Source organism: Alistipes sp. An116 (assembly GCF_002161005.1).
Lineage (GTDB): Bacteria > Bacteroidota > Bacteroidia > Bacteroidales > Rikenellaceae > Alistipes > Alistipes megaguti.
The window spans coordinates 1-115343 of record NZ_NFLR01000008.1 but is presented as its reverse complement, the minus strand read 5'-3'; the positions used below and the strand labels follow the sequence as shown (position 1 = coordinate 115343).

Sequence of the window (115343 nt, the reverse complement as noted above, 5' to 3'; positions counted from 1 at the left end):
TCTGCGGCAGTTTACGGCCAAACTCCCCGACGAACTGAAATCGAAGCGCAGTTTCACCATCCGCTTCCGCGCCACGGAGAACCACCGTGCCGGAGCCAACGGTCTGGCCATCAGTTCGGGCGGCTACTCGGGAATCAGTTTCTGGGCCCTCACCGAACAAAAATAATCCACCACTCTCCTCTCTCCGGAGCCGCCCGCACGGAGACTCCGGGCGAGGAGGGATTCAACCCGAAAGAACCTAAATGCAAGACGCAATGAAAAAACATACCTTCCATACGCTCTGGCTGTTGAGCTGCCTGATGCTCTCGCCGTGCGTGTTCTCGTGCCAGAACGACGAAACGGCCGGGGATACCTTCCAACAGGAGAAGCTCGTCACCCACCTCTACGTTCCGGAGACAACCTTCTATGTCTCGGCCATCGAAACGCTGACCATTCAGGGCAAGGGATTCCAGGCCGGCGACCGCTTCTGCCTGCGCGGCAACGGCTCCGAAGAGATTCCGCTGGAGACCTCCGCCCTGGAATCCACCTACGTCACGTTTGCCGTTCCGCGGGATCTCGCAACGGGCGAATACACGCTGACGCTGGTGCGCGGTACCGAGGAACAGGCGCTGGGCATTCTGAAATTCCGCCAGAGCATCGACCTGAACGTTCCGGACAAACCCGGCATGACGATCCGCGGAGCCGTCTTCTGCGGCGAAAAGGCCATCCAGGGGGCCGTAGTCTCGGACGGCGTCGAGGTGACCACCACCGACGAGAGCGGCTACTACTGGCTTCCGTCGGAGAAGTACCACGGCTACGTCTTCGTCACGATCCCCTCGGGGTATCTGCCGCTGGCCGAAGGCTCTCTTCCGCAATTCTGGCAGCCGCTCACGGGGTCGCTGCTCGAACACGAACAGCACAACTTCGAACTCGTCGAAACCGACAACGACAACTTCACCCTCTTCGTCACCACGGACATCCATCTGGCCAACCGCAACAGCGACCTGACGCAGTACAATTCGATTGTCGTGCCCGATCTGCTCGCCTCGATGGAGGCGTGCGGCACACGGCCCTTCTACACGATGGTGCTGGGCGACATGTCGTGGGACCAGTTCTGGTATGCCAACAAGTTCAACCTCGAGAACTACATCACCACGCTCAACGAAGCCGAATTCCCCTCGCTGTTCTTCCACCTGCCGGGCAACCACGACAACGACCCCTACTGTCCCGACGACTTCAAGGCCGAAGCCGCCTACAAGGAGCTGCTGGGCCCGACCTACTACTCGTTCAACCTCGGAAAGGTCCACTGCATCGCGCTGGACAACAACGTCTACATCAACAACGGCGGTGCGGAGGGGGTGTCCGGCGACCGGACGTTCCGCAGCTATCTCACGCAGATACAGCTCGACTGGCTGCGCAAGGATCTGGCGCTGGTCGACAAACAGACGCCGATTCTGGTGGGGCTCCACTGCCCGATCTTCGGATTCAACAGCGACCTGGAGGTGACCAACGCCATGTATGCCGAGAGCGACCGGACGAATCTGCTCAACTGCTTCGAGGGCTTCACCGACGTCCACTTCCTCACGGGGCACACCCACTACAACCACAACACGGTCTACTCCCCCTCGATCATGGAGCACAACACGGCGGCAGCCTGCTCGACGTGGTGGTGGACGGGCAAATACGGCAACGGCCAGGTCTGCCGGGACGGTTCGCCGGGCGGCTACAGCATCTTCGAGATCGACGGTACGGAGATCAAATGGCGCTACAAGGGTTTCGGACTCAATGCCGACCGGCAGTTCCTCACCTACGACATGAATCAGGTAAAACGCCACTTCAGCATCAACCAGATGGCCGTGAACTTCCTGAAGGTCTATCCCTCGCGCGACGACTACCGGGACGTGGGCGAGAATATCGTCTACATCAACGTCTGGAACTGGGATGCCGACTGGGAGATCAAGGTCAACGACGGAACACGGGATCTGCCCGTCGATCAGATCTACCAGCGGGATCCGCTCCATACGATCAGTTACGACGTGCCGCGCGTCTCCGAGGCGGGCGAGTATACGCAGTCCTTCGCATCGACGCCGCTCATCCACCTCTTCTCGGTTCAGGCGCCCGACGCCAACACCACGCTGACGATCACCGTCACCGACCGTTTCGGCAACGTCTACAAGGAGGTAATGTCCCGTCCGAAGAGTTTCTCGACCAACAGCTACAACCAGTAATCGAATCCAAAACAGACCAACATGAAAACGTTCAGCACATATCTGTATGTCCTGCTGTGGTTCGTCGGAGCGTCCGCGGCCACGGCCTGCAGCGACGAACCCGAACCCCGTCAGGACTTCGTGGAGACCGGACTGCAGGAGCTCGACATCAACAAGCGCGGACTCGATGCCGAAGGCGAAACTCCGGTCATCGACGTCCGTTCGAACACCTACTGGATGATCCGCACGCAGACACAGGCCGAATGGCTCAACTTCTCCCCGACGGCCGGATCAGGCGATGTGGAGGTGATCGTCGAGGCGGCCCCGAACAACGGGGCCGAACGTACGGCCGTCCTCGTTTTCGAAACCCGGCAGGGCGAAATGAAACGATTCACCGTCCGGCAGTCCGGTGCGGAGAGTCGGGTCACCTTCTACGAAGGCCGTTTCGGCGACGGAGCCTCGCAGCTCTCCATCAACCGGTTCGAGGCGTGGGAGAATCGGGGCATCGGCAGCCTGCGCTGCCAGTATTGGGGTACGGATGCCCTGGTCGACAGCAGTTCACCCTCGACGGGCTACGACGGAGCTTCGGGCGGCAACAACATTACCTTCGGGAGTGACGATGCCGACTTCATGCTCGGAGGCATCGATCTGAAGGGCGATATCAACTTCCGTCTTTCGTTCGCCAGCATGACCTCCGATGCGGCGTTCGATCCCGCCGCCCTGCAGCTCTTCATCAGCAAAGACCGCCAGAACTGGACCCAGCTCACCTATACGCGTTCAACGGCCGCCGCCTGGGAGCGGAGCGAACTTCCGTTCTACCTTCCCGAGGGGGTTTCGCAGCTCTACGTGCGCTTCCACGGCGCCAATGCCCGCAACTACCGGATCGACGATATCGAACTGGACGAGGGCGACGGCAGCGGTCAGACCATCACCTTCGTCGAGGACATCGTCGAGTACGAGACCTATACGATCTTCGACGAGACCTTCGACTGGTGCGTCGGCAAGGCGGGCGAGGACAACAGTACGCTGCCCGGATCCGACAACGGAGGCCCCACCTACCAGAACGGCTGGTCGGGAACGCGCGTCTACCAGCATCCGGGCTTCGCCAAGATCAGCACGTCGAGCAGCCGCGGCTGGCTCACCAGCCCCGCCATGACGGCCATCGGCGAGAAACGGGTGACGGTCACGCTGAGCTTCCATGTCGGCATCATGAACACCGACCTCGGCCGCTTCATGATCAAGGTCCACAACAGCGGCACGATCGACGGAGAGTCGGAGGTCGAATACGAACTCACGTCGAGCAACAAATGGGAGAGCATGACGCTCTACATCGTTGGCGCGACCAAGGAGACCCAGATCGAATTCACGGGTATCCAGGACAAGCTGAACCGTTTCTTCATCGACAACGTGAAGGCAACCTTCGTGGACATCAAGGAGGAGTAACGCGCCCCTCCGGTCGGAGCCACGCCCCTGCCGTCTTTTGCGGCAGGGGCTCTTTTTGGAAGCCCGTTTCCACCGCCGGAATTTGCCCGAACGGTGAAAAATCCGCATCTTTGCACGTCGCAAAATTCCGAAAAACATGCTCTACACCGAAGATACCCGCATCGAAGCACTGGCCGTACACGTAGTCGGCAACCAGTCGAAGGACGAACCGCTGCTCGTCTCGCCCGGTCTCTCGCCCCAAACCTCGGACGAGGAGCTCATGCGCACGCTGACCTCCTATTTCCTCGACGGTTTCAAGGAGGAGATCCTCTACAACCTCCATCACGAGAGCGATCTGTCGTGCAACGAGGTCTGGAACTTCGTCGGGCGGATCTTCGACGACCCCTCGACCCTCTACGAAAACTCGGTGAATCTGGCCCGCCACCTCTACGCCTGCGGCACGCTGCCACAGATCAAGGGCGGCGAGTTCTATGTCGTCTGCTTCCGTAACTGCCGCGGTGCCGGTGAGACGGTCGATGCCGTCGGGCTCTTCAAGTCCGAGACGCGCGACACCTACCTCGACGCCCGCCCCGAAGAGCAGGGTGTACGCCTTGCAACCCACCAGGGTATCGACATCAAACACCTCGACAAGGGAGCCGTGATCTTCAACCTCGATCGCGACGAGGGCTTCGTCGTGCAGATCGTCGACAACACCAACCGCACCGAAGCCCGCTACTGGATCGACGACTTTCTCCACGTGCGCGAGCGCCAGGACAGCTACCACCAGACGCACAATGCCCTGGCCATGTGCAAGAAATACGTCACGAAGCATCTGGCCCGGGAGTTCGACGTCTCGAAGGCCGACCAGGCCGAACTGCTCAACGAGACGATGAACTACTTCCGCGAGCAGGACAACTTCTCGATGTCGGACTTCTCCGAACGGGTGATCCGCCAGCCGGAGGTGGCCGAGAGTTTCGCCCGCTTCAAACAGGCCTACGAAGAGGAGCGCGACATCCGCATCGAGGATGAATTCGGCATTTCGGATGCGGCGGTCAAGCGGCAGGCCCGGGCCTACAAGAGCGTGATCAAACTCGACCGCAACTTCCACATCTACATCCACGGCAACCGCGACCTGATCGAGCAGGGGCAGGACGAAAAGGGCAAATACTACAAGGTCTACTACCAGGAGGAGGAGTAACCGCCGCCGCTGGTATCCGGGCCGACAACCGCCGCCACAGACATCCGGTCCGGAATCCGTCCCGACGGACCGCCGCCGGCCGCCGCCCCGCAACCGACAACCGACAACCGACAACCGACAACCGACCATACCCATGATTCGCCAATGCACCTTCACGCTCCGTCCTCACGGCCGGGGCTTTCATCTGGTGACGGATGAAATCCGCCGCCACCTGCCCGAGCTCCCCGCAACGGGGCTGCTGCACCTCTTCATCCGCCACACCTCGGCGGGACTTTCGATCAACGAGAACGCCGACCCCGACGTACGGCAGGATCTCGAAGCCATCTTCAACCGGCTGGTCCGCGAACGCGAAAGCTACTACACCCATACGCTCGAGGGTGACGACGACATGCCGGCCCACGCCAAATCGGCTCTCGTGGGAGTCGATCTGACAATCCCGATCATCGACGGACGTCTCGGGCTGGGGACCTGGCAGGGGATCTACCTCTGCGAGTTCCGCGACCGGGCCTCGGGACGGCAGATCACGGCCACGATCCTCGGCGAATAGCCGATCCCCCGAAGAGGAACGGCCCCGAAAAAGCGACATCGGCACAACAGGACGGGAGATTCCAAAGAGGGGATGGAATCAAAAAATTCCTATCTTTGCCCCGCAGAGCCTTCCGAACGAAGGTCGAAAACCGAACACATGGAAGCTGTCACCCAATTTCTGATCGACTGGGGCTACTGGGGCCTCTTTCTCTCGGCCTTCATCGCCGGAAGCGTGCTGCCGTTCAGCTCCGAGGCGGTAATGGTCGTACTGGTGCGCATGGGGCTCGATCCGGTGGGATGCGTTGCGGCCGCCGCGCTGGGCAACACCCTCGGAGGCATGACCTGCTACTGGATCGGCACGCTCGGCCGCACGGAGTGGATCACCCGTATCGGGGTCTCCACGCGCCAACTGGCCCGGGCCCGCAAGTTCCTCTCCGGCCGCGGTGCACTGATGGCCTTCTTCTCGTTCCTGCCCACGATCGGCGAAGCCATCGCCATCGTGCTGGGGCTCATGCGCAGCAACATCTACCTGACGGCCGGCTCGATGCTCGTGGGCAAGACGCTGCGCTACATCGTCATCCTGGCCTCGTTCGAAGGGGTCGTCTCCCTCTTCTGACAATCCGCGGAGCACCTCTCCTCACATAGAAAAACGCTCCTCACACACAAAAAGCGGACGGCCCGAAAGCCGTCCGCTCCTCTCTGATCTCATTTTAGCGCCGTTCCGCCGGGAACCCGAGGACCCCAATATTCCATACCGGGTCCCGGCAGAATCAACGCACCAAAACTCCCTGTTATTACCAGGTTGCCTCCAGATACTGCGGATCGGAGGACAATCCGTAGGCATCATACCCGTGACCGGTCTGGTCAACCACCTTGTTCTTCAGGTTCCAGCCCGAGTAGGATTCGCTCATCGAGGCCGGTTCGCTGGCGTCCATCTTCCAGTAGGCCAGCAGATCGGGCGACTGCGGATCGGCAATCACCAGATCCTTCACGTTGGCGATCTCGCTGGCCGAGAGTGCCCGGGTCCAGACACGCGCCTCGGCCAGATAGCCGTCGAGCGGACGGTTGCTGTTGTAGTTCGAGGCGCAACCCAGGCCAAAGCCGATACCGCGGCCGTTCCACAGCTGAACCTGCGAAATGTCGACCGTTTCGCCCTTGTGGGTCGTCTCGGTAATGAACTGCCCGTCGATGTAGACGCGCAGCGAACTGCGGGTCCATACGGCCGCCACGTGATACCACTGGTTCGTGGCGCACGGAGCGTTGATCGCCGCCGGCTGATAATCGCCCTTGCAGACCTGAAGCACGTCGTAACCGATCTTCACATCGCCGAAACGCATGCAGACGTTTCCTTCGAGACCCATGATCGAGGAGATGTAGGGATCGCTCTTCTGGAAACTCTTCGCATAGACCCGGCACTCGAGCGTCAGCTCCGGCAGGGCCGACAAGTCCCGCGTACCCTCCTGTCCGCGCTGATCGTAGAAGCCCGGCACGATGTACTTGTTGCCCGAACCGATGTAGACGCCCTTGCCGTGAACCGGGGCGCGGAAGACGAGGTAGAGCGTACTCGACGCGTCGAGAATCGACATCGAGCCGTCGGTCTGCACGATCCGCATCGGCAGGCAGTAGAACGTACCCGGCTGAAGCGCCTCCTTGACGACGATTTCAGCCTCATCCGAGACGCTGGTGCCGGCCTTGATGGTCACCTCCTGCTTCTCGAAATCGTAGAGCTTCTCATCGAGCAGCACGCACGTACGGCCGTAGCGCGAGTTGTAGGCCTCGAGCAGTTCGGGGCAGACCTGCAGCGTCGCGTGCGTCTCATGGCCGACAATCTGCGAGGCCGAGACCGAGAAGGTGGCCTTCTCGCCCGCCTGCGTGATGGTGACGATCTTCGCCGGCTCACGCTGTGCCTCCGTGATGTAGATCGCGGGCTCGTATTGGGCAGCCTCCTGGCAGCCCGCAAGTGCGGCAACCAGTGCCAAAGAGGCCCATATCTGTTTCATTTTCATGGTTTAAGTCGTTTTGATCGGTTAATTTTTCGGTGCATAGGCCTCGAACTCACAGATGTTGCAGGCCCACGTGTAGGGAACGATGGTCATGCGGATGTTGCGGCACTCCACCGGACTGCGCAGTTGCAGATAGCGCCCGTGCCGTCCGTGAGCGCGAGCTCGACCGTTCCCGAGGCCTGCGCCACCCACTTCTGGCCGTCGAGGCCCACCTCGATGTCGCGCAGATGCTTGAACGAGGAGTCGATGGATCCCATCCGCCAGCCGACGATCGTATGGGGAGCTGCCAGGTCGATCTCCACCTTGATTTCGGGGGTCTCCTCCGTGAAGGCAGCCCATCCGCCGGTCAGCTGTCCGTCGGACATCGCCGTCGTGTAGTCCTTGTCGTTGGCCGTAAAGGTCCAGCCCGAGATCGTGACCGTATTGGCCATCTGCCTGGATTTCAGGCTTACCCGCACGTAGAATACCTCGCGGGCCGTATTCGGGGCAACGCCCTCCACACCCGAACAGTCGATGCGCACGGCGGCCAGATACTCCTTGCCGGCCTCGAGACCCTTGCCCGTGATGATCATCTGCACGGGAGTCTCCGCGGAGGAGTGCCGCTCGCCCGCCGCAAAGTGGAACGGAGCCGTGAAGGTAACGCTCGCAGGATCAATGGCCTCGTATTCCGTATAGTTGTACTCGTTGTAGGGCCCGACAAGCGAGGAGTCAAGGATCAGCGGGAGGGTCATCTCCCCGGCAGCCACGGCCGACAGCGATCCCGACAGCGGAATGGCCACGGCCTCGGTGGCACCCGACGGGGAGGGCGTCAGTTCGACCGTCCTCTCACCGGCCTGGTCAAGCGTCAGGAGGTTCTTCGTATAGTCGCCCTGCGGCGCAGGATTGGCGATCTGGATCGCCTCGCGGATATACTTGTAGGGCATGCTGGCGTTGCCGTACTCATACTCCATGTGGTAGGATCCGAAGCCGGCCGAGGTCTCCTCGAGGGCGAAGTAGGCCATGCCCAGCAACGAGGGGATCGACGTGCCGTTGTAGCCGTAGCTGGCGCCGCCGGTCTGCCACAGCGACTCGAAGTTCTCCGTGAAGATGATCTGCTCGGGACGCCAGCCGCGGCCTGCGGCACTCTGCGTACGGCTGCGGAGGTTGCCGGCACCGGAGCAGTTGTAGGCCTGCGAAACGGCATAGTCGCACAGTTCGCCGATGTTGGCCGGCAGCCAGTCGCTGTCGATGTTGCCGTCGATCAGGAACAGGCGCCCCGTCCCCGACTTGGGACCGATATACTTGCTCAGCTCCTCGGCAAAACGCTTGAAGTTCTCCGGGTTCTTGTTCATCGGACCCTGGTGGTCGACGGCCGTCTCGAAGTCGATGTCCATACCGTCGTACTGATACTTGTCCATCGAGTCCTTGCCCCAGGCCTTGGCGTAGGCCACGATACCCTCCTCGGTGATCTGGCCGTTGACCTTGAACTCCTCGGGCATGTCCTTGGCCGAGATACAGAAGACGACCCGCGTCCCCTTGATCTGCTGCACGTAGGCCTTGTCCTCGAGCTGTTCGGGGCTCAGGCTGTGCCACTGGCTCCAGATCGAGATGATGTCCATCGAGTCGGGCGCACTGCGCAGGCGGCTCTGCTCCGAGGCGCCGATTCCCGTCCAGGAACCGTACCAGCCGAAGGCCAGTTTGTGATCGGTCTGCTTGTAGGCGCGCAGACGGGCGTAGTAGGCGTCGTCACGCAGAATGGGCGACTGCTTGTCCGGATACTGGATACGGACCGGTTCGGGCGTCGTCATCTTCTCGCACGCGAAAAGCAGGGCCGCGCCGGCCATCACAGTCAATATATGAATCAGTTCTCTTTTCATCTTGATTAGTCTGTTTTACTTGGATAAGGTCGCTTATTTCTTGTCCCACCAGAGTTTCGTACTGCCGGCATCGGGGCCGTCGAGCAGCCGCACGGCCGCACGGACCGCTCCGGCATTGTTCGAATACTCGAGCTTCGGGAAGACCATGCGGCGGATCTGCGTCTCCTTGTTGATGGTCGGATCCTCGCTGTTGGCCACGATCGGGAACAACCGCGGGAAACCCGTACGACGGAACTCGGCCCAAGCCTCCATGCCGTTCGGGAAGAGGGCGATCCACTTCTGCGTAATGATGCGCTCGAGTTCGTTGCCGTCGTCCTGCCACTTGACCGTCACCCGGCCGCGGGCGCTGATCGAATACTTCGTCGGGTTCTCCGAAACGTCGGTGAAGGTCGCCGGCGTCTTCTCGCTGGCCAGATAGGTCGCAGCCTCGTTTGCCGAGAGTCCGTTCTCGGCAAACGACAGGCGGACACCCTCCTCGTAATTGCTCTTCGCCCCCGCATTGTCGCTCGTCATCAGGCAGTACTCGGCCTTCAGGAAGGCCACCTCCGAGGCCAGCAGCCAGTTCATCGGCGTATCGGTCTGAATGTTCGGGGCCGACATCTTCGTGTAGAACTTCTGCTCGGTGGCGCCCAGGCCGTTGCGCACGCCGTGGAAACCGCCTCCGTCGATCGTCGCGGGCTGGAACATCGAAGCCCGGCGCGGATCCTCGTAACCGTTCAGGTAGGAGTCCATCGAGGCACCCATGCGGGCGTCGTTGTACGAGTTCCAGATCATCTCCATCGGGTTGTTGATCGTAATCTGGCGGTAGCTCTTCAGCATGGCGTTGTCGGCCGTCGAGGTGATCACCCCGCCATCAATGGCCTCGCGGGCATATTGCAGCGAGAGGTCGGGCTCGACGTAGCGGATACGGATCGCCAGGCGCAGCTTGAGCGAATTGGCGAAGCGCAGCCACTTGTTCAGATCACCCGCATAGATGGCGTCGACCTTCTCGAGCGACTTGTCGCCGGGCGCCACGGCAATCTGTGCCTTGAGGGCCTCGATCGAACGGTCGAGCGTCTCGAAGAAGTGGTGATAGAGGGTCTCCTGCGAATCGTAGGGGCTGACCGACTCCCCGAAATGGAGCACCGGCAGCGGACCGTACATGTCACTGGCTCGGTGCAGCGTCAGCACCTTGAGGATATCGGCCACGGCCATGGCGTGGGCGCTCAGCAACCCTTCGTCATACCCCGCCTTGAGCATCAGCCAGGCAGGCATCACCTGCGTGAAGGCCACCTCGAAGACCGTGTTGCTCCAGTTGTTGGCCGTCAGGTTGTAGACCATCGGGTTGCTGCCGCCGTCGAAGTGGTTGGCGCAGGCCATGTAGCCGGCATAGTGGTCGGCCAGCAGGTTCCAGCCCGTCTGGTAGCGGTTGACGGGGACAGTCGTTTCGCCCGTCGTCGGATAGGCGGCATCGAGCTCCATGGTGGTGATCAGCGAGGCCTGATCCACCACCTGGGCGGCGTTGGGATCGGTGTTGTAGCTCTCGAACTCACTCGTGCAGGCGGTAGCCGCAACGGCCATCGCGGCCACGGCTCCGACCCATATCTTGATTCTGTTCACAGTCGTTTTCATGAATGGTTGGTATTAGAATTGAAGCCGTACGCTGAATCCGATCGTCCGCACGCTCGGCTGCATGAAGAAGTCGAGGTTCTGGTAGTAGGTGCTCGTCGAGGCGGTCACCTCGGGATCGAACGGCGCCTTGTTGTAGAACATGAAGAGGTTGCGGCCGACGAGCGACACCGTCGCACGCAGCTTGTCGTTGAACCACGACGAAGGCAGGTCATACCCCAGCGTCAGCTCGCGCAGACGCACGTTCGTCATGTCGTAGACATACCGCGAGAGCATGCCCATGCCGTCGCCCGAGTTGGCATAGAACTCCTTGACGCCGGAGATCGTCTGCTTCTCCGAGATGCGGACACCTCCCGCCTCGCGGGCATCGGCCGAGGCCTGCGACACGCCGAAACGGTCCATCAGGGCCTGCGTCACCGAAACGCCGCGGCCTCCGATGCGGGCGTCGACCAGCACGCCGAGCGATATGCCCTTCCACGAGAACTGGTTGTTCCAGCCCATGCGGTAGCGGGCATCGGTATTGCCGGCGTAGATCCACGTATCGGGGTCGATCGTCACCGTACCGCCGTTGGGATCGACGTAGATCTGACCCTGGTCGTCGGTCTTCAGACCCGTCACGTAGAAGTCACCGATCGAACCGCCGGCGCGCAGCTTCACGCGGTAGCCGCCGTAGTCCATGTTCACCTCCGGGAGCGACACTTCGGCACCCGTCACCGGGTCGATCGTCCCCTCGGGAACCAGTTCGCGGATCTTGTTGCGGTTGAGCGAGAAGTTGAACGACGTCGACCAGGCGAAGTCACCCCACGTGTTGTTGTATCCGGCCACGGCCTCGACACCCCAGTTGTTGACCTTTCCGGCGTTCAGATACGACTGCTTGTAACCCGTGCTGGGCGGCGCATCGTAGAGGAACAGCTGGTTGTAGGTGTTCGTATCGTAGTAGGTGGCGTCGAGCCAGATCCTGTTGCCGAGGAACTTGGCGTTCATACCCACCTCGAACGACTCCGTGCGCTCGGGACGCAGGTGGGAGGCCGGAGCATAGGTCTGGGTGGTGATCACGCCGTTCTTGATCGCGTAGTTGGGGCCCGTGATGAAGCGCTGCGGGGGATTGCCCACCTCGGCATACGAGGCGCGCACCTTCAGGAACGAGATGCCGGCCTTCGAGAGATCGGCCATCGACGAAATGACGGCCGACAGACCCACCGAAGGATAGAAGATGTTCAGTTGATCGGTGAAGGCCAGCTGCGAGGCCCACTCGTTGCGGAACGTGGCATCGAGGTAGAGCATCCCCTTCCAGCCCAGCTGCAGCGTGGCATAGATCGCCTGGTTCTGGTCGTGGTAGTTCTCCTCCATGGGCAGCGTGTTCAGGTCGCTCGAGACGATATTGTTGTAGGTGAACTTGTTCGCAATGCCGGCCAGGTGACCCTCATAGCCCGTCAGGGCGTTGCGGTCGTCGGTCAGGCTCGCTCCGAAGTTGAACTGCACGGAGAAGGCGTTCTCCCAGAAACTCTTGTCGATCGACAGCAGCGCATCGGCGTAGAGATTGCTGTGACGCGACGTGTGGTTCAGGTAGTTTCCGTACTCCGAGGCGAAGAGCGTGTTGGACGAGGCGTAGATCTTGCGCGTATAGTTCATCACCATGTTGTCGGTGCGCACGCGGCCCGTCAGGCTCATCCAGTCGAAGAGGTCCCACTTCAGCGTGGCGTTGAACGTATAGCGCTGCATGTTGTTCTCGAAGATCTCGCGGTTGACCACCCAGTAGGGGTTCTCGACACCGTTGATGAACTCCAGCCCCCAGAACTGCTCGCTGTAGCCCAGACTCGGGTTGTAGCGCTCGTAGAGCTGGTATTTCGAGATATCGTCGCCGCGCGGGAAGAGGTAGACACCGATCAGCGGGTTGTGGTAGATACCCTGGATCAGCGGGTTGCGGCTGTACTGCTTCATGTACGAAGCGCCCAGATCGAGCGTCAGCTTGTCTTCGACCAGAGCCGTCGTGTTGCGCAGCGAGAAGTTGTAGCGGTTGTAGACGTTGTTGGGGATGATACCGCGCGTGTTGACCGAAGCGGCCGAGAAGTAGGTCTGGTTGCGCTTCGTACCGGCGGTGATGCCGATGGCGTTGGTCTCGTCGAATCCCGTCTGGAAGAAATCCTTCGGATCATACGACGAGGGTGTGGCCAGCTTCTCGCCCCAGCTCATCGACGGCGAGTTGAGATCCGTGCCGTAGGTGTTCTGGAACTTCGGCATGACGAACGGCGACGAGAAGGTCGTGCTGTTCGAGTAGTTCACCCGCACGCGCCCCTCTTCACCACGCTTGGTCGTGATCAGGATCACGCCGTTGGCACCCTGCGAACCGTAGAGTGCGGCGGCCGTGGCGCCCGTCAGCACCGACATCGACTCGATATCCTCGGGGTTGATGCTGGAAATACCCTCGTAGTCACCGCCGTCGGGGGTCTCGTAGATACCCTCGGTCTGCTTCGAGCGCAGGCTCGGCAGCGGAATACCGTCGACGACATAGAGGGCGTTGTTGTCGCCGTTGAGCGACTTGACACCACGCATCACCACGCGCGTCGAACCGCCCGCACCCGAGGCACTGGCATTGATCTGCAGACCGGCGATCTTGCCCGAGAGCGAGTTCATGAAGTTGGCGTCCTTGACCGTGTTGACGATCGAGCCGGCAACCTCCTGCACGTTGTAGGTCAGGGACTTCTCCTTGCGCTTGATACCGAGGGCCGTAACGACCACGGCATCGAGCACCTCGTTGTCCTCGTGCATGACCACGGCCAGCAACGTGACGGCACCCGTCACCGGAATCTCCTGTTTCGTATAGCCGATCAGCGAGATCTCGAGCACGTCGCCCGGCCTGGCCTGCGGCAGCGAGAAGTTGCCGTCCAGGTCGACCGCCACACCGATGGTCGTCCCCTTCAGCAGGACGGTGGCGCCCACCAGCGGCATCCCCTTGTCATCCTTGACCGTACCGCTCACGCCATTGTGCGCGGCGGATGCTGCGGCCGGCGAAGAGGCCTTGCGCGAGAGGACAATGTGTTTGTCACGCAGCGTGTAGGCGATGTCGAGCCCCGCAAAGAGGCGGTCGAGCACACTCTCAAGCGCCTCGTCATGCGCCGAGAGGGTCACCTTGCGCTCCGTATCGATATCGGAGGTGTTGTAGACGAACGAATAGCCGGTCTGTTGTTGAATGGATTGGAATACCGTGATGATGGCGGCATTCCGTACGCCGAGGCTTACGCGGGGAGCCGATTGCGGCGTCTGGGCCGCGGCCCGGGCACTCGAATATCCCGACAGAAGCATCGAGACAAGCAGCAGGCTGCGGAAACATAGGGCAACAATCCGCCCAGCCTTGCCTGCAACAAGGTTGAAAGTTTTCATAAAAAGGTTAAAGTAGGTTGGTAATGTTTTCAGGTTGTTTTCGCCGCGGTTTACCGCGGGCAGGAGTAGGTCGGTCAGTTCTCCATAGGCAGCAGAGGTCTTACGGTTTCAAGTTAGGTTTTCGGGGTTGGTTGGTATTTGGTCAGGTTGGGCCGGAGCCGGGATCCGGGTTGGAGGGGTTTCCGGCCAGCCTTCAGTTGGCGTATATTTCGATGTCGTCACCGACGATCCGGTAGTTGAACTTGTAGGTCAGCTGCAGCACCGACATGATGTGGTAGATGCCGTCCTCGACCTGGAAGTCGCCCGAGAAACGCAGCCCGCGCAGCGCATCGTCCTTGAAGCGGATATCGACGTTGTAGTAGCGGTTGAGCTCCCGGACAATCTCTTCGAGGGTATTGTGTTCGAAGCTGAAGCGGCCGTAGATCCAGTTGATCGAGCGTTCGGCCGTCGGGATATCCGACAGCTGCATGTCTTTCGTATCGGTATGGAAGAGCAGCTGCTGCGAGGGGCGAAGCCGCAGAGCGGGCCGGTGCTCCCCCGTGACGGAGGCCTCGACCGATCCTTCGAGCAGAACGGTGGTTATCAGGTGCTTCTGCGCATCGTTCCGGATATTGAAACGTGTTCCCAGCACCCGGATATCGAGGCCGTTGGTCGAGACGACGAACGGAGCATGCCGGTCGTGCGACACCTCGAAGTAGGCTTCGCCGTCCATCTTCACGCGGCGCTTACGCGAGAAGAACGAGGCGGCATACTCCACGCGGCTCGACGAATTGAGCCAGACCTTCGTGCCGTCGGGCAGCACGGCCTGCGAGCGTTCGCCGAGTTCGGTATAGACGACAACCGGACGAGTCAGCCGCTCGACGGAGGTCCGGGCCATCCAGCCGCCGGCCAGCAGCACGACGATCACGGCCGCGGCGGCCGTCACACGCTTCAGACCGCGGATCCACACCATCCGCCGGGTCCGTTCGCGGAGCCGCGTGCGGCAAAGCCCGTAGGCCTTTTCCACGTCGATGCGGGCCGTATCGTTGATGCGGTCGTTGAGATAGAGCAGCCGATAGATCTCGCCCAACCGCCGACGGTTGGCCGGCGAGGCATCGTACCAGGCCTCCACCGCGGCACGCTGCTGCGCGTCGAGTTCTCCGCTCAGATAAGCGGCCAGCGTCGCTTCGTTGATTTCAAAATCCGCCATTTTCATCTGCTTGTCTGCATAGTAATACAATCCGCCGGTAAAAGTTACTAACGGAGAGACGCATTTTTTCACTTTTTTTTCAGGAAAGCCTGCTTCCGAGCACCAGCGCGATCAGAGGCCAGTATTCGCGCAGCTCGTCGCGCAGCAGGCGGACGGTCTGACCGATGCGGTAGTTGACCGTCTGGGGCGAGACGTGGAGGGCCTCGGCGATCTCCCGGTGGGTCATCCCCTCGAGACGGTGCATGCGGAACGTCTGCCGGAACTCCGCAGGCAGTTTGTCCAGGGCCTCGTTCAGGCGGCGCATGAGTTCGCCCTCGAGGTAGAAGTCCGGATCGTCGAACTCCGCCTCGCAATCCCGGGCCAGTTCGCGGAAGATGCGGTTGCGGACCGTATGGCGCGAGGCGCTGTTGATCGACTTGTTCTTGACGATGGTGAAGAGCAGCGACTTGAGCGGCATCTCGGGAAGCAACGTCATGCGGTGTTCCCAGAGCCACATCATGGTATCCTGCACCAGCTCTTCGGCCCGGTCGATGGTCACGAAGCGGGTTGCATAGGTGCACAGGGGTTTGTAGTAGCGCCGGAAGAGCGCATGGAAACACGCTTCGTCGCCGGCATGGAGCAGTCGGACGACCATACGGTTGTCCTGCATGTCGACAACCTGTTGCGTATTTTCGCTGGCAGCTCTCATCTGCGCGCTCCCGGGGATCTCCGAGAATCGGGAGCCGAACAAAAATACAATAATATCCGTGATTTGCAAAAAAAAACGGGACATGCCGCCCCACGCCACCGCCCTCTGGATCCCGCCAGCGACCCCAGCGCTCAAAAAAAATCCGGCCCCGACACGCCGGGACCGGACCTCACAACTACTATTCTACTATGACAAAAACCTTTTCGGTACAATCATCCGGGCAACACGGCTCCGGAAAGAGGCCTCCGTATCCGGAGAGGCGGCATTACAGCCGTCAGGCCTCGGTCGACGAGAGCGGTGCAGCCAGCGCATAGGTGCGCGACGAGAGCTCCTTGTCCAGCATGTAGAGGCCGAACTTGTTGCCGTCGACCGCTTCGCAGGCGGCAATCATCTCACGGGCCGTCTCCTCCTCCTCGACCTGCTCGTTGACAAACCACACGAGCATGTTCGACGAGGCGTAATCGTGGTCTTCGGCGGCGATCGAGACCAGACGGTTGATCATCTCCGTCACCTCCTTTTCATGCTTGAGCGTATCCTGGAACATCTCCAGCGGCGAGGCCCATTCGGTCCGTACGGCCTCGATCGGACGCAGCGTCACCTTGCCTTCGCGCGTCAGCAGGTAATTCATGATGATCCGGGCGTGGTCCTGCTCCTCGCGGAACTGAACGTAAAACCAACTGGCAATGCCCTTCAGCCCCTTGGCCTCGGCATCCGCCGACATCGAAAGATAGAGATACGCCGACCACATCTCGGCATTGATCTGCGCATTGAGCGCCTCGTGCAGCTTTTGACTCAACATAGCGGTAACGTTTTCAGGTTGTATGGTTTCTGTTTGCAAAGGCAAAGATAGATAGTTTCCGGTTATTCGCAAAGAAATTCCGATCATATCATTTTATACCACCATCAGCAGGAACGATACGCGGCATCCGACCTGCAAATCGGATGCCGCAATCGTTGCCGGAGGTCGGTTTCGGGGATCAGTCGTCGATGTCGACCAGGCGGAAGCTGCTGTCGAACTCCAGATCCAGCCCGTTGTCCAGCTCGACGTCGTAACCGCGGCGATCGCGGTCGAGGCTGATGATCCGGCGCTGAGCGAAACGGGTCGAGACACAATCCCGGATCGGCCGGGGAACAATCTCGGCCGGGACTTCGCCATACTTGCACTCGATCTCCTTCCAATCGCCGTTCCGCCGGAATTCGACCTTCGAACCATCGACGAAGAGGACCTTGTAACTCTTGTCGAAGAGCTCCTCGTCGACCTTGGCATAGGAGACTTCGAGCCCCTTGAAATAGGTATTGATAAATTGCTGCGACGAAGCGGGGAGCTCCCCGACGGAGATCATCCGGTCGTTGCCGGCCAAAGCCGCAACGGTCGTGCATACGGCCAGCAGGGCGGCCAAAAGAATCGTGAACTTTTTCATAATCGTCTGTAATCGGTTTCCGTTATTTCCTGCTGCAAAGTTCCAACGCGAAACTGAAACGAATCTGAAAAACGAATTCTTCGAACCGTTTTTTTGACTGAAGGAGGCGAAAGGTCTTCAAAGCGGGCCGTCGGAGGGTGTCGGAGGGGACGTCGTTGAGCGTCGGGGGATGTTGGGACATCGGGGACATCGGGGACGTCGGGAACATCGGGGGCATCGGGGGCATCGGGAACGTCGGGGGCGTCGCGAACCCTTCTACGCCGGGAAATCGACCGTAAAGCAGTGGAGCCCCTGACGGAAATCGTAGCGGATCCGCAGCCCGTAGAGGCGGCAGACGGCATCGACAATGGCCAGTCCGAGCCCCGTCGAACCCTTCTTCTTGGTACCCTGATAGAAGCGGTCGAAGATGTGTGCGGCATCCAGGGGACCGGCGTCGGCCGAATTCTCGACCTCGAAGCGGCGGGCCGAGATCCGGACCCGCACCTCGCCGCCCTCCGCCCCGTGGACAAAGGCATTCTTGATGAGATTTCCCACCAGACTCCCCGCCAGCGAGGGGTTCATCCGCACGCGCAGCGGAGCCTGCTCCTCCATCACGAAACGCAAGCCCCGATAGGCGTAGATCTCCTCCAGATCCTCGCCCGTGCGGCGGGTCAACCCGCCGAGATCAATCTCCTCGACCTCGGGGAACTGCCCATTGTCGATCTTCGAGAGCAGCAGCAGCGTACGGTTCAGGCGCACCAGATAGTCCAGCGTATGCTGCACCTTGGCAATCTCGCCCAGCTGCTCCTCGCTGAGTTGCTGCGGATCGTCGACCAGCATCTCCAGCCGGTTGCGGCAGACGGCCAGCGGCGTCTGCATTTCGTGCGAAGCGTTGCCGATGAACTGCTTCTGGCGTTCGAACGACGACTCGGCCCGCTGTGCGGAACGCACCGCCGCGTCGTTCAGCCGCCGGAACTCCGTCACCGAGGTCTCAACCACCAGCGGAGCATTCGGACGCCCGATCCGGTAGTCGTCCAGCCAACGCAGCAGCGCATAGAGCGGCCGCATCATGCGGTTGACCACCACGACCGTCACCAGCAGCACCGACAGCAGCAGGAAGAGATACAGGTAGAGAATTCCGTAGAAGATGGCCTCCAGCAGATCCTCCTTTTCGATGCTGGGGGTCATCACCGTCAGTTCGTACCAGCGGCCGCTGGCGTCGCGGAACGTCTGGCGCAGCACGCGGGCCGGCTCCTCATCATCCCGTTCCGGAATGTAGATCTCCTCATCCGTATAGCGTTCATGGGCCCAGCCTTCGGCATATTCGGCCGAAACCTCGTGCAGATAATAACCGGTATTGCCATCGGTCGAGGTCTCGGGAAGCTCCCGCCCGGCCAGTACGCGCTTGACGATCACCTCGGCGCGCGCCTCGAGGGCATCGTCCACCTCGTCGTTGACCTCGTCGATGAGCGTGAAGTAGAAGAGTGCCGCCCACCCGGCCAGCAGCAGCGTGAGCACCCACAACAAGTGCAGCAGAATACGATAGACCAGTTTCACGGCCGGACCAGTTTATAACCGAAACCGTAAACGGACCGGATCTCGATGTCGGCCCCGGCATCGTGGAGTTTGCGCCGCAGGTTCTTCATCTGCGCATAGACGAAGTCGAAATTGTCCACCTGGTCGATATGGTCGCCCCAGACCCCTTCGGCCAGCATCGCCTTGTCGACCGTATGGTTGGGCCGGGCCATGAAATAGTGCAGGATGTCATACTCCTTGCGCAGCAGATCGAGCGGACGTCCCGCCACCTCGACCCGCCGGCTGTCGGGCCACAGGCGCACGTTCCCCGCCTCGAGGCTCTCGTACCCGTCGCGCTGGTGGCGGCGCAACACGCTCCGGATCCGGGCGCTCAACTCCGCCAGGTGGAACGGCTTGGGCAGGTAGTCGTCCGCTCCGAGTTCGAGCCCCTCGATCTTGTCATCCAGCGAATCGCGCGCCGAGATGATGATCACGCCGGCCCGGCTGCGGCGACGCTTCAACTCCCCGAGCAGCCGCAGCCCGCTTCCGCCGGGCAACATGATATCGAGCAGGATACAGTCGTAATCGTATGCGGCGATCTTGTCCGAAGCCGAGGCATAGTCGGCCGCCTGTTCGACGACGTACTGCTCGCGCGTCAACGTCCGCACCATAATCTCCCGCAGGGAGGGTTCATCTTCCACAATCAATATCTTCATAGTCCATCAATTTCATCTCCGGGCATCCCCCGGCATCCCCCGGCACTCCCCGGCACTCCCCAAACGTCCCCGGTTTCCCCTGGTCCTGTCACGCCTTTGCCTCGTCGGCTTTCGTCCGGGCCGCAGGCAAAGGTAGCCATCAAAACCGAAAGCAATCTGAAACGGAGTACCGGAACCGCCTCACTCCGCCCCGGTCCGATCTCCAAGATCGCACCGCATCACCCATTCGCCACCGTGCTCCGCAACCGTCCGGAATCCGAGACGCAGGTAGAGTCTTGCCGCCGGATTGTCCCGCTGCACGGAGAGGGAGACCGCACAACAACCGCGGCCGGACAACTCCTCCAGCAGAGCCCGGAGAAGCCGGGTTCCGAAACCGCAGCCCCGGAACGACGAATAAAGCGCAACGGCCAGCTCGGGGATTCGCTCTCCGGTCCATCCGAAACCGCGGATCACGCGGCACCACGCCGCCCCGACCACCTCGCCGCCGACCTCGGCCACCAGGCAGCAGTCTCCGTCCTGCGATCCGAACGCCTCGACATAGGGTCTCAACGCAGGGGTCCGGACCACCTCCCGCGGCAAACGGCGGTTGGAGTCCGGCTGCCAAATGGCTTCATAGAGAAAATCCTCCAGCAGCGGGAGCTCCGTCTGGCGGATCGGGCGGATCAGCAGTTCCATACTGTAAAGATACGAATTTTCCGGGGCTTCCGGATGGGGCACGTCCGAAAACCGGCATCCGTGTCAACAAAAAAGCGATGCACTCCTTACGGAGAACATCGCTTTTTCATCAGGCGGGATCGAGGTCGGAACCCTGCGGCCGGGTTCATTTCGCTAACCGGCGGCTCGGCTTGTCTGGCGTCTGGCTTCCCCGGCGTCTGGCTTGCCCTGGCTCACTCCCCCCCCCTCTCGGGTCCTGGGATCAGGCCTTCGAACCGTCGTAGGCCCACTTCACGTAGATGGCACCCCAGGTATAACCGCCACCGAAGGCGGCCAGAATCAGGTTGTCACCCTTGCGGAGCTGGCTCTCGTAGTCGTAGAGGCAGGTCGGGATCGTGGCGGCCGTCGTATTGCCGTTGCGGTCGATATTGATCATGCACTTGTCGTGGGTAATGCCCATGCGGCGGGCCGTGGCATCGATGATGCGCAGGTTGGCCTGGTGAGGTACCAGGAAGCGGATATCGTCCCCCGTGAGGTGGTGGCGCTCCATCATCTCCACCGAGACATCCGACATCTTCGATACGGCAGCCTTGAAGACGGCGTGACCGTCCCACGTGATCGTATGCCAGTTGTTCTGTACGGTCTCGATCGATGCCGGGTAACGCGAACCGCCGGCCTTCATGTAGAGCTGCAGCTCGCCCGAGCCGTCGCTGCGGAGAATCGAGTCGATCACACCATAGCCTTCGGTATTGGGCTCGAGCAGCACGGCGGCTGCGGCATCGCCGAAGAGCGGGCAGGTCGAACGGTCCGTGTAGTCAATGATCGACGACATCTTGTCGGCACCCACAACGATGACACGCTTGCTCGTGCCGGCCTCGATGAACTTGGCACCGGTGGTCAGGGCGAAGAGGAAGCCGCTGCAGGCTGCCGAAACGTCGTAGGCGAAGGCATTCTTGCAACCGGCCTGATCGGCGATCAGGTTACCCGTCGAGGGGAAGAACATGTCGGGGGTTACCGTGGCGCAGATCACCGCGTCGATCGACATCGGGTCAACACCCGTCTTGTCGAGCAGGTTCATCACGGCGCGGGCTCCCATGTAGGAGGTTCCGATGCCCTCACCCTTGAGGATATGGCGGGTCTTGATACCCGTATGCGACATGATCCACTCGTCGTTGGTGTCGACCATGCGGCTCAACTCATCGTTCGTAAGAATATAATCCGGGAGGTACTGACCCACACCCGTAATTGCTGCTGTTATCTTACCCATTAACTTAATTTTTGCTTACAGTAAACTTTTAATTTTTGAACGCATCGCGCAGTTTCGAGGTCAAGCCGGCCTTGATGACCTGCTCGGTCGAAAGGATCATGCTCCGGATGGCCTTCGGCGTCGAACAGCCGTGGCCGATGATCACCGGAGCATTGACACCCAGCACGGGAGTGCCGCCCACGTTCTCGTAATTCATGGCATCCCAGAAGGCATTGTGGCCTCCCAGCGCCAGATTGATCCGGTAGAGTCCCTCGGCCATCTTCAGCACCGTGTTGCCGACAAAACCGTCGCAGACGATCACATCGGCCACCTTGCCCGTGAAGAGGTACGAACTCTCGACATTACCCACGAAATGGATCCGGCTGTCGGCCTTCAGCAGATCGAACGTCGCCTTGACCTGGGCATTGCCCTTGGTCTCCTCCTCGCCGATGTTGAGCACCGCAACGCGCGGTTTTTCGATGCCCAGCACCGATTCGGCATAGATCGAACCGATCAGGCCGTACTGAGCCAGCACTTCGGGTTTGCAGTCCACGTTAAGACCCACGTCGAGCAGCAGGGCCGGACGTCCGCTGACGGTCGGCACCGTTGAGGAGATCGTGGGGCGGATAACCCCTTCGATCGGTTTGACGGCATACATCGAGCCGACCATCATGGCACCGGTCGAACCGGCGCTTGCAAAGCCGTCGATGGCACCCTTGGCCAGGTATCCGAACCCGACCGTAATGCTCGAATTGCTTTTGGTCTGAAACGCCTTGGCCGGGTGGTCACCCATCTCGATCACCTCGGTCGTGGGCACGAGGTCGAACCGCTCGGCAGGGCATCCTTCCGAAGCGAGTACGGACCTGATTTTCTGTTCGTCACCGAACAGGACGATACGGCTGTCCGAGCCGACCGCGTCGAGCGCCATGACGGCTCCCTTGACAGCCGCTTCGGGAGCGAAATCGCCACCCATGGCATCTACACCAATCTTTATCATACTCGTGGAGTTGGTTGAAAACTTCAGGCCCGGGCGCCCGGACGCCGCAAAAAACGTTCGGCGGGACGGGTCCGTTCATAAACCGAAAAAGAGGCCTCTCCGCAGGGATGCACTCTTTCCGTACCGAAACTATTCGGCTGCTTTCTTCTCGATGGCGAGCTTGCCGCGATAGAACCCGCACTCGGGGCATACACGGTGGTAGAGCACCGCTGCGCCGCAGTTCGAGCACGTAACGACCGTCGGAACGGTTGCCTTGTAGTGAGTTCTGCGCTTGTCGCGGCGCGTCGACGAGATTTTGTGTTTAGGATGTGCCATTTTACAACTGTACTTTTATAAGTTCGACTTTCAATTCGTTTACTTCTCCTTCTTTTCCGGGGTCCGAGCCTCCGCAGGCCTATTTTTCTGCGCCTCTTCAGCCTGCATCTGCTCGCGCAGGGCTGCCAGTTTGGCCCATTCGCCCTCGTTGTGTTCGTGGGAGACCGCCCGTTTTTCGATGGCCTCGAACTCGCCTTCGGAGACGATCCGGAAGCGTTCGAGCATCTCGGGATTGCACTCCCCTTCGGGATGCACCCGCTGATAGGGCAGCGACAGCACGATGCTTTCGTAGACATACTGCTTCAGATCGACGCTCTCCTCACCCGGCAGCAACCAGATCACCTCCCCTTCGTATTCGTGGGGTTCGTCGGAGAACTTCACCGGCAGCACGCCGGCGAAATCGATCGGAATGCGGCAATCCTCCAGACAGCGGTCGCACTCGACGACGACGTAGCCCGAAATCGAGATCTCGAGCATGAGCTGCGTTTCGGAGCGCTCCATCTCGACCACCACCTCACAGGCGCCGTCCTTGATCTCCGAGCTTTCGTACTCTTCGAACAACGACCGATCCACCGCAAAACGGAATTCGTGGTGTCCGTTTTTCAGCCCCTTGAAGCAGATGGAATATCGCTGCATTTCCCCCATTTAAACACATTTAGTGCGCAAAGTTACTAAAAAATAAGATAACTGCAAAGAAAACGCGGAGTTTTAGTCTCCGCAGAGAGGGCACGAGCTTCGGAGAACAACGCTGCGGGGCTGAAAAATTTGCTTTTGCCCACGGCTTGCACTATCTTTGCCTGCATGAAGGAGCAGGGATTCAAAATCGAACTGAAAAGCCGTTACGACGAGTGGTGGCGATACAACGCGGATCTGATGTGCGGCTGTTTCGATGTGGACGACAACCGCATCGGATTCGCCTCGACGGCCTCGGATGTGGCCGACGTGGGTTCGAACCTCAAGGCCCGGCCGGCCGAGATTCCCGCGTCGCGGAGCGTCACGCTCGAAACCCCGCCCTGCGACCATCTGGTGCTCTACGTCTACATCATCCCCCACACGCTGCCCGCCGGCAACGACATCGATTCGACACGCCCCTTCGAGGCCGAGATCCGCATCTCCTACGCCGGACGCCTCCTGCGCACCGAGAAGCGCATGATCAACCAATGGTCGGGGGCCTCGATCGAGATGAAGGTCGCCCACGGGGAGTGATCCGCCGTAACGGTCCTTCTTTTTACAGCGACCCGACTTTCGTCAGCGGCCATCTTTTCGCTGCGGCCGTCTTTTCGCAGCGACCGTCTTTTCGCAGCGACCGTCTTTTCGCAGGGGCCCACCGCAATCAGCCTCACTCAACCCGCAACCCCCGCCGGCGTGTTTAAACCGTCGCTCCCCGGCCTCATCCGCCCCCACGCCCCTACCCACACAAAAACGCGCACAAAAAGAGGGAAGCCCGTTCGAGCTTCCCTCTTTTTTCGAGGTGTCTTACAATTATTTGTTGTTGTAAGCAGCCATCTTCTCGATGAGCATCAGCACCTTGTTCGAGTAACCCCACTCGTTGTCGTACCAGGCGACAACCTTTACGAAGGTGTCGGTCAGTGCGATACCGGCGGCCTTGTCGAAGATCGACGTACGGGGATCGCCCAGGAAGTCCGACGAAACGACAGCGTCCTCGGTGTAACCCAGAATGCCCTTCAGCTCGCCTTCCGAAGCCTCCTTCATGGCGGCGCAGATCTCATCGTACTTGGCCGGCTTTGCGAGGTTGACCGTCAGGTCGACAACCGATACGTCCAGCGTCGGGACACGCATCGACATACCCGTCAGCTTGCCGTTCAGCGAAGGAATAACCTTGCCTACGGCCTTGGCAGCGCCCGTCGACGAGGGGATGATGTTGCCCGAAGCGGCACGACCGCCACGCCAGTCCTTCATCGAGGGACCGTCTACGGTCTTCTGCGTTGCGGTGGTCGAGTGAACCGTCGTCATCAGACCGTCCGTGATACCGAACTTGTCGTTGAGCACCTTGGCGATCGGGGCGAGGCAGTTCGTGGTGCACGAAGCGTTCGAAACGATCTTCTGACCGGCATAGGTGTCGGTGTTAACGCCGCATACGAACATCGGCGTAGCGTCCTTCGAAGGAGCCGACATTACCACGTATTTGGCACCGGCTGTCAGGTGAGCCTGAGCCTTCTCCTCGGTCAGGAACAGACCCGTCGACTCTACGACGTACTCGGCACCTACCTCGTTCCACTTCAGGTTTGCGGGATCCTTCTCGGCGGTGACGCGGATGGCGTGGCCGTTGACGATCAGCTGGCTCTTCTCCATGTTGCAGCTGATTTCGCCCTTGAACTGACCGTGCATCGTGTCATACTTCAGCATGTAAGCCAGGTAATCTACCGGGCAGAGGTCGTTGATACCTACAACCTCGAACTTGTCAGTCTGCGTGCAAGCAGCACGGAAAACCATACGGCCAATACGACCGAAGCCGTTGATACCGATTTTGATAGTTGCCATAATACTTTGAATTATTTGTTAATAAAACCTTGCGTTATTTTTTTCACAGCGCAAAAGTACATACTTTAAATATTATACGCAAATAAAAATTTAATTTTTTTACAATCCGTCTCCGCAACGGCTGCAACCCCTTTCCGGCCTTCGCGTTCAGCATCCCGCCGCAAGCTCGCCCCAACGGTTGTCGGACATCCGACGTCCCTTCTCCCGGACGGTTAACCGGCATCCTGAGTCTCCTCGCCCCGACGGTCATCCGCCTGTCGCCGCCCCTCGTCCGGTCTGCCGCCGCCTCCCGGCCCGGTCCTTACTTGGCGGCCGCTTTGGCGCGCTTGGCCATGGCCGAGGCGAAGACGAAATCGTTCAGCTCGCGGTTGTCGGCATGGAGGATCTCCTCCTTGGTCCCCTCCCACCACTTGCGCCCCTGGTGGATGTAAACAATTTTCTCGCCAATCTCCATCACGGAGTTCATGTCGTGCGTATTGATGATCGTCGTCATGCCGTATTCGTGGGTGATCTCGTGAATCAAGTTGTCGATGACGATCGAGGTCTGCGGATCGAGGCCCGAGTTGGGCTCGTCGCAGAAGAGATAGCGAGGATTCATCACAATGGCCCGGGCGATGGCCACGCGCTTGATCATGCCGCCCGACAGTTCAGCCGGATAGAGGTGGTTGGCATTATCGAGCCGCACGCGGCGCAGACAGGAGTTCACGCGTTCGAGCTTTTCGCGTTCGCTCTGGGAGGTGAACAGGTCGAGCGGCAGCTTGACGTTCTCCTCGACGGTCGACGAGTCGAGCAGCGCCCCGCCCTGGAAGATCATGCCGATATCCTTGCGGATCTCCTTGCGCTGGCGGAAACCCAGCCGCGTGAAGTTCACCTCGTCGTACCACACGTCGCCCGAATCGGGTTCGTGCAGCCCCACGAGGGTCTTCAGCAGCACGGTCTTGCCCGAACCGCTGCGACCGATGATCAGGTTCGTCCGTCCGGTCTCGAACTCCACCGAGATGTCGTCCAGGACCACCCGTCCGTCGAACGACTTGACGATATGTTCGGCACGTATCATATCAGCAGCACTTGAGTCAGAATCAGGTCAAAGAGCAGCACCACCACGCAGCTTACGACCACGGCCCGCGTCGAGGCGACACCCACCTCGAGCGAATTGCCCCGGGCGTTGTAGCCGAAGAAGGCCGAAATCGAGGTGATGATGTAGGCGAAGAAGACGGTCTTGATCAACGTGTAGGTGATCGAGTAGGGTTTGAAGTCCATCAGCAGGCCGTCGACGTAGTCGGCCGGGATCATGATGCCCGTGGCGGCGGCGATGAGCCAGCCGCCCAGCACGCCGATCAGGATCGAGAGGATCGTCAGGAAGGGGAAGAAGATCATCGCGGCGACGATCTTCGGCAGAATGAGGTACGAGGCCGAATTGACGCCCATGATCTCCAGGGCGTCGATCTGTTCGGTGATGCGCATCGTGCCGATTTCGGAGGCGATGCTCGAGCCGACCTTGCCGGCCAGGATCAGCGCCACGACCGCCGACGAGAACTCCAGGATCATCGTTTCGCGCGTGGCGTAGCCGATCAGCGACTTGGGGATGAAGGGCGAATCGAGGTTGATCGACATCTGCAGGGTGATCACCGCGCCGATGAAGATCGAGATGATGGCCGTCAGACCGATCGAGTTGATGCCCAGCGACTCCATCTCGAAGAGGATCCGGCGGCGGTAGATGGCGGCCTTCTCCGGACGGGAAAAGACCTTTCCCATCAGGATGAAATAGCGTCCTATGAGTCCGAAAGCCCGCAGCATGGTCAGTTTTTCTCCTCTTCGAAATCAATGTAATCGCCCACGTCCTTCGAGACGCGTTTTTCGGGGGCGCCGGGTGTTTTGTGCACCCGCACTTCGCCTTCGCGGCCGCCGCGGGGTTCGTTGCCCGCGGCAAAGGGCGAGCCGAAACCGCCCTGTCGGGGGTCGAACCCGCTGCCGAACTGCTCCTCCATCTGCTTGCGGGCCCGGTAGAGCCGCCAGCGGAAGGCCAGCATCAGCACCAGAATCAAAAGAATCAGTCCCATGATGAAATAGAGTATGAAGAGTGCAATACCCTTGAGTACCGCCGGGGCTGCGACAGCCAGAAACAGAATGATGAACGTCGTGAACGGATTGCGCCGCACGAAGCCCACCACCGAGTCGATGATCGCCATCAGGAAGTTCATGTCTTCTCCGGTTTCCAGGTTTTCAAGCCTTCCCCGCAAAGAGCGTGCAAGCCGCACGCCGGGGAGTTTATCTTTGCAAAGGTAGCGAAAATTATGCGTAATTCAATTAAATGTCGTAAATTTGGTGCTCGAAAACAAATCTCATCCCAAATATGTTAACGCCACTGACTGCCATCTCGCCCGTCGACGGGCGCTACCGGAACAAAACGGAAAAACTGGCGGATTATTTTTCCGAACAGGCCCTGATTCGTTATCGAATCCGCGTCGAAGTGGAATATTTCATCGCCCTGTGCGAGCTTCCGCTCCCCCAGCTCCGCGACATCGACCACGCAAAGTTTGCCGAACTGCGCAGACTCTACACCGATTTTTCGGACGCCGACGCCCAACGGGTCAAGGAGATCGAGGCGGTTACGAACCACGACGTCAAGGCCGTCGAGTACATCATCAAGGAGAAGATGGATGCCCTGGGACTCGAACGCTACAAGGAGTTCGTCCACTTCGGCCTCACGTCGCAGGATATCAACAATACGGCCATTCCGCTCTCGCTCAAGGAGGCCATGACCGGCGTCTACTACCCGGCCGTCGAGGAGGTGCGCGACAAGCTGGCGTCGTTCGCCCGCGAGTGGCGCACGGTGCCGATGCTGGCCCGCACCCACGGACAACCCGCTTCGCCCACGTCGCTGGGCAAGGAGTTCTCGGTCTTCGTCGAACGCCTCGAGAAGCAGCTCGTCATGCTCCACGACATCGCCATTCCGGCCAAGTTCGGCGGCGCCACAGGCAACTTCAACGCCCACCATGCGGCCTATCCCGAGATCGACTGGGTGGCCTTCGCCAACCGCTTCGTCAACGAGCGGCTGGGGCTCTGCCGTTCGCAGTACACCACCCAGATCGAGCACTACGACAACCTGGCGGCCATCTTCGACAACATGAAGCGCATCGACACCATTCTGATCGACCTCTCGCGCGACATGTGGACCTATATCTCGATGGAGTACTTCAAGCAGCGGATCAAAGCCGGCGAGGTCGGATCGAGCGCCATGCCCCACAAGGTCAACCCGATCGACTTCGAGAACGCCGAGGGCAACTTCGGCATCGCCAACGCCGTCTTCAGCCACCTCTCGTCGAAGCTCCCCGTCTCGCGCCTGCAGCGCGACCTCACGGACTCGACCGTACTGCGCAACATCGGCGTTCCGGTGGCCCACGCCATGATCGCCCTGCAGTCGCTGATGAAGGGACTGGGCAAGGTGATCCTCAACCGCGACGCGCTGGAGCGCGATCTGGAGCAGAACTGGGCCGTCGTGGCCGAGGGCATCCAGACGATCCTGCGCCGCGAGGGCTACCCGAAACCCTACGAGGCGCTGAAGGCCCTCACGCGTACGAACGCCCACATCACGCATGAGGCCATTGCCGACTTCATCGAGACGCTCAACGTTTCGGAAGAGGTGAAGAAGGAGTTGCGCGCCCTCTCGCCGATGACCTATACGGGCGTCTTCCGCTGTTAACGCCGCCGGACCATGAACAGCGACCTGATCGTCTGCGGCGTGCTCTTTCTGCTCTTCGTCGTGATGGGCGGCTTCCTGCTCGCGGGACGCGGGGCGTGGCTGATCGCCGGCTACAACACGATGCCGAAGAAGGAGCGCGAACGCTATGACGAACGGGCGCTGTGCCGCTTCATGGGCTGGCTGATGCTCTACTGCGCCGCCTGCATGCTCGTGATGGGGGCCGACTCGCTGTGGCCCGGACGGGGATTGTGGCTCGCCGCAACAATCTGGCTGGTGATCGGGGCGATCGGGGCCGTGATCTACGCCAACACGGGAGGCCGCTTCTTGAAGGAAAACGCCCGGAAGAGGCCCTGAAAAAAAAGGGTCCTCGGACAAAGCACACACGAAACAGGCCCAAAGATACACCGAAAAGCCGCCGACGGATCGAATTCCGCCGGCGGCTCTCTTTTGGCACACGCTTTGCTCTTTGAAGAGTCAGCTGCGGGTCAGCAACCGCAGTGAGGTTTCTTCATTTATTTAAGTTTGGGTTAGTAGTTTAGGAGGGCAACCTCCGAAGGCAGCAGGCAGTCGCGAGATTCCCTGCTGTTTTTGTGTGCCGCAAGACAGTTCCAATCCGCCCCACGCAGACACCCCGTTGCGTCCACAGACGAACATCCCGTTGCGCCCGCAGGCAGACACCTCGTTGCACCCTGCACCCACAGATGCACAGACGCCCCGACGTGCCGTTCGCATCTTTCGACCCGCTGCCCCTAAAACTCGATCGTCAGCCCCAGCGTCGGCAGCAGCGTACCGCTCACCTGCTCGATCCGCTTCATCTTATACCTTTGCTGTTCGACCGGAGCCTCCGGATTTTCGATCTCACCGGTCGACATCCAGACGTCGGGCGAACGGAACTTGCTCACCGTGACGTTCTGCAGATCGACGTAGAACCCCAGCATGAAGTGTTTGAAGTAGAATACCTTGTCCAGCCGGACGTCCAGCTGTGCAAAGGCGTCGAGCCGCTCGGCATTGTAAAAGTCGTAATTGTAGTAGGGGCGCCCCTGAGCATCCCAGGCCGTGACGAGCGACGACTTGTCCAGATCGTAGGGCGTATAGGGGGCGCCGCCCACGGCACTCAGCTTGGCGCCGAAGCTCCAGTTGCGCGGGAAATCGTAGGTGCCGCTGACGTTGACCACGAAACGGTTGTCCCAGGCCGAGGCGATCCACGGCGCCGAGACGTTGTTGCGATATTCCGAACGATAGAGGGTCACCGACCCCACGACGTTCAACCGCCCGGGAATCTGCCACCGGGCCATCGCCTCCACCCCGTAGGCCCGTCCCTGGGCCGAGGAGACCAGCGCCTCGTTGCCCACCGTGCCGTAATCAGCCCCCTTGCATGCGAGAGGAATGCCGTCGGCCAGCGACAGCGGCACCTCACCGTAACGCTTGAAGAAGCCCTCGAGCGAGACGATCAGCCGGTCGCGGTGGCGCCAGTCGACTCCGACGCTGACCGTTGCGACGTGCATGTACTCCAGCGAACGGTTGGCCAGCGCCCCCTCCTGCTTGAAGCCGAGCGCCGTGTAGGGCGGCAGCTGGTAGTAGAGTCCGGCGGCGGCGCTCAGCGACCAGGCATCGCTCAGCGCATAGGAGATCGAGCCGCGCGGCGAAAGCTGCTCCCAGAAGCGGGCCATGCGTCCCGAATAGTCGCAGCCGTCGGTGCGCAGTCCGGCCGAGGCCTTCAGCCGTTTGTTCAGCGAGATGTACTCGGCCGAGACGAAGGCCCCCCAGCCGAGGATCCCCAGCCGGGTGTCGTAATTCGAGTAACGCGTCCGGTCGGCGACATAGAGCCGCTGGAACGAACGGTCCGTATAGTTCGACCAGGTCAGCTCGACCCCTTCGCGCACGCTCCAGCATCCGAGGTAGGTGCGGTTTTCGCCGCGCAGCGTGCTCTTCTGCTCGACGGAGCGCAGCCGCAGCGTCAGATTCTCCTCGCTCGACGAATCGTTGTTGCGGTATTTCAGGTTGCGGTTGTTCAGGTAGTTGTGGCTCAGCGTCACGGTCTGCACGTGGCGGCCGGCGTAGTGACGCCACGAGGCGCCGACGGTGAAGGTCTCCTGCTGGATGCGCGGCAGGTAGCTCAACAGATACTGCGCATTCTCCCCCTCCTCGTCGACGTTGAGCTTCATGTTGTCGATGCCGGCCAGCGCCAGCACCGTCAGTTCGTCACGCTCCGAAAGGCGCGTCTTGACCTTCACCTGTCCGTCGATGTAGTTCGGCAGGAAGGGCAGCCCCAGCATCTTGAACAACAGTTGCAGGTAGGATTGCCGCAGCGAGAAGAGACAGGTGGTCTTCCGCCCGATGTGGCCGCTGCCGCTCACCCCCACCTCCGAGGCGCCCAGCGTCGCCTTGAAGGTCTGCTTCTCAGGATTGCCGTCGCGCAACTGGAAGTCGAGCACCGAACTCATCGCCCCGGCCCGGTCGGCGGGGAAAGCGCCCGTATAGAAGCTGATCTCGCGCACGAGGTCGGCATTGACGATGCTTACCGGGCCGCCCGTGGCGCCCTGCGTGGCGAAGTGGTTGATATTCGGGATCTCGATGCCGTCCATGTAGAACTTGTTCTCCGAGGGTCCGCCGCCGCGCACGATCAGGTCGTTGCGGTAGCCCACGGGCGAGAACGACACGCCCGGATAGGAGCGGACGATGCGCGATACGTCGCGGTTCGAACCGGGGCTCTTCTCGATCTCCTGCATGCCGATGACCTTCAGACTGACGGGGCTCTCGGTCGTCACGCGGAAGGGCGACGGACGCACCGTCACGGCCTCGACCTGCGTGGCATCCTCCTCGAGTTCGACCTCAATGAAGGGGGTGGCCGCCGAAACCCGGTATTCGGGCGTCGTGCAGCTCTTGTAACCCACCGACGAGACGGTCAGCCGCCAGATGCCGGGCCGTACGTGTTCGAAGCGGAAACGACCGAGCGAATCGGTCGAAACGCCCGTACGCTCCTGCCCGGCCAGCACCACGGCCGCATAAGGGACCGGCTGACGGCTCAGACGGTCGATGACCCGGCCGCTGACGGGATAGGAGTTTGACTGGGCCCGGACATCGGATGCCGCCAGGGCAAAGAGGAGGATCGCCAAGATCGACAGGATGTGGATTTTCAGCGCATTCATACGGCAAAGATACACATTTTCAGGGCGGATTGTCCCGACCCGAGGTCCAAATCGACAAAATCCGCGATCATCCTCCCGGAGCAAAATCACTGCCAGAGGAAGCATACAAAGAGAAAGGGCACCGCCATCCGGGAGCGTCCGAAACGGATGCCGGCACGTCAGAGGAGCAAAGCGGACAACGGCAATAGCCAAGGCCGGGCCGGCAGGGTGGCCGGGCAGAGCTGGAGGGTCGGGCCGGACGGAGCTGGAGGGTCGGGCCGGGCGAAGCTGGAGGGGCTGGCCAGGCAGAGCTGGAGGGTCGGGCCAGGCAGAGCTGGAGGGTCGAGCCGGGCGGAGCTGGAGGGGCTGGAGGACCGATAGCCGGGCGGCAAGGCCAAGGCAGACACGGGCAGACAAAAAAAACGCCGCCTCACGATGAAGCGGCGTTTTGGTGGGAGCTGAGGGATTCGAACCCCCGACCCTCTGCTTGTAAGGCAGACGCTCTGAACCAGCTGAGCTAAGCTCCCGAAGACTCTCCCTTTCGGGAAAGCGGGGATATATATAAGCGGCACCAAGGCCGACAAAAAAGCCACCTCTTGACGATGTGGCGGCTTTGTGGGAGCTGAGGGATTCGAACCCCCGACCCTCTGCTTGTAAGGCAGACGCTCTGAACCAGCTGAGCTAAGCTCCCTTAAAAATGGCTTGGGACTGCAAAGGCAAACTTTCGATGGCCTGACGACCTCTTCCGTTCAACGGATCGCGCCGCGTTGTTGTCAACAGCGAGCTTTCCGGTATTCCGTTTCGAGACCGGGATTCATTGGAGAGTGGTCCTGACGATTACTCATCTTCCGACCTCTTGTCTCTCCCCCCCACGTCTCTCATCGGCCGCCCCTTGCAGGCGTGTTTCTGAAAGAACCTTTACGCAACCCTCGCGCATCTGCGCCTGAACAAGGACTTGAACCTAGGACCCCATGATTAACAGTCATGTGCTCTAACCAACTGAGCTATTCAGGCATTCGAAGCGGTGTTCTACCGTTTTCGTGGTGCAAATGTATAGCAAAAATTCATTCCTGCAAAATTTTCGCCGGTTTTTTTTGCAAAAAAAGTATCTTTGCAAAAATTCGAACAACGACTCCAAAGATGCGAAAACGAACCATATCGTTCATACTGTTGCTGTTATGCAGCGTCACGGGATTCGCCCAAGGGAAACTGGTCTTCGAGCCCGCGACGTGGGACTTCGGCACGATCCGCGAGGTCGACGGACGCGTGAGCCACACCTTCACGGGCGAAAACCGCGGCGACAGCCCGCTGGTGATCCTCGACGTGGTGACCTCGTGCGGATGTACGGCACCCCGCTTCTCGCGGCGCCCGATCCTGCCCGGAGAGAAGACCGAGATCACCGTCACCTTCGATCCGGCCAACCGCCCCGGCGTCTTCTCGAAGGATCTGACCGTCTACTCGAGCCAGCGGCAGAAGATCGCCACCCTCACCATCGGCGGCAAGGTCACCCCGCGGCCGAAGAGCATCGAGGAGCTCTACCCCGTCGATGCGGGCGGCGGCGTGCGGCTCACCACGACACTCAACACCTTTGCCTACATACGGGCGGGTCAGCACGTGCAGGGCGCTTTCGGCTGCATCAACACCTCCCGAAAGAGCGTCCGGCTGGAACTGCGTCCGCTCCATGCCAGCGGACTGCTCCGCCTCGAGGCCCCCGGGGAGCTCGCCCCCGGCCAGCGCGCCTCGATCAATGTCGCCTACCTCAACCCCGCCGCACAGCCGCACTACGGCACGATCCGCGATGCGCTGGAGCCGCTGGTCGACGGCCGCACGAACGGTACGGTACTCGTCACCCACGGCATCGGGGTGGATGCCGATGCCGGAACAGCGGAAAAAACGGCCCCGCTCTGCGAATTCTCGGAAAATATCCTTAAATTCGGAAGCCTGAAACGAACGGATGCGGTACACCGGCTCGCCTTCCGGGTTTCGAACACCGGAACGGCCGATCTGATCCTGCGGGCCGTCGAGGGCGAGGGGCATGTCGCCACGACCCTCCGGCCGGGCATCCGGATCGCTCCGGGGGAGTCGTTCCGCGCCGAGGTGATGCTGGACCCCCGCTCGCAGGACTACGGCGTGGTGAGCGAACACCTGGTCGTGGTGACCAACGACCCCGTGCGTCCGATGCGGCGCATCCGCGTGACGGCCATCATCGAAGAGTAGCAACAAAGCACACACAAAGCTGACATATATATGTATCCCATTCTTGAAAAAAGACTCCTTGCCGAAGGAATCTGGCTGATGAAGATCCTCGCCCCGCGGGTGGCGCATGCCGCCCAACCCGGGCAGTTCGTCATCGTACGGGCCGACTCGCACAGCGAGCGCATCCCGCTCACGATCTCCGACTACGATGCCGCCGAAGGCAGCGTCACGCTGGTCATCCAGGCCATCGGAGCCTCGACCCGCAAGATCTGCGCCCTGGAGCAGGGGCAGGAGATGGCCGATCTGGCCGGCCCGCTCGGACGCCCCTCGGCGTTCGTCCACACGCCCCTCGAGGAGCTGCGCACGCGCCGTTACCTCTTTGTGGCCGGAGGCGTCGGAACCGCTCCGGTCTATCCGCAGGTCAAGTGGCTGCACGAGCACGGCGTGCGGGCCGACGTGATCATCGGCGCCAAGAGCAGCCGCATGCTGATCTACACCGACGCCATGCGCCAGGTAGCCGACCACCTCTACATCGCCACGGACGACGGTTCGGAGGGGTTCAAGGGGATGGTCACCGGTCTGATCGAGGAGCTCATCGAGAAGCGCGGCGAACACTACGACGAGTGCGTGGCCATCGGACCGATGATCATGATGAAGTTCGTGGCCCTGACCACCCGCAAGTACAACCTCAAGACCACCGTGTCGCTCAACGCACTGATGGTCGACGGCACGGGCATGTGCGGAGCGTGCCGCGTGACGGTGGGCGGGCAGACACGCTTCACGTGTGTCGACGGCCCGGAGTTCGACGGCCACGAGGTCGATTTCGACGAGGCGATGCGTCGTCAGGGGATGTACCGCACCCAGGAGCAGCGCGCCGCGGCCATCGAGGCCGAGCGCGAGGCGGGACACGTATGCAGAATCGGTTTGGACAAATAACAGAGGACGACTATGGCAAACAAGATACCGCGCGTGCCGGTGCGCGAACAGGATCCGGCCGTCCGGGCGACCAACTTCGAGGAGGTCTGCTACGGCTACAATCAGGAGGAGGCGATGCTTGAGGCGTCGCGCTGCCTGCACTGCAAGAAACCCCGCTGCGTGGAGGCCTGCCCCGTGGGGATCCACATCCCGGACTTCATCGCGGCGCTGCACGAAGGCCGGCTGCAGGAGGCCGCCGACGTCATCGCGCAGGACAGTTCGCTGCCCTCGATCTGCGGCCGCGTCTGCCCGCAGGAGACGCAGTGCGAGGGGTCGTGCATCCTCGGCATCAAGGGCGAGCCGGTGGCCATCGGCAAGCTGGAGCGCTTCGTCGGCGACTGGAAACTTGAACACGGCACGGCGCCGAAGGCTCCCGCCGCACGCAACGGCCACAAGGTGGCCATCATCGGCAGCGGCCCGGCCGGACTGGCCTGCGCCAGCGACCTGGCCCGGATGGGTTACGAGGTGAAGATCTTCGAGGCGCTGCACGAGGCGGGCGGTGTGCTGGTCTATGGCATTCCGGAGTTCCGGCTGCCGAAGCAGCGCATCGTGGAGCGCGAGATCGAGGAGGTGAAGGCGCTGGGCGTGGAGATCGAAACGGACGTCATCGTGGGCCGCACCGTCACGGTCGACTCGCTGATGGACGAGGAGGGCTACGAGGCCGTCTTCATCGGTTCGGGGGCCGGACTGCCCCGCTTCATGGGCATTCCGGGCGAGAACCTCAACGGCGTGGTCTCGGCCAACGAATTCCTCACGCGTACGAACCTGATGCACGCCTACGACCGGACGTACGACACGCCGATCTACGTCGGACAGCGCGTCGTGGTGGTCGGCGGCGGCAACGTGGCGATGGATGCCGTGCGCACGGCCCGGCGGCTCGGAGCCGATGCCACGATCGTCTACCGCCGCTCGGAGAAGGAGCTCCCGGCGCGCGCCGAGGAGGTGCACCACGCCCGCGAAGAGGGGATCCGCTTCCGGATGCTGACCAACCCCACGGAGGTGCTGGGCGACGAGCGCGGCTGGGTGCGCGGCGTACGCTGTGTGGAGATGGAGCTGGGCGAACCCGACGAGAGCGGACGCCGCTCGCCGATAGTCAAACCGGGCTCGGAGTTCGAGATCGCCTGCGACGTGGTGGTCATGGCGCTGGGCACCTCGCCCAACCCGCTGCTGGCCTCGACGACCGCCGGACTCGAGACCACGCGCCGCGGCTGCATTGCGGCCGACGAACACGGCGCCACCTCGCGCAAGGGGGTCTTCGCCGGGGGAGATGCCGTGACGGGAGCCGCCACGGTGATCCTGGCCATGGGTGCCGGCCGCAAGGCCGCACGGGCCATCGACGAATACATCCGCAGCGGAAAGCAGTAAATCGCACGCGGTAAATGGCGTCAGGTGAACACAATCGGGAATTTTCGCTATTTTTGCAGCCGGAAATTTCAAAACCGCAAAGATGATGAAAAAGAGTATGTGGATCGCGGCCGTGGCCCTGCTCGGAGCCGCAGCCTGCGGCGAACGGGTGCCCGGGACCTTTACGGGCCATATCACCGACGCCTCGATGAATCAGGTCACGGTACAGGACCTCTCCTCCGAGCAGACCTACACCTTTTCGCTGGCCGATGCCGACCGCAGCGAAGCCTACGGACTGCTCGTCGGAGCTCCGGTGGCAGTGGAGTACCGCGGACGCCTCGAAGACGGGGCCGACGCCCTGAAGGTCTCGACCAACCCCACCTATGCCGAGGCCGTCGGGCGGTGGATGCTCTACAACGAGGAGCACCCCGAGTTCACGATGGGCGTCGAAATCCGCGTCGAGGGCGAGGCCGTCTCGATTAACTCGGCCACGCTGCTCTATTCGGGCTGGGAACTGCTGGACGAGGCAGACAAAATTCTGCTCCGGGGTCGCAGTGTCGGCAACGGCGCAAGCTTCGACTTCTCGCAGACGGGCGTCATCGCCCGGGATGCCGAGGGGCGTCTGCAGATGACGATCGAGGGGACGGAGGTCGTCTTCACGAAGGTCGCCGGACCGGAGATGCCCGCCGCAGAGGCCGAAGCGGCCGGGGACGGACAAGTGGAGACCGAACAGAACCCGGCCGGAGATACCGCCGCATCCGGAAGCGTCCGGGCCGACTCCGCCTCCGTGGCGAAGTAACCCCGAGGAGTCCTTTCACAAAAAAAACGTTGCAGCTATCTGCAACGTTTTTTTGTCCCGTCGTCGGAAAGTCGTTACGGCCGGCCGATCAGCCGCTCGACCCGATCGGTGACCATCTCGGGCGTGATGGCCGTCAGGCAGTGCCAGTCGCCGAAACGGCAAGGCTTGTTGCCGAAGACCGAGCATGGGCGGCAATCGCAGTCGGCCTGCACGATGCCCTCCTCCGGTGCGCCGAATCCCAGGAATCCCAACCCGGGATGGGTGGCGCCCCAGATCGACACTACCGGCGTGCCGACCAGCGCCGCCAGATGCATGACCAGCGAATCCATCGCCACTACGCAGTCGAGATTCGAGACGAGGGCCATCTCGCCATCCAGCCGGAGCTTGCCAGCCAGCGCCGTCACGTTGGGATACGTCCGCTCCATCTCCTCGGCAAAGGTCTTCTCGGTGTCCCCGCCGCTGTGGATGAAGACCCGGTCAAAATGCTCCGCAAGCAGACGAACCAGTTCCCGGGCCTGCGCCTCGGGATAGGTCTTGCCCCGATGGGCCGAGAAGGGGGCGAAGCCCACCCAGCGACCCTGCTTCGGCCCGAAAGGGTTTTCGAGGGTGCGATGCGGTGCCGGCGTCGGATCGGGAAACGTGAAGCCCAGCTGCCGGAAGACGTCGCAATAGCGCAACACGGTATGGCGCAGGGGTTTCATGCCACGACCGCCCGTACGGATGAAGCGGCGTTTTTCGGCGCGGCCCTTGTCGATATGGGCCGTCGGGATGCCGTGCAGCCGCATCGAGAGGCGGAAAGCCTTCGAGCGCAGCACGTCGTGGACGTCGGCCACGGCATCCACGCCGAGGCGCCGGGCCTCGGCCGCCAGCCGCCACATTCCCCGCAGCGAGTGGTGCACACCCTTCGTGTCGACCTCGAGAAAATCGACCGGAAGCCCCTCGAAGAAGGGATAGAAGAGCCGCCGCGTCGCCACCGTAACCTTCAGATCGGGGCAGGCCGCGCACAGCGCCCGCAGGGCATGGGGCAGCATCGCCACGTCGCCCATGGCCGAGGTGCGCAGTACCAGCAGGTGACGGGGCAGCGGGCCGTTACTTTTTCTGCCCATAGAGCACGGGATTCAGCGACGGGTCGTTGTACATCTTCATCTGCTTGTAGGTCTTCATGTACTTGCGTCCCGCCTCGATATCCTCGATCAGCTCCTCGATGGCCCGCGAAAGGTCGACCTGCTGGGTGAGCAGCACGTCGAGCTTGCGGCGGCAGGCATCGCGGTGAGCCTGGTCGACATCCGTACGTTCGGTCTCGCGAGCCATGTGGTAGATCTTCAGCGCCAGGATCGACAGCCGGTCGATGGCCCACGCCGGCGTCTCGGTATTGAGCCGTGCATCGGCCGCCGGGCGGACATCCCGGTACTTGTCCAGCAGGTAGGAGTCGATATACTCCACCATGTCCGTGCGGTCCTGGTTCGACTTGTCGATACGCCGCTTGATCCGGAGCGCCTCCACCGGGTCGATCGCCGGGTCGCGGATGATGTCCTCCAGATGCCACTGCACGGTGTCGATCCAGTTCTTGTGGTAGAGCAGGTGGTCGATCGTCCCCGCCTCGAACGGATTCTCGATCGGGTGGTCCACATCGTCCCAGCGGTGGTAATCCTCGATGGAACGGTTGAAAATGCGGTTCGCGTTTTCGGTAAACATAGGTTCGGTTTTATGGGATTATTGCTATTTTCAGCGGAAAATTATACCTTTGTCGGTAATCATCAAACAAAGATAATGAATATTTCCAGAAAAGCAATACTCCTGACGGGAATCCTCCTGGGATTCGCCCTCGGCCTGAGGGCCCAGGTGCGCCAGACCCGCGAGGAGTATGTCGACCGATACATGCACATCGCCGTGGCACACATGGAGCGTTACGGCATCCCGGCCAGCATCACCCTGGCCCAGGGAATCCTCGAGTCGGACTGCGGCAACAGCCTCCTGGCAATGAAGTCGAACAACCACTTCGGCATCAAGTGCAAGACGGGCTGGAAGGGCGAGCGCGTCTACCACGACGACGACGCCAAGGGCGAATGCTTCCGCGCCTACCCCTCGGTCGAGGCCTCGTACGAGGACCACGCCGAATTCCTCGACTCGCAGCCCCGCTACGACTCGCTCTTCGCCTACGCCTCGGACGACTACAAGAGCTGGGCCCGCGGGCTGAAGGCCGCCGGCTACGCCACGGCTCCGGACTACGCCCAGCGGCTGATCCGCATCATCGAGGAGAGCCAGCTCTACCTGCTGGACCGTCCCGACGGCGAGCGGCTCTACGCCACACGCTTCGGACTGGAGCGCAACCCCGAGGAGTGGTTCTCGTCGCAGTCGAGCGTCGAGGAGGTCGCCCGCACCGAGGCGGCCGTCGATCCGGACAACTACCGCGTGACGATCAACGCCCACGAGGGTTACAACGTCTACATGACCAACGGCGTGCACTACGTCACGGCCAAGGAGAACGACACCTTCGAGAACATCGGCCGCAAGTTCCGCATCTCGGCACGCAACCTGCGGCGGTTCAACGACCTGAAGGACAAGAAGGCCCAGCCGATGACCGGCGAGGTGGTCTACATCGAGCGCAAGAAGAAGCGCTGGGAGGGCAATGCCCAGCACCACATCTGCCGCCCGGGCGAAACGGCCTACGCCGTCGGACAGTCCTACGCCATCCGCACGCGGTCGATCGAGCGGCTCAACGGGCTCAAGCCCGGCGAAGAGCTTGAAGCCGGCCGCCGGCTGCGCATCAAATAAACCCCGGCAGACAGGGCGGCCGTGCAGCAGCCGGGACCCCGGACAACAGCCCCGGAAACCGCCGGACGACACCCCGCACCCGAATACCGCAAAAACCAACGACATACCATACCTTATGGAAACAACCCCCTTGAGAACCCGGATTCTCGACACGATCATCCGCAAATCGAACCTCAAACAGAAGGTTTTCGACAATACGTTCGCCGCCTTCAACCTGCTGAAGGAGACGCTGCTCGAAATCGCCGCGGAGATGGACGACGAACTGGACGGCAAACTCGACCGCCGCGTGCGGCTCGAATACCGCGACCGCGGTAAATTCGAGGCCCAACTGCAGGTGGCCAACGACCTGCTGATCTTCCAGATGCACACCGACATCTTCGAGTTCGACGCCAACCACCTCATCTGGCAGAATCCCTACGTGCAGGCCGACCAGGAGAACTCCTACTGCGGTCTGATCAACATCTACAACTTCCTCTCCGACTCGTTCAAGTTCAACCGCAACGCCGACGAGGGCTATCTCATCGGGCGGATCTTCATCAACCGCGAACGCTGCTACTTCGTCGAGGGCAAGCAGCAGACCTCAATGCGTGCCATGAACTTCGGCAAGAAGGAGATCGACCGCGACGCGCTGGTCGACGTGCTGGAGGCGGCCATCGCCTACTCGCTCGACTTCGACCTGCTGATGCCTCCCTACGAGGAGAACAAACGCGTGACGGTCGACCAGTTCAACACCAAGATGGACAACTCGAAATTCGTGACGGGCAAACGCCTGGGCTACGACTTCGACGTCGAGGACATCTGATCCCGCAACCCGCCTGCCGGCAACACCTCACCAGAACACTCCGCAACACGATGAACAACCCGACCAACCGAAGCACGCGCCGCACAGCCTCCCTGCTGTTGGGCGCGACGCTTCTTTTTACGGCCGGCCGCGCCTCGGCCGGTAACGAATATGCCGAAATCGCCCGTCTGAAGGCGCTGAACGAGACGGTGCGCGGCATCCGCTCGATGAACGACGGCGAGCACTACACCCGCCTCGAGGGCAACGACATCCGCCGCTACGCCTACGCCGAGGCGGGAGCGGGCGAGAGCCTGCTCCCGACGCCGACGCCCAACCTCACGATCTCGGACTACGAGCTTTCGCCCGACGAGCGGTCGATCCTCATCGCCTCGGGGCGGCAGCCGATCTACCGCCACTCCTACACGACAAGCTATACGCTCCTGCGCGACGGACGGCTGACGCCGATTCTGCGCGAGGCCGAGGCACCGCGCGACGCCTCGTTCTCGCCCGACGGACGGCGCATCATCTACTCCGACCGCAACGACCTCTACGCCTACGACCTCGAGACGCGGCAAACCCGCCGTCTGACCGACGACGGCCGCTGGAACGAGGTGATCAACGGCACGACGGACTGGGTCTACGAGGAGGAGTTCGGCACGACGAAGGCCTACGCCTTCTCGCCCGACGGCAGCCGCCTGGCCTTCCTGCGCTTCGACGAGAGCCAAGTGCCGCTGATGGAGATGATGCGCTACGACGGCAAGCTCTACAACCGGGCCTTCTCGTTCAAGTACCCGAAGGCCGGCGAGCGCAACTCGACGGTCGAACTGTGGGTCGTCGACCTGGCAACCGGCGCCAAACAGCGCCTCGAGACGGGTCCCGAGAGCGACCAGTACATTCCGCGCATCGGCTGGACCCCCGACGGGCGGCCGTGGTACTTCCGCCTGAACCGCCGCCAGAACACCTTCGAGATGGTGGTCTGCGAGCCCCACGGCGCCCAGCGCACGGTCTACGAGGAACGCACGCAGCAGTATGTCGAGCGGGTTGACGACCAGACGGTCACGTTCGTCGACCGGGACCGCTTCCTCGTGCGGCAGGAGAGCCATACGGGCTACATGCACCTCTACCTCTACAGCCTGCGCCGCGGACTGCTCGAACAGGTGACCCGCGGGGAGTGGGAGGTAACGCAGGTGGTCGGCACGGACGGCAAACGCGTCTGGTACCTCTCGACCGAGACCTCGCCCCTGCGCCGCAACCTCTACAGCGTGCGCCTCGACGGCAGCGACAAACAGCGTCTGACACAGGGCGAAGGGTACTACACCGTCGCGCCGAGCGCCGGCATGCGCTACTTTATCACCACCTTCTCGAACGCCTCGACGCCCAATCTCACCGAGGTGTGCGATGCCGAAGGGCGGCCTCTGCGCACGCTGGCCGACAGCCGCGCGCTGCGCGACGAGCTCGCGGCCCGACAGCAGCCCGTCAAGGAGTTCTTCCGCTTCACGACCGAGCGGGGCGACACGCTCAACGCCTATCGAGTGCTGCCCCGCGGTTTCGACCCCGCGAAGCGCTACCCCGTGCTGCTGACGCAGTACTCGGGCCCGGGATCGCAGCAGGTGGCCGACCGCTGGTCGATGGACTGGGAGGATGCCCTGGCCGAAAAGGGCTACGTGGTGGTCTGCGCCGACGGCCGCGGAACGGGCTTCCGGGGCGAGAAATTCAAGAAACAGACCTACGGACGGCTCGGTGCGCTGGAGGTCGAGGACCAGCTCTCGCTGGCCCGCTACATGGCCTCGCAGCCGTGGATCGACCCGGCGCGCATCGGCATCTACGGCTGGTCGTACGGCGGGTTCATGGCCCTGAGCTGCGCGCTGAAGGGCCACGGGCTGTTCCGCATGGCGATTGCCGTGGCGCCAGTCACCTCGTGGCGCTACTACGACACGATCTACACCGAAATCTACAACAACCTCCCGCAGTTCAATGCCGACGGGTATGACAAATATTCGCCGATCCACTTCGCACAGATGCTCGACGACCGGCGCACGCGGCTGCTGATCATCCACGGCACGGCCGACGACAACGTCCATTTCCAGAATACGGTCGAGATGACCCGCGCGCTGAACCGTGCCGGCAAGCAGTACGACATGATGGTCTATCCGGACCAGAACCACTCGATGATGCCCGACGCCATGAGCCACGTGCGGCAGAAGATGATCGACTATACGCTCGAACATCTATGATCCGGTCGCTGCATATCGCCACCCCGCTGGGGCGGATGACGCTCACGGCCTCGGAGCAGGCGATCGTCGGGCTGAGCTTCGGCAGTGAGATCCCCGCCGGGGCGGAGCTTGTTGCGGGAGGGGCGGAATTGCGGGCCGACGGAGGAGTGATGTACACGGGAGAGGCGGCACTGCGGACCGACGAGAATGCAACTTGCGCAGCCGGGGCAGTATGTGCGGCCGGAAAGCCGGGACGCGCAACAGGAGAACCGGGATGCGCGGCCGGAGGCATGCAGGTCCGCACGCCCGGCGAAGGGGTGACATGCGCGGCCGGAGAACCGGGGCACGCGGCCGGATCGGAAATTCCGCCGCTGCTGCGCCGTGCAGCCGAAGAGCTCGGGGAGTACCTGGCCGGGCGGCGGCGCGACTTCACCCTACCGCTCGATCCCGGCGGGAGCGATTTCCAACGGCAGGTCTGGCAGGCCCTGCGGAGCATCCCCTACGGCCAGACGCGCACCTACGGCCAGATTGCCGAACAGATCGGCCGCCGGCGGGCAGCACGGGCCGTCGGGATGGCCAACAACCGCAACCCGATCGCCATTCTGATCCCCTGCCACCGGGTCATCGGCAGCGACGGTTCGATGACGGGCTACGCCGCCGGAATCGCCATCAAGGAGCGTCTGCTGGCTCTCGAACGCCGCAACACGCCCCGGGCCGAAGGCGAACTCTTCCCCGTTCGGGACGACCGGTGACAAGACGCCCGGCCGGCGCCCGACCAAAGGCGGAAAAACGAACCGCCGGAGCATCCCCTACCGACGCCCCGACTCCCGATCTGCGGAGTCTACCGGGGATTCCACCATCTCATAGGCATTTTTCGAACGGACGGCATAACGCGTCCAGTCGTTGAAGTTGAAGTAGCGCACCACCCACGCGGGATAGGGGCTCCAGTTGATTTTGCGCAGCGTCAGCGGTGAGTGGTCCGCCAGACCGGAATCCGCCGAGAGGATCAGCACCTGCCGTCCGGCGGCCGTAAGCTGCTGCGCCGCGGCCTCCAGTTCGGCCGATGTGGCGCAGTGGCGCAGGTCGAGGTTCCGAGGCAGGTAGAAGCGCGCTTCGGTCACGCGGGGCTCGCCCGAGAAGTGCTGCATGCGGCTGCAGTAGGTTGTCTCCTCGGCGAGGTTCAGCGCCACAACCTCGCCCCGACCGCGGCAATAGTCACGCAGCATGCAGTAAAAGCTGATATCCGGCGTGGTCTGCGCCAGATTGTAGACCATGGCGCCGAGGTTCAGCACCGCCAGTACGCCCAGCACCCACTGCCAGCCGCGCCGCGAGAAGCGTTCGCCCTGTCCGCGGAACAGATCGACGAGAAACCACGGCACGAAGAAGAGCGCCGGGAAGAAGAAGCGGATCTCCTTGTGGGCCAAAAAGAAGTGGATGAGCAGGAAGGGAATCAGCATCCAGGTGACGACGTGGCGAGGATGGCGACAGAAGAAGACAAGCGTCGCGACGAGGGCCAGCAGTCCGAAAAAGATGCCGCCCTCCAACACCGGGGCCGTCAGGTAGTACCACCAGGGTTCGTGGCGGAACAGATCCATCCGGGCATGGAGGATATTCTCCTGCAGGTAGTTCCACGGGGCGAAGACCCACTCGCCGTAGAGCCAGCGGTCGGCCGCCATCCCGACGGCCAACAGCACCGCAACCCCCACCACCATGCCGGCATAGAGCCGCCAGCGGCGATTGAAGCACAACAGCCAGATGCCGTAGCCCAGCAGGGCGAAACCCGCCTGATAGCGGACGATGAAGAGTGCCCCGGCCGCGGCTCCGAGCGCCAGTCCCCAACGGAACTCCTGCCGGGAGTCGCTGCGGCGGTAACGGATCGTCAGCGCCGCAAGCAGCAGCAGGAGATTGCCCGAGAGCATCTCGGCGTTGAAATGGACGTGCAGATAGGCCATAAACCAGAGGAAAAAGCCCGTCAGCAGGAACCACTTGCTCTGTGCTTCAGAGAGTCCGCCGCGCACCGTACGCCAGAAGAAGAGCATCACGACCACCGACAGAAGACCGCTCAACAGCTGCAGCAGCGTCACGGCCAGCCACGGCGACCAGATGCCGGCGGCCGTCAGCCCGCGGCAGACGACCCACGCCACGAAGGGTTGCACGCCGGAGCGCATCTGCAGCGGATACTCCCAGGCCAGATGGTCGACCGTCGGGGTTCCGAAGAGCTTCATGTGGGCATATTCGAGGATCTGGTAGTGTTCGTCAGAGTGGTAGACGCCCCGGCTCAGCAGCGCATAGAGCAGGGTCACCAGGCATCCCGCCACCAGAATCTGTCGGACGGAGATCCGTCGCAAGAGGGTAAGCAGCATGATTTCGAGCGGTTACAAGCGGTTTCGTGAGGCAAAAATAGGGCAAATTCCGCAATATCCGGCCGGCACCGCACAAAATACGATCTCCGGCCGTACAAAAAAGAGGCGCAACCCCAACGGGTTGCGCCTCTTTGAGCGATCCTCCCGGATCAGAGTCCGAAGGAGAGGGTATTGATTCCGTCGTAAACGGCGCTTACCACACCCAGCAGCAGCACGCCGGCCATGCACAGAGCCAGGCTGATGCGCGTACAGGTATCGCTGCGGAAAGTGGCAATCGGCTCGTCCGACGGGGTGATGAACATCGCCTTGACGATCAGCAGGTAGTAGTAGAGCGAGATGACCGTATTGAGCAGGGCGATGAAGACCAGCACGTAGAAACCCGCCTTGAAGGCCGACGCGAAGACGAAGAACTTCGAGAAGAAGCCCGCGAAGGGCGGAATGCCCGCCAGCGAGAAGAGCGCCAGCATCATCATCACGGCCAGTTTGGGATTCGTGCGGTAGAAGCCGTTGTAGTCCTCGAGCGAGACCTTGCCGCCCGTGTGCTGCTCGACGGTCGACAGCACGCCGAAGACCGCCAGGTTGGCCGCCAGATAGACCAGCACGTAGAAGACCAGCGAGGTCATGCCCAGCGCACTGCCGCCGATGACGGCCAGCATGATGTAGCCGGCCTGCGAGATCGACGAGAAGGCCATGAAGCGTTTGAGATCCTTCTGCCGCAGGGCGAAGAGGTTGGCCACCGTGATGCTCAGCACCGTGACGATCCACAGCAGCGTCTGCCACTGCTCGATCATCGGGGCGAAGACCTTGACCAGCGTCGTGAAGAGCACGAACGCGGCCGCAGCCTTCGAGACGACCGAAAGGTAGGAGGTCACGGTCGTCGGAGCGCCCTGGTAGGCGTCGGCCGTCCAGAGGTGGAACGGCACGAGCGAGATCTTGAAGCCCAGGCCCGAGAAGAAGAAGACCAGCGACATGATCTCGAGGGGCGAGCCGTCGAGTCGGGGCGCCATGTCGTCGAAATAGAGCGTACCGGTCGTGCCGTAGAGGAACGAGATGCCGAAGAGCATCAGACCGCTCGAGAAGAGGGCGCAGAGGATGTATTTCGCACCGGCCTCGGCCGAGTGGTGCTTGTACTTGTCGAAGGCCACCAGGCAGGCCATCGGCACCGAGGCCAGTTCGAGTCCGATGAAGAACATCAGGAAGTGGCCCGCCGAGATCATGAAGTACATGCCCAGCAGCGTCGAGAGGGTCAGGATGTAGAATTCGCCCTGTTTGTGGCGGGTGTCCTCACGCCGCAGCCACTGATCGGCCTGCAGGCAGACGATCAGCGCACCGATCGAGAGGATGCTCTTCACCACGCCGTCCATCGGCACCGTGCGGAACATCCCGCCGAAGAGTTCGCCCTCGGGACCCGGGACCAAGTTGACCGCCACCTGAACGAGCAGCAGCACGCACGTCACGGCCGAGAACCAGCGGTGACCGCGCTCGCCGGCGATCAGGTCGTAGAGGAAGACGAGAACAAGGATTGCCGTGAGGGTCAGTTCGGCCCGCATCAGCGGAAATATCGAGGTGTAATCCATACGCTTATCAACTCAAGATGTGTGCAATGAGTTCCGAGACGCTGCCGCGGATCATGTCGCTCACCCACAGCGGGGCCAGGCCCAGACCGGCGACGGCCACAACCAGGCAGATGACCGCGAAGCGTTCGTCCCACGTGGCGTCGGAGAGTTTCAGATGTTCGGGGTTTTGGCACGTGCCGTAGAGGATCCGTCCGATGACGCGCAGGATGTAGACCGCCGTGATGACGATCGACGTGCAGGCGATGACGGTCACCACGCGGTGGAACGTATCGTCGTTCATGAAGGCGCCATTGAAGATCGTCATCTCGGCCACGAAGCCGCTCAGGCCCGGCAGTCCGAGGTTCGCCAGACCGGCGATCACGTAACCCACCGCCAGAAAGGGCATCACTTTCATCAGACCGCTCAGCTGACGCACGTCACGCGTATGCGTACGGCCGTAGATCATGCCGATCAGCGCGAAGAAGAGCGCCGTCATCAGACCGTGGCTCAGCATCTGCAGGATGGCGCCCGTCGAGGCCGTGGTATTCATCATCAGAATGGCGAAGAGCACCAGACCGCAGTGCGATACCGACGAGTAGGCGTTGATGTACTTCAGGTCGGTCTGCACGCAGGCCGAGAAGGCGCCGTAGACCACCGAGATGGTCGTCAGGATGATGAAGATCCAGCTCAGCTCGTGCGCCGCCTCGGGCAGCAGGTACATCGCCACGCGGAAGCAGCCGTAGCCGCCCAGCTTCATCAGCACGCCGGCGTGAAGCATCGAGACGGCCGTCGGGGCCGAGGCGTGACCGTCGGGGCTCCACGTGTGGAAGGGAAACAGGGCCCCCAGCACGCCGAATCCGATGAAGACCAGCGGGAACCAGATCCGCTGCAGCTGGATCGGAATGTTGTGCAGGGCGGCGATCTCCTGCACGTTCATCGTCGTGGCACCGGCACCGAAATAGATGCCCAGGATGCCGATCAGCAGCAGCGCCGAACCGCCCATGAGCATCAGCGTCAGCTTCATGGCCGAGTACTCCTTGCGGCCGCTGCCCCAGACGCCGATCAAGAGATACATCGGGATCAGCGCCACCTCGTAGAACATGAACATCGTGAAGAGGTCGACCGAGATGAAGAATCCGAAGACGCCGACACTCAGCAGACAGAACCACAGGAAATAGGCCTTGACGTCCTTCTGCATCTGCCACGAGGCGAAGGTGCCCGTAAAGACGATGATGGCCGAGAGCAGCAGCATGGCCACCGAGATGCCGTCGACACCCACGGCATAGTGGATGTTGAGCGGGGCGTACCACATGACGCTCTCCGTAAGAAGCATCTGGGCCGTTTCACCCGCCTCACGCAGGCCGAGGTAGTGGAAAACGAGCCATACGGCCAGCGCCAGCAGCACCGTGGATCCCACCACCATCACGGTATGGATCTGCCGCCGTGACTTCGAGAGCCACAACCCCAGCATCATCACCAGGGGTACGGCAGGAAACAGGGATAAGATATTCATAACGTGTTCCGATTAGCAGATTAAAAGAATCAGGATCGTCAGTCCCAACGCACCGCCCATGAACCAGATGCAGTAACGCTGCACACTGCCGCTCTGCATGCCGCGGATCAGGCAGGCGACACCGTTCGTGGCCGAGGCCAGCAGATTGAGGAAGCCGTCGACGACGTGACGGTCGAACCAGGCGATCGGCGTCGAGATGCAGGCGAAGATCACGCGGTGGGTGATGAACTGGTACACCTCGTCGATGTAGAAGCGGTGGTAGGCCGCCCGATGCAGACCGCTGAAACGTTCGGCCAGACGGTCGGCCACGGGCTGCTTCTCACGGGCGTACATCCACGTGGCCAGCGCAATGGCCACGACGGCCACGCAGAGGCTCAGCGTCGCCACACGGCCGTCGATGTGGATCGTGTAGGGGAGGCCGTCCGACGAGACGAACTGCCCGAAGGGGATGAAGCCCGCCACGCAGGTCACCGCAGCCAGAATCAGCAGCGGGAGCGTCATCGTGAAGGGGGCCTCGTGGGGCGTATGCTCGGCGTGGAGCTCGCGGTTCTCGCGGCCCCAGAAGATGCCATAGTAGAGGCGGAACATGTAGAAGGCCGTCAGACCGGCGATGGCCGTCATCACCCACCCCATCACGGGGCTGAAGGCAAAGCAGGCCGTCAGGATCTCATCCTTCGAGAAGAAACCGCTGAAGGGCCAGATGCCGGCGATGGCCAGACAGGCCACGAGGAACGTGATGTGCGTCAGGGGCATGTACTTGCGCAGGCCGCCCATCGTCGACATCTCGTTCGAGTGTACGGCGTGGATGATGGCGCCGGCACCGAGGAACAGCAGCGCCTTGAACATGGCGTGGGTGAAGAGGTGGAACATCGAGGCCATGTAGCCCAGACCGCCCGTGTGGGGGTCGCTCGACGTGCAGACGCCCAGCGCCACGATCATGAAGCCGATCTGCGAGATGGTACTGAAGGCCAGCACGCGCTTGATGTCGCTCTGCACGCAGGCTACCACGGCGGCGTACAGCGCCGTGAAGGCACCGATGTAGGCCGTCCAGTGCAGCACCTCGGGGGCGTAGCCGATGAACAGCGGGAACATCCGCGCCACGAGGTAGACACCGGCCACGACCATCGTCGCGGCATGGATCAGCGCAGAAACGGGTGTCGGGCCCTCCATGGCGTCGGGCAGCCAGATGTGCAGCGGGAACATGGCGCTCTTGCCCGCACCGCCGACAAACATCAGACCCAGCGCCAGCGGGATCATCACCCCGGCGGCGGCCAGCGTCGCGGCGGCGGGCGTGAAAGTGAACGTCCCGGCGTAGTAGCCGTAGACGAGGATGCCGACGAGGAAGCCCAGGTCGGCGAAGCGCGTCACGATGAAGGCCTTCTTCGAGGCGGCGATCGCCTCGGGCTTCGTGTAGTAGAAGCCGATCAGCAGGTAGGAACTGACGCCCACCAGCTCCCAGAAGAGGTACATCTGGAAGATGTTCGTCGCCACGACCAGCCCCATCATGCTCATCGTGAAGAGCGACAGGAAGGCGTAGTAGCGCTGGAAGCCCCGCTCGCCCTTCATGTAGCCGAACGAGTAGATGTGGACCATGAGCGACACGGTGGAGATCACCACCAGCATCATTACCGAGATCGGATCGAGCAGCACACCCAGGTCGATGTGCAGATCACCCGAGATGGGCAGCCAGACCGTATTCCACGGAATGAGGGTCGGGAAGAGGCCTGCGGCGTCGCGTCCGGCCGAGAAATACTCCCAGGCCGTCAGGTAGCTCAGCACGGCCACCACGGCCAGCACCGCCGTACCGATGGCCCCCGCCACCACGGGCCGGAGTTTCATGCCCGCGAGTCCCAGCAGCAGGAAGCTCACGAAGGGCAGCAACAGAATCAGAATCGTATATTCCATAAGCGTTCGTGCACGGGGTTTACCACTTCATCTCCCGCAGGTTCTTGACCTCGATGTTGCGGATGTTGCGGTAGATGTTGATGATGATGGCGATGGCCACGGCGGTCTCCGCGGCGCTCACGCCGATGGCAAAGAGCGTGAAGAAGAATCCCTCCAGCTGCTCCGGGAAGAGGAAACGGTTGAACACCACGAAGTTGATATCCACCGAATTGAGGATCAGCTCCACGGAGATCAGCATCGCCAGCAGGTTGCGGCGCGTGACGAAGCCGTAGAATCCCACGAACATCAGGATCGTGGAGACGACGAGATAATATTCCATTTTGATCATAGCCGTACTTTTTTTAACGTTTGCGGGCGATCATGATACCGCCGACGATGCAGGCCAGCAGCAGTACACTGATGACCTCGAAGGGCAGGACGTAACCGTATTTGTCGGCACTCATCAGCGCATGACCGATGGTCCGCACGTTGAGTTCGCCGTGTTCGAAGTGCTGCGGCAGGAAGTCGTGGCGAAGCAACACCCACAGGCAGACGCCCAGGCTCAGTACCGTGGCGATCAGACCCGCGACGAACTTGTAACCCTTCAGTTCGGGGGCCTTGTCGCCCTCGCTCGACGTCAGCAGGATCGAGAAGACGTAGAGCACCGTGATACCGCCGGCATAGATGAGCAGCTGAACGGCGCCCAGGAACGAGTAGTTGAGCTGGAAGTAGATGCCCGCCGTGCCGAAGAGTACGAAGAGCAGGTAGGTCGCAGCCCGCAGAATACGCTTGGTCGTCACGGCCAGGATGGCGTTCACACAGATGAATATCGCCAGAATGATGAAAACGATCAGTTCGAGAGTTATCTCCATGGCTTAACGATTGAGTTGTTTGACGAGTTTTTCACGGGTGAAGACCGCATGTTCGAACTTCGTGGTGAAGCGGATGGCGCCCGTCGGGCAGCCGTTCACGCACAGGTGGCAGAACATGCACGACCCCAGGTCGTACTCGTAGCGCACCAGGCGTTTCTTCTTCTTGCCCGTTTCGGGGTCGGTGACCATTTCGGTCGTCAGACGGATCGTGCCGTTGGGGCAGTTGGTCTGGCACAGCCCGCAGGCGATGCACTTGTTGTGGCCCTCGGCGTCGTGCGGCATGGTCAGTTCGCCGCAGTAGCGGTCGAACATCTTCAGCGTGGCCCGGTTCTCAGGGTACTGTTCGGTGACCTTCGGCGTGAAGAACTCCCGCAAGGTGACCTTCATGCCCGTGAGAAGGGTTCCCAGGCCGTGGAAAAGTCCTTTGATATAGCTCATAATCAGAAATGCAGTTTGAATACGACGACAATGACCATCAGCAGCAGGTTCACCAGTCCGATCGGCACGAGGTATTTCCACTCGAGGGTCAGGATCTGGTCGATGCGCAGACGCGGGAACGTCCACTTGATCCACATCAGCAGCCACACCACGAAGAAGGCCTTGGCAAAGAACCACACGAAGCCCGGAATGTAGTCCATGGCGGTGTTGAAGCCCTCCCAGCCGGGGATGTGCAGCGGCATCCACCCGCCGAGGAAGATCGTGGCCGCCACACCCGAGATGATGAACAGGTTGACGAACTCGGCCACGTAGAACAGTCCGAAGTGCATGCCCGAATACTCGGTGTGGTAACCGGCCGTGAGCTCCGACTCGGCCTCCGGAAGGTCGAACGGACCGCGGTTGACCTCGGCGTTGCCGGCGATCAGGTAGATGACGAAGGCGATCAGCGCCGGGATGTGGCCCTTGAAGAGGAACCAGCCGTCGGCCTGCCGCTCGACGATCTCGGAGAACTGCATCGTATCGGTCAGCACGACGATCGTGAGGATCGACAGACCGATCGACAGCTCGTAGGAGATCATCTGCGCGCCGCTGCGCATGGCGCCGATGAGCGAGTACTTGTTGTTCGAGCTCCAGCCGGCCAGCAGGATGCCCACCACGCCGATCGACGAGGCGGCCATCAGGAAGAAGACGCCGACGTTGAAGTCGAGGATCTCCAGCCCCCGCGCCACGGGCAGGCAGGCGAAGGCCAGCACCGAAGCCAGAATGACGATATAGGGGGCCAGGTTGTAGAGGAAACGGTCCGAATGGCGGATGGTGATGATCTCCTTGGTCAACATCTTCAGCACGTCGCAGAAGACCTGCACCGTGCCCCACGGCCCCACGCGCATCGGGCCCAGACGGCACTGGAACGCCGCGCAGACCTTGCGCTCCATGAAGATCATCACGATGGCGATCACGGCATACATCAGCAGCAGGCAGACGCCGACGATCACGCATTCGAGGAAGATCGCCAGGCCCTCGGGCATCCACGACGTCAGCAGTCCGTGAACCCAGCTTGTAATTATGCTGAAATCAAACATATCTTCGGGTTTTGCGTTTAACGGTCAATATCGGGGACCACATAGTCCAGCGTTCCGCCGATGGCGATCAGGTCGGCGATCTTCACCCCGCGCGAGATGGTGTCCAGGCAGGCCACCAGCGGAAGGCCCGTCGAGCGGAACTTCATGCGGTAGGGGTACTTGTCGCCGCGGCTCTCGATGAAGACGCCGAACTCGCCGCGGCTCCCCTCGACGGCGGCGTAGTAGCTGCCCTCGGGGATGCGGATCACGGGCTTCATCTTCAGCTGGTAGTCGCCCTCGGGGATGTTGTCGATCAGCTGCTCGATGATGTTCATGCTCTCTTCGATCTCGCGCATGCGGACCATGTAGCGGGCGAAGCAGTCACCCTCGGTGAAGAGCACCTCGTTGAACTGCACCTTGTCGTAGGCGGCATAGGGGTGGCGCTTGCGCACGTCGCAGGCCCAGCCCGAGGCACGTCCCGTACCGCCCGTGGCGCCGAACGAGATGGCATCGCGGCGCGTCAGCACACCCGTACCCTTCAGACGCTCCTGGGCGATGACGTTGCCCGTGAAGACCTCGTGGTACTCGCGCAGTTTCGGACGCATGTAGGCGATGAACTCCTTGGTCTTGCGCACGAACTCCGGATGGATGTCGGCCTGTACGCCGCCGATCGTATTGTAGGTCTGGATCAGACGGCCGCCGGTGGTCTGCTCGAGGATGTCGAGGACCTTTTCGCGGTCGCGGAAGCCGTAGAAGAAGGCCGTCAGGGCACCCATGTCCATGCAGAGGCACGAGAAGAAGAGCAAGTGCGAATCGATGCGCTGCAGCTCGTCCATGATCGTCCGGATATACTTCACGCGGTCGGTCACCTCGACGCCCAGCCCCTTCTCGATGCACATGCACAGCGCATGGCGGTTCTGCGAAGCCCCGAGGTAATCGAGACGGTCCGTCAGGGCCAGCGTCTGCGGGTAGGTCAGCTCCTCGCACATCTTCTCGATGCCGCGGTGGATGTAGCCGCAGTGGGCGTCGAGCTTGCGGATGATCTCGCCCTCGAGCGAGACGCGGAAGCGCAGCACGCCGTGGGTGGCGGGGTGCTGGGGGCCGATGTTGATGACGTACTCCCCTTCGTCGAAGAGGACGTTGCGCTGGCGGATGACGCTGCCGTCGGGCATCAGCTCGTAGGAGGCGGTGCTGTCCTTCGAGACCTCGTTGCTCATGCGCAGCGGGTTGAGCGACGGATCGTAGTCCTTGCGCAGGGGGTAGCCCACCCAGTCGTCGCGCAGGAAGAGGCGGCGCATGTCGGGGTGGTTCAGGAAGCGGATGCCGAAGTAGTCGAAGGCCTCACGCTCGTTGAGTTCGGCCGCCTTCCAGAGGTCGCACACCGAGGGAAGCACCGGATTTTCGCGGTTGGCGGTCAGCGTCCGCAGGACGACATTCTCGCCCGTAGACGTCGCCTCGAGGTGGTAGACCACGCCGAAGCCCTCCTCGCCCCAATCCATGCCCGTGAGGCTGCGCAGGAAATCGAAGCCTTCGTGATGGAGGCGCTTGGCCAGGTCGTGGAACCGTTCGGACGGCACGGTAAACATCCCGTCGCCGTTCTCCGACCACACGGCCGCGGGCTCCCACGCCGTGATTTTATCTTTCAGATTACTGTTCATGGTTCGAATCTCGATCTTCTACATTCAGTTCGTTCTTTTCGGCCGTCAGGTCGCGGCGCATCAACTCCTCGTACTCCTCCTGGCTGATCTGGCGGTTGACGTCGCCGAAGAAGCGCTGCACCTTGACCTTGCGCTGCAGCTGCATCAGTCCGTAGAGCATCGCTTCGGGACGCGGCGGGCAGCCCGGGATGTAGACATCCACCGGAAGGATCTGGTCCACGCCGTTGACCACGTGGTACGACTTCTTGAACGGACCGCCGCTGATGGCGCAGCCGCCCGTGGCAATAACGTACTTCGGGTCGGCCATCTGGTCGTAGAGACGTTTCAGTACGGGGGCCATCTTGTGGGTGATCGTACCGGCGACCATGATGAAGTCGGCCTGACGTGGGGAGGCGCGGGCCACTTCAAACCCAAAGCGGGCAAAATCGTAGCGCGCGGCGCCCACGGCCATGAACTCGATGCCGCAGCAGCTCGTGGCGAAGGTCAGCGGCCAGAGACTGTTGCTGCGGCCCCATTCGATCACCTCGTCCAGGCATCCCACGACGACGTTCGTGCCGTGCTCGCGCAACTCGCGAATCATCGATTCGATGTACTCGTTGTCGTTGAAGTCTTCGTACTTCATCGACTTGATGCGGGGTTTTCCTACTTCCATTCCAAAGCTCCTTTCCGCCAGGCATAGGCCAGGCCCAAAATCAATACGACCAGGAAGAACAGGATGCTCACCAGCCCGTAGGTGCCGAGATCCTGCACGACGACGGCCCACGAGAAGAGGAAGACCGTCTCGACGTCGAACATCAGAAAGAGGATGGCAAAGAGGTAGTAACCCACCTTGAACTGCATCCACGAACGTCCGTGCGTCGGAATACCGCATTCGTAGGCCTCACCCTTCTGGGGGTTGTACGAACGCGGCGAGATGGCGCGGGCGATGCCCAACGCGACTGCAACCAGCGCAATGGCCGTAAGAATGACGACCACCAATAGCGTGAAATACATATATTAATTTATTTATGGATTCGACGGTTGCTGCGACCGGCGGAAGGAGGGCTCCCGGGGTCGGTTACTGGGTCCGTCCTGCGGCCAATATCGGCGGAGGCCGTGCTCCGCGGCGGCGGAAGACGGAGCCGGGCGGGTCAAATCAGCAGGCACCCGAGCGAAATGACATAGTCATCCACCGCAGAGCCGGGCCCGGCGTCGGAGTGCCGGGCCGAGGCGATCCGCACCCCGAAGGCGCGCTCCACGCCGGCACGCTGCACGGCACGCTGCCGCACGACGAACTTGTGTTCGAAGATGACAACCGGGGATTCGGCCTGGAATTCGCAGGAGTGGGTCCACGCAGAGAGCTGGTTGCGAACGGCATCGGAAGCACCGTCGGATTCGGTCGAGCAGGTCAGCACCGACTGGTTGTCGTGGACCTCGTTCCGGAAAGATACACCTTCCAGACTCCCCGTCAGAACGAAGAGCAACAGAATCAGCAAGTATTGAATTCTCTCCACCATCGGATTAGCGGCATTTCGCGTTGCGAAGATACGCTCTTTCGCGCAGAAAACACAACCCCGAGGCAAAAATTTTTTAAAAAGTCGGTTTTTCGGCTCCGAAGCCGGGGTCCGAACGGACGTCGGACCTTCCCGGACGACAATCGCCGCCGGGTCGACAACCGTCAGCCGGCATCCCCGGATCTGGATTCTGGAAAAATATCGGTGTTTTTGCCTCTTCGAACCCAAAAAATCGTATCTTTGAGAAGAATTCCAAAACATTCATTATTCACCCAAACACTACACTCATGAAAAAACTTCTGCTTTGTCTGGCCCTGGCCGGCATGACCTCGGCCCTGTACGCCCAGGAGGGCGGCGACATGCTCGTTTCGGGATCGTTGTCCTGGAAATCCTCCAGCTCGAAGGCCACCGTAGCCTCGACCTCCGCCACCGAGAAGGGGTCGCGCAGTTTCGAAATCACACCGCAGTTCCACTACTTCGTCATCGACAAACTTTCGGTCGGCGGCGCCATCGGCTACAGCTTCACGAAGGATCCGAACCGCAACAACTCCACCAACGGCGACCAGCTCTTCGACAAGAGCGGACTCTTCATCATCCGCCCGATGGTCAGCTACTACATCTCGCTGGGTGAGAAATTCTACTACGTTCCGCGTTTCTACGTGGGCGCAGGCTTCGGAAAGAACAAATCGGAGATCAACGATACGGATGTCACCGAGCAGAACACCTCGATGTTCCAGGTAGGTCTCAACTTGCTCAACTTCGAATTCCGGCCTTCGGACCACATCGGCATCATGTTCAATGCCGGCGACCTGGGCTACCGCACCGACATCACCAAGGAGGGCGACAACAAACTCTCGAACCGCAGCTTCTCGCTCGGTCTGAACCTCGGCGCCACGATCGGATTCAACTACTACTTCTGATCCTGCCCGCCGTCAAGGCCCGTTCCACACCGCCGTTCTCCTGGGAAACGGCGGTTTTTCGTATAAATTGAAAGCTCCGGAGGCAATATCTCGATTTTTTTGCGTAATTTTGAGAAATAACCTTTCAAACCAACACCATGAAACTACCCTATGCTGAACCCTACAAGATCAAGATGACCGAGGCCATCCGCACGTCGACCCGCGAAGAGCGCGAAACCTGGATCCGTGAGGCCCACTACAACCTCTTCAAGCTGCGCGCCGACCAGGTGACGATCGACCTGCTGACCGACTCCGGCACGGGCTCGATGTCCGACCGCCAGTGGGCCGCCATGATGACCGGCGACGAAAGCTATGCCGGCGCCTCCTCCTACTTCCGGCTGCGGGCCATGGTCGAGAAGCTCTTCGGCATGCCCTACTTCCTGCCGACCCACCAGGGACGCGCCGCCGAAAACGTCATCTTCTCGGCGCTGCTCCACGAGGGTGACATCGTCCCCGGCAACTCGCACTTCGACACCACGAAGGGACACATCGAGTTCCGCCGCTGCCACGCCGTCGACTGTACGATCGACGCCGCAGCCGACACCCAGCTCGAACTCCCCTTCAAGGGTGAGATGGACACGGAGAAACTCGAAAAGGTCCTGCGCGAGAATCCCCGCGAGAAGGTTCCGTGCGTGGTGCTGACCATCACCAACAATACGGCCGGCGGACAGCCCGTCTCGATGCGCAACATCCGCCAGACGGCCGAGGTATGCCGCCGCTACGGCGTGCCCTTGCTCATCGACTCGGCGCGCTTTGCCGAGAACGCCTACTTCATCAAGACCCGCGAAGAGGGCTATGCCGACCGTTCGATCAAGGAGATCACCCGCGAGATCTACTCCTACGCCGACATCATGACCATGTCGGCCAAGAAAGACGGCATGGTGAACATGGGCGGACTGGTGGCCATGCGCTCCGAGGAGCTCTTCACGCGCGCCATGTCGTTCTGCATCATGTACGAGGGGTATGTCACCTACGGCGGCATGTCAGGACGCGACATGGATGCCCTGGCCGTGGGGCTGGACGAGAATACGGAGTTCGAGCAGCTTGACGCCCGCATCCGCCAGGTGAAACTGCTGGGCGACCTGCTCGACGAGTACGGCGTACCGTATCAGCGGCCGGCCGGCGGACACGCGATCTTCATCGACGCCAAGAAGGTACTGCCGAACCTCCCGAAGGAGCAGTTCATTGCCCAGACGCTGGCCGTGGAGCTCTACATCGAGGCGGGGATCCGCGGCGTGGAGATCGGCTCGATCCTCGCGGACCGCGACCCCGAAACGCACGAAAACCGTTATCCGGCCCTCGAACTGCTGCGTCTGGCCATCCCGCGCCGCGTCTATACGGACAACCACATCCGCGTCATTGCCGCCGCCTGCCGCAACATCTACGAACGCCGCGCCGAGATCACGACCGGCTACCGGATCACCTTCGAGGCCCCGATCCTGCGACACTTCACCGTCGAACTCAAAAAGATCGAATAATCCCGCCATGAAACGACTTCTGTTGACACTGGCCGCTCTCGGAACGGCCTTCACCCTGCAGGCGAAGATCACCCTGCCGGTGCTCTTCAGTGACAACATGGTACTCCAGCAACAGAGCGATGCCCGCTTCTGGGGAACGGCTTCGGCGGGTAAAAAGGTGACGATCCGACCGTCGTGGAGCAAACACCCCGTTACAACGACGGCCGACCGCGAGGGCCATTGGCAGACGACCGTTCCCACTCCCGAGGCGGGCGGTCCCTACACCATCGAGCTGAGCGACGGCGAAGCGCTGAAGATCAACAACGTCCTGATCGGCGAGGTGTGGTTCTGCTCCGGACAGTCGAACATGGAGATGCCCATGGGCGGCTTCCGGAATCAGCCCGTCGAGGGGGCCACGGAGGTGATCGTCGGAGCCAAGGCCTCAACGCCGATCCGCATCTGTACCGTCCAGCGCGCCACGGCCCGCACGCCGCAGGAGAGCTGTTCGGCCCGCTGGCTGGAGAACACGCCCGATGCGGTCGCCGCCTCCAGTGCCACGGCCTATTACTTTGCCCGTTACCTCGAGCAGCGGCTCGACATTCCAGTCGGAATCATCGTCACCTGCTGGGGCGGAACCCCCGTCGAGGCATGGATGGACCGCCCTGCCCTGGAGGCCTTCCCGGAATTCGACCTCTCGTTCCTCGACCGGAACGACAAGATCAACCACCCGTCGCATCAACCCACGATGCTCTACAATGCGATGATCGCCCCGCTCATCCCCTATACGATCAAGGGATTCCTCTGGTATCAGGGCGAGGAGAACCGCAACCGCCCGGCCCAGTATCAACGGCTGATGCCGGCCTTCGTCGAGATGCTCCGCAAGAACTGGGGCCAGGGTACCCTGCCGTTCTACTACGTGCAGATCGCACCCTACAAGTACGGAGTTTCCGATCTGGTGGGCGGTTCGGCGCTGCTGCGTGAGGCCCAGATGCGCAATCTCGACGAGATTCCGGCCAGCGGCATGGTCGTCACGCTCGACATCGGCAACAAAACCTGCATCCATCCGGCACGCAAGGCTCAGGTCGGTCAGCGGCTGGCCTGGCTGGCGCTGTACAACGACTACGGCATCCGGGGATTCGAACCCAACGCCCCGGTCTACGAGTCGATGAGCGTCGAGGGCAACCGTGCCCTGCTGACCTTCCGCACGGGCAAGAGTTCGCTGGCGCCGCTGGGTGACGAACTCGCCGGGTTCGAGGTGGCCGGAGCCGACCGGGTCTTCCATCCGGCCAAGGCGTGGATCGACGGCCGCAAGGGTGTGCTGATCGTCTCCAGCGAGGAGGTTCCAACGCCGGTTGCCGTACGCTACGCCTTCCGCAACTATGCCGAAGCCTCGCTCTTCAACACCAGCGGCATTCCCGCCTCGTCGTTCCGCACCGACGACTGGGAACTCCCCGTCAAATAATCCGGCAGCCTCCCGGGGGAGGCAAGGCGGGGGGGGGAGCGAAAAATAAAATCGTCCCCGACTCGGCCGGCCCATCCCATGAAAAAACCCTGTCCCGTGAATCCGGAACAGGGTTTTTCAGGTCGGTCGCACGCCGACGGGACTCCCGCCGCAGGCCCGCCGCCGTCAGAGCAGCGTCTCGAGGATCTGCACGGCATTGAGTGCCGCCCCCTTCTTGATCTGGTCGCTCACGCACCAGAACGTCAGGCCGTTTTCATCGGTCAGATCCTTGCGGATGCGGCCCACGTAGACGGGATCCTTGCCGGCGATGAACAGCGGCATCGGGTAAACCTTGTTGGCCGGATCGTCCATCAGCACCACACCCGGCGCCTGGGCAAATGCCGCGCGAGCCTCCTCGACCGAAACCGGACGCTCGGTCTCGAGCCAGACGCTCTCCGAATGGGCCCGCATCACCGGCACCCGTACGCAGGTGGCCGACACACGGATATCGGAGTGCATGATCTTGCGCGTCTCGTTGAACATCTTCATCTCCTCCTTCGTGTAGTCGTTCTCGGTGAAGACGTCGATATGCGGAATGACGTTGTAGGCCAGCTGGAAGGCGAACTTCTCGACCGTCGGCTCCTTGCCGGCGGCCAGTTCGGCATACTGATTGACCAGTTCGGTCATGGCCGAGGCTCCGGCTCCGCTGGCCGACTGGTAGGTTGCCACGTGCACGCGGCGGATATGCGAAAGCTTCTCGATGGCGTTCAACGCCACAACCATCTGGATCGTCGTGCAGTTGGGGTTGGCGATGATCCGGCGCGGAGCACACTTCGCATCCTCGGGATTCACCTCCGGAACGACCAGCGGCACGTCGGCATCCATGCGGAAGGCACTCGAGTTGTCGATCATCAGGGCGCCGTATTTGGTGATCGTATCGGCAAATTCGCGCGAGGTGCCGGCACCGGCCGACGTCAGGGCGTAATCCACCCCCTTGAAATCGTCGTTATGCTGCAACAGACGGACCGTCAGATCCTTGCCGCGGAAACGGTAGGTCCGTCCGGCGCTCCGCTGGGAGCCGAACAGCAGCAATTCGTCGATCTTCAGATCGCGTTCTTCGAGGATTTTCAGGAACTCCTGTCCTACGGCGCCACTGGCGCCCACAATGGCAATTCTCATGTTGTTTCCTAATTTAACGGATAGCGGGACAAGTTGTCCGGACAAATATAGTAAAATTTTTTAAGAACCCAAGCCCTTCACCCCGCATAACGACATCTGCCGTCTCAGATTCCCGGCCCCAAGGCTGCGAAGCGGAGCCCGGCGGACAGAGGTCCGGGACTCTACCCGAAAAACTCCTCCTCGTCGCTCTGCTCGGGGCCAGCGGCATCCATCTCGTCCTCACAATCGTAGTGGGGCATCATCGTCGGCCGCACGAACTGGTCCGTACGGCTCACGCCCAGGTGTCCGTCGTCGTAGACCCGCTTGAGGAACTCGCCCACGATCGGCAGAGCCGCCACGCTACCCTCACCGCCCGAAAGGAAGTGCACCGACTGATCCTCACCGCCGACCCAGGCGCCGGCCACCAGTTTCGGAGCCACACACATGAACCAGGCGTCGCGGTTCTTGTTCGACGTACCGGTCTTGCCGCCGATCTCCATGTCCGTGAGTCCGAACTGCCACTTCAGACGTCCGGCCGTTCCGGCATTGACCACCCCTTCGAGCATCGTCAGCATCGTATAGGCCGTGCGTTCGCTGATGGCGTCCTGCGACTGCGGGATGAACGAGGCGATCAGATTGCCCTGCCGGTCCTCGATGCGCGTCACGAAGATCGGGTCGGTATGCACCCCCTCGTTGGCGAAGGTCGAGAAGGCGCTGACCATCTCGTAGACGTTCGATTCGGAGGTGCCCAGGCAGAGCGCCGGAACCGGATCGATGTAGCTGCGGATACCCATGTTGTGGATGAAGTCGGCGACGGCCTCGGGCTGCTTGGCCTGCTTCATGATCCAGGCCGAGTAGTTGTTGCGGCTGCGGGCCAGGCCCCAGCGCAACGGATGCAGCACGCCGTCGTAGACCACCTTGCCGGCCTCCTTCGGCGACCAGGCCGTGCCGTTGGCCGTCTCGATCGTCGTCGGCAGGTTCGGAACCATCGTACAGGGGGTGAAGCCCAGATGGTCGATGGCGAAGGTATAGACAAAGGGCTTGATCGTCGAACCGATCTGGCGTTTGCCCTGTTTGGCCATGTCGTACTTGAAGTAGCGGAAGTTCGGACCGCCGACGTAGGCCTTGACATAACCCGTGCGGGGGTCCATCGCCACCATCGCCGCCCGCATGATGCGCTTGTGGTGGAGGATCGAGTCGCGCGGCGTCATCACCGTATCGCGTTCGCCCTTGTAGGTGAAGACCCGCATCGGGCAGGGTTCGTCGAACGACGCCGTAATCTGCCGCTCGCTGAAGCCCGCCCGCTTCATCTCGCGGTAACGGTCCGAATAGCGGATCGCCTGACGCATGATCCGCTCACGCTCCTCACGGTCCGTATCGAGGAACAACACCTTCGTGCGGCGGTACTGCGCATCCATCTTGGGCTGGATGATCGTCTCCATCTGCTTCTGCACGGCCTGTTCGGCGTAGGCCTGCATCCGCGAATTGATCGTCGTGTAGATCTTCAGGCCGTCGCGGTAGATGTTGTAGGGCGTACCGTCGGCCTTGCGGTTCTTGTGGCACCAGCCGTAGAGTGGATTCTCGTCATACTCCTTGACCGCCTGGTCGTAGTCCCACTCGTTGTAGAACTGGCTGCGCTTCGGGCGGTCGGCACTCATCACCAGACGCAGCATCTCGCGGAAATAGGTCGCCGAGCCCTCGTTGTGCGAAATGGGGCGGTAGTTCAGCACGATGGGCAGCGCCGCAATCGAGTCGCGTTGCTTGCGCGTCAGCGCCCCGGACTCCTCCATGCGCGTGAGGACCAAATTGCGGCGGGCCAGCGCATTGTCCGGGTTCCGCACGGGCGAATAGCGCGTCGGGGCGTTCACCACGCCGACCAACACGGCCGCCTCCTGTACGTTGAGATCGTGGGGCTCCTTGTTGAAGAACGTATGGGCCGCCGACTTGATGCCGTAGGCATTCGAACCGTATTCGACCGTATTGAGGTACATGGCGGCGATCTCCTCCTTCGTATAGTTGTATTCGAGTTTGAGGGCCGTGATCCACTCCTTGAGTTTCGCCGTCACGAGCTTGGTCATACGGGCCACGCGGCCGCGGTTGCGGGCCGTATCGCGCGGGAAGAGGTTCTTGGCCAGCTGCTGGGTGATGGTCGAGCCGCCGCCCTGCGAGGTGTTCTGCAGCAGCACGGTCTTGAAGGCCACGCGGGCCAGCGACGGAATGTCGATGCCCGAGTGGCTGCGGAAGCGGGCATCCTCCGTGGAGATGAGCGCCGCGACGATCGGCGGCACCTCATGGCCGTCGAGGCGGATATGGAGCGTCGAGTCCGTCGGATAGAGGTCGGCATACTGCACGTAGGAGCGGTTCTGCACGAAGAACGTGCCGATGACCTTGCCGTCTTCGGAGTAGATCTCCGTGGCCAGATTGCTGCGGGGGTTCTCCAGCTCCTCGAACGAGGGCAGGCGGCCGAAGAGGCCGAGCGCCGTCAGCAACAGCAGCAGTGCCAGCAGTACGAAAGGTGCAAAGGCCACGCCCCAGATCCATTTGATCGCTTTGGGGCTGATGCCCGACTTCTTACGTTGTTCCATAAGACCGAATTTTGCCGTAAAGATACAAAATATTCCCTAAAATGGGAGTCCGAGCGATCCGCCGATCCACACCCCGCCGGTCGAGGGGCGGTAGCACGAGAGGGTGAAGGTCGAGGTGCCCGAGGCGGGTTGGCGGAAGAGGTTGAAATCGAAAACCACGTCGCCGCCCACCGACCAGATCCGCTGCCACGCGAGCGCTCCCCCGACCGGAGTCCGGAAACGGGCGTAGTCGCCGCCGACGTTGAGCCGGATGCGCTTGAAGTAGATCACCGAGCCGATACCCCCCTCGGGATAGCAGAGCGGCAACTGGTAGTTGGCCTCACAGGCCGTGTAGTTGTTCGAGACGATGTCGGCCGAAGTGAAGCCCCGCGGGATGAGGCGCGTGGACTTGTAGCTCAACGGGGCATAGCCCCCCGGGAACTTGTAACCGCCGATCGAAGTCTGGTAGGTCGCGGCTACCGAAAGCGAGTGGTGGCGCATCACCCCCGGCAGATAGGCCTGTCCGTAGAAGAGGATCAGATCGCTGAAATAGCGGTCCGCCGGATTGAACGTATAGCTGGTCGAGAGGGTGTAGCCCCAGCGGGGGGCGAAGTCGCGGTGAGCCATGCGCACCTGGTCCGAATAACCCAGTCCGAAGGCGACCTGATGCAGCCCCTCGCGGAAGCCGACATGCTGGATGTTGGTGATTCCGCCCCCTTCACCCCACTCGATCTTGCCCAGATCGGCCACCATGCCGTTCGAGTAGTTCCAGCGGGCCGAGACCGAGAACTGGCGCGTATGGTAACCGCGTTGCAGATAGAAGGGCAGCGTGGCCGACAACCCCACGGAGTAGTACTTGTCGGGGGCCGGACGCGACTGATACTCATACTTTCCGGTTTGGGCGTTGTACTGTCCGAGCGAATAGAAGAGCTGGTTGCCGCCGTACGAGGCGTCGAGATCGAAGCGGATGCCCAGTCCGTAGTAGCGTACGCCCAGATTGAAGAGCGACCCTTCGGAACGGTTCCAGCCGTAGGAGGCGTAGGCCTCGGTATTCGAGAGCAGGTTCTGCGAGATCAGCGTCACACCGGCATTCAGGTCGATCGACTGCTCCTCGACCAGCGAGAAGGGATTGAAAGCCAGCGGCATCCAGCTGTGAACGTTGACCAGATTGGGCACTTTGGCGTAGCGTTTTGCCCGGAAATCCGAACTCTGAAGCGTCGAGTCGGCCATCGCGAAGCGCACCGTATCGAGATTCAGCACCTCCCAGCGACGGCGCGGCGGATTGACCCGGTTCAGCGGCACGCGCCGCGCCTCGACGGGAATCCGCACGCTGTCAGCCGGCTGTGAGGCCAGGCGGTATCCCCGTCGGTCGTAGGTCGTCACCAGCAGCCGGTCCCCGGCCGGTGCCGGGTCAAACGAACCATAGGTCGAGGTCGTCAGGCGGTATTCGCACCTCTCGGTCAGATCGTAGCAATGAGCCTCATCCTTGCCTGAGGCGATCGAGCCGTAGTAGAGCCGTCCGTCGGAGGCCCGCAGGTCCGAAAGCGTAATGTAGGCCCCGCGGGTCACGGCGTGCAGCCCCCCGGCATCGATCCGTCCGATCCACATGCCGCTGCCGTCCGTAACCAGCACATACCACGCCCGCGTCCGGTCGTCCCACGCCAGTCCGTGCAACTCCGTGCGGTCGGGCGCCGCGAAGCGCTCCTCCTCTCCGCCGTTGCGCCGCACGACCACCGTATAACGGCCCTCGGGCGCATATTCGACCCACCCCAGCGCATCGGGAGTCGAGGTGGGATAGAGCGCCCGCCGGGCCGGACCGACCGTCCGGGTCCGGCCATCGGCCAGATTCATGTAGCAGAGCTGCGAATTGACCCGCTGTTCGAAGAGGGCCGAGCGGCGGTATTCGGTCCACCAGACGCGGCCGTTGCCCAGCGTCGGGCGCGTGGAGATCAGCCCCGTCGCAGCCACCTCACGCTCCCGACCCGTGCGGAGGTCCACCGTCACGAAGCGCGACACGCGGTCCAGATCGGTCTTCACGGCCAGCACCGCCGTATCGCCCAGCGCCAGCGGCCATTGGTATTCGGTATGGTTGCGCTCGGGGAGTTCGACGAGCGGCCGGGCCGTGTCCGGCTCCTCGGGCAGCGACGACCAGAAGCGTTCCAGTTCGTCGAACGTCTCGCGGAAGAGCCGGCTGACATTCGTATCGTAGTACTTCTCCAGCGCGATGCGCGTCGTGGCCAGCATGTAGGGGTTGCGCGACCCAAACCACGCCACGCGGTCCCAGACATTCTCGCCGTAACGCTCCCAGGCGTAGGAGCAGATCTGATAACCCAGTTCGTAATGGTCGGGGATGTAGTCGCGGTAGGAGCCGCAGAACCAGCGGTCGATGTTGCGGTGGTCGCGCCCGACGCTGCCCATGGCCCGGTAGGCCATCGAGAAGGAGGGCTGCAGTCCGCGGCCGAACGACGACATCATCGTCTCGGACATCACCGCATCTCCCTCCATGGCCCATACCGGCATGCACAGCAGACCGATGGTCGAGCCCTGCTGCCCGAGGATGTAGCTCAGCACGCGGATCACCCCCCGATTGAGGTTGTTGTACTGGACGGCATGGCGGTACTCGTGGGCCACCAACTGCTTGTACCACGGCATCGAATAGCTGTCGATGGCCGGCGAGGTGAGGAACTCCACGCGTTTGGGAAGGTACATCACCAGTCCGTTCGACTCGAAGTTCTCGGGGTGCATGACAAACGGAATGCGCATCGGCCCGTGGCGGAAGCCGTAGGCGATGTCGGGCTGCACGGCGCGGATGTAGAAGAGCGTGCGCCGCGCCAGCTCCGAGACCGTATCGGGATAGATCATCCGCACGTCGGGCGTACGGATCGTCGACCACTTGAGCGGAGGATCCGAGCCCCACGTGTAATACTGGGCCTCGGCACGCCGCACACCGAAAAGCAGCGCGGTGAGCAGCAACACGAACAACAGCACCCGTCTCACCTCAGTTGCCGGCCTTTTTGCAACGGTAGCCGCTGCTGGTGAGCAGGTTGACGATGCGGTCGCGGTGGTCGCCCTGAATGATGATTTCGCCCTCCTTGGCCGCTCCGCCGACGCCACACCGGGTCTTGAGCATCCGGGCCAGAGCCTGCAGATCCTCGTCGCGCCCGACGAAGCCCCGCACCAGCGTGACGACCTTGCCGGCGCGCTGCTTGCGGTCGAGCCATACGCGCAGCTCCTGCCGCTGCGGCGGAAGAGTCTCCGCCTCGGGCTTCGCGGCGGTCTCGTATTTGAAGTCGGGATTGGTCGAGTAGACCATCCCCAAGCGGGATTTCCAGTCGTTGTCTGCCATAAATCGTGTTCGGAAGGTAGGAATTAAACGCCGATCGGGCGCCTTTATTTTGCGCAAAAATACGAAATTATTTATCTTTGTATGCGTATGGCCAGGAAGTTCACCGAAAAACCCCGCAAATCACACCCCTTCGCCCATGCGAAGAGCCTCGAGGAGCTCCCCCGCCCGCTGCCGGCCAACCCCGACCAGCGGCTGGTGAAGGTCTATGTCGAAGGCTATGAGGATGTCGCCTTCTGGCGCGGCATCTTCGACCACTTCCGCAACCCCTATCTGCGTTTCGAGATCTCGGTGCCCGACCGCGGCGACCTGCCCAAGGGCAAGAAGGTGCTGCTGGGGATGATCCCCCAGTCGTCCGAGGAGATGATCCTCTGCGTCGACTCGGACTTCGACTACCTCTTTGCCGGGCGCACCGAACAGTCGCGCCAGCTGGCCGACGCCCGCTTCATGTTCCACACCTACGCCTACGCCACCGAGAACTACCTCTGCTACGCCCCCTCGCTGCACAACGTCTGCGTCAAGGCCACCAAGAACGATACGCGCATCTTCGACTTCGTGCGCTTCCTGCACGAATACTCCTGCACGATCTACCCGCTCTTCCTCTGGTATGCCTTTTCGGCGCAGCTGGCCTCGGAGCACGTCTTCCCGCTGGCCGATTTCAAATCGTCGGTGCGGCTGGGCTACCTCGAGATCGAGAACAACGGCGAACGCACCCTCGAATGGCTGCAGCGCAACGTCGCCAAGCGCGAAGAGCTGCTCAAGCGCCGCAATCCGCGGATGATCGAACCCATGAAGGAGTTCGAGACCCAGCTCCGGCAGCGCGGCGTGAAACCCGAAAACACCTACCTCTTCATGCACGGCCACACGCTGATGGACAACGTGGTGATGGTGCTGCTGAACACCGTCTGCGAGAAGCTGCGCGACATGTCGATCGCACGGATCACCGCCTCGCAGAAGCAGGGCGTGGCCCTGAAGAACGAGATGTCGAACTACACCAATTCGCTGCGGTCGATCCGCGACGTGCTGCTCGACAACGAAAACTATACGGCGTGTCCGCTCTACAAGAGCCTGCAGCGCGACATCGAACGCTATATTGCCCGCATGATCTGGAACATGAAACGCAACGGCGAAATTCGTGAACAGTCGGTCGTGGGCATCCTTCACCGGCTCCGTCAGGGAGTCTTTTAGAGAGGGGCTAATGAGAGAGGGGGGGGGCCATGGGGCGGCCGATCCGTTCTAAACCGGAAGCACACGAACATCCGGAACCCGCACAACAAAAAAAGAGAGCCGTCGGGCTCTCTTTTTTCATGGACTCCAATGGGCGGCCAATCAATACTGCCCCTGCTTCTTGCGCACGACACGTACGGTGGACTGCGTCGCCTGGCGGATGAAGACCTGCGGACCGCGGGCATAACGCCGCCACAGATCATCCGTATAACCGCGGATGGTCAGCAGTTCCATGTCGCGCGTCGTCATCACGTCGAAGCCCGACTCGCGCAACGCCCGGACCACCTCGTCGATATGCCACGAATTGTCGACACACAGACTCAGGTTGACCGCCGAGTTGTGGATCAGATTGGTCTTGATGCGGAAGTGCTCGAGCAACGAGAAGATCGTCGCGAACTTCTCCTCCAGCACGAACGAGAAGTCGCGCGAACGGATCGTCAGCAGCACCTGATCCTTCTTCAGAATCAGAATCGGGACGTCGACCGGCGCCGACATGCCGCGGATCACCGTTCCCGGTTTGCGCTTGTCGCCAAACGGACGCACGTAGAGCGGGATGTTCTTGTTCTGCAGCGGTTTGATGGTCTTCGGGTGGATGATCTGCGCACCGCTGTAGGCCAGTTCGATGGTATCCAGATAGTTCAGCTCGGCGATCTGCACGGCGTCGGGGAAGATCTTCGGGTCGGCGTTCAGCACGCCGTCGACATCCTTCCACACCGACATCGACTCCGCATCGAGGATATTGGCCACCACGGCTGCCGAGTAGTCCGACCCTTCGCGGCCCAGCGTGGTGGTGGTTCCGTCGGGCGCCCCGCCGATGAAGCCCTGTCCGATGAAAATCGTCTCCGGCCCCCCTTCGACCGCCTCCCGCAGCAGCGGCGTCGAAGCCGCAAGATCGACTCCGGCATCCTTGTGACGCTGTTCGGTGACAAAGCACCGGCGCATGTCGATCCAGCGGTTCGGAACCCCGGCGTAGTTCAGATACTCGGAGATGATCGTCGTCGAGACCAGTTCGCCGTAGGCCACGATCGTGTCGTACCACAACTCGGCCTCTTCGGGGAGGTAGCGGGTCTGTGTGGCGACGTGCTCCAGCTCGTCGAAAAGACGCTCGACACGCTCCAGCTGTCGGTGTTCGTGCCACAGATCGTCGATGATCTCGGCGTGGTACTGCCGCAACTGTGCGATATGGTCGAGCGACTGCTGCCGGTCGCCCTTCTGGAGTCCCTCGAAGACCTTCTCCAGGGCATTGGTCGTCTTTCCCATCGCCGAGACGATGATGAAGAGATGTTGTTCGTCGTCGATGATCCGGCGCAGGTTTCTCACCCCGTCGGCATTCCGCACCGACGCGCCTCCGAATTTGTAGACCTTCATATTTTTCCTTATTAACCTAACCTTCTGTTGATTCGGCAAGGCACGGAGGGCCTCGCAGCGAAGCCCCCGTGCCGTTGCCACCTCTTGCCGGCAGCCGCCGCTACTCCCCGACCGGGCGATACGGCACACCGATATTCTGGAAGAGGAACGCGTACATGTCGGTGGCATCGTCGATGCGCTTCGAGGTGGGCTTGCCGGCTCCGTGACCCGCCTTCGAGTCGATGCGGATCAGCACCGGGGCATCCCCCGCCTGGGCATACTGCATCTCGGCGGCGAACTTGAACGAGTGGGCCGGAACGACGCGGTCGTCGTGGTCGGCCGTCATCACCAGCGTCGCCGGATAGACCGTACCCTTTCGGATGTTGTGCAGCGGCGAATACTTATAAATATAGGAGAACTGCTCGGCGTCTTCCGACGAACCGTACTCCACGGCCCAGCCCCAGCCGATCGTGAACTTGTGGTAGCGCAGCATGTCCAGCACGCCGACCTGCGGCAGGCAGACGGCAAAGAGATCCGGGCGCTGCACCTCGCACGCGCCGACCAGCAGACCGCCGTTCGAGGCGCCGTTGATGGCCAGCCGCTCCTTCGAGGTGTACTTTTGGGCGATGAGGTATTCGGCCGCCGCGATGAAGTCGTCAAAGACGTTCTGCTTGTTTTCGAGCATGCCGGCCTTGTGCCAGGCCTCGCCGTACTCCGAGCCGCCGCGCAGGTTGGCCACACAGTAGATGCCGCCCTGCTCGACGAACATCAGCGCCGAGGGGTTGAAGGCCGGTGTGACATTGATCTGGAAGCCGCCGTAGCCGTAGAGCAGGCAGGGATTCTTGCCGTCGAGCTTCATGTCCTTGCGGCGGGTGATGAACATCGGCACCTGCGTACCGTCCTTCGAGGGGTAGAAGACCTGCTCGGTGACGTAGAGCGAGGGGTCGAAGGCCACCTCGGGGGCCTTGTAGAGGGTCGACTCGCCCGAGGCGATGTCGTAGCGGTAGATCGTGGCGGGCGACGTGTAGTTCGACAGCGTGTAGTAGAGCTCCGCAGCCTCCTTTTCGCCGCTGAAGCCGCCTACGGCACCGATGGCCGGGAACTCGACCTCGCGGACCAGCTTTCCGTCGTAGTCATACTGCGCGATGCGGTTCTGTGCATCCTGCAGGTAGGAGGCGAAGAGGTAGCCGCCGGCCTTGCCCACCCCTTCGAGCAGGTTTTTCCGATGCTCGGGGATTACCGTGGCGACCTGTCCGGGCTTCGTCAGCGAGATCCGCTTCAGGGCATAGTTCGAAGCCCCCTCGTTGGTCATGAAGTAGAGGTTGTCGTCCTGGCAGTCGATGAGGCGGTAGTCGTAGGCGAAGCCCGGGAGCAGCGTCCGGAAGCTGCGTTCCGAAACCTTGCGGACGAGGATCTCCGAACCGGAGGTTCCCTCCGAACCGACGATGAAGAGCCAGCGGCCGTCCTGCGAAGGCCAGGCCGAGAAGTAACGCAGCGGATGGGCCTTGTCCTCGTAGATGAGCCGGTCGGCGGACTGCGGCGTGCCGAGTGCATGGTAGAAGACCTTCTGGAACTGGTTCTGCGACGAATAGGTCCCCGTCTTCGGGGCATCATAGGCACTGTAGTAGAAGCCCTTCGAATCGGGGGCCCACACCGCTCCCGAGAACTTCACCCACTCGATCCGGTCTCCGGTCAGCTCCTTGGTCGCGGTATCCATGACGCGGATCTCGACCCAGTCCGAGCCCGACGCCGCGGCGGCATAGGCAAAGTAACGGCCGTCCTTCGAGAAGGAGATCTCGCCCACGGCCACCGTACCGTCGTCTGAGAGCGTATTGGGGTCAAGGAACACCTCGCCCGGCTGGCCGGGAGCCGTCGTGCGGTAGATCACCGCCTGGTTCTGCAGGCCGTCGTTGGAGGAGTAATACCACCAGTCGCCGTGTTTGGCCGGAGCACCCTCCTTGGGGTAGTTCCACAACTGGGTCAGCCGTTTGCGGATGGCTTCGCGGAAGGGAATCTGCTCCAGATAGGCGTTCGTCACGGCATTTTCGGCTGCCACCCAGGCGGCCGTCTCCGGCGAATTGTCATCCTCGAGCCAGCGGTAGGGATCCGGCACCTCGGTGCCGAAATAGTTGTCCACTACCTCGCCGCGCGGCGTCTCGGGGTAGGGAGCATGCTTTATCTGTTTCATGTTGTTGCAACCGGTCGTTGCCAATGCCACCGCGCCCGTCAGCACGGCGATCGTCCAGGAATAATGCTTCATAAGTACAACCGTTTGGGTGATATTGGGACAAAGTTAGGAAAAATTCGATATTTTCCATAAATTTGTCCTCCTGAAAAATACCGAACAAGATGACTGACAACCATAACGAACTCAAAACACGCATCGACCAGGCGTGGGAGAACCGCGAACTGCTGCACGACGAAAGCTATCGACAGACCATCCGCCAGGTGATCGACCTGGTCGACCGCGGTCAGCTGCGCACCGCCCAGCCCGTGGCCGAGGGCAGCGAGGAGTGGCAGGTCAACGAATGGGTCAAGAAGGCCGTGCTGCTCTACTTCCCGATCCAGCCCATGCGCAAGATGCAGGCCGGCGAACTCGAATGGTTCGACAAGATGGAGCTCAAGCACGACTACGAACGGCTGGGCGTACGCGTCGTACCCCACGCCGTGGCCCGCTACGGCGCCTACATCGCCCCGGGAGCCATCCTGATGCCCTCGTACGTCAACATCGGCGCCTATGTCGACACGGGCACGATGGTCGACACGTGGGCCACGGTCGGCTCGTGCGCCCAGATCGGCCGCCACGTCCACCTCTCGGGCGGCGTCGGAATCGGCGGCGTGCTCGAACCCGTGCAGGCCGCCCCCGTGATCATCGAGGACAACTGCTTCATCGGTTCGCGCTCGATCGTCGTCGAGGGGGCCCACGTCTGCCGCGAGGCGGTCCTCGGATCGAACACCGTCATCACCAGTTCGACCCACATCATCGACGTCACCGGTCCCGAACCCGTCACCTACAAGGGCTACGTGCCGGCCCGCTCGGTGGTCGTCCCGGGCAGCTACCGCAAGCAGTTCCCCGCCGGCGAATACAGCGTCTCGTGCGCGCTGATCATCGGCCGCCGCAAGGAGTCCACCGACAAGAAAACCTCGCTGAACGACGCCCTGCGCGACTTCGGCGTCTCGATCTGACCCGCGACCGGAATCCCCTCCCGCGGGGAGGGGAGGGGGGGGGTGATGCAATGGCACCCCCTGCGGTTCGCCCCACCCAAACACCTCGAAAAATGATCTACCACCTCGACACGACCACCTCGACCAACGACGACGCCCGCGACCCGCGATACCGCCACGGCGACATCGTCTGGGCCGAACACCAGACCGCCGGACGCGGCCAGCGCGGCCATCAGTGGCTCAGCCCCGAAGGCGAGAATCTCACCTTCACGATGGTCGTCGAACCGCGCTTCCTGCCCGTCACGGAACAGTTCCTGCTCTGCGAGGCACTCTCCGTGGCGCTGACCGACACCTTCGCCGTCTACGGCATCGAGACCCGCATCAAGTGGACCAACGACATCTATGCCGGCGACCGCAAGCTCGAGGGCGTGCTGATCGAACACAACTACGCCGGCGCAACGCTCTCGCGTTCGCTGCTCGGCATCGGCATCAACGTCAACCAGACGGAGTTCGACCCGTCGCTTCCGAATCCCGTCTCGATGGCTCAGCTCACCGGACGCCGCTACGACCGCCGCCAGGTGCTCGAGACCTTCGAACGCTGCATGACGGCCCGCTACGAACAGCTCGAACACGGCGACCGCAACGCCCTGCAGGAGGAGTATCGCCGGCGCATGTACGATCTGGGCGTGCGGCGGACGTTCCGCTATCCCGACGGTTCGCTCACGCACGCCGTCATCGAAGGCGTGCGCCCCACCGGCGAACTGATCCTGCGCCACGACGACGGCGCGCTCCGCGAATACCTCTTCAAGGAGATCGAATTCGTCCTCCGGAAATAGGCCCCGTCAAGGCGGAGAGCCCATGACGGGCCGGGAAGATCCGCCCCGGCGTCGTAAATTTCGGACGATTTTTCTTGCTGTTACAAAAATAACAGTTATATTTGCAAAGGAATAAACCGATTTCATAAACAAAAATTTCAAATACCATGAATGTACCTGCAAATCTGAAATACTCGAACGACCACGAGTGGTGCCGCGTCGAGGGCGACGTAGCCGTTGTCGGCATCACCGATTTCGCACAGAGCCAGCTGGGCGACATCGTCTTCGTCGACGTGCCGACCGTCGGCGAAACACTGGCCGCCGGCGAAGTCTTCGGCTCGATCGAGGCCGTGAAGACCGTCAGCGACGCCTTCCTGCCCGTGGGCGGCGAGGTGCTGGAGTTCAACAGCGCCGTCGATGCCGATCCTTCGATCGTCAACAAGGACGCCTACGGCGAAGGTTGGCTCGTCAAGGTCAAGATGACCGATCCGGCCGAATTCGAAAAGCTGCTCAGCCCGGCCGACTACGAGAAACTGATCGGATAGTTCCGACCATAACAAGGGGCGGAGAAGTTCGCTGCCGGGACATTGCGGGGGGGGTGATGGTGAAGGCACGCACGAATAGGCGCATCGCGAGGAGAGAGGCATGACGCCGATATCAATAAAAGGTTGAGAAAAAGTGAGTGTGTGCGCAAACAGGAGAATGGAGCAATCAACCCCGGCAACGGACGGATTCGCAACTCCCGGGAGAAGAGCCCCGGCGGGCTCGGTCCCGGCACGACAACGCTGAGACCCGGATGCCGTGCGTGCAAACGGGCCATGGAAAAAGCAGACGCTGCAACCAGCCGACATCTGCAGGCGCAGAGAGCGCAACCGGTGCGGCCGTGTGGGAGATGGAACGCGCAGAACCAGGGGGGGGGAGAAGAAGAAGAAGAAAAAAAACTCCGCAATGGACTCACGAATCTGTGCCAGACAGAACGGGAAATGGGAAAAGAATGGGAAAAGTCCAAACGGAGTCCGATACCCGAGCGTATGAATCCCCGAAAAGCGCAAACGTGCGAATGTTCCGCGGCAAGGACAATCCGCTCCTGCAAGGCAGAATGCGGATACTGGTCCGCACCGCCTCAGCGGAATGAAAAGGTGTGAAAAAGAGTGACGGAGCCGCAACGAAAGTCTCGCTGACCGTGTTCCGGATGAGGATCCGCCGCAAAGCGGACAACTCCGCCCCCAAATCCGAATTACCTGCTAACCCAAACGCTCAAAAGTATGTCAAAAGTTACCGTCGTAGGCGCAGGCGCCGTAGGTGCAACCTGTGCGAATGTGATGGCTTGCCGCGAAGTGGCAAGCGAGGTGGTTCTCGTCGACATCAAGGAGGGCCTCTCCGAAGGCAAAATGCTGGACATGTACCAGACCTCCACGCTGATGGATTTCGACACGAAACTCGTCGGTGTAACCAACGACTACCGGAAGACGGCCAATTCGGACGTGGTGGTCATCACCTCGGGCATCCCCCGCAAACCGGGCATGACCCGCGAAGAACTCATCGGCACGAATGCCAGTATCATGAAGGGCGTCGTCGGCAACGTCATCCAGTACTCGCCGCGCGCCATCATCATCGTCGTGGCCAACCCCATGGATACGCTGACCTATCTGGCCCTGAAGGCCTCGGGACTCCCCAAAAACCGCATCATCGGTATGGGCGGCGCACTGGATTCGTCGCGCTTCAAGTGCTATCTGGCCAAGGCTACAGGCGTCAACATCAACAATATCGACGGAATGGTGATCGGCGGTCACGGCGACACGACGATGATCCCGCTGCTGTCGAAGGCCACGGTCAACGGAGTTCCCGTCACGCAGTTCGCCTCGAAGAAGAAACTTCAGGAGGCCGTACAGAACACGATGGTCGGAGGCGCCACGCTGACCAAACTCATCGGCACGTCGGCCTGGTACGCTCCGGGAGCCGCCGCCTCGATGATGGTCGAGGCCATTCTCCACGACCAGAAGAAGCTGATCCCCTGCTCGTGCTACCTCGAGGGCGAATACGGGCAGTCGGACCTCTGCATCGGCGTACCGGCGATCATCGGCCGCAAGGGCATCGAGAAGATCGTCGAGGTGGAGCTCACCAAGGAGGAGGCCGCGAAGTTCGCGGCCTCGGCCGAAGCCGTCCACAAGACCAACCGCGTGCTGCACGAGATCAACGCCCTGTAACCCGACGGCTGCCAGCAGGCAACCGCGAAGACAAACGGGGAGAGCTTCCGAAGAGGCCCGAAGGCGGCAAACCGCCCCGGACAACCCTCAGAATGAGATCTTCGCGCCGACAAACCAGCTGCGCGGCAGCGACGGTCCGTAGATATAGCCCGAATCCCGCTCGACGCCGCGGTCGAAATCGCGCTGATAGGCGTTGAAGAGGTTCTGCACGCCGCCGTAGAGCTGCAGTGTGACGTCGCGGTAGATCCGCCAGTCGTAGGCCACCTTCAGATTCACGTCGCAGAAGGCCGGCGTCGTGACGGCCACATCCTGCCCGACGCCCGAACCGGCCTTGTGCTGCACGAGCATTTCGCCCGTACAGGTGCCGGAGAGGTCGGCCGTCAGGCGGCGCCATGGTTTGAACGATGCCGTGAAGTAGCCGTAGAGGTCCGGCGTGCGGAACATCCTCCGCACGGGCGCCACTTCGGGGTCGTCGCTCCACGCCTCGGGCTCGACATAGCGGCTGCGCTGCCACGTCATGCCGGACTGCAGCTCGAACCAGCGCGTGAAGACCGCACGCCCCTCGAGGTTCAACCCCGTCACCGTCGCTCCCGAACCGTTGTAACGCTCCTGGATCTTGCCGCCGTCGTCCGGCTGCTGCAGGTCGCGCAACGCAAAGACATCCTTCAGCCGGGTGTGGAAACCCTCGATCAACAGGTTGGTCTGCACCGATCCGAAGTTGTGGTAGAGGTCGGCCGAGAGGCTGACGCTGTGCGAACGCTCCTCGCGCAGGTTGTCGGCCAGCCGGATGCGAACCCGCTCGCCGCCCACGATGGCGACGTGCAGATCCTCGTCGAAGGCCTGCGGAGCCCGGTAGCCGGCGGCGTAGCTCAACCGCAGGTTGACCGACTCCGTGGGGTTGAAGCGCAGGTTGACCCGTGGGCTGAAGATCACGTGATCGACCAGATTGTGCTTGTCCAGACGCCCGCCCAGCAGGAAGGACCACCTCTCCGACTTCCACTCGTTCTGCAGATAGCCGCCGACGATATGCACCCGCTGATCGGTATGGATGTCATAGCCCACCGAACGGTCGGCCAGATCATCGTAGCTGTATTCGGCCCCAAGGGTCAGCTCGGCGGGCAGGAACCACAACCGCTCGAAGGCATGGACATACTGCAAGCCGGTCGCCACGACCAGATCCCGGGTCGTGCCGTAGGCCCGCGTATCCTGCCGGCTGCCGTAGTAGCTCTTGCGGGCCGTATGCTGGAACGAGGCGTAGGCATTGAAGCGGTCCCGGCGGTCGGCCGACGAGAGGTCGAACGAAAGGCTGCCGCCGTCGATGGCATGGTCGGCCTGTTCGGCCACATTGGCCTCGTGAGGGGGCTGTTTCAGCAGGTCGCCGCCCCGGCGGAACTCGTTGAGATGGTGATACTGGGCCGTCAGCCGCGAATAGGCCCCCGTCCGCAGGAAGGTGCGCATGCCCAGCGAACGGCTCTCAAGCTGCGGAAGCTCCGTAAAGCCGTCGCCGTTGTGGTCGTATCCCGAGCGGTGGCGGCTCTGGCCGAAGATGCCGAATCCGGCGCGACCGCTCTCGGAGACGATCGAGGCGTTGAGCATCGAGGTATTGTCGTAGGAGTGGCTGCCGCCGAGCGAGAGCAGCCGGTGGGAGAACTGCGCCGTACTGCGCGTCGGTTCGCGGGTGATGACGTTGATCGTCCCGCCGATAGCCGACGACCCGAAAAGCGCCGAACCGCCGCCGCGCAGCACCTCAACCCGTTCGATCATGTTCGAGGGGATCTGCTCCAGGCCGTAGACCCCAGTCAGGGCCGAAAAGAGCGGATGCGAATCGACCAGAATCTGCGAATAGTGGCCGTCCAGACCGTTGATGCGCACCTGCGTGAAGCCGCAGTTCTGGCAGTCGTTCTCGACCCGCACGCCGGGCTGGAACGACAGCCCCTGGGCCAGGCACGACGCCTCGGTGCGTTCGAAGAGCCGGGCGTCGAGGACGCTCACCAGCGCCGGAGCCTCGCGCCGCAGCGTAGCCGAACGGCTGGCCGAGACAACCACCTCGTCCATGGCAATGCCGCTGGGTTCGACCTCGAAATTCAGTTCGAGGGTCGTGCCGCGTGTCAGCTGGACGGAGTCGCGCCGTAGGGCGTAGCCCAGCGCCCGGACCTCGATCAGCAGCCGCCCCTCAGGGAGGTTCTTCAGAAAGTAGTGGCCCGAGGCGTCGGTGGTGGTGCCGAAGGTGGTGCCGACAACCGAGACCGTGGCATAGGCCAGGTGTTCGTGCGTCGTGCGGTCGACGACGTGTCCGAAAAGGTTCGCGTCGGTGGCTTTGCGGGGAGCCTCGGCGCCCGCTGCGCCGAAACAGGGCAGCAACAGCAAAGGCAGTGCCGCCAAAAGGATATTTTTCATAAATGGATTTTCAATCGGTTTGACAACTGGGGAACGTTCCGAAGGCTTTCGAAGCCCCGGAGGCAGGCATACGACGCCTGCGCCCCTGCCCGTGCAGGGACCCGATGCGATACGCCGCCGCGCATCGCTTCCGTCAGCGGTCAAACCCGGGAGGCGCCCGCAGCGAAAGGACCGTCACGCGCTGTGCGCAACAACACCGCGTAGCTTGGGGCTGCAGCACGGCCAGCACCTCGCCGTGGAACTGCGGGGCCGGCAGGCTCTGCGCCAGATAGGGAAAGAAGTGGTAGTTGTCAACGGGACAATACCCGACGATCTCCTCCCGGGCTCCGTTGTCGGGCAGCAGATCGCCGCAATGGGCGGCAAAATGGGCATGGTCCTCGAGATAGATATGCACCTTCTGCCCGGCATAGGCGCCGAGCAGCGTCAGCAGCAGAAAGGCTGCCGTCAATCGTCGGAGCGTGAGGTGCATCTTCATCGCCGTGAAGATACGAAAAAAAAGGACCGCGGCAAGCGGTCCCGATAAAAATACCGAATTCTCGGTAGGTCGTATGTCTTTTCCAGGCTCCGGATCAGATCGAGATGTCGAGGATCTCGAAGTGAATCGTTCCGGCCGGCACATTCACATCCACACGGTCACCCTTCTTGTGACCCAGCAGTGCCTTGGCAATGGGCGTGCCGATGGCGAGTTTGCCCTCGCGCAGATTGGCCTCGTGCTCGGCTACGATCGTATAGGTCATCTGCTTGTTGGTATTGTGATTCAGCAGCGTCACCTTGCTCAGAATCTGCACCTTGCTCTTGTCAATCTTCGACTCGTCGATGACCCGGGCATTGGCAATCGTGTCTTCGAGTTTGGCAATCCGCATCTCGAGCAGCCCCTGCGCCTCACGGGCCGCATCATACTCAGCGTTCTCCGAAAGGTCGCCCTTGTCGCGAGCCTCCGCAATCGCCGCCGAGATAGCCGGGCGCTCGACGGAACGCATGTGGTCGAGTTCGTCCTTGAGTTTCTTGTACCCCTCGGCTGTCAGATAAATAGTCTCTTTTGCCATAATTCAATCATTCCCCGGAGGCCCCGTCCGGAGCGGAACCTCCAAAAAATAAAACATAAAAAATAAGAATCCTGGCCCGCAAAGGCCAGAACCCTGTTTCATCGTATAAGGCAAAGATAAGAAAGATAATCCACATTTGCAAATCTTTTTTCACGTCCGAAGCCGGAAAGTGCCTTTCTTCCACCCAATTAGACGATGCGCCGGCAGGCAGGGGGCCGCAACAGCCCAAACCTCCCGACACAAGGGCCTTTTCCCGCGGGCAGGGCAATATTTTTTTTTGCAAATCGTTAATTTATGCGTAACTTTGCGCGATAAAGCGCCGTAAAAGATTCTCAAATGAAGCAGACTTTCTCATACGCCCTGTGCGCCCTGGCGGCGGCCCTCTTCCTCAGCGGATGCTCCGGCATGAATGCACTCCTGAAAAGCGGGCAGCCCGAACTGATCTACAGCAAGGCGCTGGAGTATTACGACAACGGCAAATGGCAACGCGCCATCACACTCTTCGAGGGCGTGGAGCACTACTATCAGGGCACCTCGCGCGAAGACACCGTCTCCTTCTACAAGGCCCGCAGCCGCTTCAAGAACCACGACTACGAAACAGCCTCGACCGAACTCGACGACTTCCGCCGCAAATTCGGCCGCAGCGCCTTCATCGAGGATGCAGAAGGCATGTACGCCCTCTGCTTCTTCTTCCTCTCGCCTGCCCCCTCGCGCGACCAGACCGTCACCGGTCAGGCCCTGATCGCCATCAACGAGTTCATGTCGCGCTACCCGCAGAGTTCGCGCATCGAGGAGTTCAAGAAGATCAACACCGAACTCACCGAACGGCTCCACGAAAAGGCCTACCTGAACGCCTATACCTATTATAAGATCGGACGCTACAAGTCGGCCATCACGGCGCTCAAGAATGCCCTGAAGGAGTACCCCGAAAGCAAACACCGCGAAGAGATCATGTATCTGATCGTCGAATCGAGCTACCGCTTCGCCAGCAACTCGATCGCCGACAAGCAGACCGACCGCTACCTGGCCATGCTCGACTCCTACCTCTCGTTCAAGGAGGAGTTCCCCGAGTCGACCCACATCCGGGAACTCGACCGCATGGCCCAGCACGCCCGCGACTATCTCGACCGCAACAACAAGGACAACAATATATAAGATGGAAATCAAGAAGAACATCCCCAACAACACCATCACGCGCAAGCTGGTGGATCTGGACAAGGAGACCGGCAACGTCTACGAGAGCATCAACATCATCGCCCGACGCGCCAATCAGATTGCCACGGAGCTCAAGACCGAGCTCAACCGCAAACTCGCCGACTTCTCGTCGCCGACCGACACCATGGAGGAGACCTTCGAAAACCGCGAGCAGATCGAAATCTCGCGCTACTACGAGCGCCTGCCCAAACCGACGATCATCGCCACCGAGGAGTTCCTCGATCACGAACTGGTCTACAAGGAGGGCAAGGACGATACCTTCAAGGAGATCTAATCCCCGGGCGACAATGACCTCTCCGACTGCGGCGGGCCACGATTTGGCCGGCCGTCACATTCTCCTGGGCATCACGGGCAGCATAGCGGCTTACAAGGCTGCCATGCTGTGTCGTTTATGGAAGACGGCAGGCGCCGAAGTACAGGTGGTGATGACCCCGCTGGCCAAACAGTTCATCACCCCGCTGACGATGGCCACCCTCTCCAAGCGGCCCATTCTGGTGGAGTTCTTCGATCCGGAGAACGGTGCCTGGAACTCCCACGTCTCGCTGGGCGAATGGGCCGACTGCTACGTGATCGCTCCGGCCACGGCCAACACGCTGGCCAAGATGGCCACGGGCGTGGCCGACAATCTGTTGCTGACGACCTATCTTTCGGCGCGCTGTCCGGTGGTCGTGGCCCCGGCCATGGACCTGGACATGTACGCCCACGAGGCCACGCAGCAGAATCTCCGTACGCTGGCCGCCCGCGGAGTGCGGATCGTCGAACCCGGCGAGGGAGAACTGGCCAGCGGCCTGAGCGGCAAGGGCCGCATGGCCGAACCGCAGCAGATCGCCGAATACGTCGGGAGGCTGCTCGGCGAAACGGACGAAAAAAAAAAGACGCTCGCCGGTAAACGGATGATCGTCACGGCCGGAGCCACGATCGAGGCAATCGATCCCGTGCGCTTCATCTCGAACCACTCGTCGGGCAAGATGGGCTACGCCATCGCCGGCGAACTGGCCGCACGCGGTGCCGAGGTGACCTTGGTCTCGGGCCGTACGGCGCTGCCTACCCCGCCGGGAGTCGAGCGGGTGGATGTTCTCTCGGCCGCCGAGATGTACGAAGCCACGGTGAAGGCCTTCGATCGGGCGGACGGAGCGGTGATGTGTGCCGCCGTGGCCGATTACACCCCCGAAAGCGCCTCCGAAACCAAACTCAAGAAGGGCGACGGCGAACTCTTTATCCGTCTGCGCCGCACGCAAGACATTGCCGCCGAGCTGGGTGCCCGCAAGGGCGGCCGTCTGCTGGTGGGATTCGCCCTGGAGACCAACGACGAGAAGGCCCACGCCCAGTCGAAACTCCAGCGCAAGAACTTCGACTTTATCGTATTGAACTCGCTGCGCGACGCCGGCGCCGGATTCCGCGGCGACACGAACAAGGTGACGCTCATCGACCATGCGGGCAGCGAGGAGCTTCCGCTGATGTCAAAACGCGAGGTGGCCGAACGCATTGTCAACCGTATCGAGGGGCTGTTGACCCGCTGACGGCCGCGTCCCGCGACAGCCAATCACTGAACAATCAATTCCGAAAAAACTATGCTGCGTCGTCTGTCGGTTGAAAATTACGCACTTATCGACAAACTCGAAATGGAGCTGGACCCCCATCTGAACATCATCACGGGTGAGACGGGAGCCGGCAAATCGATCCTGCTCGGGGCGCTGGGGCTGCTGCTGGGGGCCAAGAACGACGGTTCGGCCATGAAGGATGCGGCCCGCAACTGCACCGTGGAGGGGACCTTCGACCTGAAGGGGTGCGGACTGGAGCCCTTCTTCGAGGAGAATGACCTCGACTACGCGGAGGAGACCTCCCTGACGCGCATCATCACCCCGGCGGGCAAGAGCCGGGCCTTTGTCAACGACGTCCCGGTGCAGCTGGCCCAGCTGCGCGAACTGGGCACACGGCTGATCGACATCCATTCGCAACACCAGAACCTGATCCTCTCGTCGGAGGAGTTCCGCACGTCGGCCCTCGACACCGTGGCCGGAAACGGCGAGCTGCTGACCCGCTACGGCGAGCAGTACGGCCGGATGTGCGAGCTGCGCCACCGGCTGGCCGCCCTGCGCGAGGAGGCCGAACGGGGACGCCGCGACGAGGAGTGGCTGCGCTTCCAGACCGACGAACTGACGGCTGCCGCCCTGCGCGAAGGCGAGCAGGCCGAACTGGAGGAGGAGCTCGCCGTGCTGGAGAATGCCGACCGCATCGGCGAGACGCTGACCGAGCTGCGCAATGCGCTGGACAGCGACGAGACCGGTGTGCTGATGCAGTTGAAAAATGCCGAAAACAACCTCGCGCACCTGCGTGACCGCTACCCCACGGCCGGTGAATATGCCGACCGGCTGCACGCCGTACTCGAGGAGCTGAAGGATATCGACGCCTCGGCCGCCAACGAGAGCGAGCGGCTCGATGCCGATCCCGAGCGACTGGCCAAACTCTCGGCACGGCTCGATACGCTGATCGCCCTGCAGCAGAAATACCACGTGGCGGACGAGGCGGAACTGATCGCCCTGCGCGAACGGAGTGCCGCACAGCTGGCCGCCATCGTCCACGGCGACGAGGCAATTGCCGAGGCCGAAAAGGCCCTCACAGAGGCGGTCGGGAAGGCCGAAGCGCTGGCCGAACGGCTGCACAAGGCCCGCGAAAAGGCTGCAACGGGGTTTGCCCGGGAGATTCTCGCGACGCTGACCAAGCTGGGGATGGCCGAGACGGTTTTCCGCGTGGAGCTGACGCCCCGCGCAGAGCTGGACCGCACGGGCCGCGATGAGGTGCAGTTCCTCTTCACGGCCAACGCCCGCATGACGCCGCAACCCGTCGAGCGGATCGCCTCGGGCGGTGAGCTTTCACGCGTGATGCTGGCATTGAAGGCCCTGCTGGCCAAGCGGATGCAGCTGCCGACGATCATCTTCGACGAGATCGATACGGGCGTTTCGGGCCGCATTGCCGACGCCATGGGCGAGATCATCGAGTCGCTGGCCGGTTCGATGCAGGTAGTCGACATCACCCACCTGCCGCAGGTCGCCTCGAAAGGATCGACCCACTTCGTGGTCTACAAGCGCAACAGCCGGACGGAGATCACCCGCCTGAGCGACGACGACCGCATTGCCGAGATTGCCAAGATGCTCTCCGGGGCACAGATCACCCAGGCCGCCGTGGCACAGGCCCGGATTCTGCTGGGGAGATAACGGACGGCAATCGTCAGAACGATCCATTCCCGGCGGCTTCCACCCCCGGGAATTTTTCATAGCCGAACAACGATGAACCATATGAAAACGATCCTAGCCCTGGCGGCCGGGAATCAACAACGGGCGCGGGAGATCATCCGCGAAATGGGACTGCACGAAGCGTGGCAGGCTGTCGGAGCACGTACCGAGGAGGTCGGCTCGCTCCGCTCGGGGCTGCTCTGCAAACACCTCGACATCGACCTGCACGTCTACTCACCGACCCCGCTTCGCGTGGAAAGGAGTTTTGCTGCTGCGGCCCGTATTGCCGCCCATCCGCGGATCCGCCGCATGGAGTATGCCAACCTGCTCGATGCCGAAGACCGGTGCCTGGAGTGGCATGCGCAATACGAGGATCACGACGGCCGTCTCTGGCAGATCGACATGATCCACATGGCGGAAGGTTCACCCTGGGCAGGCTATTTCGAACGGGTGGCCGACCGCATTGCGGCTACGCTGACCGAGGAGACGCACGAAGCGATTCTGCGGCTGAAGTACGAAACGCCCGACGAGGAGCATATCCCGGGCATTGCCCTCTACCGGGCGGTGATCGAGGGCAGCGTCCGGAGCCGGGCGGAACTTAAGGCCTGGCTGCAGGCGAATCCCGTCGAGGGGATCGTCACCTGGATGCCCGAACCAAACCGAACAGAACCCTAAACCGACCGAAACCATACGACCATGAGCTACTCCCCTCCCCTTATCCGGCTCCTTGCAGGCGCACTGCTTCTCGGCAGCACACTGCTATGCGGATGCAACCGCACGACGCTTTACAATCTCGATTTCGAGGACACCGACTACCGGAACCACCCCTCCCAATGGAGCCTGCCCGACTCGGTCTACTACGGCTACGCCGCCGCAAGCGACCGCAACTGCCGCAAACACGGCGGCTACAGCCTGCGGCTGGAGCAGGTCGATACGACCAAATACACATGGGCCCGCTTCTCCCAGGAGCTGCCCGACACGCTGGTAGCCGGCCACGAGATCGAACTCAGTGGCTGGGTCCGTACGGAGGAGGTCACCGAGGGATTTGCCGATCTGTTCCTTATCCTCACCGAAACGGAAGACGACGATCTCCTGGCGGCCGACACTGCGGGACGCGGCCTGCGCGGCACGACGGAGTGGCAGCGCATGGTGCTCCGGCAGCAGATACCCGACTCGGCCTCGGGCGTCCGTTTCGGCGGCCTGCTGAAAGGCGGAGGCCGGGCCTGGTTCGACCGGTTCGAAATCCGGATTGACGGCCGCAAACTCCGCGATCCACGCATCCCGGTCCCCAAAAGCCGGCTCACACGGTGCGAGAAGGCGGAGCTTCGGCGTTATATCCATCCGCTGAGCGGGTGCGACGCGACCGATGCGGACTCCGTCGACCTACGGTCATTCGACACATTGATCGGTCGCAGTCAGGTGGTTGCCCTGGGCGAGAACTCCCACGGAGCCAGCGAAATTTTCCGCATGAAGGAGCGTCTGATCCGCCACCTGGCCACCCGACAGGGGTTCGACCAGGTGGTCTTCGAAGCCGACATGGCCGCGGGCATCCCGCTGGACAACTACCTGCGCAACGGTCAGGGAACGGCCATAGCGGCGCTCTTCGGACTGGAAATGTGGATCTGGGATACGCACGAGGTGCTCTCGCTGATCGAGTGGATGCGGCAGCGGAACGTCGACGGCCATCCGATCCATTTCCGGGGCATCGACATGCAGTCGGCCAATCAGGCCGTGAAGCTGTTGCGCCAGGAAGCGGGAAAGGATGCCACCACCCGGCAGCTGCTGGATGAAATCGCCCCGAAGCTGGACAGCGTGCTGAGCTACGACCGCAGGAATCGGGCCCGGATCGACTCGCTCGCGGCCTCCGGAATCGAACGCAACCTCAACCGGATCGAGAGCCGGATCGACCGTTCAGCCACAGATGCCCGAAGTGGCACCCTGCAGCGGCAGCTGGTCACCCTCATCAGACAGTACCTGGGTCTGGACGAGGGGGTCTACTGGCGGGATCGCTGCATGGCGGAGAATCTGCTGTGGATCCGGCAGCAAAATTCCGATTCGCGGATGGTCATCTGGGGCCATAACGGCCACGTCTCCCGAGCGGAGAACCGAATGGGACGCCATCTGGAGGAGGCGCTCGGTGCCGATTACCTCAATGTCGGCTTCACCTTCCACGCCGGGCGCTGCTCGATCATCGTCCCCGGCTCGGAGGAGCTGCAGCACGACGTGCAGACGGCCCCGCCCGGAACGATCGAGTATCTGCTCCACCAACTCGACGAACCGTTCTTCGTGCTCGACCTGCGACGGTTGCGCGAGGAGCAGTCACCCGCCCTCGAATGGATCAACGGCATGAAGTTCCGCCACATCGGCGCGTTGAGATGGGAGGATGAATTCTGGGACGAAGGGCTCGCCGATCAGTTCGAGCTCCTGATCTACATCGACCGCGTCACCCCCTCGCAACTGCTCTTCTGATCTGAACCCGCGCCTCAACCGGCCGGCACTCCGGATGCCGCCTCCGGGCACAAACGGACACAAAAAAGCCGGGACACTCATACTGAGTGTCCCGGCTTTCATTCAGGCTGTCGGCTGACAGCGGCCGATCATTACATCATGCCGCCCATGCCACCGGCCGGCATCGCAGGTGCAGGCTGCTCGGACTTCTTCTCGGCCAGCACGCACTCCGTCGTCAGGAACATCGAGGCAATCGAAGCGGCGTTCTCCAGAGCCACACGCGAGACCTTCGTCGGGTCGATGATACCGGCTGCAAGCATGTCCTCGTACTTGTCGTCGCGGGCGTTGTAACCGAAGGCACCCTGGCCCTCACGCACCTTGTTGACAACTACCGAGCCTTCGCCACCGGCATTGGCCACGATCTGACGCAGCGGCTCCTCAATGGCACGCTTTACGATCTGGATACCGGTCGTCTGATCCTCGTTGTCGCCCTTCATGCCCTCAAGAGAGGCCGTAGCGCGGATGTAGGCTACGCCGCCACCCGGAACGATACCCTCTTCGACGGCGGCACGCGTTGCGGCCAGCGCATCGTCGACGCGGTCCTTCTTCTCCTTCATCTCGACCTCGGTCGTGGCACCCACGTAGAGGACGGCCACACCACCGGCCAGCTTGGCCAGACGCTCCTGGAGCTTCTCCTTGTCGTAGTCCGACGTAGCCTTCTCGATCGAGGCGCGGATCTGGGCAACACGGGCTGCAATGGCCTCCTTCTTGCCGGCACCGTCGACGATCGTCGTGTTCTCCTTGTTCAGCGTCACCTTGTCGGCCGTACCCAGCATGTCGAGCGTCGTATCCTCGATCTTCATGCCCTTGTCGGCCGAGATCACGGTGGCACCCGTCAGTACGGCGATATCCTCAAGCATCTCCTTGCGGCGGTCACCGAAGCCCGGCGCCTTGCAGGCGGCGATCTTCAACGTACCGCGCAGTTTGTTGACCACCAGGGCCGACAGCGCCTCGCCGTCGACATCCTCGGCAATGATCAGCATCGAACGGCCGCTCTGGGCTACGGGCTCCAATATGCCCATCAGCTCCTTCATCGTCGAAATCTTCTTGTCGGTGATCAGGATATAGGGTTTCTCCAGCTGGGCCTCCATCTTCTCGGGATCGGTGATGAAGTAGGCCGAGATGTAACCGCGGTCGAACTGCATACCCTCGACTACCTCGACATGAGTCTCGGTACCCTTGGCCTCCTCGACGGTGATCACACCCTCCTTGTTGACCTTGGCCATTGCCTCGGCGATGAGCTTACCGATGTTGTGGTCATTGTTGGCCGAGATGGTGGCTACCTGCTCGATCTTGGCGAAGTCCGAACCGACCTCCTGGCTCTGGGCGCGCAGCGACTCAACCACCTTGGCGACGGCCTTGTCGATACCGCGTTTGAGATCCATCGGGTTGGCACCGGCGGTGACGTTCTTCAGACCCACACCGATGATCGACTGGGCGAGCACCGTAGCGGTGGTCGTACCGTCACCGGCATCGTCGTTGGTCTTCGAGGCGACCTCCTTGACCATCTGGGCGCCCATGTTGGCGAACGAATCCTCCAGTTCGACCTCCTTGGCTACCGTGACTCCGTCCTTGGTCACCTGGGGTGCACCGAACTTCTTATCGATAATGACGTTGCGACCTTTCGGGCCCAGCGTCACCTTGACTGCATTCGACAGCGCATCGACACCCTCCTTGAGGAGTTCACGCGCTTCCACATTATATTTGATTTCCTTTGCCATGGTTGTTCCGTTTTAACGTTAGATAATTGCCAGAATGTCGTTCTGCTTCATGATCAGATAGGTCTCGCCGTCGATCTGGATCTCCTGTCCGGCATACTTGCCGTAGAGGACCTGGTCACCGACCTTGACCTCCATCTTCACCTCCGAGGTACCGGGGCCTACGGCCACCACTTTACCAGCCAGGGGTTTTTCCTTTGCCGTGTCGGGGATAATCAGTCCGCCGGCAGTCTTCTCCTCCGCGGGATTCGGGAGAATCAGCACGCGATCCGATAAGGGTTTTACGTTCATAGCACTTAATTTTTAATTGTTACTATCTAATTTTCTTTCGAATAATCGCTTCAACAAGCATCCACTCTTCCAACAATAGATGTGCCAATCGGTTTTTGGCAGATTCGGGGTGACAAACGAGCAGGCGGACTGCCATTTTGTCACCCGCAGAAAATTCCCGTACATTTTCCGACCGATTTTTTTGGAGGGAACAAAAAAACGTATTACCTTTGCACACCGATACGGGAATCGTATCGACATGGTGGATGTAGCTCAGTTGGTTAGAGCGTCGGATTGTGGTTCCGAAGGCCGAGGGTTCGAGCCCCTTCTTCCACCCCAGAGCGCCGAGGGAGAAAGTCCAAGAGAGTGGGCAGGGAAGCGCTAAAACGAGTAAAAAGCCTTATGTATCAATGATATGTAAGGCTTTTTCATTTTTGTACGGTTCTTGAGAATGCATTTTCAGGCAACGCGTCCGAGACCAAATCGTGACCTGTTTTGCTTCGGGACGAAAACAGGTCACGATTTACACACAATGCATTGTTTTACACCGATTTGCGTCGCAACAGTTCCCATGCTGCAAACGTTTGTTTAACCCCTTAAAAAACATGCAGCCATACGTCGAACAACCTTCTCCGTGGTCTTCTTCTGCAAGAAGGCCCGAATCTCCAAAAAGGGCAAAGCCCCGATCTATGCCCGAATCACCACCTCCGGCCTGTCGACCGAAATCTATACACAGTGCCAGATCGAGCCTGAACGCTGGAACCAACGTCTGGAACGTTCCCTATCGGGACAAGGTGGCCCTGCAAATTAACGGCATCGTGGACAGCTATCGGGCCAATATTCTGGCGGCCTACGATGCTCTGATTCGGGAGGGCAGAATACCGGACTGCTTCACCATCAAGGAGCGGCTCGAGAATCCGGGCGGCACCTCCCGACTCTTCCTTGCCGAATTCTCGAAATACTGCGAAAAACGGCTGCAGAAGGTCGGCACCCGTATCACACAGCTCACGGCCAACAAGTACCACCGTCTGCTGCGCTACATGACCGAATACACCCAAGTTCAACATCAAAAAGAGGACCTGCCGCTGGACAGGATCTCCTACGAGTATATCGACGGGCTGAACACCCATATGCAGACGCGGCACAAATGCAGGAACAACGGAGCGGTCAATCTGCTGTGCTATCTGAAGAACTTCATCCTCTATGCTATCCGGAACGAGTGGATCGGGAAGAATCTCTTCCGCTTCTACAAGATGAAGATCGACAAGACGAATGTCAAGGTGCCGCTGACGAAGGCGGAGCTGGACCTGCTGCTGAAACGCCCGATGCCCAACGAGCGTCTGGACCGCATCCGGGATGTCTTTTGCTTCTGCGCACTGACGGGACTGGCCTTCACGGATGTCGACCACCTGCGGCCCGAGCACATCACGACCGACGAGAACGGCACCCTGTGAATTCACAAACCACGGGAGAAGACCTCGGTGATGAGCCGCGTTCCGGTGCTTCCGCCGGCGGCGGCCCTGCTGGAGAAGTACCGCGACGATGCCAACTGTCGGGCGCGGGGCAAGCTGCTGCCCGTTCCGAGCAATCAGAAGATGAACGCCTACCTGAAGGAGATTGCCGATATTTGCCTGATCAACAAAAATCTGACAGTCCACCTGGCAAGACATACGTTCGCCACGCTGGCAATCGAATACGGGATGCCGATTGATATAATCGCCAAGATCCTCGGACACTCGAATACCAACATGACCCGTCATTATGCCAAAATATCCGAGGCGAATATCAGCCGCGAGATGCAAAAAATCGGGAAAATCCTAACGGTCTGATACCGGCAAACGACCGGGCGGCGAGGAACCATTTCAGTCCCTTGCAGCCGATCGTTTATGGAAGAAAACAGTTTACTTCTGGCTTAACTCAACCAGCGTGCCCCGCAGCGTATCAAGGAAGTGGGTCAGGCGGTTCTTGCGGTTCAGAACGGCCCAGCGGCAGTTGTGCGGGTTCTTGAAACTCAGATTGATGTTCATTGCATGGCGGAGTTTGAGAAATTTGCTACGACTGAATCTTTTTGCCATATTGATAAAAGAGACAAATAACACCCCTAATTGATTATGATTTAATAATGTTTTAAGATGCAACTTTTCTTCAAAAAAGCCACGCCCAATATTTAGACTAAATACAAGACCCCGTCTGCAATGAAATTTATTTACAAATCAGCACGCGAATCAATATGGGATACTTTTCGAAAGTGTATTTTAAATAGAACTGATAAATTTTACTTTGAGCATGGTCATCCAAACATTATATATGATTTCCTCAAAAAAGATTTGCTCTAATGGAACAACATATTTTCTACTGACCAATGTGTCGATGAACTCCTTAACCTCGTCGACCATCCAGAAACAACGCCCAAAGTCGAGTATGCCGCCGCGATATCCGAAACAGGGCTTGTCCACGATCGACGTGGTCACTTGGCACCGCGTCCTGCGACGGTCAGCTGCCGCAGGCTCTGCAAACCATAGAAGACGCCTTGCGCGGATCCTCCGCGGAGGCTGATGCCCGTCGTGGCGACGTCGAGCGTGTAGGTTTTGGCGCTGAGACACAAGCTGCCCGATGCGAAAAGAACGAGCGTCGGAAGCAATTTTTTTTCATATCTAAGTTATTGTCGCAGCACTCCGGACCAGATCCTGTATCCCTCCTCTGTGAGATGGGGCCCGTCGGTCGTGTATTGGGCTTTCAGTCCATGGTCATCCGTCAGTCCGCGATTTAGGCCTGGCCTGTCGATCCGCTGTTGATTGGCGAGGATCACCTCCGATGAGACGTCGTTGAACAGATCGTTGATGCCACCTTGCACAAAGCAGATTGCGGGCTGGACTGCGTCATGCTGGAGAGTATCTGTCCCAGTGGCCAGCCCATCGAACACGGCAGCGTTCCGCGAACCATTCCGAAAACGACGGAAGGGCGCGAGATGGTGGGAGTGGTCGGGGATACCGAGTCAACAGTAGGCGAGCCGAATACATGCGGGATTTCCACACCAACGGAGAATGTGGAAGCGAAGCCCATCGAGAATGCGATTGCGGAGACTCACTCCTCCTTGCCGTCGAAGAAATAGGTGGCGTAGTTGAGCCCTGCAGCGTCGTAGCATTTGCGCAGCGTCGACATGCGGCGCGTGAAATCCGCGAAATCCTTGCGGTCGTAGGCCCATCCGACCTCGGCCACGGCGGCCAGTCGCGGCAGCAGCATGTGTTTCAGATGGGTGGCCGTTGCGATGTACTCCGTCCAGAGGTTGGCCTGCACGCCCAGAATATAGTCTTGCTCCGTGTCGTTGAGCTTCTCGTAGGGATCCAGCCGGTAGACCTCGCGCATGGGCAGGAAGCCGCCGATGCCGAGCGGTTCGTGAACGGGATCCTTAGTCTGGAAATAGTCGAGGTAGCAATGGGTATTGGGAGTCATGATGACGTGGTTGCCCGCCTTGGCGGCCGCGATGCCGCCTTCGGAACCGCGCCATGACATGACGGTGGCGGTCTTCGACACGCCGCCTTCGAGGATCTCGTCCCAGCCGATGATCTCGCGGCCGTGCTCACGGAGCCACGTTTCGATGCGGCGGACCGTGTAGCTCTGCAATTCGGACTCATCTTTCAGCCCCTCCTCCCGGATGCGCTGCTGACACAGCGGACACGCCTTCCAGCTCTCCTTCGGACACTCGTCGCCGCCGATGTGGATGTATTTCGACGGGAAGAGCCCGATCACCTCGGCGAGGACGTTTTGCAGAAACTCGAACGTGGTCTCCTTGCCCGGGCAGTAGACGTCGGAACTGATGCCCCAGGTCGTGCGAACCTCATAGCCTTCGCCCCGACACCCCAGCCAGGGATAGGAGGCAAGCGCCGCAACGGCATGCCCGGGAAGTTCGATCTCGGGGATGACCGTGATGTAACGCTCGGCGGCATAGTCCACGATGTCGCGGATCTCGCGCTGCGTGTAATAGCCGCCGCAGGGAGTCCGGTCGTATTCGCTCGACGTGGAGAGGTGCCCTACGAGCGTCTCCTTGCGGACCGAGCCCACACGGGTCAGCTCCGGATAGCATTTGATCTCGATGCGCCAGCCCTGGTCTTCGGTCAGATGCCAGTGGAAGCGGTTCATCTTGTGCATGGCCAGGATGTCGATGAACTCCTTGACCTCGTCGACCGTCCAGAAGTGGCGCCCCGAGTCGAGCATGCCGCCGCGATATCCGAAACAGGGTTTGTCCACGATCGACACGGCCGCTACGGCACCTCGTCCTGCGACGATCAGCTGCCGCAGGCTCTGCAAGCCGTAGAAGACGCCCTGCGCGGATCCTCCGCGGAGGGTGATGCCCGTCGTGGCGACGTCGAGCGTGTAGGCTTCGGCGTCGAGCAAGGAGTCTATGCCCAGCGAGATGGCGCCCTTGTCGCCGCATTTCAGTTCGCCACCCAGCGTCGGAGCGACCCATTGGGCGAAGAGCTCCGCCGAACGCCGCAATCCGGCTTCGCGGCCGACGGCAATTCCCGACTGCGGGGTTACGTGGAATTCACCCTCCCCGACGGTTGCCGACAGAGGCTTGGGTACAATGCCGACGCCGGCTTCGGCGCCGAGACACAGGTTGCCCGTCGCGAAAAGGACGAGCGTCAGAAGCAGTTTTTTCATATCCGAGGTGTTGTTGTCTGTTTGAGGTTTTGGGTGTCGAGGTATTGCCGCAGCACGCCGGACCAGATTCCGTATCCCTCCTCCGTGAGGTGGGTCCCGTCGGTCGTGTATCGGGCTTTCAGTCCATGGTCATCCGTCAGTCCGCGGTTCAGGTCGAGCCAGTCGATCCCCTGTTCCGCACACCACGCCGCAAGGGCCGTGTTGAGGCTCCGGATGCGTGCATTGAGCACCGCATTGTCGTGAACGAGTAGCACCGACTGGACGACGGGCTGGATTCCGACCTCGCGCAACCGGGTGACGATCCGCTGCTGGTTGGCGAGGATTACCTCCGGCGGGATGTCGTTGAACAGGTCGTTGATGCCGCCCAGCACGAAGCAGAGTGCAGGCCGGGCCGCCAGCACGCAGGTGTCCAGCAGCCAGTCCATCTGCCCGGTCAGAAAACCGCCCTGTCCGGCATTGCGGACATCGTGGCGCCCGAGACGGGGATTCCAGTCCCCGCCGTTGGCTGTCAGGGAGTCTCCCAGCAGGACGATCCGCACCTCCCGGGGCGATGCCGCCAGGATGCGGCGGGCAACCTCGCCGGAGAGTTCCGCACGGGTTGTTGTCGGAAGCTCCTCTCCGCCGGCGTCCATCGCCCGGAGAAAATCCCGCACTTCGGCGACGAGAAGCTCCTGCCCGGCGGCGTTGAGCATCATGCCGTCGAAGGTACAGGCCGGGGCGAGCGCACCGTCCTTGCAGAGCCGCTCCGAGGGGTCGAGGCAGACGATTCCCTGCCCCGCAGCCCACGATCGCAGGGCGTCGTTGAGTTGCCGGATCCGGGCGTTCACGGCGGGATATGCGGCCGAAACCGGCGTTGTCAGGAGCAGCACCGGCCGGATGCCCGTTGTGTCGAGCCGCATGCAGACCGAACGGAAGGCATCCAGAATGCGCGGCAACGGCTGTCCGAGAAGGATCTCCGGCAGACCCGCATGGAGTATGCACGCTGCCGGCCGGCGGTTCAGCAGACGTCGGTCCAGATCCCAGTGCTGCTGGGAGAGAAGGAACTGTCCTTCGCCGGCCTCCGCGACGTCATACTCCGGGAATCTTGTCGCCCAGTCGATGCGGTTTCCCTCCCCGTTCGTGAGGAACCCCACGACGGGCCGGGCTGCCGGGAGGTCGCCCGCGGCGAGCAGGCTGCCGGCCGTCAGAATGAAAAACAGCAGTCGTTTCATGGTTTTCGTGTGTAAAAGGGAGTCCGGACGGAAATCCCGCCCGGACTCCGTGCCGGCTAATCACGGTCGCGGACGCAACGGACGTTGACCAGCATGGATGCCGTACCGTCGCCTTCGCTCCACGGACGCGAATTAAAGTTCCACGGTACGATTTCGTTGCTCCAACCGAATACCTCGAACATCTGTGCCGTCGTGGCGTTGGCCTTGGTCGTGGTCCAGAAGCTAGCCTTGTCCACGGCATTGTCCGGAGCCCCAACGTTGCCGTGCCAGAACTTGCCCGCCGGAACGATGTCCAACCCGAGTTCGTTCGTGCCGGTGTTCCCGGTCCAGTACTGTGCCGACTTGATCCGGGTGGCATCGCTGCCCGCAGCCGTCTGCAAGGCCCGCCACTCCTGCATCGTCGATACGTGCCATCCGTCAGGGCATACGCCCTGCATCCGGGTGTCTTCGGCATCGGTTGCCTCGTCGTAGGTCCGCAGGGCCGTCGGCCAGCTGTAATAGACGCCGCGGATCTTCGGATCGGCAATCAGTTCGTCGGTGTAGCTCTTGGCCGCGGGATTGCCGTAGATCTCGTCAACGGTCGTGAAGGCCGTTCCGTCGCTGTACTTCATGGCCCGCAGGTTCTCGGCCATCCAGAAGTCCTCGCCGATCTTCACGACCTCGTAGACCTCGGGATTCTCCGGGTCGCGCAGGTCTGTGTAGGGACGCAGCATGCCGGTGAGCCGGAGCGACCGGATCTCGGACGGCATCGTCTTGATGTTGACCGTCGAGGTGATGCGCCAGTAGATCGTGCGGGTGAGGTAGGCGCCGCCCAGATCCGAGAGCAGCCCGTCCAGCAGCGCGTGGGTCATCTCTACGGATTTTTCGGTCGTCAGCGGACGTACCTTCGGGGCATTCATCTCGGCGTCGAGGCTGTATTCGAGGGCATAGGTGACGTTGCGGGCGTTGCACTCCCAGGCGGCCGTCGCCAGCACCTCGTCCCGGCTGCCGTAGTCGAGATGGAATTCCGCGCCATCGGCCGGGCCCTCGGTGAGCGTGATGGGGTCGGCTGCCGTCACGGCCTCGAACCGGCGGATGATCACCGTGCGATCCTCCTCCTCGGCCGTGGCGCGCTCCGGGTCGCTCGGAACCACGTTCCAGACGAATTTCTTCTTCTGGGAGGCCACCATGCCGAAGGTCTGTTCCAGCAACAGGTCCAGATCGCTCTGCGAAATCTCGAAATGGCACTCCTCACCGGTTTCGAATGTCGCCTCCTTCTCGAACTCCGCGTCGTAGAGACGCAGGGTGTAGTCGACGCCCGTTGTGTCGCACGACCACTCGAAGCGGACGTTCTCCTCGGCCAGATCCGCATCGAGCAGTACCTCGCCGTCGGCCTCGGGCGCGGCGAGCGTCAGCGCTACCGGATCCTTCGTCACCCGGCGGATCGAGACCTCGCGGACCGAGCTGTTCTCGATCGGGTTGTTCAGGTCGCCCGTGCCGGTCACCTTCCAGTAGACCGTGGCCGCGGTGTTCTTCTCGACTCCGTCGGCCGCGAGCCATTCGTCCATCTCCTGTGTGGTGAAGGCGTGCGACGTCTCGCTTCCGCACTCCGTCGACAGGGTTCCCTCCTCGGGGAAGAGCGGGTCGAGGCTCAACAGCAGCTTGTAGTCGGGGACCGTCGAGGAGCATTCCCACGAGAAGGCGACTTCGGCCTCGGGGGTCTTCTTGTCGAGGAGGATTTCAGCCTCGTTCTCGGGGCTTGTGAGCAGGATCAGCCCCGTGGGGAGATCGCAGCGCGTGATGGTCAGCTGCCGGACCTCGTCGCACCAGCCGACCGTCGGGTCCACGACCGTCACGGTCCAGTAGAGACGGACCGTTTCGCCGATCCCGACCTTCATGGAGCTCAATACGGAGTCGAGCTGCATGGTCGTCAGTTTCCACGACTCGCTGACGCCGGGATCCTGTTCACAGGAGGTCGTGAAGGCCTCGTCCAGTCCGAAATGCAGTTTGTAGTTGATGAAGTGCCGCCGCGAACTCCACGCGAAGGTGAAGAGCGAATCGGGTTGTTCGTAGTCGAGGATGATCACCGTGTCGGCCTGGGGTCGGGTCAGAGAGACCGGCTGCCGTCCGACTTCGTAGAAATCGTTCTCCTTGTTGCAGCTCGATGCCCACAGCGCACTGATGAACAGAGCCGCGATCGCGATATTTCGAATGAGTCTGTACATGGTCGAAGGTGTTTTTTAATGGTTGTAGGCACCGATGTTGCGGGCATCGCCGACGGGCTCTCCCCAGAAGTCCTCGGAGAACGGGAAGATCGGATCCTCGGGGATCCCGATCCCGGCTCCGATGCAGGGTGAATCCGTTGCCAGGCGCAGCCCGTCGAGGATCTCGTCGCGGTCGACGAGGTTGTTGCTGGACGTAAACTCCTCGATCAGACGGACGAACGCCGGGTCGTCCGGGATGTTGGCCGTGTTGTGTTCGCCGCTCCCGGGGATGGTCCCCTCCTGATAGCCGTAGATGCAGTTGTTGCGCAGGATCAATCCCTGGTTGTCGATGAACTCCCCGGCCCCGACCTTCGTAAAGGGATTGGCCGTGCCGGTCGTGTTGTAGAAGATGTTGTTGGTGAAGAGCAGCGAACCGGGGATGTTCGTGTAGTTGTCGAACGTGATGGCTGTATTGTCCGCATGGGTTGCGGCCGAACGGGTCTTGATGATCGTGTTGTTGTAGAAGTGGCACGACCCGACGCGTCCCACAACGTCGATCGTCGACGAGAGGGTCTGTCCGTTGCCCTTCACGTAATCGCGCGTGCCGTCGTTGATGCTGACGTTGTACCGCACGACGGTTCCCTCCTGCGAAACGTAGTTCTTGTCGAAGGAGACGTCGCTGGGGCACAGCATCAGCCATCCGCCCACGTTGTTGTAGGAGATGTTGTATTCGAAGAGCGTGTTTTGGCAGTTCTGGTCGCAGTCGAAGGCCTGTCCGTCCCACGTGGCCTTGTGGTCCTGCACGATGTTGTAGCGGAAGATGGTCCCGTCGCTGTGGATGCACCACAGGGCTGCGGCGGCCTCCATGCGGTACTGGATGCTTTCATCGGCAAAGTCGCCCTGGGCACAGTTGCGGACGATGTTGTATTCGACCAGCGCGTCGTCGCAGCCGTTCACGATGATCTGGTCTCCGGGAATCCCCTCGAAGACGTTGCGCCGAAAGACGAATCCCGTATTGGCCTTGCGTTGCGTGCGGTCGCCCGTGGCCAGATAGCCCGTCAGACCGTCCCGCTGGCAGTTGATGATGCGGCAGTCCTCGACCACCAGATCATTGAACGACGAGGGGTTCGTGCCTCCGATGACATTGTAGTAGAAGATACCCGAACCGCCGCCTCCGTTGTGGTGGGTTTTCGTGCCGTAGACGTCGGCAATCTCGCACCGGCGGATGTGGATGTGGTTCATCACGCCACCCTCGATGTTGTCGGCCTCGATCCGGATGCCGGCGATCTTGGGCCGCGGCTCGTTTCCCTTGTTGGTGATTTTCAGATCCTGCAACTCCCAGTACTGCACGTTGCGGATCAGAATGGTCTCGTAGCTTCCGCCACCTGCGATTTCGGGCAGCGGCAGGCTCTCGTCACCATAGGACCCGAGGACAATCGGGGCCTCGGCCGTTCCGCTGCCGCGGAGCGTGAGCGTGCCGTTATAGACCGTACCCCGTTTGATGAGGATCGTGTCTCCGGCCTTCCAGGGCTGCTCCATGATGCGGTCCACGCTCTCCCAGGCCTGTTCCGGGGAGTGCCCCGTATTGTAGTAAGCGCCGGTTTCGGGATCGATATAGTAGCGATGCGGGTAGGAGACGCCGCCCTTGTCGGTTTCGTTCTTCCAGGACTCCTCTTTCTGACAGGCGACCAGCTGGCTGATGCCCAGCAGCGCCGCGATTATGATGGTGTACATTTTCATCTTTTTCGGATTTAACGGATTACATCGGGTCCATCACGCAGCGGATGGGATACATGTGGTTCTCGACGGTCGGAACAATGCTGTACGACTGGATGTTAAGCGTTGAGGCGTCGTCGTAAATCGACAGAAGTACGGCTTTCGTCGGATCATCGGCCGAGGCCGTGTCTCCGTAGGCGAACTGCATGCCGGCCAACCGGGGCGTCGAGCTCCAGAAACGGGCTGTGAAGGTCGGATCGGTGAGGAACGTGAGCCCTTCGTGCCAATAGAATCCCGAAACCACGACGTTCATCTTGGCGCTGTTCGTGATGGAAGCTGTCGTCGGCCAGTAGGAGGGATCCTTCACGGCATCGGCGCCCGTGTCGGCTCCGAGGTAGTCACGCAGGGCGTTGAATTCGTCGATCGACGGCAGGTGCCACCCTTCGGGGCAGACGCCCTGTACCGATTCTCCGGCCTCATAGGCGGCTTTGGCTTCGTCCCAGGTCATGCGCGTGGCGGCGGCCCATGTGTAGTAGCGGCCGACCTTCTGCACATAGAGCGGGTCGTTGCAGTAACCTTCGCCCATGGCGATCTTGGCCTCGTCGGGCAGCGGTTCCCCGTCGGAGTAGACCGTGGCGCGGAGGTTTTCGGACATGATGGTCATCAGCGAACCGTCGTTGAGGATGAACTGGCAGGCCCCGTAGGTCTGGTTGTCACGGGGGTCGGTGAAGCTCTCGACGAGCGGGATGGCGCTGAAATGGCGCCAGACGCTGCGGACCTCACCGTTGCGGGTCTGCTCGACGCGCCAGAAGAAGCGCTTGTTGCCCGAGAAGTCGGGCCATATCTCGCGCAGCATGTCGAGCGTCTCGGCATTGGTCAGCACGAGCGAGTCCTTGGTCCCCATGTCGAAGGTGACGGCGTTTTCGAAGTACATGTTCACGTCGAACGAGATCCGATACGTGGCGCCGGGACGTGCTTCCCAGGTGAAGATCTGTTTGTCGTCGGGTTTGAAGAAGTCGATTTTCAGCGTTGCGCCTTCGGCGGGCGAGATGGCGCGCGCCCAGGTCGGGTTGACATAATCGACCTTCTGTTCGCAGGAGGTTACCGTTAGGGTGAGCGCCGCGGCGAACGGAATGCAGTATGTTGCAAGCTTTTTCATGTCTGTTCGGATTGTGGATTAGTAGCCGGGGTTCTGGTCGTCGCGGATCAGCGGGTTGGCATTCAGCTCTTTGAGCGGAATGGGCCACAAATAGTCGCGGTCCTTGTTGAAGGAGCGTTTGTCGACGACCACTTCGACGTATTGCCAGTAGGGCGTCGGTTCGCCGCTTACGGGGTAGTATTGGAGTTTCGAGACGTCGAGTCCGTGGGCGTCGGTCATCACCTTTTCGGCGATCTTCCAGCGGCGGATGTCGTGCCAGCGCTGTCCTTCGTGGAAGAGTTCCACGCGGCGTTCGTTGCGGATCAGCGCCCGCATGGTCTCCCTCGTGAGGTTGGGCAGCGACTCCGTGAGCGTGATCATGCCGACGCGCCGACGCAGCGGGTCGATCAACTTGTAGACGCCCGCCGGGCCGTTGAGTTCGTTTTCGGCCTCGGCCCACGCCAGCAGTACTTCGCCGTAGCGCATCAGGATCTTGTCGCCGCCGTCGTTGTCGAGATTCAGCAGCGTCTCGTTGGCGCCCTTCTTGGCGGCAAATCCGGTCTTGTTGTCCCAGTTGGCGGGCTGCCAGTGGGCCTGGTAGCGAGAGGTTCCGTCGCAGCGGTACTCGTCGCCCGGGCAGAGGACGGAGAGTTTCAGCCGCGGGTCGCGGTTGTCGAACGGATGCTCCTCGTCGTAGGTCGGGTCGGCCGGGATCGAGGCTCCGTTGTCGGCTTCGAGCGGCTTGATGGGCAGACCGTTGGCCGTGAAGAAACTGTTGACCATTTCGAGGGTCGTGTTGAACGAGAACCAGTTGTACCACAGCTGGGTCATGTAGCTCGATTGGAGATCCTCGGCGTAGTTGACCTTGAAGATCACCTCCTTGTTTGCCGGGTCGTTGATACCCTCGTCGAGGAACAGCTTGCGGAAGTCGCCGTAGAGGTCATATCCCAACGCCTGGATGGCCTTGGCACATTCGATGACCGTCGCGTGGTCGTATTCGTACTGGGCAATTTGGAGTTTGAGCATCTGCGCCGAGCCTTGGCAGGCCACCTCGCCACCGAGGATGTTGTCGAGGTAGGTGATGGCGTACTTCACATCCTCCTTAATGAAGGTCAGCACCTTGTCGAGATCTTCGCGGGGTGCGTTCTCCTGCGGGGAGTTTTCGTCGACAAGCGGTACGCGGCCGTAGAAGCGTACCAGATCGAAATAGAACCAGGCACGGAGGAACCGCGCTTCGGCCAGGATCTTCTGGCTGTCCGCCTCACTGATGCCTGACGCCATAGCCATCGAACGGATCAGCGTGTTGGCCCGGGAGATGGCCTGCCAGTCCTTGGTCCATTTGAGTTCGGCCCACCAGCTGGCTGCGGTCTGTGTGCCCTGTGCGAATTCGGCGCTGAACTCCCAGGTATGGTGGTTGTAGGAGTTGTCACACATGTTTTCGTAGGTGTAGGGTGTGATGTAGGCCGGAGAGTCGTCGTAGAAGCAGTAGTAGATGCCGGCGAGCATGCTTTTGGCCTGTTTGATGCCTTTGAGGAAGGTGTTGGGCGAGGACTTGTCCACGGGAACCGTGTCGAGATACCCGCTGCAACCGCCCGCTACACCGAGCAGCAGTGCCAGGGCGAGTGTCTTGAAAGTATTCAGGTTTTTCATGGTCGGATAGGCTTAAAAGGTTACGTTGAGTCCGGCCGTGAAGGTGCGGACCAGCGGATAGTCGTAGATGTTGGTTGCGTTGACGCCGGCACGCTCCGGATCGAATCCCTTGTAGCGGGTGAGCGTGAAGAGGTTCTGTCCGCTGACAAAGATGCGCAGGCCCGAGAGGTGGATCTTCGCGAGCCACTCCTTGGGGAAGGTATATCCGATCTCGAAGTTTTTCAGACGCAGGTAGGAGAGGTCCTCGACATAGTATTCCGACTTGATCGAGGCCCGTTGGCTGTCGATGTAGACGCGCTGATAGGTGTTGTTGGGGTTTTCGGGGGTCCAGCGCTTGGTCATCCAGGCCGCGGAGTTGTATCCGTTGAAGAAGGGCGATACGAGCTCGCCGGAGCTCCAACCCTCACCGCCGTAGACGCCCTGGAAGAAGGCCGTGACGTCGAAACCCTTCCAGCGAGCCCCGAGGTTGAACGAGTAGAGGAAATCGGGGTTGGGGTCGCCCAGCGCGACGCGGTCATGGTCCATATCGATGATGCCGTCGCCGTTCTGGTCCTTGAAGCGGATATCGCCGGGAGCGGCGATCAGTCCCGAGTAGGAGTTTACGGGATTTCCGTCGCGGTCGAACGTTTGCAGATGGTTGTGAATCTCCTCGTCACTCTGGTAGATGCCTTCGATGGCATATCCGTAGAGGGTGTTGATGGGCCGTCCCTCCTCGAGGATGATGCCCGTCGTGGAGTTGAGGATCGGGCTCTGACCTTTCAGGTCGAGGATCTCGTTGCGGTTGAACGAGATGCTGGCCCCGGCCGAAAACTCCCATTCGCGGAACATCTTGTTGTAGGAGAGGGCGAACTCACAGCCGACGTTGCGCATGCGTCCGGCATTCTTCCACGGGTCCTCGGTGAATCCGAAGATGCCCGAAACGGGGAGCTGCATCAGGATGTCGTCGGTCTCCTTGACGTAGAAGTCGCCGGTGAAGGAGAGCGATCCGAAGAGCCGCAGGTCGGCTCCGATGTTGTATTGCGTGGTGGTCTCCCAGGTCAGGTCCTTGTTGGCGATGTAGGAGGTGGCGGCGCCGGTTGCCTGCTGGTTCTCCCAGATGTAGTTGCACGAGCCGATCGAGAGGATGTCGATACCGGCGTAGGAGCTCCAGATCTTCTCGTTTCCGAGCTGGCCCCACGATGCGCGGAGTTTCAGTTCGTCGATCCAGCGTACGCCCTGCATGAACTTCTCCTCGGAGATGCGCCATCCGGCCGAGAACGAGGGGAAGAGACCCCACTTGTGTCCAGTGGCGAATTTCGACGATCCGTCGTAACGGACGTTAGCCTCGAAGAGGTATTTCTCCTTGTAATCGTAGTTGAAGCGTCCGAACAGGGAGAGACTCGTCACCTCGGTTTCCCAGCTGGAGTTCTTCTGCGTGGCGGGGTCTCCGACTTCGAGCGACGGAAGGTTGGTCGTCAGACGCGTGCGCGAAGCCTTGTAGTACTTGTTGTTCCACTGTCCCTGCTGCCATCCGGCCATCGCCTTGAAATGGTGGTTCTCGCCGGCCGTGGCCCAGTAGGAGAGGGTCACATAACTGGACAGATTCCCGTAACGGTAGGTCGACTCGGTGATCGACGATTCGCGGGAGTTGCTTTCGCCGATGGTCTGCGATCCGTCGGCGCCGGTGAAGACCGTATAGAGCTCGACGTCCGGGGCGTAGATCTGCCCCGTTTCGGTCGTCCGGTCGAAGTTCACGGCACCTTCCAGTTTGAGGTTTTTCAGCAGCGAGAGCTGGATGTTGATGTTGCCGCTGAAATTCCCGATGTCGGTCTGGTTGTATCCGCCGGCTTCGCGTGCGGCATCGTTATAAAACCAATCCGTCCATCCGTATCCCTCCATTTTCGCATTAACCATCGGAGTCATAGCGACAATTCGATAGAGAGTGCTTCCAGTCCCGTCTACAAGATCGGTCTTGATGCCCGAATAGCCGGCGATGTTGGTCGAGATTTTCAGCCGGTCGTTCAGCAGCGAGCTCGACGCGTTCATGCGGAAGTTGTACTTGTCGAACTCCGTTCCTTCGAGGATACCGTCCTGTCCGAGATAACCCATCGACAGCGTGTAGGCCAGCTGTTCGGACCCTCCGGCGAGCTTGACATAGTGGTTGTGCAGCACGGCGGGCTTGAAGTAGAAATCCGCCCAGTCGCGGTCGGGATAGAGGGCCGGATCGCTGCCGTCGAAGTGGTCGATATAGCTCTGGCTGTACCGGAGCTGCTGCCCCGAGTTGAGGCACGCCTCGTTGTAGAGCGTCATGTAGTCGACCGCCCCGAGGAGTTCGGGATAGCGGGTCACCTGCTGCACGGAGACATAGCCGTTGTATTCGACCGAAAGCTGCCCTGCGCGGCCCTTTTTCGTGGTGATCAGGATGACGCCGTTGGCGGCCTTGTTACCGTAGATGGCGGCCGAGGCGGCGTCTTTGAGCACCGAGATCGACTCGATGTCCTTCGGGTCCACCTTGTCGAATGAGGATTCGAAACCGTCGATGATGATCAGCGGCGACGAGTCGTTGAGCGTACCGATACCGCGCACGGTGATCGTACCGCTGTCGGCGCCGGGCTGTCCGGAGGTCTGCGTTACCTGTACGCCGGTGACCTTGCCTTGCAGGGCGAGGGAGACGTCGGTGATCGGCCGGTTCTTGAAGTCGAAGGTCGAGACGGTGGCGATGGCGCCGGTGAGCTTCTCCTTGCTGGTCGAGCCGTATCCGACGACCACGACGTCGTCCAGGGAGAGGGCATCCTCCTCGAGGACGATATCCAGACCGGTGAGGGCCCGGGTCACCTTGAACTGCTGTTTCTTGTACCCGAGGTAGGAGACTTCGAGCGTCTCGCCGATCCGGGCCTGGATCGAGAAGGAGCCGTCCGACGCGGTCGTGGTGCCGGCCTGCCGCTCCTGCACGGCCACGACGACGCCGACGATGGGATTGAGCTGTTTGTCCGTCACCTTGCCCTGGATGCGGACCTCCGCGCCGGGTTGTGCGTGCGCGGCCAGGATGAAACATCCAGCCAGTGTCGCGAGCCACAAACGCAGGTGTTTGGAATAGCTGAATTTCTTCATTTTTGATTGTTTTTAGGTTGGTAAATTTTGCTCATATTCTGTTTTTTTAGGTGGTCACTCTTCCCAGCGCCAGCGGTCGTGCCACTCGACGCGGAAACGCTCGCCGTCGAACCGGACGGGAAGCCAGACGTAGCGCCCGTCAGCGGCATTCTCGGGGTTCCAGCGGTCGCCCATGTAGATGCAGCGGTCGGTGCCGGCGACAGTGAACAGGAAGGTGCTCTGCGAGTCGTAGGTCGTCTCGGCCAGCGGCCCGGAGCAGGGGTTTCCGCACTCGGTCCACGGACCCCAGATCGAGTCTGCCACGGCCGATCGTGCGGCATTTGGGGCCCAACCCGTGCATCCGGACATCATCATCCAATAGCGCCCGTCGTGCTTGACGATGGCGGGGGCCTCCATGAACCTCCCGACGAAGAAGCGGGCGTAGCGGCCGCTGTGCGAGAGGTAGTCATCCGTGAGCTCGGCGATGTGGAGCGTGCTGTTCTCCTCGGACGAATAGATATGGTAGGCGCGTCCGTCGTCGTCGACGAAGAGCGTCATGTCGCGGGCCATCTGACCGCCGGCCAGGTCGCGCCCGACGATGTTCAGCGAGTCGGGATGTTCGGGCAGGCTGCCGCCGTCGAACCGCATTCCTTCGGCACGGCTGGGGCCGGCGTGCAGCGGCAGGGCGTTCACCGGGTAGTGCCCGGCGTTGGGCCGCACGGCTTTCAGAAACCGGTACGGACCCGTCGGGCGGTCGCTGACTGCCACACCGCTCATCGCGCCCGTATAACCGGCCCCTTTCGGTTCGAGATGAAACCACATGACATACTGCCCGGTCCGGGCGTTGCGGATGACCTTGGGGCGTTCGAGGATGCAGCCCTTCTCGATGGGGCTCCCGGAGCCTTCGGGCTCCACCGGCAGGACGATGCCTTCATCCTGCCAGTCGTAGAGGTTCGTCGACGAATAGCAATGGACGCCGACCTGGGCAAGGTTGCCGGCCGTACCTTCGACCTTGTGTTCGCCGAACCAGTAGTAGCGTCCGCCGTCGTAGAGGATGCCGCCTCCGTGGGCGTTGATGACGGCGCCGTCGGTGTCGGTCCATACCGCCCCGGGGCGGTATTCCGGACACGAGCACCCTCCGAGCAGGAGGAGTGCTGCGATGAGTGCCGTGAATCTGTTCTTGTACATGGCGTTCGTGTTTTCAGGAGGTTTCTTACTGTTTGTAGAAGAAGGTGTTGGGTTTGTTCACCACGGCGGGTGCGAATCCCGGCTGACGGGGATCCAGCCGGACCGTGTCGCAGGCCACGGCACTGATCTCGACTGTGCGGTCGCCCTCGAAACGATTGCCCGAGATGTCGACCTCCCGGCAGTATTGCAGGTCGATGTAGGAGAGCCCGTCGAAAATCGGCGGATAGTCCCGGCTCTGGATGAAATGGTTGCCGGTGATTTCCAGTCGGTCGACACTCAACGCATAGATGACCTGCGAATCGAAGGTCCGGACGATATTGCCGGTGAAGACGATGCGTCCGTGGTAGCGGAAATCGTTGCCGCGGCCCTCGGTCAGGATTTCGGGGGATATTTGCAGCACCGACTGGGGATTTTCGCCACCGGTCCCGAAGTTGACGAAGGTGTTGTTGCGGATGAGCACGTCGCGCACGCTGCCCGACTCGAACCAGGAGTTGGCGTCGCCGGCAATCAGTACGCCGGCCATCATCGACGAGAAGTAGTTCTCCTCGACGACGACCCGACCCGGTGTGGAGATCAGGATGCTGCGGGCGCGGTTGTTGCGCACCGTACAGCGTCGCATCTCGACGGCGGGCATGTGACAGGGGTTTTCGACGGCGAGGAGTTCGGGCAGCGAGTCGGGAAGTTCGGAGGCGGAGCGAATCTCCCAGCTTTCGTCGTCGAGCGACCGGGCTTCTTCTGCCACGAAGGTGCACAGCGGGCGGAGCGAGATACGGTCGATGAGCCGCAGCGTGTCACCCTTGCGCGCGAAGTCGAATCCCTGCTGTTGGACGTGCCCGAAACGGGCCGTGAGGAGCCGCCCTCCGCGGATTGAGTCGACGCGCAGGTAGGTTCCGTGAACGTTCGTCGCATCGTCGAGCATGTTCTCGAAGAGACAGCCGTCGAAGCGGATCGTACCGCGGCAGTTGACGAAGTGGGTGGCGTCGGCCGATGCGGAGATGAAGCGTCCGGAGCCCTCCCGCAACCGGACGTCGAAGCCGTTGAGCGAAATCTCCTCCGAATTTTCGCAGATCAATGCCATGGCACCCGAGGCATGGATGACGCTCTGTTCGATGGTCAGACCGCGCGTGGCGTGCACGACGATGCCCGGGTAGTGTCGGTTTTCGCGGAACGGTCCCTTGTCGGCGAAGATGGAGCCCACGGGCGGGAGTTCCGGCGAGAGGAATCCGAAGAGCCGGACCGTATCCTTGCCGAGCATCTCGGCCTTCAACTGTCCCTTCCAGTAGGGGTGCAGGAAGCGGGCCGTGTTGTAGTAAGGGGCGCGGGTTTCGGGATCGAAGACGATGTTGTCGCCCTGGGTGCGCTCCCAGTCGTATCCGGAAAAGTGCAGGGCCCCGTCGACGACCCGGACGGGATTCTCGCTGGTGATTTTCAGATCGACGCCCCGGATCTCGGGGTGCTGGGCGATCACGCGGCCTTCCAGCACGAACGGAAAGTCGTAGTCGAACGTCAGGCCGCGGAGCGTCACCTCCTCGCAGTTGGCGATGTAGAAGGGTACGATCGCTCCGTGGAAGCGGAATTCGGTGTTGTTCCCGCAGATGGTGATCCGGCGCATGCCGTCCAGCGGGAAGGCGATGCGTTTGGTCCCGTTGTCGTTGTTCGAGACCCGGAGGAAGCGCTCTTCGGCCTCTTCGGGGTAGAAGTCATAGACGCCGGGATCGAATTCCAGCCGGATCTCACCCTGCGGATGTTCCCGGAGGATTTCGCGGATGAGGGAGGTGTAGTCCGTACGGCCGTCGAGCGGAACGGAGATCTGCCGCACATGCTGCCCGCCGCACCCCTGGAACAGGAGGCCGAGAAGGACCACGAGATACAAAAATGGCAATTTCATGATTATCGATCGGTTAGTTTGGGGTGATTTCGAAAGTTCGAGCCCCGGACTGTACGATCTCCGAGGCGCGCATGTGGTCGATGCAGATGTTATGTCCCGGGAAGTCGGGGCTCAATCGGTTGTGACTAATCCGAACCTTGCGGCATCCGTCCAGATAGAGGTTGCAGGGACGGTAGAAGGGCTTGAACGTGCGTGTTCGTTCCAGCGTGTTCCGCGAGAAGGTCAGCCCCTCGACCGAGCGGGCGAATAGCACGGCGTAGTCGAAATGCCGGAACGTATTGCGTTTGATGCGGATGTTACGATGGTAGGCTGCAACCGTCTCGTCTGCTGGCCGGAAGGAGGGCGAGATCGAGATGACACCTTCGCCCCAGCCCCATGGAGCGTCGATCAGGTTGTTGCCCGAGCTGTAACAATCTTCAAAGATGTTGTCGCGGATGACCACATCCCCGACGGCGCCGGACTCAAACCACAGCTCCGTATCACCTTCGATCAGCACAGCGGCGCCGGCCGAGCGGAAATAGTTGTGTTCGATGCGCACCCTGGCGGGGGTGGTCACCAGAATCGAACGCCCGCGGTTCTGTTTGAGCATCCGACAGTTGCGGACGATCAGCTTCGGACAGAGCGAGGCGTTTTCCAGAATGTGCCCCGCAGCGATCCGTCCGGCGACAGGCTCCTTGAAATGTAGGAGATAGTCGCGCGATCCCTCGATCGGGCTTGTGCCGAGGGCCGTCAGCGGGCGGCTTCGCTGCATGGTGGCCGTGTCGAGAGCCCAGACCCGTTCGCCGGGGCGGAATCCCGAGTCGCGGCCCGTGGGGGCGATCCGCACGGTGTGGTCGTCGCAGACCTCCGTGACCGGGGCGTACATGCCATGGATGTTGGTGAAATCATCGCCCGAACCGCTGACCGAACAGCCGTCGAAGAGGATCGTGCCCGTACAGCCGATGAAATGGGTGGCGTCGGCAATGGTGCTGAACATCCGCCCGGCCTGCTCGTCGGCGACGATGTCGAGTCCGATCATCGCGATGTTGCGCGTGCGGACAGCGAAGACGCCGCAACTCAACGTATGGTGAATGGTGACCTCCTCGATGCGGACCTGTTCGCTGTCGAAGATCTCGATGCCGTTGACGATATAGCGTCCGTGGTGGAAGACGATGACCGTTCCGGAGTCGGGCTTCATGGCCGGGCGGTAGTGGAACCGCACACGGTTGCCTCCGAGGTCGGAGACCCGGGCCTGGAACATATCCCGGCCCAGCGGTACGTCACGCGTCTGATAGACCAACTCATGGGTCTTTCCGTCGTAGAGGTTGGCGTATTCGGGGACGATGCGCTGGATGCCGTATTCGCCGATGAAGACGAGCGAATCGCCCTGTACGGCGTAGGGATAGCGGAGCGTGTCAATCTCCATATCAAGATAGGTATCCGTGGCCCGGACGATCGTGGCCTGCGAGTTGTAAGGGCGCTGCCAGTCGATCCGCAGGTTCCGGATCGTGATGTTCCGGGACTCCATGAGCCGCAGAGGTTTCATCAGTCCGTGGAAGATCCAGTCGCAGCCCTGCCCGTCGATTTCGACGTTCCGCATCCGTTCGAGATCCAGCGCCGTGGTGGGTTTCCCGGCGTCCTGTCGCTGCGGGTCGGGGAAGAAGTCGTAACGCCCCGGAGCGAACCGGATCTGCAATGCCTTGTCGTTGCGGTGTTCATCGAGGATCTTCCGGATGATCGGAAGCGCGTTTTCACCCGTGCCGGGGTGCAGCCCGTAGTCGGCGACGCGGACAACCCCCTTCCGGGTCGCGTTGCCGGCCGTGGCGTGCGGGCATCGGACGAGGATGCCGACCGACAGCAGAAGCAGCGAGCTGATAAGGATGCGCTGTGTGGAATTCATGGTCTGATTCGGGTTTTGTTTGCAACAAAATTAAAAGAACTCCGGCGGCTCGTGCTATCCCGTTGTTTAGAAAGATTGCGGCTTCGATTAGGGGTTTGCTTGACGATGTGTTTTGAACAAACAGATATGTTTCGTGAACAAAAATACAAGCTTCGGATGGCCGAAAATACAAATTTATATCTTAACTTTCGGGAAAAACCAACCGGATGAAACACTTTTCGGCCCTTTTTTTCTGCCTGCTTCTCCGCCTCCTGCCTGTCTGCGCACAGCACGAAGGCGAAATCTGGAACTATGAACATTTAAGCAAGAACGACGGGCTGTCGAGCAATCGCATCACGGCGTTAAGCGATGACCGTTACGGCCGGATTTGGGTCGGAACCTCCCAGGGACTGGATATTTACGACAGCCGTTCGCTGAAAGAAGTCGAACCTTATGCCGGTCTGGAAATCTGCTCGCTCCACGACACGGGTGATCGGATCCTCATCGGGACGACGCTCTTTGCCGAGGCCTATGACTATGCGAGCGGCCGTTTTTCGCGCTTGACGTGGAATGGTCGCGATGTGGGGTATGTCCGTACGATTCTGCAAGTCGACAGTACGGTGCTGCTTAAAACCCAGAACCGGATTTACCGCTGCGACAGCGACCGGCTGACGCTTGTTGCCGACGGAACTCCTTACGAATACATGTGCTGCGACAAATTCGGACAGCTGTGGGGATTGACGAAGGACCGGGTCTATCGGATCGACCGCTCGTTCGAGGTTGCTGCGACCTACAAACTGGCGAGTGTCGACCGCTCTCCGCTGGTTGGGGTTCAGCTCTACGCCGACTCGAAGGGATGCGTCTGGGTCGGGACCGTCAAGGACGGCCTCTATCGCTACAACCGGACAAAGGACGAATTCCTGCACGAGCCGATTGCGGCCCGTTTCGGGGTGTCGGAGATCGAGAACATCGCCAGCTTGAACGAAGACCGTTACGACCGCCTCTGGATTGGCCATAACAACGGTGTTTCGGTCTATGACTACAACAACGACTTTTTCTGCAACTACGTCTGCGAACACAATGACAATGCGGTGCTGAATACCGTGGTTGCCATCTTCCGGACCCGGCGTCAGGACATGCTGCTGGGGACCTATTTTGCGGGGCTCTTTTCGATCGGCGAACTCGAATCCGGCGTCGAGTTTCATACGCTCGGCTCGGTCGGTACGCATCGCTCCCGGAACGTGACGGCCAACGGCATTCTGCGCGACGAACGGGGCAACTGGTGGGTGGCGACCAACAGCACGGGAATCGACGTGCTGGACCCTTCGGGCAACCTTGTCCGGCGCATTTCGAGCCGTACGCACGGCATCAACGACAATATCCTCGCCTTGCAGCAGGACCGGCTCGGGAATCTCTGGGCGGGATCGTTGTCCAGCGGGCTCTACCGTTTCCGGGCCGACGGCTCGGTTCGTCTCTATACGCGCCGGACCGACCGCCCCGGGTCGCTTTCGGGAAGCAACGTCCTGGCGCTTTGCCCGCTGAATGCCGATACGATGTTCGTGGCACACGAGAAGGGAATCGACATCTACCGTTACGCCACCGACGATTTCGCGGTGCTGTACGAATGCGGGGCGGAGGATTTCGCCTTTTATGATGTTTTCACGCATGGCGATACGGTCTGCTTCGTCAATTTCAAGTCGGTCGTCTGTTTCGACCGGGCTTCGGGTCGGGTCTCCGAATACAAGGCTCCCGAATCGAAGGGGATCGCGCCCTATTTTCAGAGCGGATGGATGGATGCCTCGGGGCGGTTGTGGCTGGGAACGACCAAAGGGGAGGTGTGGTGCTTCGAGTCCGGGCGCTTCGCTCCGGTGGTGCAGGGCCATCCGAAGATCAACGGCGGCATTGCCGGCATGCGCGGCGATGCGGACGGGCATTTGTGGCTGGTGGCGGGCAATGACCTCCTCCGGTTGGACTCCCTCGGGGAACTGCGCCGTTACAGCCTTGCGAAGGGGATGGGAACCAACGAGTTCAACGTCCGTTCGTCCTATGTAGGCCCGGATGGCGGGATCTGTTTCGGAACGACGAGCGGACTGGTCTCATTCCATCCGTCGAGGTTGGAAAGCCGCCCTTCGCAGCCGGTGACCCTGTTCCTCTCCGGCTTGAAACTCGCCGACCGCCCGGTGCCGGTGGGTGCCGGTGTGCTGGACCGTCCGCTCAACGAGACGAAAGAGATCGTCCTGGCCCACGACCAGCGGTTCGTGACCTTCGAGGTCTCGGTGATCGACTACGATGTTTTCCGCACGTCGTCCTATGCGTGCCTTTACCGGTTGGAGAATTTCGATGACAACTGGTATGAGCTGGGCCCCCGGCAGGAGATCTCCTATACGGGACTGCCGACGGGACGTTACCGGCTTGCGGTGCGTCTCGTGGCCGATGACGGGACGCTGCTCGAAGAGCGGCGGATTGTCGTCCGGGTTCGCCCGCCGGTGTTGTTGAGCGGTCCGATGATCGGTCTTTACGTCGTGGTGCTGGGGCTTGTGGTCTGGCAGTTCGTGCGGCTGCTGCGGCGGCAACGTTTCGCCCGCTCGCTCGTCGAGCAGGCGCGCCGGGAGCAGGAGACGCGTTCGCGGATCAATGCCCTGAAACTCGACTTTTTCAGCTTCATCACCTACGAGTTCAAAACCCCGCTGTCGGTGCTTTCGACCTTGCAGGACTCCGTGCTCCCGCCTCCGGGCGGGGATCCCGGCAGTGATCCGGAGATCTTCCGGCGCAATATCAAACGGCTCGGCTTCCTGGTCGATCAGTTGCAGGATTTCCGCAATATCGAATCGCGGAACATTGCGCTCTCGATCCGCAAATACGACTTCGTGCCCTTCCTCGACGGCATTTACCGGAGCTTCGTACCTCTTTACGACCGCAAGCAGATCGTACACGGGTTTCTCTCCGAGGTCGGGAGTTTGCCGATGCTGTTCGACGCGGCGAAGATGGAGATGATGCTGGGCAACCTGCTGGGCTATACGTTCAAGTCGGTCCCGACGGGCGGGGAGTGCCGTCTGCGGCTTGCCGTCGACGGGGAGCGGGCCGTGGTCGAGCTCTTCCACAGCGGGCCCTGCATGAGCGAGGAGCAGCGTCAGGCCATTTTCCGTTCCTATGATGCCGGCTGTCTGCCGGAGAGCGGGATCGGGCTGGCTCTGGTCAAGAGTATCGCGCAACTGTTCGACATGCGGCTTTCGGTCGAGGCGGTCCCGCAGCAGGGCAACCTGTTCCGGATCGAGATCCCGCTCGTTTCGGACAATGGGGCGGTGACCGAACAGCCGGAAGCCACGACAGGGATTGTTGACCGGATCGTGGACCATACGATCGGTTTCGAGGAGGCTTCGCAACCCTGCTTCCTCGATGCCGACGGACACCGGAAATTCCGGATCCTGCTCGTCGAGAACGATGCAGACTCCAAACGGGTGCTGACCAAGCGTTTGCAGAAACATTTCCATGTGTCGAGCGTGGCGACGAGTGACGAGGCGCTGCTGTTGCTCAAATCCCAGAATATCGACGTGGTTATCTGCGACATGCAACTGTCGGGCACGAGCGGGGCGGATCTGTGTGCGATGATCAAGCAGTCGAACCGTACGCGCCACATTCCGGTGATTCTGGAAAGTTTTGAGTTCTCGGGCGAGAACCGGATCCGGGCGTTGCAGTGCGGAGCCGATGCGATGTCCCAGAAGCCGATCAACTTGCAGGAGTTGTTCCTGCAACTGAACAACCTGCTGCGTACGAAAGATGTGCTGCGTGACTACTACCTGGTGGCGGGGAGCGCGGGAGTTCCAACCGGGGAGGTGAACAGCACCGACGAACGCTTCATCCTTTCGGTCACGAACTACGTTTACGGTCACCTGGACGATCCGAATCTCTCGGTTAACGATTTGGCGCAGCACATGAACGTGAGCCGTACGCAACTATACCTGAACATGAAGCGTCTGTTCGATCAGACGCCCTCGGTATTTATCCTGCAAATCAAGATGCGCGAGGCGGCAAAACTGCTCCAAACGACGGACAAAACTTCGTCAGAGATCTCCTACCAGCTAGGGTACTGCAATCCGAACCATTTCAGCCGGCAGTTTAAAGAGTATTACGGAGTTTCCCCTAGTGAATATAAACGAGCCAAAGGTGGGAATGAATAAATTTAATAAAACGAGTTCGTTGATATTTACAAACTTCCGAAAGAATAACTCTTTTGACAAAAATGCAAATTATTTATATTGATAGGTTTCACTCTTTTGCGAAAGAAATCTTTACTTACTAATGAAGGCTCTTATGGCAATATTTGAGCCAACAGAATTGATTGGTTTAAAGCGTAGTCGAATTAAAACGATACAATAATTGTAGATTTTAGAAACTGCCCGGAACGCCCGGACAGCAAAAGAGACAAGGCCGCCCTGTGCAAACGAGGACAAGAGCAGTTCTCTTGTCATCTTTGCATGGGGTGGCTATCTTGCTGGATCGGGCGGCAGTGACGGGTGTTCATTGAGCCTGTGTAGTATAAATATGAGGTTGGATCAGTGCCGATTCATGGACCTTTTCTTCCTTTTCCGAATCTGCTGTTGTTGCTCCTCCTCATAAGCCTGTACGTCCGCCAATTCCAGAACCGCATCCAACGGATGGATAGACGGCCCCGGCCGAAAAGATTCTTTTGAGGAAGACCTCTCCTGCTCCGAGGATTCCTGGAAGCCCCCCCCTACTCTTGGCTTCGGTATGGAACTGCTGTTCGAAGGCGTTAGCAGAGAAACTTCGGCCCAGCAGGGAGCCGTTGGCTACAATTTCCTGCTCATGGTCGATAAAGGTTACACCATAGATTCGTCCCGCAGCATTGAGGCGGAATACCGCATCAACGCCCTTGTCGTGCAGCCGCTCGCAGAACTCCGCCCGGCTGGAACTCCGCGCCATGCCATCCGCAATCTTTTCCCGCAACTCATCAAGTGCTCCGGGCTCCTTCAAAGCCGTTTTCGAACGCTCGTAGTAGCGTTGCAGGGCCTCATATCCGACATCCATCCCGATCCGGCTCGACTTGAACGGCGTCCCGATGCCATAGCCGTCGTCGGTCATGGTGCCGTAAATAATACCCGCAAAATTTCTGCCGTCGATAGTTCCCGTACGTTCTTCGACCGAAACGTTAAACCGCTCCAGCAGTGTGCGCAACTCACTGTAGGAGGAACATTTGTAATTTCGCAGGCACGCCCGCACGACAGACGACACCTGCCGCTTGACATTTCCATCGGGATAATTCACCTTCCGCAGGCCCTCCCTGTCCGTCTGTTCCTGGCCTTTGATGCTCGGGTGTAGCCCGTATTTTTGTTCGAGATCCCGCAGGATCGACATCGAACGATCATACTCGTGTGAGTCGGAGATCTTCCGACCCGTCGAATCAACTCGTAATGAGACAATGTGCAAGTGTTCGCGTGCAATATCTCCGTGTTTGAAGACAATGTAGGGCTGCTCTCCGTAGCCCATCCGCTCCATATATTCGCGGGCGATCTTGCCCAGTTGCTCATCGGTCAGACGGTCCTCGGGCGAGGGATTCAGCGAGACAAGGAAAACCGTATTGGTCGTTCGCCGGTTGGCCTGCAGAAAAGGTTCGAAGCTGGCCATGCATCGTTCGTGGCTCATGCGGCCTGCGCTATCGAACGGATCAAGCATCCGATTCCAGCAGAGCACCTCGGCCTGTCCCCGGTTGACCTTCTCCTCATTGTAGCGAATGGCTCCGCCGACGGTTGCTCCCGTCCTTATATTCGCAACCATCCTTCGGCCTGTTTGGTTAGATTCAGAATCTCGATACTCAACGCTTTCAGTTCGCGGGTATGCTGTTCCAGCGCAGCGATTTGGCGCGGAATCGAGATGTTGGAAAAGTGGCTGTTGATGGCCCAGACCACCTGATTGTAGTTGTTTCCGACGCGCTGGAACTGGAAATAAAGGTCGTTGAGTCGTGTCAGAAACTCGACCTTTGAAGGGTCACGGCGGATGACTTCGAAGCGCTCGGCAAAGAGTCGTTTGACAATAAACCGACTGTAGTTGTGTTCCAATCCGGCAGCAGCGAGCATTTCCTTAAACCGAATATTCTCCGCTGTTGTCAACTTGAAATTGTAACGATGGATTCTGGGAGCGGTAGCCGTTGGCCGACCGATTGGCTTTTGAGTCTTCATCCTATTATACAGCATATTCATGTGGCGCGACTTGGGAGCGTACCGCCTCGCAGAGCGAGCGTCTTTGTATGTCGAAATCATTTTCGACATACAAAGACACAGCTCGCTCCCGTCAGGCGACTGGTACAGTTTCGGCATCCGCAAAGGACAATTTCTCTCCTGAAAAAGCAACTCCGAAACGAAAAATCTCGGGCGGATTCTCCGCTGCAATATTACGAGGATCTTCAAGGATTAAAAAGCGCTCTTGTCGGCCATGAGAGGCCTCCGGAGGACATCGGGAATCAACCCCCGAAAACTGCATTACCTTGCAGGCAAACGTCCAACAATCCATCCATGAAACTGCTATTGTATTTGTTCATTGAT

General features: G+C 61.0%; 91 protein-coding genes, 4 tRNA genes and 1 pseudogene (1 of these 96 running past the window's edge). 34 read left to right on the top strand and 62 right to left on the bottom strand.

The features are described 5' to 3' along the window. The 6 genes from B5E60_RS07410 to B5E60_RS07385 form a co-directional block, all read left to right on the top strand. A protein-coding gene (locus B5E60_RS07410) for a DUF5689 domain-containing protein (protein WP_087310843.1) crosses the window boundary here: on the top strand, positions 1-166 show its 3' end. The gene continues 1931 nt to the left of window position 1, outside the view; only the last 166 of its 2097 coding nucleotides appear in the window; the start codon falls outside the window, past its left edge; it ends in the stop codon at positions 164-166. An 88-nt stretch (positions 167-254) separates the two neighbouring features. Continuing rightward, on the top strand, positions 255-2207 hold the full coding sequence (locus B5E60_RS07405; RefSeq protein ID WP_162611605.1) for a calcineurin-like phosphoesterase C-terminal domain-containing protein: 1953 nt from the start codon (positions 255-257) through the stop codon (positions 2205-2207). A gap of 21 nt (positions 2208-2228) precedes the next feature. Beyond that, positions 2229-3629 carry a BACON domain-containing protein gene (locus tag B5E60_RS07400; RefSeq protein ID WP_087310839.1) on the top strand — a complete coding sequence of 467 codons (1401 nt, stop codon included), beginning with the start codon at positions 2229-2231 and terminating at the stop codon, positions 3627-3629. Positions 3630-3765: 136 nt separating this feature from the next. After that, entirely contained in the window at positions 3766-4806 is a 1041-nt protein-coding gene (locus tag B5E60_RS07395) for a nucleoid-associated protein (RefSeq protein ID WP_087310837.1), read from the top strand. 133 nt (positions 4807-4939) lie between these two features. Continuing rightward, positions 4940-5353, top strand: coding sequence for a secondary thiamine-phosphate synthase enzyme YjbQ (locus B5E60_RS07390; protein WP_087310835.1), 414 nt, complete (start codon positions 4940-4942; stop codon positions 5351-5353). Between the two features lie 138 nt (positions 5354-5491). After that, positions 5492-5950, top strand: coding sequence for a YqaA family protein (locus B5E60_RS07385; RefSeq protein WP_087310833.1), 459 nt, complete (start codon positions 5492-5494; stop codon positions 5948-5950). A 178-nt stretch (positions 5951-6128) separates the two neighbouring features. On the opposite strand, the gene B5E60_RS07380 is transcribed toward B5E60_RS07385, so the two are convergent. The 15 genes from B5E60_RS07380 to B5E60_RS07305 form a co-directional block, all read right to left on the bottom strand. Continuing rightward, positions 6129-7340, bottom strand: coding sequence for a DUF1735 and LamG domain-containing protein (locus tag B5E60_RS07380; protein ID WP_087310831.1), 1212 nt, complete (start codon positions 7338-7340; stop codon positions 6129-6131). A gap of 86 nt (positions 7341-7426) precedes the next feature. After that, positions 7427-9193, bottom strand: coding sequence for a glycoside hydrolase family 18 (locus tag B5E60_RS07375; protein ID WP_087310829.1), 1767 nt, complete (start codon positions 9191-9193; stop codon positions 7427-7429). 33 nt (positions 9194-9226) lie between these two features. Then, entirely contained in the window at positions 9227-10804 is a 1578-nt protein-coding gene (locus tag B5E60_RS07370; protein WP_087310827.1) for a SusD/RagB family nutrient-binding outer membrane lipoprotein, read from the bottom strand. Positions 10805-10816: 12 nt separating this feature from the next. After that, complete coding sequence (locus tag B5E60_RS07365) at positions 10817-14182, bottom strand: SusC/RagA family TonB-linked outer membrane protein (RefSeq protein ID WP_087310825.1); 3366 nt, start codon at positions 14180-14182, stop codon at positions 10817-10819. A 193-nt stretch (positions 14183-14375) separates the two neighbouring features. Further along, positions 14376-15371 (bottom strand): FecR domain-containing protein, encoded by a 996-nt coding sequence (locus B5E60_RS07360; RefSeq protein ID WP_087310905.1) that lies wholly within the window; start codon positions 15369-15371, stop codon positions 14376-14378. A gap of 79 nt (positions 15372-15450) precedes the next feature. Continuing rightward, entirely contained in the window at positions 15451-16059 is a 609-nt protein-coding gene (locus B5E60_RS07355) for an RNA polymerase sigma-70 factor (protein ID WP_087310904.1), read from the bottom strand. A 274-nt stretch (positions 16060-16333) separates the two neighbouring features. Further along, positions 16334-16858, bottom strand: a complete 525-nt coding sequence (locus tag B5E60_RS07350; protein ID WP_087310823.1) for a ferritin — start codon at positions 16856-16858, stop codon at positions 16334-16336. A gap of 178 nt (positions 16859-17036) precedes the next feature. Then, on the bottom strand, positions 17037-17480 hold the full coding sequence (locus B5E60_RS07345) for a PepSY-like domain-containing protein (RefSeq protein ID WP_087310821.1): 444 nt from the start codon (positions 17478-17480) through the stop codon (positions 17037-17039). Between the two features lie 255 nt (positions 17481-17735). Further along, positions 17736-19016 carry a sensor histidine kinase gene (locus tag B5E60_RS07335; protein ID WP_087310817.1) on the bottom strand — a complete coding sequence of 427 codons (1281 nt, stop codon included), beginning with the start codon at positions 19014-19016 and terminating at the stop codon, positions 17736-17738. Further along, positions 19013-19690 carry a response regulator transcription factor gene (locus tag B5E60_RS07330; protein ID WP_087310815.1) on the bottom strand — a complete coding sequence of 226 codons (678 nt, stop codon included), beginning with the start codon at positions 19688-19690 and terminating at the stop codon, positions 19013-19015. The genes B5E60_RS07335 and B5E60_RS07330 overlap by 4 nt, the downstream gene beginning before the upstream one ends. A gap of 180 nt (positions 19691-19870) precedes the next feature. Next, entirely contained in the window at positions 19871-20365 is a 495-nt protein-coding gene (locus B5E60_RS07325) for a GNAT family N-acetyltransferase (protein WP_087310813.1), read from the bottom strand. 241 nt (positions 20366-20606) lie between these two features. After that, positions 20607-21611 carry a beta-ketoacyl-ACP synthase III gene (locus B5E60_RS07320; RefSeq protein WP_087310811.1) on the bottom strand — a complete coding sequence of 335 codons (1005 nt, stop codon included), beginning with the start codon at positions 21609-21611 and terminating at the stop codon, positions 20607-20609. 28 nt (positions 21612-21639) lie between these two features. Continuing rightward, positions 21640-22587 (bottom strand): phosphate acyltransferase PlsX, encoded by a 948-nt coding sequence (gene plsX / locus B5E60_RS07315; RefSeq protein WP_087310809.1) that lies wholly within the window; start codon positions 22585-22587, stop codon positions 21640-21642. Positions 22588-22716: 129 nt separating this feature from the next. Beyond that, positions 22717-22902, bottom strand: coding sequence for a 50S ribosomal protein L32 (gene rpmF, locus B5E60_RS07310; RefSeq protein WP_087310807.1), 186 nt, complete (start codon positions 22900-22902; stop codon positions 22717-22719). A 39-nt stretch (positions 22903-22941) separates the two neighbouring features. Continuing rightward, positions 22942-23547, bottom strand: coding sequence for a YceD family protein (locus B5E60_RS07305; RefSeq protein WP_087310805.1), 606 nt, complete (start codon positions 23545-23547; stop codon positions 22942-22944). 156 nt (positions 23548-23703) lie between these two features. Here B5E60_RS07305 and B5E60_RS07300 point away from each other — a divergent pair, with 156 nt between their 5' ends. Continuing rightward, complete coding sequence (locus B5E60_RS07300) at positions 23704-24108, top strand: hypothetical protein (protein WP_087310803.1); 405 nt, start codon at positions 23704-23706, stop codon at positions 24106-24108. A 276-nt stretch (positions 24109-24384) separates the two neighbouring features. Here B5E60_RS07300 and gap read toward each other — a convergent pair whose 3' ends face one another. The 4 genes from gap to B5E60_RS07280 all read right to left on the bottom strand — a co-directional run bounded on the left by gap (position 24385) and on the right by B5E60_RS07280 (position 27605). After that, positions 24385-25404: a type I glyceraldehyde-3-phosphate dehydrogenase gene (gap, locus tag B5E60_RS07295; RefSeq protein ID WP_087310801.1), complete on the bottom strand. Its 1020-nt coding sequence runs from the start codon at positions 25402-25404 to the stop codon at positions 24385-24387. A gap of 301 nt (positions 25405-25705) precedes the next feature. Next, positions 25706-26461, bottom strand: coding sequence for an ABC transporter ATP-binding protein (locus B5E60_RS07290; protein WP_087310799.1), 756 nt, complete (start codon positions 26459-26461; stop codon positions 25706-25708). Further along, positions 26458-27201: an MlaE family ABC transporter permease gene (locus B5E60_RS07285; protein WP_087310797.1), complete on the bottom strand. Its 744-nt coding sequence runs from the start codon at positions 27199-27201 to the stop codon at positions 26458-26460. The genes B5E60_RS07290 and B5E60_RS07285 overlap by 4 nt, the downstream gene beginning before the upstream one ends. 2 nt (positions 27202-27203) lie before the next feature. Continuing rightward, positions 27204-27605: a DUF4834 family protein gene (locus tag B5E60_RS07280; protein WP_087310795.1), complete on the bottom strand. Its 402-nt coding sequence runs from the start codon at positions 27603-27605 to the stop codon at positions 27204-27206. A gap of 152 nt (positions 27606-27757) precedes the next feature. On the opposite strand from B5E60_RS07280, the gene purB reads away from it, so the two are divergent. Together purB and B5E60_RS07270 are read left to right on the top strand one after the other, a co-directional pair. Beyond that, positions 27758-29107, top strand: a complete 1350-nt coding sequence (purB, locus tag B5E60_RS07275) for an adenylosuccinate lyase (RefSeq protein ID WP_087310793.1) — start codon at positions 27758-27760, stop codon at positions 29105-29107. A gap of 12 nt (positions 29108-29119) precedes the next feature. Beyond that, positions 29120-29461, top strand: a complete 342-nt coding sequence (locus B5E60_RS07270; protein ID WP_087310791.1) for a DUF3784 domain-containing protein — start codon at positions 29120-29122, stop codon at positions 29459-29461. Positions 29462-29856: 395 nt separating this feature from the next. Here the strand turns inward: B5E60_RS07270 and B5E60_RS07265 are convergent, their stop codons facing one another. From B5E60_RS07265 to B5E60_RS07245, 4 genes are all read right to left on the bottom strand, one after another. Beyond that, positions 29857-32256 carry a TonB-dependent receptor gene (locus tag B5E60_RS07265; RefSeq protein ID WP_087310789.1) on the bottom strand — a complete coding sequence of 800 codons (2400 nt, stop codon included), beginning with the start codon at positions 32254-32256 and terminating at the stop codon, positions 29857-29859. Between the two features lie 428 nt (positions 32257-32684). Beyond that, positions 32685-32762: transfer RNA gene (locus tag B5E60_RS07255), tRNA-Val, on the bottom strand. 89 nt (positions 32763-32851) lie between these two features. Continuing rightward, a tRNA-Val gene (locus tag B5E60_RS07250) sits at positions 32852-32926 on the bottom strand. Between the two features lie 249 nt (positions 32927-33175). Next, a tRNA-Asn gene (locus B5E60_RS07245) sits at positions 33176-33249 on the bottom strand. A 126-nt stretch (positions 33250-33375) separates the two neighbouring features. Between B5E60_RS07245 and B5E60_RS07240 the strand changes: the two genes are divergently transcribed. From B5E60_RS07240 to B5E60_RS07225, 4 genes are all read left to right on the top strand, one after another. After that, positions 33376-34452 carry a DUF1573 domain-containing protein gene (locus B5E60_RS07240; protein ID WP_087310785.1) on the top strand — a complete coding sequence of 359 codons (1077 nt, stop codon included), beginning with the start codon at positions 33376-33378 and terminating at the stop codon, positions 34450-34452. A gap of 30 nt (positions 34453-34482) precedes the next feature. After that, on the top strand, positions 34483-35367 hold the full coding sequence (locus B5E60_RS07235; protein WP_087310783.1) for a sulfide/dihydroorotate dehydrogenase-like FAD/NAD-binding protein: 885 nt from the start codon (positions 34483-34485) through the stop codon (positions 35365-35367). 12 nt (positions 35368-35379) lie between these two features. Beyond that, complete coding sequence (gene gltA / locus B5E60_RS07230) at positions 35380-36771, top strand: NADPH-dependent glutamate synthase (protein WP_087310781.1); 1392 nt, start codon at positions 35380-35382, stop codon at positions 36769-36771. 85 nt (positions 36772-36856) lie between these two features. Continuing rightward, positions 36857-37549, top strand: coding sequence for a lipocalin family protein (locus B5E60_RS07225; protein ID WP_239403266.1), 693 nt, complete (start codon positions 36857-36859; stop codon positions 37547-37549). 74 nt (positions 37550-37623) lie between these two features. Here the strand turns inward: B5E60_RS07225 and B5E60_RS07220 are convergent, their stop codons facing one another. Together B5E60_RS07220 and B5E60_RS07215 are read right to left on the bottom strand one after the other, a co-directional pair. Next, complete coding sequence (locus B5E60_RS07220; RefSeq protein ID WP_087310777.1) at positions 37624-38655, bottom strand: glycosyltransferase family 9 protein; 1032 nt, start codon at positions 38653-38655, stop codon at positions 37624-37626. Next, positions 38639-39244: a DUF4254 domain-containing protein gene (locus B5E60_RS07215; RefSeq protein ID WP_087310775.1), complete on the bottom strand. Its 606-nt coding sequence runs from the start codon at positions 39242-39244 to the stop codon at positions 38639-38641. Before B5E60_RS07215 ends, B5E60_RS07220 begins: the two co-directional genes overlap by 17 nt. A 75-nt stretch (positions 39245-39319) precedes the next feature. On the opposite strand from B5E60_RS07215, the gene B5E60_RS07210 reads away from it, so the two are divergent. The 4 genes from B5E60_RS07210 (at position 39320) to B5E60_RS14210 (ending at position 44070) form a co-directional block, all read left to right on the top strand. Next, on the top strand, positions 39320-40324 hold the full coding sequence (locus B5E60_RS07210) for a glucosaminidase domain-containing protein (RefSeq protein ID WP_087310773.1): 1005 nt from the start codon (positions 39320-39322) through the stop codon (positions 40322-40324). A gap of 115 nt (positions 40325-40439) precedes the next feature. Continuing rightward, a complete protein-coding gene (locus B5E60_RS07205) occupies positions 40440-41126 on the top strand; it encodes a hypothetical protein (RefSeq protein WP_087310771.1) in 687 nt (228 codons plus the stop codon). Positions 41127-41176: 50 nt separating this feature from the next. Then, positions 41177-43339, top strand: a complete 2163-nt coding sequence (locus B5E60_RS07200) for a S9 family peptidase (RefSeq protein WP_087310769.1) — start codon at positions 41177-41179, stop codon at positions 43337-43339. Further along, complete coding sequence (locus B5E60_RS14210) at positions 43336-44070, top strand: methylated-DNA--[protein]-cysteine S-methyltransferase (RefSeq protein WP_239403265.1); 735 nt, start codon at positions 43336-43338, stop codon at positions 44068-44070. Before B5E60_RS07200 ends, B5E60_RS14210 begins: the two co-directional genes overlap by 4 nt. Positions 44071-44127: 57 nt before the next feature. Here B5E60_RS14210 and B5E60_RS07190 read toward each other — a convergent pair whose 3' ends face one another. The 12 genes from B5E60_RS07190 to B5E60_RS07135 form a co-directional block, all read right to left on the bottom strand. Next, positions 44128-45681, bottom strand: coding sequence for a hypothetical protein (locus B5E60_RS07190; protein WP_087310767.1), 1554 nt, complete (start codon positions 45679-45681; stop codon positions 44128-44130). Positions 45682-45830: 149 nt separating this feature from the next. Then, the gene (locus tag B5E60_RS07185) at positions 45831-47258 is read right to left on the bottom strand and encodes an NADH-quinone oxidoreductase subunit N (RefSeq protein ID WP_087310765.1); all 1428 of its coding nucleotides are present in this window, start codon (positions 47256-47258) and stop codon (positions 45831-45833) included. A gap of 7 nt (positions 47259-47265) precedes the next feature. Next, complete coding sequence (locus tag B5E60_RS07180; protein WP_087310763.1) at positions 47266-48750, bottom strand: complex I subunit 4 family protein; 1485 nt, start codon at positions 48748-48750, stop codon at positions 47266-47268. Positions 48751-48762: 12 nt separating this feature from the next. Continuing rightward, a complete protein-coding gene (gene nuoL, locus B5E60_RS07175) occupies positions 48763-50655 on the bottom strand; it encodes an NADH-quinone oxidoreductase subunit L (protein ID WP_087310761.1) in 1893 nt (630 codons plus the stop codon). 19 nt (positions 50656-50674) lie between these two features. Then, entirely contained in the window at positions 50675-50983 is a 309-nt protein-coding gene (gene nuoK, locus B5E60_RS07170) for an NADH-quinone oxidoreductase subunit NuoK (RefSeq protein ID WP_087310759.1), read from the bottom strand. Between the two features lie 13 nt (positions 50984-50996). Continuing rightward, entirely contained in the window at positions 50997-51506 is a 510-nt protein-coding gene (locus B5E60_RS07165) for an NADH-quinone oxidoreductase subunit J family protein (protein WP_087310757.1), read from the bottom strand. Positions 51507-51509: 3 nt separating this feature from the next. After that, entirely contained in the window at positions 51510-51944 is a 435-nt protein-coding gene (locus tag B5E60_RS07160) for a 4Fe-4S binding protein (protein WP_204246450.1), read from the bottom strand. A 2-nt stretch (positions 51945-51946) separates the two neighbouring features. Beyond that, entirely contained in the window at positions 51947-53023 is a 1077-nt protein-coding gene (gene nuoH, locus B5E60_RS07155; RefSeq protein WP_087310755.1) for an NADH-quinone oxidoreductase subunit NuoH, read from the bottom strand. A 17-nt stretch (positions 53024-53040) separates the two neighbouring features. After that, the gene (locus tag B5E60_RS07150) at positions 53041-54588 is read right to left on the bottom strand and encodes an NADH-quinone oxidoreductase subunit D-related protein (RefSeq protein ID WP_204246452.1); all 1548 of its coding nucleotides are present in this window, start codon (positions 54586-54588) and stop codon (positions 53041-53043) included. A 61-nt stretch (positions 54589-54649) separates the two neighbouring features. Beyond that, on the bottom strand, positions 54650-55312 hold the full coding sequence (locus tag B5E60_RS07145; protein ID WP_087310751.1) for an NADH-quinone oxidoreductase subunit B: 663 nt from the start codon (positions 55310-55312) through the stop codon (positions 54650-54652). Continuing rightward, positions 55303-55653 (bottom strand): NADH-quinone oxidoreductase subunit A, encoded by a 351-nt coding sequence (locus tag B5E60_RS07140; protein WP_087310749.1) that lies wholly within the window; start codon positions 55651-55653, stop codon positions 55303-55305. Before B5E60_RS07140 ends, B5E60_RS07145 begins: the two co-directional genes overlap by 10 nt. 137 nt (positions 55654-55790) lie before the next feature. Further along, on the bottom strand, positions 55791-56156 hold the full coding sequence (locus B5E60_RS07135) for a hypothetical protein (RefSeq protein ID WP_087310747.1): 366 nt from the start codon (positions 56154-56156) through the stop codon (positions 55791-55793). 284 nt (positions 56157-56440) lie between these two features. On the opposite strand from B5E60_RS07135, the gene B5E60_RS07130 reads away from it, so the two are divergent. From B5E60_RS07130 to B5E60_RS07120, 3 genes are all read left to right on the top strand, one after another. Further along, the gene (locus tag B5E60_RS07130; RefSeq protein WP_087310745.1) at positions 56441-57073 is read left to right on the top strand and encodes an outer membrane beta-barrel protein; all 633 of its coding nucleotides are present in this window, start codon (positions 56441-56443) and stop codon (positions 57071-57073) included. 137 nt (positions 57074-57210) lie between these two features. Further along, positions 57211-58590, top strand: coding sequence for a tryptophanase (locus tag B5E60_RS07125; protein WP_087310743.1), 1380 nt, complete (start codon positions 57211-57213; stop codon positions 58588-58590). A gap of 7 nt (positions 58591-58597) precedes the next feature. Then, positions 58598-60031, top strand: coding sequence for a sialate O-acetylesterase (locus B5E60_RS07120; RefSeq protein WP_087310741.1), 1434 nt, complete (start codon positions 58598-58600; stop codon positions 60029-60031). A 165-nt stretch (positions 60032-60196) separates the two neighbouring features. Here the strand turns inward: B5E60_RS07120 and B5E60_RS07115 are convergent, their stop codons facing one another. From B5E60_RS07115 to B5E60_RS07100, 4 genes are all read right to left on the bottom strand, one after another. Further along, complete coding sequence (locus B5E60_RS07115) at positions 60197-61189, bottom strand: aspartate-semialdehyde dehydrogenase (protein WP_087310739.1); 993 nt, start codon at positions 61187-61189, stop codon at positions 60197-60199. Positions 61190-61350: 161 nt separating this feature from the next. Then, positions 61351-63753, bottom strand: a complete 2403-nt coding sequence (locus B5E60_RS07110) for a transglycosylase domain-containing protein (protein ID WP_087310738.1) — start codon at positions 63751-63753, stop codon at positions 61351-61353. A gap of 36 nt (positions 63754-63789) precedes the next feature. Beyond that, positions 63790-66729, bottom strand: coding sequence for a hypothetical protein (locus B5E60_RS07105; protein WP_087310736.1), 2940 nt, complete (start codon positions 66727-66729; stop codon positions 63790-63792). A 1-nt stretch (position 66730) separates the two neighbouring features. Further along, the gene (locus tag B5E60_RS07100) at positions 66731-67078 is read right to left on the bottom strand and encodes a translation initiation factor (RefSeq protein WP_087310734.1); all 348 of its coding nucleotides are present in this window, start codon (positions 67076-67078) and stop codon (positions 66731-66733) included. Positions 67079-67165: 87 nt separating this feature from the next. On the opposite strand from B5E60_RS07100, the gene B5E60_RS07095 reads away from it, so the two are divergent. Continuing rightward, a complete protein-coding gene (locus tag B5E60_RS07095) occupies positions 67166-68263 on the top strand; it encodes a DUF4435 domain-containing protein (protein ID WP_087310901.1) in 1098 nt (365 codons plus the stop codon). Between the two features lie 141 nt (positions 68264-68404). Here the strand turns inward: B5E60_RS07095 and B5E60_RS07090 are convergent, their stop codons facing one another. Both B5E60_RS07090 and B5E60_RS07085 read right to left on the bottom strand, forming a co-directional pair. Continuing rightward, the gene (locus tag B5E60_RS07090; RefSeq protein ID WP_087310732.1) at positions 68405-69670 is read right to left on the bottom strand and encodes an aspartate kinase; all 1266 of its coding nucleotides are present in this window, start codon (positions 69668-69670) and stop codon (positions 68405-68407) included. A 100-nt stretch (positions 69671-69770) separates the two neighbouring features. Next, on the bottom strand, positions 69771-71909 hold the full coding sequence (locus B5E60_RS07085; RefSeq protein ID WP_087310730.1) for a prolyl oligopeptidase family serine peptidase: 2139 nt from the start codon (positions 71907-71909) through the stop codon (positions 69771-69773). Between the two features lie 89 nt (positions 71910-71998). On the opposite strand from B5E60_RS07085, the gene B5E60_RS07080 reads away from it, so the two are divergent. The 4 genes from B5E60_RS07080 (at position 71999) to mdh (ending at position 75836) form a co-directional block, all read left to right on the top strand. Next, complete coding sequence (locus tag B5E60_RS07080; protein WP_087310728.1) at positions 71999-72835, top strand: 2,3,4,5-tetrahydropyridine-2,6-dicarboxylate N-succinyltransferase; 837 nt, start codon at positions 71999-72001, stop codon at positions 72833-72835. A 92-nt stretch (positions 72836-72927) separates the two neighbouring features. Then, the gene (locus B5E60_RS07075) at positions 72928-73650 is read left to right on the top strand and encodes a biotin--[acetyl-CoA-carboxylase] ligase (protein WP_087310726.1); all 723 of its coding nucleotides are present in this window, start codon (positions 72928-72930) and stop codon (positions 73648-73650) included. 146 nt (positions 73651-73796) lie between these two features. Continuing rightward, positions 73797-74174 (top strand): glycine cleavage system protein GcvH, encoded by a 378-nt coding sequence (gene gcvH / locus B5E60_RS07070; protein ID WP_087310724.1) that lies wholly within the window; start codon positions 73797-73799, stop codon positions 74172-74174. A 720-nt stretch (positions 74175-74894) separates the two neighbouring features. Beyond that, positions 74895-75836 (top strand): malate dehydrogenase, encoded by a 942-nt coding sequence (gene mdh / locus B5E60_RS07065; RefSeq protein ID WP_087310722.1) that lies wholly within the window; start codon positions 74895-74897, stop codon positions 75834-75836. An 87-nt stretch (positions 75837-75923) separates the two neighbouring features. Here the strand turns inward: mdh and B5E60_RS07060 are convergent, their stop codons facing one another. From B5E60_RS07060 to greA, 3 genes are all read right to left on the bottom strand, one after another. Further along, on the bottom strand, positions 75924-78233 hold the full coding sequence (locus tag B5E60_RS07060; protein ID WP_087310720.1) for a TonB-dependent receptor: 2310 nt from the start codon (positions 78231-78233) through the stop codon (positions 75924-75926). A gap of 133 nt (positions 78234-78366) precedes the next feature. Beyond that, on the bottom strand, positions 78367-78708 hold the full coding sequence (locus B5E60_RS07055) for a hypothetical protein (protein WP_197714841.1): 342 nt from the start codon (positions 78706-78708) through the stop codon (positions 78367-78369). A gap of 94 nt (positions 78709-78802) precedes the next feature. Next, positions 78803-79279 carry a transcription elongation factor GreA gene (gene greA, locus B5E60_RS07050; RefSeq protein WP_087310718.1) on the bottom strand — a complete coding sequence of 159 codons (477 nt, stop codon included), beginning with the start codon at positions 79277-79279 and terminating at the stop codon, positions 78803-78805. Positions 79280-79615: 336 nt separating this feature from the next. On the opposite strand from greA, the gene B5E60_RS07045 reads away from it, so the two are divergent. From B5E60_RS07045 to B5E60_RS07020, 6 genes are all read left to right on the top strand, one after another. Next, the gene (locus tag B5E60_RS07045) at positions 79616-80434 is read left to right on the top strand and encodes an outer membrane protein assembly factor BamD (RefSeq protein WP_087310716.1); all 819 of its coding nucleotides are present in this window, start codon (positions 79616-79618) and stop codon (positions 80432-80434) included. A gap of 1 nt (position 80435) precedes the next feature. Continuing rightward, positions 80436-80768, top strand: a complete 333-nt coding sequence (locus B5E60_RS07040; protein WP_087310714.1) for a DNA-directed RNA polymerase subunit omega — start codon at positions 80436-80438, stop codon at positions 80766-80768. A 13-nt stretch (positions 80769-80781) separates the two neighbouring features. Beyond that, positions 80782-82014, top strand: coding sequence for a bifunctional phosphopantothenoylcysteine decarboxylase/phosphopantothenate--cysteine ligase CoaBC (coaBC, locus tag B5E60_RS07035; protein WP_087310712.1), 1233 nt, complete (start codon positions 80782-80784; stop codon positions 82012-82014). A 51-nt stretch (positions 82015-82065) separates the two neighbouring features. After that, complete coding sequence (recN, locus tag B5E60_RS07030) at positions 82066-83709, top strand: DNA repair protein RecN (RefSeq protein ID WP_087310710.1); 1644 nt, start codon at positions 82066-82068, stop codon at positions 83707-83709. Positions 83710-83790: 81 nt separating this feature from the next. Then, entirely contained in the window at positions 83791-84402 is a 612-nt protein-coding gene (locus tag B5E60_RS07025; protein ID WP_087310899.1) for a hypothetical protein, read from the top strand. A gap of 21 nt (positions 84403-84423) precedes the next feature. Further along, a complete protein-coding gene (locus B5E60_RS07020) occupies positions 84424-86196 on the top strand; it encodes an erythromycin esterase family protein (RefSeq protein WP_087310708.1) in 1773 nt (590 codons plus the stop codon). A 131-nt stretch (positions 86197-86327) separates the two neighbouring features. Here B5E60_RS07020 and groL read toward each other — a convergent pair whose 3' ends face one another. Together groL and B5E60_RS07010 are read right to left on the bottom strand one after the other, a co-directional pair. Then, positions 86328-87956, bottom strand: coding sequence for a chaperonin GroEL (gene groL, locus B5E60_RS07015; RefSeq protein ID WP_087310706.1), 1629 nt, complete (start codon positions 87954-87956; stop codon positions 86328-86330). 18 nt (positions 87957-87974) lie between these two features. Further along, the gene (locus B5E60_RS07010; RefSeq protein WP_087310704.1) at positions 87975-88244 is read right to left on the bottom strand and encodes a co-chaperone GroES; all 270 of its coding nucleotides are present in this window, start codon (positions 88242-88244) and stop codon (positions 87975-87977) included. Between the two features lie 241 nt (positions 88245-88485). Between B5E60_RS07010 and B5E60_RS07005 the strand changes: the two genes are divergently transcribed. Next, a tRNA-His gene (locus tag B5E60_RS07005) sits at positions 88486-88562 on the top strand. 274 nt (positions 88563-88836) lie between these two features. Next, a pseudogene (locus B5E60_RS07000) lies at positions 88837-90052 on the top strand (site-specific integrase). A gap of 72 nt (positions 90053-90124) precedes the next feature. Here the strand turns inward: B5E60_RS07000 and B5E60_RS14330 are convergent. The 12 genes from B5E60_RS14330 to B5E60_RS06940 all read right to left on the bottom strand — a co-directional run bounded on the left by B5E60_RS14330 (position 90125) and on the right by B5E60_RS06940 (position 108807). After that, on the bottom strand, positions 90125-90250 hold the full coding sequence (locus B5E60_RS14330) for a hypothetical protein (protein WP_262481283.1): 126 nt from the start codon (positions 90248-90250) through the stop codon (positions 90125-90127). Between the two features lie 440 nt (positions 90251-90690). Continuing rightward, the gene (locus B5E60_RS06995; protein WP_162611604.1) at positions 90691-90828 is read right to left on the bottom strand and encodes a glycoside hydrolase family 20 zincin-like fold domain-containing protein; all 138 of its coding nucleotides are present in this window, start codon (positions 90826-90828) and stop codon (positions 90691-90693) included. A 479-nt stretch (positions 90829-91307) separates the two neighbouring features. Next, positions 91308-92885, bottom strand: a complete 1578-nt coding sequence (locus tag B5E60_RS06985) for a beta-N-acetylhexosaminidase (RefSeq protein ID WP_087310698.1) — start codon at positions 92883-92885, stop codon at positions 91308-91310. Next, a complete protein-coding gene (locus tag B5E60_RS06980) occupies positions 92882-94096 on the bottom strand; it encodes a GDSL-type esterase/lipase family protein (protein ID WP_087310696.1) in 1215 nt (404 codons plus the stop codon). The genes B5E60_RS06985 and B5E60_RS06980 overlap by 4 nt, the downstream gene beginning before the upstream one ends. Before the next feature lie 56 nt (positions 94097-94152). Next, entirely contained in the window at positions 94153-96300 is a 2148-nt protein-coding gene (locus B5E60_RS06975) for a SusE domain-containing protein (RefSeq protein WP_087310694.1), read from the bottom strand. A gap of 15 nt (positions 96301-96315) precedes the next feature. Beyond that, positions 96316-98013 (bottom strand): xylose ABC transporter, encoded by a 1698-nt coding sequence (locus tag B5E60_RS06970; RefSeq protein WP_239403264.1) that lies wholly within the window; start codon positions 98011-98013, stop codon positions 96316-96318. Positions 98014-98038: 25 nt separating this feature from the next. Further along, on the bottom strand, positions 98039-99154 hold the full coding sequence (locus tag B5E60_RS06965) for an FISUMP domain-containing protein (RefSeq protein ID WP_087310690.1): 1116 nt from the start codon (positions 99152-99154) through the stop codon (positions 98039-98041). A gap of 18 nt (positions 99155-99172) precedes the next feature. Then, positions 99173-100783: a RagB/SusD family nutrient uptake outer membrane protein gene (locus B5E60_RS06960; RefSeq protein WP_239403263.1), complete on the bottom strand. Its 1611-nt coding sequence runs from the start codon at positions 100781-100783 to the stop codon at positions 99173-99175. A 12-nt stretch (positions 100784-100795) separates the two neighbouring features. Further along, on the bottom strand, positions 100796-103873 hold the full coding sequence (locus B5E60_RS06955; RefSeq protein WP_087310688.1) for a SusC/RagA family TonB-linked outer membrane protein: 3078 nt from the start codon (positions 103871-103873) through the stop codon (positions 100796-100798). Between the two features lie 54 nt (positions 103874-103927). Then, entirely contained in the window at positions 103928-105040 is a 1113-nt protein-coding gene (locus tag B5E60_RS06950; protein WP_087310686.1) for a glycoside hydrolase family 43 protein, read from the bottom strand. Positions 105041-105065: 25 nt separating this feature from the next. Continuing rightward, entirely contained in the window at positions 105066-106928 is a 1863-nt protein-coding gene (locus tag B5E60_RS06945) for an alpha-1,3-galactosidase-related protein (protein WP_087310684.1), read from the bottom strand. Positions 106929-106941: 13 nt separating this feature from the next. Beyond that, the gene (locus B5E60_RS06940) at positions 106942-108807 is read right to left on the bottom strand and encodes a hypothetical protein (RefSeq protein WP_239403262.1); all 1866 of its coding nucleotides are present in this window, start codon (positions 108805-108807) and stop codon (positions 106942-106944) included. A 206-nt stretch (positions 108808-109013) separates the two neighbouring features. Here B5E60_RS06940 and B5E60_RS06935 point away from each other — a divergent pair, with 206 nt between their 5' ends. Further along, a complete protein-coding gene (locus tag B5E60_RS06935; protein ID WP_087310682.1) occupies positions 109014-112964 on the top strand; it encodes a hybrid sensor histidine kinase/response regulator transcription factor in 3951 nt (1316 codons plus the stop codon). A 433-nt stretch (positions 112965-113397) separates the two neighbouring features. Here the strand turns inward: B5E60_RS06935 and mobB are convergent, their stop codons facing one another. Beyond that, positions 113398-114579, bottom strand: coding sequence for a conjugal transfer protein MobB (gene mobB / locus B5E60_RS06930; RefSeq protein WP_239403261.1), 1182 nt, complete (start codon positions 114577-114579; stop codon positions 113398-113400). Beyond that, positions 114564-114980, bottom strand: a complete 417-nt coding sequence (locus tag B5E60_RS06925; RefSeq protein WP_087310893.1) for a plasmid mobilization protein — start codon at positions 114978-114980, stop codon at positions 114564-114566. Before B5E60_RS06925 ends, mobB begins: the two co-directional genes overlap by 16 nt. Between the last annotated feature and the right edge of the window lie 363 nt (positions 114981-115343).

Excerpts from the sequence above, each read along its gene's own strand:
- B5E60_RS07405 (WP_162611605.1), top strand. The coding sequence starts at position 255 with ATGAAAAAACATACCTTCCATACGCTCTGGCTGTTGAGCTGCCTGATG.
- B5E60_RS07400 (WP_087310839.1), top strand. The coding sequence starts at position 2,229 with ATGAAAACGTTCAGCACATATCTGTATGTCCTGCTGTGGTTCGTCGGA.
- B5E60_RS07395 (WP_087310837.1), top strand. The coding sequence starts at position 3,766 with ATGCTCTACACCGAAGATACCCGCATCGAAGCACTGGCCGTACACGTA.
- B5E60_RS07390 (WP_087310835.1), top strand. The coding sequence starts at position 4,940 with ATGATTCGCCAATGCACCTTCACGCTCCGTCCTCACGGCCGGGGCTTT.
- B5E60_RS07385 (WP_087310833.1), top strand. The coding sequence starts at position 5,492 with ATGGAAGCTGTCACCCAATTTCTGATCGACTGGGGCTACTGGGGCCTC.
- B5E60_RS07380 (WP_087310831.1), bottom strand. The coding sequence starts at position 7,340 with ATGAAAATGAAACAGATATGGGCCTCTTTGGCACTGGTTGCCGCACTT.
- B5E60_RS07375 (WP_087310829.1), bottom strand. The coding sequence starts at position 9,193 with ATGAAAAGAGAACTGATTCATATATTGACTGTGATGGCCGGCGCGGCC.
- B5E60_RS07370 (WP_087310827.1), bottom strand. The coding sequence starts at position 10,804 with ATGAAAACGACTGTGAACAGAATCAAGATATGGGTCGGAGCCGTGGCC.
- B5E60_RS07365 (WP_087310825.1), bottom strand. The coding sequence starts at position 14,182 with ATGAAAACTTTCAACCTTGTTGCAGGCAAGGCTGGGCGGATTGTTGCC.
- B5E60_RS07360 (WP_087310905.1), bottom strand. The coding sequence starts at position 15,371 with ATGGCGGATTTTGAAATCAACGAAGCGACGCTGGCCGCTTATCTGAGC.
- B5E60_RS07355 (WP_087310904.1), bottom strand. The coding sequence starts at position 16,059 with ATGAGAGCTGCCAGCGAAAATACGCAACAGGTTGTCGACATGCAGGAC.
- B5E60_RS07350 (WP_087310823.1), bottom strand. The coding sequence starts at position 16,858 with ATGTTGAGTCAAAAGCTGCACGAGGCGCTCAATGCGCAGATCAATGCC.
- B5E60_RS07345 (WP_087310821.1), bottom strand. The coding sequence starts at position 17,480 with ATGAAAAAGTTCACGATTCTTTTGGCCGCCCTGCTGGCCGTATGCACG.
- B5E60_RS07330 (WP_087310815.1), bottom strand. The coding sequence starts at position 19,690 with ATGAAGATATTGATTGTGGAAGATGAACCCTCCCTGCGGGAGATTATG.
- B5E60_RS07325 (WP_087310813.1), bottom strand. The coding sequence starts at position 20,365 with ATGGAACTGCTGATCCGCCCGATCCGCCAGACGGAGCTCCCGCTGCTG.
- B5E60_RS07320 (WP_087310811.1), bottom strand. The coding sequence starts at position 21,611 with ATGGGTAAGATAACAGCAGCAATTACGGGTGTGGGTCAGTACCTCCCG.
- plsX (WP_087310809.1), bottom strand. The coding sequence starts at position 22,587 with ATGATAAAGATTGGTGTAGATGCCATGGGTGGCGATTTCGCTCCCGAA.
- rpmF (WP_087310807.1), bottom strand. The coding sequence starts at position 22,902 with ATGGCACATCCTAAACACAAAATCTCGTCGACGCGCCGCGACAAGCGC.
- B5E60_RS07305 (WP_087310805.1), bottom strand. The coding sequence starts at position 23,547 with ATGGGGGAAATGCAGCGATATTCCATCTGCTTCAAGGGGCTGAAAAAC.
- B5E60_RS07300 (WP_087310803.1), top strand. The coding sequence starts at position 23,704 with ATGAAGGAGCAGGGATTCAAAATCGAACTGAAAAGCCGTTACGACGAG.
- gap (WP_087310801.1), bottom strand. The coding sequence starts at position 25,404 with ATGGCAACTATCAAAATCGGTATCAACGGCTTCGGTCGTATTGGCCGT.
- B5E60_RS07290 (WP_087310799.1), bottom strand. The coding sequence starts at position 26,461 with ATGATACGTGCCGAACATATCGTCAAGTCGTTCGACGGACGGGTGGTC.
- B5E60_RS07285 (WP_087310797.1), bottom strand. The coding sequence starts at position 27,201 with ATGCTGCGGGCTTTCGGACTCATAGGACGCTATTTCATCCTGATGGGA.
- B5E60_RS07280 (WP_087310795.1), bottom strand. The coding sequence starts at position 27,605 with ATGAACTTCCTGATGGCGATCATCGACTCGGTGGTGGGCTTCGTGCGG.
- purB (WP_087310793.1), top strand. The coding sequence starts at position 27,758 with ATGTTAACGCCACTGACTGCCATCTCGCCCGTCGACGGGCGCTACCGG.
- B5E60_RS07270 (WP_087310791.1), top strand. The coding sequence starts at position 29,120 with ATGAACAGCGACCTGATCGTCTGCGGCGTGCTCTTTCTGCTCTTCGTC.
- B5E60_RS07265 (WP_087310789.1), bottom strand. The coding sequence starts at position 32,256 with ATGAATGCGCTGAAAATCCACATCCTGTCGATCTTGGCGATCCTCCTC.
- B5E60_RS07240 (WP_087310785.1), top strand. The coding sequence starts at position 33,376 with ATGCGAAAACGAACCATATCGTTCATACTGTTGCTGTTATGCAGCGTC.
- B5E60_RS07235 (WP_087310783.1), top strand. The coding sequence starts at position 34,483 with ATGTATCCCATTCTTGAAAAAAGACTCCTTGCCGAAGGAATCTGGCTG.
- gltA (WP_087310781.1), top strand. The coding sequence starts at position 35,380 with ATGGCAAACAAGATACCGCGCGTGCCGGTGCGCGAACAGGATCCGGCC.
- B5E60_RS07225 (WP_239403266.1), top strand. The coding sequence starts at position 36,857 with ATGAAAAAGAGTATGTGGATCGCGGCCGTGGCCCTGCTCGGAGCCGCA.
- B5E60_RS07220 (WP_087310777.1), bottom strand. The coding sequence starts at position 38,655 with ATGGGCAGAAAAAGTAACGGCCCGCTGCCCCGTCACCTGCTGGTACTG.
- B5E60_RS07215 (WP_087310775.1), bottom strand. The coding sequence starts at position 39,244 with ATGTTTACCGAAAACGCGAACCGCATTTTCAACCGTTCCATCGAGGAT.
- B5E60_RS07210 (WP_087310773.1), top strand. The coding sequence starts at position 39,320 with ATGAATATTTCCAGAAAAGCAATACTCCTGACGGGAATCCTCCTGGGA.
- B5E60_RS07205 (WP_087310771.1), top strand. The coding sequence starts at position 40,440 with ATGGAAACAACCCCCTTGAGAACCCGGATTCTCGACACGATCATCCGC.
- B5E60_RS07200 (WP_087310769.1), top strand. The coding sequence starts at position 41,177 with ATGAACAACCCGACCAACCGAAGCACGCGCCGCACAGCCTCCCTGCTG.
- B5E60_RS14210 (WP_239403265.1), top strand. The coding sequence starts at position 43,336 with ATGATCCGGTCGCTGCATATCGCCACCCCGCTGGGGCGGATGACGCTC.
- B5E60_RS07190 (WP_087310767.1), bottom strand. The coding sequence starts at position 45,681 with ATGCTGCTTACCCTCTTGCGACGGATCTCCGTCCGACAGATTCTGGTG.
- B5E60_RS07185 (WP_087310765.1), bottom strand. The coding sequence starts at position 47,258 with ATGGATTACACCTCGATATTTCCGCTGATGCGGGCCGAACTGACCCTC.
- B5E60_RS07180 (WP_087310763.1), bottom strand. The coding sequence starts at position 48,750 with ATGAATATCTTATCCCTGTTTCCTGCCGTACCCCTGGTGATGATGCTG.
- nuoL (WP_087310761.1), bottom strand. The coding sequence starts at position 50,655 with ATGGAATATACGATTCTGATTCTGTTGCTGCCCTTCGTGAGCTTCCTG.
- nuoK (WP_087310759.1), bottom strand. The coding sequence starts at position 50,983 with ATGATCAAAATGGAATATTATCTCGTCGTCTCCACGATCCTGATGTTC.
- B5E60_RS07165 (WP_087310757.1), bottom strand. The coding sequence starts at position 51,506 with ATGGAGATAACTCTCGAACTGATCGTTTTCATCATTCTGGCGATATTC.
- B5E60_RS07160 (WP_204246450.1), bottom strand. The coding sequence starts at position 51,944 with ATGAGCTATATCAAAGGACTTTTCCACGGCCTGGGAACCCTTCTCACG.
- nuoH (WP_087310755.1), bottom strand. The coding sequence starts at position 53,023 with ATGTTTGATTTCAGCATAATTACAAGCTGGGTTCACGGACTGCTGACG.
- B5E60_RS07150 (WP_204246452.1), bottom strand. The coding sequence starts at position 54,588 with ATGTTTACCGTGCCGTCCGAACGGTTCCACGACCTGGCCAAGCGCCTC.
- B5E60_RS07145 (WP_087310751.1), bottom strand. The coding sequence starts at position 55,312 with ATGGAAGTAGGAAAACCCCGCATCAAGTCGATGAAGTACGAAGACTTC.
- B5E60_RS07140 (WP_087310749.1), bottom strand. The coding sequence starts at position 55,653 with ATGTATTTCACGCTATTGGTGGTCGTCATTCTTACGGCCATTGCGCTG.
- B5E60_RS07135 (WP_087310747.1), bottom strand. The coding sequence starts at position 56,156 with ATGGTGGAGAGAATTCAATACTTGCTGATTCTGTTGCTCTTCGTTCTG.
- B5E60_RS07130 (WP_087310745.1), top strand. The coding sequence starts at position 56,441 with ATGAAAAAACTTCTGCTTTGTCTGGCCCTGGCCGGCATGACCTCGGCC.
- B5E60_RS07125 (WP_087310743.1), top strand. The coding sequence starts at position 57,211 with ATGAAACTACCCTATGCTGAACCCTACAAGATCAAGATGACCGAGGCC.
- B5E60_RS07120 (WP_087310741.1), top strand. The coding sequence starts at position 58,598 with ATGAAACGACTTCTGTTGACACTGGCCGCTCTCGGAACGGCCTTCACC.
- B5E60_RS07115 (WP_087310739.1), bottom strand. The coding sequence starts at position 61,189 with ATGAGAATTGCCATTGTGGGCGCCAGTGGCGCCGTAGGACAGGAGTTC.
- B5E60_RS07110 (WP_087310738.1), bottom strand. The coding sequence starts at position 63,753 with ATGGAACAACGTAAGAAGTCGGGCATCAGCCCCAAAGCGATCAAATGG.
- B5E60_RS07100 (WP_087310734.1), bottom strand. The coding sequence starts at position 67,078 with ATGGCAGACAACGACTGGAAATCCCGCTTGGGGATGGTCTACTCGACC.
- B5E60_RS07095 (WP_087310901.1), top strand. The coding sequence starts at position 67,166 with ATGGCCAGGAAGTTCACCGAAAAACCCCGCAAATCACACCCCTTCGCC.
- B5E60_RS07090 (WP_087310732.1), bottom strand. The coding sequence starts at position 69,670 with ATGAAGGTCTACAAATTCGGAGGCGCGTCGGTGCGGAATGCCGACGGG.
- B5E60_RS07085 (WP_087310730.1), bottom strand. The coding sequence starts at position 71,909 with ATGAAGCATTATTCCTGGACGATCGCCGTGCTGACGGGCGCGGTGGCA.
- B5E60_RS07080 (WP_087310728.1), top strand. The coding sequence starts at position 71,999 with ATGACTGACAACCATAACGAACTCAAAACACGCATCGACCAGGCGTGG.
- B5E60_RS07075 (WP_087310726.1), top strand. The coding sequence starts at position 72,928 with ATGATCTACCACCTCGACACGACCACCTCGACCAACGACGACGCCCGC.
- gcvH (WP_087310724.1), top strand. The coding sequence starts at position 73,797 with ATGAATGTACCTGCAAATCTGAAATACTCGAACGACCACGAGTGGTGC.
- mdh (WP_087310722.1), top strand. The coding sequence starts at position 74,895 with ATGTCAAAAGTTACCGTCGTAGGCGCAGGCGCCGTAGGTGCAACCTGT.
- B5E60_RS07060 (WP_087310720.1), bottom strand. The coding sequence starts at position 78,233 with ATGAAAAATATCCTTTTGGCGGCACTGCCTTTGCTGTTGCTGCCCTGT.
- B5E60_RS07055 (WP_197714841.1), bottom strand. The coding sequence starts at position 78,708 with ATGAAGATGCACCTCACGCTCCGACGATTGACGGCAGCCTTTCTGCTG.
- greA (WP_087310718.1), bottom strand. The coding sequence starts at position 79,279 with ATGGCAAAAGAGACTATTTATCTGACAGCCGAGGGGTACAAGAAACTC.
- B5E60_RS07045 (WP_087310716.1), top strand. The coding sequence starts at position 79,616 with ATGAAGCAGACTTTCTCATACGCCCTGTGCGCCCTGGCGGCGGCCCTC.
- B5E60_RS07040 (WP_087310714.1), top strand. The coding sequence starts at position 80,436 with ATGGAAATCAAGAAGAACATCCCCAACAACACCATCACGCGCAAGCTG.
- coaBC (WP_087310712.1), top strand. The coding sequence starts at position 80,782 with ATGACCTCTCCGACTGCGGCGGGCCACGATTTGGCCGGCCGTCACATT.
- recN (WP_087310710.1), top strand. The coding sequence starts at position 82,066 with ATGCTGCGTCGTCTGTCGGTTGAAAATTACGCACTTATCGACAAACTC.
- B5E60_RS07025 (WP_087310899.1), top strand. The coding sequence starts at position 83,791 with ATGAAAACGATCCTAGCCCTGGCGGCCGGGAATCAACAACGGGCGCGG.
- B5E60_RS07020 (WP_087310708.1), top strand. The coding sequence starts at position 84,424 with ATGAGCTACTCCCCTCCCCTTATCCGGCTCCTTGCAGGCGCACTGCTT.
- groL (WP_087310706.1), bottom strand. The coding sequence starts at position 87,956 with ATGGCAAAGGAAATCAAATATAATGTGGAAGCGCGTGAACTCCTCAAG.
- B5E60_RS07010 (WP_087310704.1), bottom strand. The coding sequence starts at position 88,244 with ATGAACGTAAAACCCTTATCGGATCGCGTGCTGATTCTCCCGAATCCC.
- B5E60_RS14330 (WP_262481283.1), bottom strand. The coding sequence starts at position 90,250 with ATGAACATCAATCTGAGTTTCAAGAACCCGCACAACTGCCGCTGGGCC.
- B5E60_RS06985 (WP_087310698.1), bottom strand. The coding sequence starts at position 92,885 with ATGAAAAAACTGCTTCTGACGCTCGTCCTTTTCGCGACGGGCAACCTG.
- B5E60_RS06980 (WP_087310696.1), bottom strand. The coding sequence starts at position 94,096 with ATGAAACGACTGCTGTTTTTCATTCTGACGGCCGGCAGCCTGCTCGCC.
- B5E60_RS06975 (WP_087310694.1), bottom strand. The coding sequence starts at position 96,300 with ATGTACAGACTCATTCGAAATATCGCGATCGCGGCTCTGTTCATCAGT.
- B5E60_RS06970 (WP_239403264.1), bottom strand. The coding sequence starts at position 98,013 with ATGTACACCATCATAATCGCGGCGCTGCTGGGCATCAGCCAGCTGGTC.
- B5E60_RS06965 (WP_087310690.1), bottom strand. The coding sequence starts at position 99,154 with ATGAAAAAGCTTGCAACATACTGCATTCCGTTCGCCGCGGCGCTCACC.
- B5E60_RS06960 (WP_239403263.1), bottom strand. The coding sequence starts at position 100,783 with ATGAAAAACCTGAATACTTTCAAGACACTCGCCCTGGCACTGCTGCTC.
- B5E60_RS06955 (WP_087310688.1), bottom strand. The coding sequence starts at position 103,873 with ATGAAGAAATTCAGCTATTCCAAACACCTGCGTTTGTGGCTCGCGACA.
- B5E60_RS06950 (WP_087310686.1), bottom strand. The coding sequence starts at position 105,040 with ATGTACAAGAACAGATTCACGGCACTCATCGCAGCACTCCTCCTGCTC.
- B5E60_RS06945 (WP_087310684.1), bottom strand. The coding sequence starts at position 106,928 with ATGAAATTGCCATTTTTGTATCTCGTGGTCCTTCTCGGCCTCCTGTTC.
- B5E60_RS06940 (WP_239403262.1), bottom strand. The coding sequence starts at position 108,807 with ATGAATTCCACACAGCGCATCCTTATCAGCTCGCTGCTTCTGCTGTCG.
- B5E60_RS06935 (WP_087310682.1), top strand. The coding sequence starts at position 109,014 with ATGAAACACTTTTCGGCCCTTTTTTTCTGCCTGCTTCTCCGCCTCCTG.
- mobB (WP_239403261.1), bottom strand. The coding sequence starts at position 114,579 with ATGGTTGCGAATATAAGGACGGGAGCAACCGTCGGCGGAGCCATTCGC.
- B5E60_RS06925 (WP_087310893.1), bottom strand. The coding sequence starts at position 114,980 with ATGAAGACTCAAAAGCCAATCGGTCGGCCAACGGCTACCGCTCCCAGA.